We start from the raw sequence: 113,311 nt of genomic DNA, 5'->3' as shown, positions 1-113,311 counted from the left end.
CCAGGCCAGCAGTTGCAAGGCCGTGTAGGCCACCGTGCCGCCGCCGAACAGGCCGCGCGACGGGTTCAGGCTGAAGCCGTGCGCGTGCTGCGGGTGATGCGCGTCGAACAACACCAGCTCGGGGTCGCGCGCCAACCGCGCGGCAAGGGCATCGGGTTGCGCGCGCGGTTGCAGCGCACGCTGGTGCACTTCCTCGAACAACGCAATGCGGCACCGAACCGCCTTGGCGTCGAACAAGTACGAAATCCACCGGTACACCTCGGGCGTGACAAACAGCAGCAGGTCCTGCGACAAGACCTCGGCAACCAGGTCGCGCCGGCGCTTCACAAAGCCCGCGTCCAGCATCGCGTAGTAATCGAAGCGCAACGAGGGATGCGCGCGCCGCAGCGCAATCGACCCGTTCACGCCCATCACGTTGCCCAGTCGGCAACGCGCATAGTCGATGTCAGCAATGGAAGGGCCGCTAAGGATCAGGTGGGCGTCGCCGGTGATGTCTCGCGGCACGTCGGCCAGGGGCAAGGTAGCCGGGCCTTGCACGCCGAGCACGTTGCAGGACAGCAAGCGGTCGTGGTCGCGGGCATCGCGGCGTACTTTCACCAGCGGCCACAAGGTTTCGTTATGCCGATAGGCGCCGGCTCGCGTATAGCGGTAAAGATAGCGAAAGCCCTTGGTCAGCGGGCGCGACCGGAGCAAACGGGGGACGAGGGCAAATCGGGTCATGAACGGTGCCGCTGACAGCGCGGCGAAACCTTACGAGGCGCTGATTCTACGAGGGCGCCATGCCCGCCAACGCGTCCGAAACATTTGTGATGTAACAGCATGGCAGGGCATTCGATCGCGCCCTTTTTTTTGCGCGCACGCCCCGTCGTCGCCGCCGTCCCATATCGCGAAACCCGCGCCAGTGCAGCCTCCCAGGGCATCGCGCGCGCGCGTAGCCCCTGCGCACCATTAGCGTGCATGCTTACCGTGACGAACGCACTATCGGCGGCACCACGCCGCCGAGTGTGCGTTCGTACCTTCCATTACCTTTTGCGCCAAAGCGAAAGGGGAATGCAAGAAAGTGCGCGCGCGTCGTCAGCCCGCGTGGCGCACGCCGACCAGGCTCAGGATCTCGAACAGCATCTGCGCGCCCGCGTGCGCGGTGTTGGCCGTGGCGTCATAGGCGGGCGCCACTTCGACCACGTCGCCCCCGATGATGTCGATACCCGCCAGCGCCCGCAGGATGGCCTGCGCTTCGCGCACGGTCACGCCGCCCACCTCGGGCGTGCCCGTGCCCGGCGCAAACGCCGGGTCCAGGCAATCGATGTCGAACGAGACATACACCGGCGTGTCGCCCACGACCTTGCGCGCCTGCGCGACCACGGCATCCACGCCCAGGCGGGCAATGTCTTCCGCGTGAATGACCGTCATGCCGGACTCGTACGAGAATTCCCAGAGGTATTCCGCCGCGCCACGGATGCCGATCTGGATGGTGCGCGTGGGGTCCAGCACGCCGTCCAGCACGGCTTGGCGGAACGGGCCACCGTGGTGAAAGCGGCTGCCGTCGAACGGGCCGCCCGTATCGCAATGCGCATCGAAGTGGATCAGCGAGACCGGCGCGCGTCGGCCCAGCGCACGCAGGATCGGCAGGGTAATGGAATGGTCGCCCCCCACCGAAACCGGAATGACCCCCGCCGCATGGATCTGGGCGTACGCGGTTTCGATATCTTCATGTGATTGCTCCAGGTTGAAGCGGCTGCGCATCGGCACATCGCCGATATCGGCCACGCGCAGGTCGTGCGTGGGCGTGCAGCGCAAGACGTGGTGGTAGGGGCCGACGCGTTCGATGGCGCGCAGCGCGCGCGGCCCAAAACGGCAACCGCTGCGGTTGCTGGCGCCCAGGTCCATCGGCACGCCGGTCAGCGCCACTTGCAGGTCGCCGAAGTCGGGCGCTTGCCAGTCGATGGGGCGTGCCGGGGCGTCCAGCAAGGTAGGCATGCCCGCATAGGGCGCGCTGCGCGTGCCGCTGCCGTCGATGATGTTGACGGCCACTTCGCGAAAATGCGGGTCGTGGATGGTGGCTTCGTTGGCGCCGCCAAAGCGGGCGCGCAGCGCCGCAAGGCGCTCCGGGGTAAAGCGCATGATGTGCTCCTGAAATAAAAGGTTCATTTGGCGTCGGCTCGCGGCACGGGTGTATCGCCCCAAGGCGCGCCCGCCCGCCCCAGCAGGCTGATCAGCACAAAGCCGGCGGCGCTGGCCGCAAGCGCCGCGTAGACCGGTGTGTTGGCCGCCAGGCCGTCCTTGACCATGAACGCAATGGCCGCCGCGCAACCCAGCAGCATCCCCGCCATTGCGCCGGCGGTGGTGGCGCGGCGCCAGTAGATGGCACCCAGCAACGGCACCAGCATGCCGCCCACCAGCAGGTTGTACGCGCAGGTCAGGGCGCTCATGACGTCATCGACCACCAACGCCACGCCCAGCGCCGACAGCGCGGCCAGCAGCGTGATCAGCCGGTGCACGCGCACGTCGGTGAACGAGCGCCCGCCCCGCAGCGCCGGCAACAGGTCTTCGGCCAGCACGGTGGACGTGGCCAGCATGGCGGCGCTGGCCGTGGACATCATGGCCGCCAGCGCCGCGGCGATGACCAGGCCGCGTATGCCGTCCGGCAGGCCCGCCTGCACGATGGCGGCGAACGCGTGGTTGACGTCGGGCAGATCGGGCAGCAGCACCTTCGCGGTCATGCCGATCACCGCGCCCACCAGGCCGTACACGATGCAGTACAACCCGGCGGCGGTGCCCGCCACGCGCGCCACGCGTTCGTCACGGGCAGTGAAGACGCGCTGCCAGATTTCCTGGCCGATCAGGATGCCCAGGAAGTAGATGACGAAGTAGGTGATGATCGTGCCCCAGCCGATGTTCGTCAGGCTGAAACTGGCGGCGGGCAGCTGCGCCACCAGCTGGTCCCAGCCGCCCACCCGTATCAGGCAGATGGGCAGCAGCACGAACATCAGGCCCACCGTCTTGATGATGAATTGCACGATGTCGGTCAAGGTCAATGACCACATTCCGCCTAGCGTGGAATACACCGCGACCACGCCGCCGCCGACCACGACCGACACCCAGAACGGCAGGTCGAACAGCACCTGCATCACCGTGCCCATGGCGATGACGGACGTGGCTGCCAACATCAGCGCATACGCCATCATGACCAACGCGCTGACATGCTTGGCGCCCGCCGTGAAGCGCCGTTCAAGAATCTGCGTCACCGTGAAGATGCGCAGCTTCAGCAGGGGTTTGGCCAGCACCCGGTTCAGCACGATGATGCCCAGCCCCAGCGCCCCGCATAGCCAGAACCCCGAAATACCGTATTGATATCCCAGCCGCACCGTACCCACCGTGCTGGCCCCGCCCAGCACCGTTGCCGCCATGGTGCCCATGTACAAACCGGGCCCCAGGTTGCGGCCCGCCACCAGATAGTCTTCCTGGGTTTTTGCCCGCCGCATGCCGTACCAGCCCAGCAGCAGCATGCCGCCCAGGTAGAGCATGACGACTCCTATGTCCAACGCCATTTTCAAGGTCTCCTTACCGCAGGGCAGCCATATGGTTATGGGATCCGTTGCGCCTGCCCACGCACCGGATTCATCAAGCAACCCGGATCTTCGGTGAAGTGGCAAGAAAAATATCGCGGTTGCCGCGAATGTCGGACTCATCTGATATCGTTGCTCAATCCCTTTCCAGTTATTACCGCTCATGCCGCCCCTACGCCCCGATTCGCCCGCCTTGCAGGACGCCATCGCCGACGCCATCAGCACGGCCACGCGCGGCGCGGGTCGCGTCAACATCCTGATCGCGGGCAAGACCGGCGTGGGCAAGAGCACGCTGATCAACGCCGTGTTTCGCGGCGATCTGGCCAAGACGGGCGCGGGCAAGCCCGTCACGCAGACCACCCAGGAATACACCAAGCCCGGCCATCCGCTGACCATCATCGACACGCGCGGCCTGGAAGTGGGCGACTACGCGCGCTCGCGCCAGGCGCTGACGGACTTGATCCAGGAACGCTCGGCGTCCGACGATCAGGACAAGCACGTGCATGTGGCCTGGCTGTGCATCCAGGACAGCAGCCACCGCGTGGAAGACGCCGAGATCGAACTGGCCGACATGCTGGCCACCGCCGGCATCCCGGTGGTGGTGGTGCTGACCAAGGCGCGCAAGAACAGCCCCTTCGTTGCCGAGGCGCACAAGCTGCTGCCGAGCGCCAAGCAGGTAGTGGCCGTGCGCGCGCTGCCGGAATGGATCGAAGAACTGGACGCGGAACTGCCGCCGATGGGCCTGGACAAGCTGATTGAAGTCACGGCCGAACACATTCCCGAGGGGCAGCAGCGCGCCTACGCCAATGCCCTGTCCACCCGCAACAAGAAGGCCCTGGAAGTAAAAAAAAAGCGGGCTGAGATAGAAGTGAACGTGGCGGCCGGCCTGGCCGCGTCCGCCGCCGCCGCGCCCATTCCGTTTTCGGACGCGTTTGCGCTGGTGCCGATCCAGGTCGGCATGATCGCCAAGATCGGCATCACCTTCGGCATGGAGCTGGACACCACCGCCATCACCACGCTGGTCACCTCCACGCTGGGTGCGTCGGCGGCCACGCTGATCGGGCGGTCGGTGGTATCGGGCATGCTGAAATTCATTCCGGGCGCGGGCAGCGCCGTGGGCGGCACCATCGCCGCCACCACCGCGGGCGCCATCACCAAGCTGCTGGGCAATGCGTACGTGGCCGTGCTGTACGACTTCTGCTTGAAGAACCCGGGCAAGGACATCGACATCGGGATGATCGCGCAGGCGCTGCGCCAGCGGGTAAAGCTGTGACCTGCCGCGCCACCCCATGCAATGAATCGTGTTTCTACGACAACATTCGTTAGATTCACGCCTTTTCAGGCCCGCGCCTTAACTATTGCCAAGACGGCGACGTAAAGCCGTAGATCCCTCATTCCATTCGCGGGACAGCCCACGCGTACGCCGGCCAGGCCCGCCAGACGCGGGCGCTTCCCCCCGCCCCCTCATCCAATGATCATCGACAATTCCGACGTCATGTACCGGCACCTTGTGCAGGGTGTCGTCGACTACGCCATCTACATGCTGCATCCGGACGGCACAGTCGCCAACTGGAACGCCGGGGCGCAGCGCGCCAAGGGCTACACCCAAGAAGAGATCGTCGGCAAGAACTTTGCGTGCTTCTACACGGCCGCCGACCAGGCCGCCGGCTTGCCGCAACGCGGCCTGGCCACGGCGCGCGAACAGGGCCGCTTCGAAGCCGAGGGCTGGCGCGTGCGCCGCGACGGCACGCTGTTCTGGGCCAATGTGGTGATCGACGCCATCCGCGACGACCAGGGCGAGCTGATTGGCTTTGCCAAGGTCACGCGCGACGTCACCGAACGCCGTGAACGCGAACAGCAGCTGGTGAAGGCCAAAGAGCTGGCCGAACACTACAACTCGGAATTGACGTCGCTATCCAGCTTCCTGGATGCCGTGGTGTCGCACATCCCGTCGTGCGTGCTGGTGATGGACGCCGTGTCGCGCAATATCCTGCTGGCCAACCGTCAGGCGGAAGCCACGTTCGGCGTCACGCGCGCCCAGATGCTGGGCAAGACGGCGCAGCAGTGCCTGCCTGAACCCGTGTGCGAATTCCTGGACCGGCTGACGCACGACGCCTTGCGATCGGACGGCGCCCTGCGTGAAGCGGAAGAAGAGCTGACCACCGCGCGCGGCATGCGCACCTTGCGCACGCGCACGCTGGTTTTCCACAGCAACGACCCGCGCTCGCGTTACGCGCTGCTGATCTCCGATGACGTCACGGACGAGAACGCGGCGCATGCCCAGGTGCGCTACATGGCGCATCACGACACCCTGACCGGCATGCCCAACCGCCGGCTGTTCCGCGAGCAGCTTCTCAAGGCGCTGCACCACTGTGCCGACGACCGCCGCACCGCCGTGCTGTGCCTGGACCTGGACAATTTCAAAAGCGTGAACGACACGCTGGGCCATCCCTGCGGCGACGAGCTGCTGCGCCTCTTGGCCAAGCGGCTGCCGAAGGTGCTGCGCGAGCAGGACACGCTGGCCCGCCTGGGCGGTGACGAATTCGCGGTGGTGCTGCCCAACATTGGCCAGCAGGACGACGTGCGCAAGATGGCCGAACGGCTGATCGACGCGGTGCGCCAGCCCTTTGAAGTGGACGGCCATACGGTGCCGATCAGCGTCAGCATCGGTATCGCGCTGGCCGAGACGCCCGAATACACCGCCGACCACCTGCTGCGCTACGCCGACATGGCGCTGTACGAAGCCAAGCGCAACGGCCGCAACCGCATGGCGTTCTTCCAGCCCGAGATGGAGGCCGCCGCGCTCAAGCGCCATGAAATGGAAATGGACTTGCGCCAGGCCATCATGGGTCAGCAATTGCAGTTGTATTACCAGCCCATCCTGGACGTCAGCCACGTGCGCATCGTCGGGCGCGAAGCGCTGATGCGCTGGCAGCATCCGGTCAAGGGCCTGATCATGCCCGGCGACTTCATTCCCATCGCCGAAGAAACCGGCCTGATCCACGAGCTGGGCGCCTTCACCCTGCACGAGGCCTGCGCCGAAGCCATGCGCTGGGACGACCACGAAACCGTGGCCGTAAACCTGTCTGCCAGCCAGTTCACCAACAGCGCGCTGGTGTCGCTGGTGGAATCGGCGTTGACCAAGTCCGGCCTGCCGGCGCGGCGGCTGGAACTGGAGATTACCGAATCGGTGCTGCTGGCCAACTCGGCCTCCAACCTGAACACGCTCAAGCGCTTGAAGGCGCTGGGCGTGAAAGTGGCGCTGGACGACTTTGGCACGGGTTATTCGTCGCTGGGCTATCTGCGTTCGTTCGATTTCGACAAGATCAAGATCGACAAATCGTTCACCCAGGACGTCGAATCCAGTAAAGAAGCACTGGCCATCATCCGCGCCATCAACGGCATCGGGCGCAGCCTGGACATTCCGACCACTGCCGAAGGCGTGGAAACCGCCGCGCAGCTGGACCGGCTGACACAGGAAGGCTGCTCGCACTTCCAGGGTTACCTCTTGGGCCGCCCGGTGTCGCATGACGCACTGCCAGAAGAAAAGCCGTAAGCGCCCGGGTCTATACTTTTGGAATCATCGGGTGCGCTGCGACGCGCCAACTGCCCGATGCCCCGCATGCCGCGCGTCGGATGTGCCATTACGCAAGCGCCCCTGGGCGCTGCGCAAGGAGACAATCATGACCCGCAAATACATCGACTGCCGTGAGTTTCCAAGCGAGATGAATTGCTCGGTAGCCCTGGCCGCGGATTCCGACGACGAATTGCTGGAAGCCGCCGTGCAGCATGCCACCACCGTGCACAAGCACGCCGACTCGCCAGAGCTGCGCTCGCAGCTCAAGACGATGTTCCACGACGGCACGCCGCCCACTGACGCCCCGCGCGCCGCCTGATCGCGCTTTGCTGATGAATCGCCGGGGCTATGGCTGCCCCGGCGCGGCCTTCACGTCAGTGGCCGCGCGCACCACATCGAACAGATTCTTGGGATCCTGCAATCGCGGCGCCACTTCAATGCGAGCGCCGATGCCAAATCGGACGGCGCTGTCGCGCAACCAGCGCAAGGCCGAAAAGTCTTCCAGCGCAAAACCCACCGAATCGAAGATGGTCACATCTTCAGCGCTGCGGCGGCCGGCCGCCTGCCCCGTCAGCACGCGCCACAGTTCCGTCACCGGAAAATCCGCGGGCATCTGTTGCAGGTCGCCTTCAATGCGCGTCTGCGGTTCGTATTCGACAAAGACAGCGCCCCGGCGCAGCACGTCGGCATGCAGTTCGGTCTTGCCCGGGCAGTCGCCGCCCAAGGCGTTGATGTGCATGCCGGGTTCAACCATGTCGGCGGTCAGAATGGTGGCGTAGGCCTTGTCGGCGGTGACGGTGGTGACGATGTCCGCCCCCTTGACCGCCTGCGCGGTGCCGTCAAACGCGACCACGCGCAGCGTCGGGGCGACGGCGGCCAGGTTGGCTTGCAGCTTGCGCGTCGCGTCGGCGTCCACGTCGTACACATGCAACACGTCGATACCCAGCACATAGTGAAATGCCAGGGCCTGGAATTCCGCCTGCGCCCCGTTGCCAATCAACGCCATCGAGCGCGAATCGGGCCGGGCCAACGCGCGTGCCGCCAGCGCCGACGTGACGGCGGTGCGCAGGGCGGTGGTCAGGGTCAGTTCGCTGATCAGCAGCGGTTCGCCCGTACTGACTTGCGCCAGGGCGCCAAAGGCCATCACGGTGGACAGGCCGGTTTGCGGGTTGTCGGGGTGGCCGTTCACGAACTTGAAGCTGTACAGCTCGCTGTCGGCGGCGGGCATCAGTTCGATGACGCCGGCAGGGGAATGACTGGCGACACGCGCGCACTTGTCGAATTCTTGCCATCGCAGAAAATCGGCCAGCACATAGTCCAGCAGATCGGTGAAAACCTTGCGCGGGCCGTATCGGGCCACGATGGTGGCAACGTCCGACGTCGTGAGCAATGTCGTCATTTTTTTCTCCCCAAGTTATGGAAAGGAAATTCTGGCCGATGCCCAAATCAATTCATAGTGACAACTTTCCACACGAAACGCTAAGATTCTGGCAATTCGACAGCCAACATTAGCACTTTGCACAATGGACACGCTAGACCAACGCTTGCTGGGCCTGCTGCGCGCGAACGCCCGCCTGTCCATCGCCACGCTGGCCAAGAAGCTGGACGTATCGCGCGGCACCATCGACAACCGCATCCGCAAGCTTGAAGAGCGCGGCATCATCGTCGGTTATACCGTGCGCCTGCGCCCCGAGTCAGAAACGGACGACATCGTGGCGTGGATCAGCATCGCCGTGGAAGGCCACGAAACCCGCAAGATCGTGAACCTGCTGATGGGCGAACCCGCGGTGGCGGGCCTGCACGACACCAACGGCCGCTGGGACCTGCTGGCGGAACTGCGGGTTCCCACCATCGATCAGTTGTCCGAAGTGCTGGACCGGCTGCGCACCCTCAAGGGCATCTCGGCCACCGAGACCAGCATCCACCTGAAGACATTCAAAGCCATCTGAACGGACTGGGGCCGAGGCGCGCAGGGACGAATGCCCCGGCCCGCCTCGGCCCCCTGCACGCAATGCGCGTGATCCACGTCATCCGCGTCATGCGCATCCTGCACTTCGTGCGCCTCAGTCCAGCAGATCCATCAAGGCGATGTCCTCCACGTCATGCTGGCGCGCCGCCTGGGCCAGTTGCACCGAGAACGGTGCCCCCGCCAAGCGTTCCGGCGCGGCCAGCGACGCACCCGGCTTGGCATCCGGCGTCGTCTGCGGACGCAACACCGGATCGGCCGGCGCGCGCTGTTCGCGCATCGTGCCAGACAGGAAATCCAGCGTGATGACACGGCCCACCCCGGCTCCGGGCCCAGACCTGGGAGTCAGGCGCAGGCTCAGCGTTTCCATGCCGGCCGGTCGGTTGATCAGCAAGAGGCCACGTCCATCCGCTTGCACCCAGCCCGGCAATGCCGCGCCGTTGGCCAGCGTGATGCGCATGTCCGCCTTGCCGTCGCCGCCGTTGACGATGAAGAGCAGCTGATCGCCACGCCCCACCAGGTCCAGCTGCAAGCCTGCTCCCAGCGGCAGCGTCGACAAGACCGCCTGCCCGTCTCCCAGCCCGCCGCCCAGGCCGGAGCCCAGCAGCTGATGCAAGCCACTCCGGGCGCCGATGTCGTCGATGCCATTCAGCGAGTCGATATCGTTGACCGCTTGCAGCACCGCCCCCACCCCCGTGAAGCTTCCCAGGTGGTCCAGGCTGTTGACGCCATTGACGGCCAGCAGCACTGCTCCACCCGATTGCTGCAAGTCCGGCGTGCCGTCCAGCGAGCCCAGCCCGTTTACCGCCCGGATCAACACCGAGTTCACCTCGCTGGCCACCATGCCGCCATTGCCGCCGATGGCCGACTCGCTTGCTCCCGCCCCCTCTACGAAGCGCAAGTCGTCCTGCTCGGTGAACAACGATGCCGAGTTGCGCAGCGTGAACGTCGACTCCGTGAACCCGCCGTTGCCGTCGCTGACGCGGTAGCGCACCACCAGTTCGCCCGTAAAGCCGCTTGACGGCGTGAACACATAGCACCGCCTTGCTGACGTGTCCGGATGGTCACCACGCGATTATTCGCGTGTCGGGATGCACGGATTTTTTCTTTACGTATTGACGTTACTTTTTTTTCTTCGCACCCATGACAATCTCTCATCGGTTTATGCGGCCGTGCTTGCCGTACTTTCTACTGCTGATCCTGGCGGGGATTGTGCTTGGCGTGGCGGTGGGCGCATTCAGTACCGCGGCAGATGCGCGCGATCTGGACGCGACGGCGCAACCGGCAGGCGGCGTGCTGGTGCCCGCGCTGGCCGGCGCTTTCGGCGGCGTATTGCTCAGCCTGCTGCTGTATCGCTGGTACAGCGGCGCGCCGGGCGTGCGCCACCGCATTAAGCGCGCCATGCGACGCGGCCATATCCACATGGTGTACCAACCGCTGGCGAACATGTCGTCGGGCCACACGGTGGGGGTCGAGGCGCTGGCGCGTTGGCCCCATGAAACGCTGGGCGCGATTGCACCCGAGACATTTTTTGCGTGGGCGGAAGCGACGGGTCTGGGCCGCCAGCTGACTCGGTATGTGGTGCGCGCCACGTTGGCCGATCTGCGCATCGCGCTGCGCGAGCCAGGTGATTTCTATTGCAGCATCAACGTGACGCCGCGCGATATCGAAGACATTTCGTTTGCGCGGTTCATGCTTGAAACGACACGCGAATTCGGTATCTCGCCCGAGCGCATCGTGCTTGAGATCACGGAGTCGCTTGCCTTCGTGGTGGACGACCCGCGCACCTTGATTGCGCAGTATCTGCAAGCGGGGTTTCGTGTGGTCATTGACGACTTCGGCACCGGCTACGCCAACCTGAGCAATCTGCTGACGTGGGGCGTCAGCGGTTTGAAGCTGGATCGCACCCTGATCCGTTGGGTCAGCGCCAACGACTGGGCCGCGACCGTGCTGGAGTCGGTGTTCGAGATGACGCGCCGCATGAACATCTACGTGATTGTGGAAGGCATCGAAAGTCCCGAGCAAGCTCGCTATGTCCTGGCACGCGCGCCGGCGGCAACCGGACAGGGCTGGCTGTATGGCCGCCCGTGCCGCGCCGAGCTGCTGCCCGTGCTGGTCTCGCGCCCGGCATCGCCGCCCGCGTCGGCCAGTGCACCGGTTACGCCCGGCTTTTGCCCGGCGGCGCTGGCCGACGAGTCGTCGCGCGCCATCAGCCGCCGCCCAGCTCCACCGGCAGGTGTTCGCGCATGATTTCAATGAACCGACGCAAACGCGCCGGCTGAAAGCGCGACGGCGCGTACACCAGGAATACCGGCAGCGGATCGGCGCGCCAATCAGGCGCCAGATGCACCAGCCTGCCGGTGGCAAGGTCTTCCTGCATTGCCCAGGCCGAGCCCAGCGCCACCCCCAGGCCCAACAGCGCGGACTTGCGCAGCGCGTACAGGCCATCGGTGGACAGACGCGGCTGGATGCCGAAGCGTTCAGTTGCCCCCGTGGCGCAATGCGTCAGGCTGACCTCGGTGCGATAGAACGTGCGCAGCGCCAGCCAGGGCAGGCGCGCCAGGTCGTCGGGATGTTGCGGGATGGGCTCGCCTTGCAGCAGGTCAGGCGACGCGATGACGATGCGTGGCACTTCACCCAGCTTGATGGCGATCACGGATGGATCGGTCACCGCGCCGACGCGAATCGCACAGTCCACGTTCTCGGCGATCAGGTCCGGCATGCGGTCGTGCAGCAGCCATTCCACGCGCATGTTCGGATACTGCCGCAGATAGCTGGCCAGCGGATCGACGAACTGGTCCTGGCCGAACGCGTGCGGCGCCACCACGCGCAGCGTACCGATGGGCTCGTCGCCCGCGCCGCGCACCTCGCTTTCAAACGATTGCCAGGTAGCGATCAATTCCTTGGCGCGTTCATAGCAACGCTGGCCGTCTTCAGTCAGCCGGATCGCGTGGGTGGAACGTTGCAGCAGGCGCACCCCCATGGTGCGTTCAAGCAATTGCAGGCGGCGGCTGACGGTGGGCTGCGTGCCGCCCAGCTGCGCAGCGGCGGCCGACAGGCTGCCGGCCTCGACGATGCGCACAAAGGTCTCGATCAGCAGCAGGCGGTCGGTGGCGGCGGCGGTGGCGGCCGCGGAGGGCGGGGCAGAGGTGGTCATACGCCAATCGTATAACCGATGTACCCGCAAGTCGGCTACCAAAACGGGACGCGCGCGCCCAGAATCTGCCCCGTACATGATCTTTCGGACACCTCACCATGTCATCCCAAACCCCCACCTCTACCGCTGCCTTATCGCGCGGACTTGTTTTCCTTCTGGCGATCGGCGCCGGTCTGTCGGTAGCGTCCCTGTATTACAGCCAGCCGATGCTGGGCGTACTGGGCGTGGACATCCACGCCAGCGCCGAGACGCTGGGTTGGATCCCCACCCTGACGCAGCTGGGTTATGCGTTCGGCATCCTGATGCTGGCGCCCCTGGGCGACCGCCACGACAGAAAGCGCATCATCCTCATCAAGGCCGCCGTGCTTAGCGTGGCGTTGCTGGCCGCCGCCGTCGCGCCCTCCATCGGCCTGTTGCTGGCCGCCAGCTTCGTGGTCGGCCTGTCCGCCACGCTGGCGCAGGACATCGTGCCGGCCGCCGCGCATCTGGCGCCGGTCGAGCAACGCGGCAAGATCGTCGGCACCGTGATGACGGGGCTGTTGCTGGGCATCCTGTTGTCCCGCGTAGTCAGCGGATTCGTTGCCGAGCAGTTCGGCTGGCGCGCCATGTTCGTGGCGGCGGCGGTCACCATCGTGGCGCTGGGCGCGGCGCTGTGGCGTGGCCTGCCGCGCTTCGTGCCGACCGCGCAGCTGTCGTACGCCGCGCTGCTGGGCTCGCTGGCAACGCTGTGGCGCCAGCACCCCGGCCTGCGCCGCGCCGCCACCGCGCAGGGCTTGCTGTCGCTGGGCTTCAGTGCGTTCTGGTCGACCTTGGCGGTGATGCTGCATGGCGCGCCGTTTCACCTGGGCGCGGGTGCGGCAGGCGCTTTCGGGCTGGCGGGCGCGGCCGGCGCGTTGGCCGCGCCGCTGGCCGGCCGCGTGGCCGACACCCGTGGTCCGCTCGCCGTGGCCAGCCTGGGCGCCGGGCTGACGATGGTGTCGTTCGCCGCCATGATCTTTCTGCCGTTCCTGTCACCGCACGCCGCGCTGTGGCTGATCGCGGGTGCCGCCATCGGCTTTGACCTGGGCATCCAGACCTCGCTGATCGCGCATCAAAGCATCGTCTACGGCATCGACCCGGCCGCCCGCAGCCGCCTGAACGCCATCCTGATGACGGGCGTGTTCATCGGCATGGCTGCCGGTGGCGCGCTGGGCAGCCTGGCGCTGGCCCATTGGGGCTGGACGGGCGTGACGGTCGTGGCGGCGGGCGCGGCAGCGTTGGCGCTGGGCCTGCGCGTGTGGCCGGCCACCGGGAACCGCGCGATTATTGCGGCGCGTTGATCTCGTCCGCCGTGATGATTTCGGCAACGAGTACCTGCGCGGGCCCGTCCAGGAAGTATTCCTCCTGGGTGGGCTCGCGCAGTTTCATATAGGCGTTCTCGCCGATCTGCATGGTGTGCCCGGCGGCCAGCTCCGCGCCGCTTTCCAGCATGTAGCCCATGATGTTGTTGAAGATGTTCGAGTAGTACTCGCCTTCATCATGGCCACGGGCCAGCGCCGCGAAGTCGGGCAGGCTGAACAGGTCGGCGCCATAGGTGCGCATCCACACGCCGGCCACGCCATCCACCTCATACTTCACAAAGCCGCAATACAGCATGTTAAGCGGCAGCGCGCGCAGCAGGTCCAGGCTTTCTTCACCCAGCGACTCGGCATCGAATACGCCGGCCGGCAACGAGGTGTGCGCATGTTCGTTCAACACCGCCACCGCGCCAAAGCCGGTCAACGCACCGGCCACGGCGGCCAGCGCCACGTACTGCTCCAGCGGATCTTGCGAAAACCCCCCGTAGTACAGAACGATGTGGCTGGCGTGCGCGCGCACTTCGTCCTTGACCGTGCCCGGATAATGCGCCGGCGCCACGCAGGCTTCCAACGCATCCTTGGGATAGGGCGCGTCAAAGCCCACCAGCCGCACCACGTGATCGCCCCAGCCGGCCAGGCCCAGCACTTCGGGCATGTCGGGCGCGATCTCGACGCGGGCATCGCTCATCGACGGGTGATACGCGCACAGCGCCGCCCGCAAGCCGTCCTCGTCCAGCGCCAGGGGCTCGGCGAACAGCACCTGCAAGCTCAGCGGGTTTTCAATGGCGGGGTTGGCGACCAGCGCGCGGGCGTCGGCGGATTCTTCCTTGCGGCCGAAGAAGCGGGAGAAGATGCTCATGGGGTTGGGGCTATCCGGAATTAAAACGGGGGCAGTATACGTTTGCCCTTGGCGGGCCCGATGCCGATGTCTCCATTGGACACATCTCTCACCGACCGGCAGGCTCCGAGAATCCATCAGGCCCCACCGTCTCCAGCACATAGTCGATGAACGATTTGATGCGTGATGAAATCGCGGTGTTGCGGTAGTACACGGCGTTGATCGGCTGCCTGACGTCTTGCGTCTGGCGCGGCAGCACCTGCTGCAACGCGCCCGCTTCGCGGTCGGCCCGCGTCATGAAATCCGACAGGCACACGATGCCGCCATGGTTCAGCGCCAGTTGCCGCAGCGTCTCGCCGCTGTGTGCGCGCACGCCGGGCTTGATGTGCAGCGCCTGCCCATCCGCATCCAGCAACGGCCATTCGTTCAACGACTCCGGCTGGCTGAACCCCAGCAGCATGTGGCGGGCGAGGTCGGCCACGCGCTTGGGCGTGCCGTGCTGCGCCAGATATGCCGGGCTGGCCAACACGCGCACGCGGCTCTGGCCCAGCGGCACCGCGTGCAGCGACGAATCCTTCAATCGGCCGATGCGGATGGCCAGGTCGGTGCGGCGTTCCAGCAGATCGATGTTGCCTTCGTTGCTGTTCAGTTCCAGCTCCACTTGCGGATACCGCTTGCGGTAGCCGGGCACCAGCGGCGCGATGACGTGCAGCATGAAGGGCGAGGCCGCGTCCACGCGCAACAATCCGGCGGGCTGATTGCGCCGCACATTCATCAGGTCTTCGGTTTCTTCGACCGCCGCGACGATGCGGCGCACCTGCTCAAGATACGCGCGGCCTTCTTCGGTCAGCGCCAGCCTGCGCGTGGTCCGGCGCATCAGCGTGGTTTGCAGCTTTTCTTCCAGCCGGCTCATGGTGCGGCTGGTGGCCGAGATGGTCTGGCCCAGCACCTCGGCGGCAGCGGTGATGGAGCCGCTATCCACCACGGCGATAAAGACCTGCATTTCGTCCAGCGTCGTTTTCATATTTGACGTTATATCAAAAGTATTTCGCCGATATGGGGCTTTTTGGGCAAGTATCGGGCGGGCACACTGGCGGCATTCCCGGGCCATGGGCGCCTGGATCTTTCCCTCTTTCGGAGTTTTACATGAGCATTCCCCGTTTTGGCGTCGGCACGTTCCGGCTGCAAGGACAAGTCGTCATTGATTCGGTGCGCAACGCGCTGGACGTGGGTTACCGCGCCATCGACACGGCGCAAATCTACGAGAACGAAGCGGACGTGGGCCAGGCCATTGCGCAATCGGGCGTGGCGCGCGATGCGCTGTTCATCACCACCAAGATCTGGGTGCCCAACACCGGGCGCGACAAGCTGGTGCCCAGCTTGAAGGACAGCCTGGCCAAGCTGCGAAGCGACTATGTGGACCTGACCTTGATCCACTGGCCCGCGCCGGGCAACGGCGTGTCCATCGACGAATGCATGACTGCGCTGGCCGAGGCGCGCGCGCAGGGGCTGACGCGCCAGATCGGTATCTCGAACTTTCCCATCGCGCAAACCCGCGCGGCCATCGCCGCCGTGGGCCGCGAGGCCATCGCCACCAATCAGATCGAGCTCAGCCCGTACTTGCAGAACGCCACGCTGACCGCGTTCCTGAAAGAGCAGGGCATCCACGTCACGTCGTACATGACGCTGGCGTATGGCCGGGTGCTGAAGGACCCGGTGATCCAGCAGATTGCGAAGCGACACAACGCCACGCCCGCCCAGGTGACGCTGGCCTGGGCGCTACAGCTGGGCTATTCGGTGATCCCGTCATCGACCAGGCGCGACAACCTGGCCAGCAACCTGCTGGCCCTGCAACTGCGCCTGACCGACGAAGACATGGCGCAAATCGCCACGCTGGAAAGAAACGGCCGCGAAGTCAGCCCCGAAGGGCTGGCCGCGGCCTGGGACTGATACGTCGGGCAGGATTACTGCGTGTCGTAGCGCGGGGAGCGCGGCCCGTACAGGATGCCGCCGGGCTGGCCCGCGCTGAGCAGCATGTGGTTGGTCGTGCCGGCCACGCCATAGCTGCGATCCGACAGCGTGTTGACGATCTGGTCCACCATCGCCTGCACCAGCATGCCGATCAGGCCGCCGCTGCTGTTGCTGGCCTGTACCACCTGCTTGCTGCCCGACCACAGCTTGGCGCCGTTGCGCAGGTCGATCAGTTCGGCATCGATGGCCACCGTGACGTTGCTGGACACTACGGCATAGCTGGCGCCGTACTGCTTTACCGTCATGTACAAGGCCGCGTCGGCGCCGAAGATCTCGCGCAGCTTGGCGCCGGGCAGCCCGTGGATTTCGTCCGGGGAGCTCAGGCCGTTCTGCTTGAAGGTTTCGTCCATGACACCGACCGGGATCACGTAGTAGCCCGATTCCGCCAGGGGCCGCGTGGCCTGCGACAGCACGGCGGCCGTGGCGGCCACGTCCACGGACGTGTTCAGCGGCGGCAGCACCAGGATCGACGCCGGCTTGCTTTCGCGAAAAGCGGTGTAGTCCACGTGCTGCTGCGGCGCGACGCAACCGGCCAGCATGGCGACGGCGGCCAACAGGCCGATTCGGAACAAGCGGGTCATCATCACGATCCCTTCTTCAAGGCTGCCGCATCGGCGGATGCCGGGGTGGCGGACGTGGCGTCAACGGACGCCGCGGGCTTGCCGACGTTGCGCATCAGGAAGTCCATGAACGGCGTGGATTCCGGAAAAGCCACCTTCTCGCTTTGCAGTTGCTCCACGCCCTTGTCGCCGTCACCCATCTTCAGGTACAGCATGCCCAGGTGCGCGCGAAAGCCCGGCGGCAACTCAACATTGGCCGCACGCGCGGTTTCAATGTTCTTTTCCAGGGCTTGAGCCTGCACCGCGTTATCCGACCCGTCTTCCTTCAGATACGCATAGACAGACGGCTGATAGGCCTGCCAGCTGTACATCGACTTGGGCTGCTGCACGCATGCACTCAAGAGACCCACCGCGGCGGCTACCGCCAAACCGCGCCCCGCGCGCGCAAGCGCATCCGGGCGACGCATCGCCTGTAGTTTCAACATGGCAAGTCTCCTTAGTTGGCGGAAGGCTGCCAGGCGCCTTGCTCGATGCCGTCGACCAGGCGGTCCACCGCCTCACGGATGGCCAGGTCCAGGACCTTGCCGTTCAGGGTGGAGTCGTAGCTGGCGGTGCCGCCAAAGCCGATGACTTCGCGGTTCGACAGGCTGTACTCGCCCGCGCCCGATGCCGAATACACCACTTCGGACGTCGTCACGTCGACCACGTTCAGGTCCACCTTGGCGTACGCCACTTGTTCCTTGCCACGGCCCAGGATGCCGAAAAGCTGCTGGTCGCCGGTGACCTTGCGGCCGAACGCGGTGACGTCGCCGGTCACGACATAGCGCGCGCCCTTGATCTGGTTGGCCTTTTTGTTGAAGCCGGCTTCCTGCTTGATTTCGGAGAGGTTGTCGCGGTCCATGACCTGGAAGCGACCGCTGCGCTGAAGATGGCTGACCACGATCGTCTTTGCCTGGCCGCCCAGACGGTCGACGCCGTCCGAGAACACGCCACGCAGATAGTTGGTGCGGTTATCGAATTTACCGACCGAGATCGGGCTGCGCACGCCTTGATACGGCTTGGCCGCCGCCTGCGTGGCCGGCACCACCAGCGCTTGCGAGCGCTCGGTGGCGCAACCGGAAATTGCCGCCGCCAACACGGCCAGCGCGCCCATCTTTACGACCTTGTTCAACATCTTCTTCTCCTGCCGGCGCCACCGCAGTCGCGGCGGGCAAGCCTCTAATCGTTATTGAATCGAGCCGGCATTATAAGCAAATGAATAGTTTTGTCACAAATTGAAATAACGAGACTTTTGGCACGACATGCGGTATTCAGCAAAAAACGTTTAAAACGTGGCCGTTGTTTTGAAAAAAGTGAATTCATGAAGCCACGCAACCTGACCGGCATCCATCGCTACGACGCACCCGCAGGCGGCTGGGGCGCGCTCAAGGCCACGGCGCAGGCCGTCGCCGACCAGATGCGCATCGCCGAAGCGCCCGTGCTGCTGTTGCGCACCAACAAGCCCGACGGCTTTGACTGCCCCGGCTGCGCGTGGCCCGACAAGGCGCACACGTCGACCTTCCAGTTCTGCGAAAACGGCGCCAAGGCCGTCACGTGGGAAGCCACCAAGAAGCGCGTCACGCCCGAGTTCTTTGCCGCGCATACCGTCACCGAACTGCTGACCTGGAGCGACCACGACCTGGAAGACGCCGGCCGCCTGACGCACCCCCTGGCGTACGACGCGGCCAGCGACACGTACCAAGCCATCGGTTGGGACGCCGCGTTCGCCCGCATCGGCGCCACGTTGTCGGCATTGCCCGACCCCGACATGGTCGAGTTCTACACGTCGGGCCGCGCCTCGAACGAAGCCGCCTTTCTCTTCAGCGTGTTCGCGCGCGAGCTAGGCACCAACAACTTTCCCGATTGCTCGAACATGTGCCACGAGGCCACCAGCGTCGGCCTGCCGCAAGCCATCGGCATCGGCAAGGGCACGGTATCGCTGGACGACTTCGACACCTGTGACCTCATCATCTCGATGGGCCACAACCCGGGCACCAACCATCCGCGCATGATGGGCACCTTGCACGAGTGCGCGCGGCGCGGCGTGCCCATCATCGTGTTCAACCCCTTGCGTGAGCGCGCGCTGGAACGCTTTGCCGATCCGCAGAACCCGGTTGAGATGGGCACGCTGGGGTCTACCCGCATCGCCTCCACGTATTACCAGGTGAAGGTCGGCGGCGACGCGGCCGCGCTCAAGGGCATCATGAAGGCGCTGGTGGCGGCGGACCGCGACGCGCCCGGCGTGCTGGACCATGACTTCATTGCCCAGCACACGGAAGGCTTCGACGACTATGTGCAGGACCTGGACGACACCCCGTGGCACGACATCGAAGCGGCCAGCGGCCTGTCCCGCGCGGACCTGGAGGCCGTGGCCACCGCCTACGCCAGATCAAATGCCACCATCGTGACCTACGGCATGGGCATCACGCAGCACGCGCGCGGCACCCAAAACGTGCAGCAGATTGCCGCGCTGCTGCTCATGCGCGGCAACTTCGGCAAGCCGGGCGCCGGCATCTGCCCGTTGCGCGGGCATTCCAACGTGCAGGGCAATCGCACGGTGGGCATCACGGAAAAGATCGATCCGGTGATGTTCGACAATTTTGAAAAGACGTTTGGTTTCCGCCCGCCCGAGCGCCACGGCCACGACGCCGTGGACGCGATGAAGGCCATGGTCGACGGCTCGGCGCGCGCGCTGATCTGCCTGGGCGGCAACCTGGCGATGGCGCTGTCCGACACCGACCAGTGCGAAGCCGGCATGCGCCGGCTGGACCTGGCGGTGCACATGAACACGAAGCTGAACCGCTCGCACCTGCTGATCGGCCGCGAGTCGATCATCCTGCCGGTGCTGGGCCGCACCGAAAGCGACGTGCAGGCTGGCGGCGCGCAGTCGATCACGGTCGAGGATTCCATGTCGATGGTGCATGCCTCGCGCGGCAAGCTGGCGCCGGCCTCGGAACACCTGCGTTCCGAACCCGCCATCATCGCCGCCATGGCCGCTGCCACGCTGCCGCACAGCCGCGTGCCATGGCTGCACCTGGTGGAAGACTACGGCCGCATCCGCGACCTGATCGAACAGGTGTACCCGGACTTCCGCGGCTACAACGAACGCATCCTGAAGCCCGGTGGCTTTCGCTTGCCGTTGCCGCCCACGGAACGCATCTGGAAGACGCCGTCCGGCAAGGCGCGGTTCCTGCCGTTCAAGGGCCTGCGCGAAGACCCGGCCGCGCCGTCGGACACGCTGACGCTGACCACGCTGCGCAGCCACGATCAATACAACACCACCATCTACGGGCTGGACGACCGCTATCGCGGCGTGTTCGGACGGCGCGACGTGCTGTTCATGAACGCGGCCGACCTGGCGCGCCTTGGCCTGGAACATGGGGACGAGGTAGACATCAACACCGGCCTGCCGGGCGAATCGCACCGCCATCTGCGGCTGACCGCCATTGCCTACGACATTGCGCCCGGGTCCGTCGGCGCGTACTACCCGGAAGCCAACAACCTTTGCCCGCTGGACTACCAGGACAAGCAAAGCGGCACGCCCAGCTACAAGTCCATCCCCGTGCGGATCCGCAAGGCTATCTGAGTTCCAGCGTGGCCCCGATGACGCGCAGCGTCGGCATCAGCTGACGCCACGCGTCGCGGGGGATGGCGGCGGGACGCTTCAATTCGGCCGCGGCCGGATCGTTCAGCAAGTCGCCCTTGCAGGCGAACACGACACTGTTGGTCATGTCGTCATCCACCACTTCAAACATTGACGAGCCGAACGAGGCCCGCACGCGCGCCAGGTACTCGTGATGCATCGGGTGGTTCACGTGGTAGTTGATGACCAGGATGCCGTTCTCGCGCAGTGCGCGATGGCAGTCGGCGTAGAACGCTTCGGAACACAGCGCATCCGGAATGCCGCCCACGCCATAACCATCCAGGAAAATCACGTCGGCATGGTCCGACAGGCCGCGCAAGTGGTCGGCCGCGTCGGCCTGCACCACGCGAAAGCGGGCGTTGTCGGGGGGCACCATGAAGGCCTCGCGCAGGGCGATGACGGCGGGGTCGATCTCGACCACTTCAATGTCGGCACCGGCCAGGTAGCGATAGCAGAACTTGGGCAGCGAGCCGCCGCCCAGGCCCACCATCAGGATGCGCGCGGGCTCGGGGTTGAACAGCACGAAGCCCATCATCATGCGCGTGTATTCAATTTCCAGCGCGTCGGGATTCAGCAGCGACATGCTGCTTTGGATTTCTTTCTGCGTGAAATGCAACATGCGCCGCGTGCCCACGTTCTGGACGAAAGGCCGGTGGATGGCTTGGGGCTCGTCGGACGGGGTGGTCGGCGCGGAAGGTACGTGGTCGGACATGGGGCGGGTGGCGTCTGCCTATGCATCTACATAAAAAAACAGACACAAGATACCACTCGCCCCGGACGCACGGGTTTGGCGGCCGCCGAATTCCTAGAACACAGCCGGAACGCTGCGGATCGCGCGGTCCGGCTCGCGGTAGCCCTGCGGCTTTTGCCGCTTGGGCAGCGTTATCTTTGCCCGGGGCAGCGCCTTGTACGGAATGCTCTTGAGCAGGTGGCTGATGATATTGAGCCGCACCCGTCTTTTGTTATTGGAATCCGCCACGAACCAAGGCGCGTAGTCCGTGTCCGTTTGCGCGAACATATCGTCGCGGGCGCGCGAATAGTCATACCAATGGCTGTACGAATCCAGATCTAGCTTGGACAGCTTCCAGATTTTCCGCTCGTCGTGAATACGCGCCTGTAGCCGCCGCGTCTGCTCGGCTTCACTGACTTCCAGCCAGTACTTGATCAGGATCACGCCGGAATCGATGATGGCGCGCTCGACCAGCGGCACCGCTTTCAAGAACGCCTTGGCCTGGCTTTTGGTGCAGAACCCCATGACGCGTTCCACGCCCGCGCGGTTGTACCAACTGCGGTCGAAAATCACGATTTCGCCGGCCGCCGGCAAATGCGGCAGATAGCGTTGCACGTACATCTGCGTTTTTTCGCGGTCGGTGGGCGACGGCAGCGCCACCACGCGAAAGACCCGTGGGCTGACCCGCTCGGTAATGGCCTTGATGGTGCCGCCCTTGCCCGCGCCGTCGCGCCCTTCGAACAGGATGCAGACCTTTGCCCCGCTGTGCACCACCCATTGCTGAAGCTTGACCAGTTCAACATGAAGCTTGGCCAGTTCGCGCTCGTACTTCTTTGCCGACAACCCCGCGACACCGGGCGCGCCGTTTTCAAGTGCGGCGCTGACGGGTTCGTCCTTTGCGATTGCTTTTTCGGTTTTCATCATCTCGCTCCTTGATCGGCCCATCGGGCATTGTGAGCCGAGTCGCAATTGAAGGTCCATGATGATTCCGGCGAAAAATCGTCAGGTTCGAATCACCAGAATCGCGCCCCGTGCGCACGGCGGTTGCAGCGTTATTGCGGATGAAAACGATTGCGCGTTGCGGAAGGCGTTTCAAGGAACAGCGCGCGGTATTGCGCCGCGGAATGCGTGGAATAGGGATAGCCATGCTGCAAGAAGCAGTCGGCCACCGTCATCCGTTTGTCCTCGCCCGATGCCAGGTCCCAATACACGTCGTGAAGCTTGCGCAGGCAAAGATAATGCCCTGGGCCCATGCCGAAACACGTTTGGAAGAAGTCGCGCAAACCGCGCTCGCTGATTTTCAGGCCTCGGCGTATGTCTTCGACGTGGGCGTTCTCATTACGCTCGCGAAAGACCGTCAGCGTGGCGTCGCACAACCATGCCAGCGATGACGAGGGGCGGCCCTTGCACCGGTCGTGCGGGAAACGACAGGCCATCAGGTCAAACAGCCTGCGTTCGATCAAGCGGCGGCCGATCGCCGGCGGACAAGCCGGGGTCATCGCCATCAGGGCCGCTTCGCGCAGGGCGCCCCATTGCAGGGGGTCTGTTTTTTCCATGCCGCCTGTACTACGCCAACGCCTGAGCGTCTGCGCCAGCAGGCCATCGCCTGTGAACAGCTCGGCATCAACCGGCAACGCGATACTGATCCATTCGTTGGGCCCTGCCGCGCGAAAGACGTAACCCTTGCCCGGCGCCAGGATGCCCAGCGCCGCCGCATTCAAGGGCGCCCCATTCAGCCAGGCCTGGCAGGGAGAAGGCTGCGACAACAGCAACGTCAGGTGAGTAGACCGGCACACCGCTTCGCACACGTTTGAAACGGCGGCGCTACCCTGCTGGAGGTCGATGCCGTCAATGTCGAAACGGCTGATACGCCACCCCCCGCCCCCGCTTCCCAAGAGAAATACGCGTGCCTGGGCGTCGAAGATGGCGTCGGCGTAGGAATCGAACGACTTGAAATGATGAAGATCCATCTGTTTCCCCTGGCAAGGTACCGACGACGTGGATCTGACAACATATTGCCGAAATTAGCATAGACACATGCTTGGGTCACTGGCGAAAATCAATTTGCTGTTTCGCAATAAGCCACCTTGGCAACGGTTGAGTTATTGGCATCCCATAGGGAAAAGGGGCGCGAAATGTCTTTAGCCCGTTCACGACATGGATTTGCCGTGGCCTTTGCCGTTGCTGCCGCCATGGCGCCGGGCACCGGGCACGCCGCGGCGGGCCATTGGGAAGACGCCATCGCCGACGTGCTGGTCTGGGTGGTGCTGGTTCTGGTGCCCATCCTGGCCGTCTGGATATTCTGGAAGCTGCACGTCCTGCCGGAAGTCATCGCCGAAAAGCGCCACCACCCGCAAGCCGAAGCCATCAAATCGCTGTGCCTTTTATCCCTGGCGTTCGGCGGCATGCTGTGGCCCTTTGCCTGGCTGTGGGCGCACACCAAACCCATCGGTTATCAGATGGCGTATGGCCGCGACACGCACCATGAGGCGCCGGTCACCACGCCCGCCACCGATCTACCGCCCCCTCCATCCCGACCCGACGGTTGATGACCGGCGCGCCAAAGGGGTACGTGTCGCGTGGGCGTGTTTGCGCGACATGTGGATGCCGCACTTGTCCAGGAGGTTTGCATGCTTGAACTCATTGCTCTCTTCTACGGCGTGCTGGTGTGGCTGATCTTCATCAAGCTGAAGCTGCTGCCCTGGAATATTCAATCGCAGGTCGGCGTGGTGGCTGTGGGTGCGGCGGGCCTGACCGCACTTATTTTCATCATCAACGTCGTCACGCCTTCGTCCGCCGAATTGCGCGTGACCAACTACGTCGTCGAAGTCGTGCCCCGCGTGACCGGTCGCGTGGTTGAAATCGCCGTCGAAGGCAATCGACTGATCAAGAAGGGCGACGTGCTGCTGCGCCTGGACGACGAGCCCTATCGTTTGAAACTGCGGCAACTGGAAGCCAAGCTGATCGATGCGCAGGCCACGCAGCAATCGCTGGACCGGGATTTGTCCTCGGCCAAGGCGATGACGGCGGCCGCGTTGGCGCAGGTTGATCTGGCCCGCATGCGGCTGCGCCAAAGCACCGCGCTGGCCGCGCGCGGCGCCGGTAGTCAATACGACGTGCAGAGCTTTCAAAGCGAGCTGAAGGTACGCCAAGCCAACTGGGAAGCCGCGCGCGAAGCGGAACAGAAAATCCGCTTGAACATCGGCGCCATGTACGAAGGCGACCAGGCCGCCGTGGCGCAGGTGAAAGCCGAACTGGACACGGCCAAGTGGGAGCTGGCGCAAACCACGCTGTATGCCCCGGCGGACGGATACGCCATCAACCTGCAAGCGCGCGTGGGCTCGTATGCCGCCGCGATCCCCTTGCGGCCCATCATGTCGTTCGTTGAAACCTCGCAGCAGGTCATCGCGTTCTTCGATCAAAACCAACTAACCAAGGTCAAGCCGGGCGACGAGGTCGAGGTGTCCTTGCGCACCATCCCCGGCCGCGTGTTCAAAGGCAGCGTCGATTCCATTGTGTGGGCCACATCACAAGGCCAGTTCCAGGCGTCCGGCGCCTTGCCGGGCACCACGGCGGAAGGCGCCAGCGCCGCCGCGCCGATGCAATACGCGGTGCGCATAGACCTGCAAGCGCCCGAGGACATCATGTTTGCGATGGGCGCGCGAGGCAACGCCGCCATCTACACAGACAGCCTGCGCGCGCTGCATATGGTGCGCAAAGTCATCTTCCGCGTGTCGTCCAAACTGGACTACCTGGTTCTCAAGCTGCACTGACCGGCCTTGCCTATGTCCGCGCCCCCGACCCTTCTTTCCCGCGCGCTGCCCCTGGCATGCATGGCCATGCTGATGGCCGGCTGCGCCAACCTGAACCGGCCGGCGGACGATGCCATGGTCAAGGACGCCATGGCCGGTACCGATGTGCCGGCGGCGTGGACGACCAGCGCGCAAGCTGCCGCGTTCGAGCCCGCATGGGCGGGGTTTCCGCAGACCGGCACCTTGCAAGCGCTGATCGAGGAAGCGCTTGCGAACAATGTGGACCTGCGCGTGGCGGCCAGCCGGATGCAACAGGCCGCGCACCAGGCGCGGCTGGCGGGCGCATCGTTGCTGCCCACGGTAGGCATTGGCGCACGCGCGGCCACGGACCCGACGCCGGGCAGTGCGTTTTCCGCCAACGGCTACGCCGTCCTGATGAACTGGGAGCTGGACCTGTGGGGCAGGGCCAGGGCCGAGAAACTGTCCGGCGAGGCGGGCTACCGATCATCGGAAGCCGACTACGCCTACGCGCGCCAGTCCATCGGGGCATTGACCGCAAAAAGCTGGCTCGCGGCACTGGAGGCAAGCGGGCAGCTTGCGCTGGCTCGCGAACTGGAAAGTGCAACAAGCGACCAGCTCAAGCTGATCCAATACCGTCGCAGTATCGGCCGGGTCGGTGAATTTGAAGTGGCGCAGTGGTCCGAGCAGGTGGCCGCGGCGGCGGACGTGGTGGCCCAGCGCGAACTGGCGCGGGTGCAAGCGCTGCGCGCGTTGGAATTGATGTTGGGACGCTACCCCGCCGGCGTCGCGCAGGCGGACGAAGCCATTCCCGATTCGCCCGCGCCGCTGGCGCCCGGCTTGCCGCTGGCGCTGCTGGACCGCAGGCCTGACCTGGTGGCCGCGCGCGAACGCCTGGTGGCGGCCTTTTTCGGCGCCGAGGAAGCCAAGGCAGCGCGCCTGCCCACCATTGCGATATTTGCCGGCGCGGGGCGCTTTACCAAAGACTATTCCGGCTTGGCAACCAGCATGCAAAGCTGGGTGTTCCCCGTGGGCGCCTCGTTGGCCTGGCCGCTATTTGACGCCGGCCGTCGCCAGATCACGCTCGAACTACGCACAGAACAACAGCGCGAAGCGCTGGCGTTGTATGCGCGCGCCATCCTGGGCGCCATGGCCGAAGTGGAAAACGGCTTGACCGGCGAGCAGCAGCTGGCGATGCGAGAGCAATCGCTGCAACGCCAGTATTCCGAAAGCCGCCGCGCGCTGGCGTTGGCGCAGGTGCAACGCCAGATTGGCCAGTTTGACGACTTCGACGTATTGCAGCGCAAGCGCGACGCGCTGCGCGTGCAAAGCGACCTGATGCACGTGCGCGCCGAAAGGCTGGTGCAGCGCGTGAACCTGCATCTGGCGCTGGGCGGACGCTTCGAGTCGGATGCGCCGACGACCCCCGCGACGCCAGCGTCAACGCAAAGCAGCCCCGACGCCGATCAGGCCGCGTCGCACGCTACGGCTGCGAGCCCGCGCCAAACAGATCCGCTTGCCGGGGGTCCGCCGACGCCAGGTCATAGCCAATCTGCGCAGCCACCTCACGCAAAATATTCTGCGCCAGATTGAACGCCGTATTGGCCGCTGGCACGCCAGCGTAGATGGCATTCTGCAACAGCACTTCTTTCAACTCATCGGGCGTCAGGCGCGACTCATCTGGCGCGGTCAGCGCGGCGCGCACGTGCAGCTCGAATTCTTCCCAGCGGCCCAGCGACAGCGTCACGGCCAGCACCATCATGCGGCGCGCCTTGTGCGGCAAGCCCGGACGGCTCCAGATATCGTGCCACGCGTAACGCGTGATCATGTTCTGGTAGTCGGCGGTGAACGTGGTGGCGCGGTCCAGCGAACGCTGCACCCATTCGTCACCCAACACAGCGCGGCGGTTCGCCAGACCGCGCTCGAAGTCTTCTTCTCGGCTCATCGTGTGCTTCTCCCTGCAACGGGTTGACAAGGGAACGGGCCAACGCCGCGCCCGTTCCCGTCGGTGGATCAGTTCACCGTGATGTTATTGGCTTTCACGACCTCGGCCCAACGCACTTGCTCGGCGTCGACGAACTTGGCAAAGTCGGCGGCACTGCTGCCCACGGGGGTCAGGCCCAGCTTGGCCAGCTTGTCGCGCGTTTCGGGACGCGCCAGCGCCTTTTGCACCAGGTCTTGCAGCTTGGCGACCACTTCCGGGCTGGAGCCGGCGGGCAGGAACAGGCCGTTCCATTCGACCACGTCAAAATTCTTGATGCCGGCTTCGCCGACCGTGGCCACATTGGGCAATTCCGGCATGCGCTTGGCCGAGGACACGGCCAGCGCCTTGAGCTTGCCGCCGCTGACGTAGTTTAGGCTGGATGCCGCGTTGGCGAAGTACACGTCCACCTGTCCGCCCATGACGTCCACGATGGCCGGCGCGCCGCCCTTGTAGGGCACGTGCACCACGTTCACGTCCGCATCCTTCTTGAGCAGTTCAGCAGCCATCTGCGCCAGGCTGCCGGGGCCGTACGAGGCAAAGGTGTACTTGCCGGGGTTGGCACGCGCGGCCTTGATGAAGTCGGGCAGGTTGTTGAACGCCGAGCCCGGCGCCGCCACCAGGATGTTGGGCACGCTGACCGCTTGCGAGACCGGCACGAAGTCCTTCTTCGCGTCGTAGGGCAGCTTGCGCAGCACCGGGTTGATCGAGAACGCGGACGCGTCGAACAGCACCGTGTAGCCGTCCGGCTTGGCGCGTGCCACGAAGGCCGCACCGATCGAGCCGCTGGCGCCGCCCTTGTTTTCGATCACGACGCTTTGGCCGGCTACTTCGCTCATGCCCTGGGCGATGATGCGCGCGGCGTTGTCAGCGCCGCCGCCGGCGGAATACGGCACCACCATCGTGATGGGCTGCTCGGGATAGCCGGCGGCGTTGGCCGCGCCGACAGCGCCGACCAGGCCGATGGCCGCAACCAGCGGACGCAATGCGGCCAAGGCCGCGAAACGGGTCTTCTTCATGTGTGCTCCTCACAACTCCCCGACGGGGATATTCGATTGATGATGAATCGTTGCGCGATCCGCCTGACGGGGTCAGACGGTCGCGATGGGGTTGACCGGCGCGCCGACCAGACCGGGCACGTACATGGGTGCGGCGGTCAGGAAGAAAGCGTGTCGGCCATGCTGGCGCAGCCAGTGCGCCAGCGGGGTCAGATGCCAGAGCTCGCCCAGTGGCAGGCCCAGCTTGAAGAGGCATTGTTCGTGCAAGGGCAGCAGCGGCCCGGGGCCTGCGTCCAGCTGATGGTTGCGCAGTTCCACGGCGTGGTTGTCCGCCGCGATGGCGGCAATGCGGCTGTCCTTGATCCAGGCCAGCAGTTGCGCGTCCGCGCCGTCCAGCACGCAGCAGCTGGTCTTGAGCCGTTCCTGTTCGTGCTCGCCCAGCGTCAACGCCAGGTCGGCCAGGCCAGTGTGCAGGCACAGCACGTCGCCGGGCCGCACTTGCACCCCGTCGGCCTCGATCACGTCCATGAGGTCGCGGTACGACACCTTGCGTTGTTCATCGCCAAAGCGGGCGCGCAGGTCAACCATCACGCCGCGCCCCTGGATGCCATGGCGCGCCATCGGCGCGATGGACAGGTCTTGCGTGCCGGTGAAGTTGTCGGGGGAAGGCTCGCTGACGGTAAAGCCGTTGTACCCGGTGGGCTGCGGCTGGCCCGTACCGTGGGCGTCATACATCGAGCCCACATGGCCCAGTGCGTCCCATTGCGTGGAGTACTGCGGCGACAGCGTAACGCGGTCGTCGCTGACGACGTCGGTGGCGCCGGGCACGTCCAGGCCCAGGGGATATCGGTACACCGGCACGCCGTTTTTCTCGGCGGGCTGGATCGACGGCCCCTTGCGGCGCGGGTTCAGCACGGGCGCGCGCGGCACTGTCAATGGCAAGCTGAGCGAAAACGAAATCCCGGTCTTGATTTCCGCGACGGCGGCCAGACGCGCCTGGCTGTCCAGGTGGTTCAGCGTGCCCAACTGGTCGTCGTGGCCGAAATCGCCCCAGTTCGAACCCTGCGGGCGGCGCAGGTATCGTGGTGTTTGACTCATGGTCACTGTCCCCTCGTCCTTGGCGGGACGAATTTGTAAACGTTGTTACGCTTATTGCAACACGTTGCGTCGCAATTTCAGGGGGACAACAACCCGGGTGTATCTCAGAGTGGACAGTTTTTTGTCGCGCAGCCTTGACGCCTAGCCGCCGCAGCCGGAGCCGGTTCTTGATGCAGGCAGGGGCGTATCGCCACCGGTGTTGCCGGCAAACTTGCGGATCTTGTCTGCCAATTCCGGCGTCGGGTGCTCGTAGCCGTAACAATACGGCGGCGTCGGCGCGGCATCGGGTCGGTAGTCCTGCAACACCGGCTTGGCATCGCCCAGGTACAGGTTGTCTTTCAGGCGCAGGAAGGCTTTGTAGTCGCGCGTGTAGCCGTGCTGCGACTTCAGTTTCTCGTACGCGCCGCGATCCGACTCGCCGTTGTCCAGCGCGCTGCGTTTGGCGGCAATGGGAATGTAGTGGCAGTAATTGACGTTGACGCCTTCCACCGTGGGAAAGAATTCGGGCTCGACGCACTTGCGCTGCGCCGTGTTGTTGAAGATGTTGCCTTCGACCAGCGCCTTGGCTTCCAGGCTGAAGCTCATGCCGTAGAAATCCCAGTCTTCAAGCAGGTTGTTGAACAGGTGGAACGTGCCGAACTGCCCGCGCGGATTGCGCTGCACGGTGTTGAAGAAATAGTTGTGATGCAGCGTCACGCGGGCGATCGAATCACGTTCGTAGTTCTGGAACAGGTTCTTGGACGTGATGTTGTTCAGCAGCATGACCTTGTTCGAGTTATGGAACTTGGTCCATGAAATCGTCACGTCGGTGGACCCGTTCTTCACGTTCAGCAGCCGGTCCGACATGCGCGACAGATCCATATGGTCCACCCACACATCGCGGCTGCCATTGGCCACGTTCACGGCCTGCGTCAGCCGGTTCAGGCGGCCGTCGATGGTCAGGTGCGTCAGGATGACGTTCTGCACGCCGTACACGCCCAGCCCGTCGTCGATCAAGGCAACGCGCTTGCCGCGCCCGTCGATCGTCACGTTCGAGGGCACGCGCAGCTGCTTGTCCAGCACGATCGTCATATCGGATGCGAAGCGGATCCAGGTCGGCCCCTTCTTGGCTTGCGCCAGCGCGGCGCGCAAGGTGCCCGGCCCCGAATCCTGGTCGGACGTCACCTCGATGAACTTGCCGCCCAGGCCGCCCGTAGCCTTGGCGCCGTAGCCTTCGCGTTGAGACAGCAGCGATGAAACGAGCGGGCAGTGTTCGTCCGGGCTGGGGCAGGCTTCATTCGCGGCCGCCACCCCGCCTTGCAGCAGGGCCACGGCAAGCAGCCAACGCATCGTTTTCATTGCAGACTTCATCAAGGCTTGTTCCTATTGCTGCGCGGAGCGATCCGCGGACTGCACATGACGCCAGATGCCGCCGCTCAAGCGCAGATTTTCAGGGGGGCCGGCCACGTGTTCGCGCAACCGTTCGAAATACGCCTTCTGCCATCGCAGCGCGTAGGCATCGGCGTCTTCGCCGGGATTGGCCGCCGGCAGCATGGCCAGCGTGTACGTCACCTGGCCGTTTTCCCAACGCGGCGCGTAGAACACCGACGGCACGCCCATGCGATGCGCCAGGTGCGACGCAAAGCTGGAATACGTCACCTCCTGACCTTCGAAGGTGGTGCGGGGCGCGGCGGGATTCGCCGCGCCGTCGATGGCCAGGCACAGCACAAAGCCCGAGTTGATGGCGCGCATGCAGGCTTTGGCCACCTGCGCCTCGGTTTGATCGGCGGTGGAAATCAAGGCCGTGGCATAGCTGCTTTGGGCCACCGTGGGCGCGGTGGCGAGCCAGCGCGACGGAATGCCCAGAAGCTCCAGCGCCATCAGCCCGGCATACATGGGGCCGACGTGCGCGGTCGCCACCACCACGCCCTTGCCGGCCGCCAGCAACGGCGCGAAAAAGCGCTCGCCGGTATCCAGTTCGCCCAGCAACTGCATGGCCTCTTCGACATCGTCTTCGCGGCATTCCAGCCAGTCGAACAGCAGATGGTCGATCATGTGGCCCCAGCGCGCGCGGCGTTCCCAATCCGCGCGGTCCGCATTGGCGTCGCCGCGCAGCGACCACGCCCAATCCAGCCGCGCCTGTGGAATCGGCGCCATGTGCAGCCGCTGCTCCATCTGCGCCATGGCGTCCTGGAAGGTCTTGGGCAGGTGTGCGCTGCGCGTGGCGACGTACTTCGTGTACAGCGCCTCGGCCTCTTGCTTGCGGCCCGCCTGCGACAGCGCGCCGATGGCCGAGCGCTGCCAGATCAGCTTGTCGGGAGACTTCTCGACCAGCTTCAACATCTGCTCGGCGGCCTTGTCGTACTCCAAGGTGTAGCGCAGCGCACGTGCATACAAAGCACGCGTCTGCTCCAGCTCGGGCGCCAGTTCAATGGCCTGCGCCAACGGCGCCGCGGCCTCCTTGTAGCGGCCGGCACGCAGCAGGGTTTCGCCGTACAGCGTCAACAGCCGCACGTCCGTGGGCGCGGCGGCCAGGCCCGTTTCAAAATGGGTCAGCGCGTGCACCTTGCGGTCATCCTCAGTCGCACGCCGCAGATGCGCCATGCCCAACGACGCGCGCAAGGCGGGGCTGTCGTGGCCGGCGTTCAGCGCCCGGTCGCCCAGTTCAATCGCCGCCTGGGCGCGCTCGTCTTCCAGCAATGCGCGCACGGCCATCGTGGCCACGCGTTCATTCGGCAGCTGCGCGGGGTCCAGGCTTGCGGCGATGTCGGCGGCCTGGGCCGTGTCGCCATTACGCGCAAAGGCCATCATCCAGGCATACGCCTCGGCGGGCTCGTCGCGCGCCATGGACACCGTGGCGCGTGCGACCTCGGCGGCGTCCGTCACGCGGCCAGCCTGCACGCGCAACTGGATGCGCGCGGCGTGGTGCGATGCGTTGGCGGGCTCGATGCCGGCCGCGGCATCCACCTCGGCAATAGCGCGGTCCCACTGCTTGGTGCGGCCCAGCAGGCTGGCCAGCAGGCGGCGGTCATCGGCGCGGGCCGGGTACGCCGCAATCAGCGTTTCCAGGGCGGCGATGGCGGGCGCGAGCTTCGCTTCGCGCATCCAGGGCGCGACCAGCAGGCGGCGCACATCGCGCCAGCCCTCGTTCGTCTTCGCCAGCGCCGGGCCCAGTCTTGCCAACTGGCCGGCGGGTTCGTCGGCCGCCAGAATGTCGCGGATGACTTCGCGCAGCTGCGTGGTGGCGTCGGCCTGGGCGCGGCGTTCTTCAACAGCGGTATCAACCATGGCGCAGCCCCCGCAACAATGCCATTGCCACGCGCGACACAAACATCAGCACAAAGCCCAGCGCCAGCGCTTGCAGCAACAGGATGGCGGTACGCGGGCTGCTGGGGCGGTCCGTGGGCACCGGCTGCGCGATGATGGACAGATAGCGTTGCAAGCGCAGCGCGTCCGTCATCGCCTGTTGGTACGACTGCTGCGCCAGCGTCAGGTTGGAATCCGCGAACGCCTGGGTGTTACGCAGCGCCTCGTAGGACTTGAGCTGCTTGGCTTCGGCATTGCCGTCGCCGCTGAGGCGACGACGCACCGACGCAATGCGCTTTTGCAATGCCACCACCTGCATCTGGGCGGGCTTGAGCATGAAGTGGTCCTTGTTTTCCAACGCGCGGATCTTGTCCAGATTGATCTGCGCGCTGCTCAGTTCGGTTTCCAGCTGGCTGGACAGGTTCAACAGCATGGCCACCGTGGCCGTCGGGTCGATGTTGCCGTGCGTGGTGCGCCACGCCGTCAAGGCTTCGCGCGCGGCCAGCGCCTTTTGCTCGGCAAGCCTGACCGACTCTTCGCTGACCTTCAGCTTGTCGGCCACGCCTTTCTCGTTCATCGAGCTGACGAATTCTTCGGCCAGGCCGATCAGCGCCTTGGACAGCATCGCGGCGTCTTCCGGCGAGAACGCGCTGACGCGCAGCACGTCGATCTGCTCCAGGGCGTTGAACGAGACGTGTACCGCCGACTGATAGGCGCGGTACAGGTCGTCTTCGCTGGAATCTTCGGCCAGGTGGTTGAAGGGGTCGATACCCGTGTGGATCAGGTACTGGCGCAGGCCGACCTTCTTGTCCAGCTGTTGCATGGCATCGCGCGATTTCAGGAAATCGCTGACCGCCCAGCCGTCGACAAAGCCGCCCAGCATGCCGCCCATGTTGCCCGTGGTCAGCAGGCTTGCCGCGCCCCCTCCGCCGCCTTGCTGGCCGGAGCCCGACTGCACGAAAAAGCGCGATTCCGCTTCGTAGCGCGGGGTGGCGACGCACAGCACATAGACCAGCGCCAGCGCCACCGGCGCGATGACGATGAACGCGTTGATCCAGCGGTGGCGCCGGCGTTCGCGCAGCGCAGCCTGCCGTTCGCGACGGCGGCGTTCGATTTCGGAGCCGCCCTCAGATCCCGAGCTGGCTGTCTTCGAAGCCGCCTCCGAAGACGTCATCGCCGGTGCCGGAGTCGCTTCGAGATCGTCGCGGGGGGTATTTGCTGAGGCATTGGTCGAGGTCGTCTTCGATGCTGAGAGCGCTTCGTTCATAAATCAAGCCTTTGAGGCAGTAGTCCGCCATCTGGTTCTGGCGATAGCTAGAGAGAATGAGGGTCCGGCCGATCAACCGCTCTTCGAACAGGGCCAGCCAGAGCCGGGTGAACCGGCAGGGTTCGAAAGGGATGGCCCCTTCGATCACGTAAACGTCGAACGCCGGCGCCAGCGCCAGGGCGAACGAGAATTCCTGCCGTGCGTAAAGCGGCCAATGTTCCATGGGTTTGGCCAGCACCTTGGGGTCGCTGATCAGGTCCGCGACCAGTTCGTGCGTGGCTTCGATATCGATTTCGTACATCTCGCAGACGAAGTCGATGATGGAAAGCCCGTTGGCCTTGCCCCGGATAAAACCTTGCCGCCCAATCGCCCACGACACATTGCCGTCGTGCTTGACGAAGCCCTGGCGCGGCGGCCGCAGGTTGCACAACACGTCGACAATCTGGCGGTGCATCTCGGGCGTATGCGACAGCAGGGCGTAGCGCCCGACGGGTATGTCGAGCGTGGCGTTGGCCAGCAGCGGTTGCCGGCTGCCAAAGGCGTAGGGTTCGTCAGTGACGCCATTCAGATGAATCATCTGGCCCCCTTACATCGGCTGGACATTGGGGCGTGCAAGACGCTCGGCCGCCAGGGCGACCACCATCATGAACACCAATGCCGTCAAGAAATAGCCCAGGCTGGCATCGTGGGAATCGTAGGCCGCGAAGTAAGCCGAACGCAGCAGCTGCATGCCGTGCGCGAACGGCGACCACAGAATCCATGGGCGCAGATGCTCGGGCAACTGCTCCGACACGAAGAACACGCTGGAGAATATCTGCAAGCCCCGTTCGATGACGGGCGCCAGGCGCAGGAAGAAATGCCAGAAGGTCGCGATTGACCCAAACAGCACGCCCATCGCCGACCCGCAGCAGCCCATCAGCACGACGAAAAGAATGAAGCCCGCCCAACTTTCCGGCAGCGTGATGAGTCCCAGCGCGTGGCCCGCGCTGATCAGCACGGCGAACACCACCAGGTACACCGATACGTAGATCATCGCCTGCACCAGCGCGCACATCAGCGGGGTGACGCCCTGGAAGTTCAGCAGCCCGCGCGCCGAGATATAGGCGGTACTGCTTCGGAAAACGATCTGCCGGAACATGATCCATGTGGTGGCTCCCAACAGCGAAAACGTTTGCACGTCCATGCCAAGAATGAAGTGCGTGCCCATCAGGATGTACAGCGACGAGATCAACGTCAGCAGTACGACAGGGCCGACCAGCGCCCACAGCAGCGCGATGCGGCTTTCGCCGTGGATCACGCGCAGCTGATACACGAACAGCGCCATCAGCGTGCGCCCCACGGGCTGCCCACGGCCGGCACTGCCCGGATGGTGCCCTTCGTGCAGGACCTGCAAGCGCTGCCGCAGGATGGCAAGATCCGCGGCCTCGCCCTGCGGCAATTCGATTTCCAGCGCGATGTCGTTGCGCGACGCATGGCGGCGCGCATCGCGCGCCTCGTCCTGCTTGCGCCGTTCGACGCGCCGCGCATGCGCCGCCGCCAGCCGTTCGTCTTCCGCGATCAGCTTGGCGGGCATGTAGCCCGACGCGAAGACATCCACGCCCGCGCGGATATCCGTTTCCAGCAGGCGCACGATCAGGCGCAGCCGCCGCCGTGAAAAATCGGCCAGCGTCTCGTCGACCTTGCCGCGCGCGATCTCCGCGTCCAGCTCGGCCTGCACCGCTTCGTACACCGCCCGGCGGGCGGCAACGGAGTCGTGCGGCTCGCCCAGCAGCCGCGCAAGCAATGGCTTGAGCAGCACGCTGGGCGTGGCCTTGGCTTCAAACAGCGCGGCCGGGTCCAGGCGCCACGCATCGACGCCCGAACCCACCGCGTAGTTACTGTCCTTGCGGCGGTTACGCCACCCCTTGATCCGATCCTCGTTACTCATCGACACGCTATTGGGTCACGCCGGAAGAGCTGGAGCCCGAATCGCTATCGATCGCACGCGTGGCGCTGAAGCCCGCGCTCATGGTGACACGGAAGGCCGACAGCACCTTCTGCACCTGCGTGAACGGCGCGTCCGAAATGTAGATGGCCTGCCCTTCATGCACGGTGAATTCACGCGCCAACGCCACTTGCTCGGGCCGCGTCAGGTCAAACTGATACACCACCGGCAGCATGTCCGGCTTGCCGGCTACGCCGGCCTTGGCGGGCGTGAACAGGAACACGGAACGCGGGTCGGCCAGCTTGTCGTCCAGGCCACGCGAATCGGCCAGCGCGTCCAGCACCGAGTAATTGCGCTTGCTGATCGCCACGCGGCCCTGGTTGCCCGCCGCGCCCAGCACGGTCAGGTACTCGCGCGAGTCGTAGGCGGTAATGACGTCACCCGGCCGCAGCAGAATGTCGTTGTTCTGATTGCGGTAGATGTCCGACAGACGCACCGAGGCCACCTGGTTGTCGCGGCGCAGGCTGATGACCAGCTGCTCGGGGTTGGTCTGCACCGGCGCGGCCTGCGCCAGCGCGCTGCTCAGGCGCTGCGCGGTCTGCGTGATCGGGTACATGCCGGGCTTGGTCAGGTTGCCCTGCACCGTCACCATCTGGCCGCGCGCATCGGTCACGCGTGTGACGCTGACGTCCGCGCCCACCACCAGCTTGGCCAGGCGGCCCACCACGGAATCATGCAGCTGCGCAAGCGTCAGCCCTTCTGCGCGGAACTTGCCCAGGATGGGGAAATAGACGTTGCCCGACCGGTCGATCTCCTGGTTGCCCAGGTCACTGACCCCGGACGGATCCGCCGCGAATACGCCCAGCCCACCGCGTTCCCACACGCGCACGTTGATGCCGTCGCCCGGCACCAGGCGGTCGAAGCCCGCTTGGGTCAGGTCGCGATAGCGGACCGGAAAGTCCGCCACGTCAGGCACCCTGCTGGCTTGCACCAGTTCGCGCGAGGCGGGCATCACGATAACGTCCTTGTCGTCGTGTGCCCCCGTCATTTCGCTCAACATCGGACCGGAACGCGGCAGCTGGCAGCCCGAAAGTGAAAGTGCGGCCAGCACCACCATGGCGAAGGCCGCGTTGCGCCGCAGGCCGAAAGCCGGGACGTTCATGTGCATAAAACCCTTAAATCTATTGGACCTTGAAAAGACCTGCCGCCGATCACGCAAGCATGCGTTGCATCTGCGGGAAGTCGATGCGTTCGTCGTTCTCCGAGACGGCCATGACGGGCACGCACAGGCTCAGGAACTTGGACAGCATCGCGTCGAGCGAAAACAGGTCTTGTGCCCGTTTGCGGCTCTGCGCCTTCAATGACTCGTTACTGCGCACCAGGTCGACCATCGACTCCACCTTGTCGCAGGCTTCTGTCATGTCGGGATGTTCGACGTCGCTAAGCAGGTGACCCGTTTCGTTTTCGACGAAGCATTCGCCAGCACCACCGGCGGGTGTCGAAATCACCGGAACGCCCAACAGCTGCGCTTCGATCAACACGTTGGGCAAGCCTTCATAGCGCGACAGCAGCACGCTGGCGTCCATCTGCGAATACCAGTAGCCCACGTGATTGGACAAGCCCACCAGCAGCAGCCGGTCAACCACACGCAGCTCTTCCGCCAGCGCGACGATGTTGTCGTGCAGGCGTCCATCGCCCACGATGACAAAGCGTGCCTGGGGTCGTCGCTTCAGGTACATCGCGGCCATCTTGATCCATAGCTGCGGCCGCTTGTCCGGCTCCAGCCGGAACACGCCGCCGACCGTCTCGGTGGCATCGGCGGTGGCTTGTTTGAAGGCCTCCCACTTCTGCTCGTCGACGGGCGACGCGTTGGTGGCCAGGTCAGGCACGCCGTTGTACAGCACGTGAAAGCGCACGACCGGAATGCCCAGCCACTGCGCATACGCCTCGGCGGCGGTGCGGCTGTTGCTGACGAAGTAAACGCCCGGCACTTGCGCCAGCGCCTGGAACAGCTCGGGATATTCTTCGCGGAATCGGTCCTTGCGAATGTTGGGCGGCAGCCCGCGAAACACCAGGTGGATGGTCGGCACACCGGCCAGCAACGCGGCCAACGCGCCGAACAGGCACGTGCCGTCCTGCCACAGGCTGACAACATCGAACGGATTGGCGCGCAGCACCGGCGCCAGGCGCGTCACACCGTAGTGCACGGGCGGCGGCAGTTGTTCCAGCATGCGGCCCAAGCGGCCATCGGGCACCGATTGGTGCGCCACCGAAATGGCCGGCAGCTTGTTGATCTCGGTCACCGGAATCTGCGCCTGCACCAATACCGGCAGGAAGAAGTCCAAGCCCTGCTTCTTCTTGGTCGAACCCGCCGGTTCGGTGTGCTGCTTGACCATGACCTCGACCTTCTCAGGCCGCATCACGACGTCAGGCAGTTGCCGATCCGGTTGAGCCGCCATGCGCGTCAACTCGCCGGCCAGGCGGGTCAACTGGCGCTCGGCGCCGCCAGGGCCCAGGCTGCCCGTCACCAGGGCGACGGACACGGGCTTTTCTGGCGGTTGCTCGGCGATCTTGCGGTTGCGAAAGTGCAGGATGGCGTGCTTCATCGACACGATCCGCACGTCCTTGCCCGCCAGGCCGCCTTCGGGCTCCAAGCCCTTGAAGAAGGCGTAGTCGGCCGCCAGCGCGGTGGCCAGTTCGGCCGCCTTGCTGCCGGGCGCCAAGTGCGCGGCGACCGGGCGGATCGCTTCATACGCGTCCGCCAGCAAGCCGCGCTTGCGCAGCCGCTTGGCGAATTCGACGCGGATATTGCGATCCGTGTGTTCCAGGATCAGCCGCCGGAACAGCTGGTCCGACTGCTCGTGCGCGCGGATGTCGCTAAGCAGCTTGGCGCGCGAGAACAGCCGCGACGGGTTCTCGGACGAGGCCGGCAGATGCCGGTCGACCAGGGACAAGGCCTCGTCCAGATGCCGTTCCTTGACCAGTCGCGTCGCGCAATAACGCACGATCTGCAAGTCGTCGGGGCATTCTTGAAGCAAGGTTGCCCACTGCTCGGCCATCCCTTCGTTCAAGCCCGCCGATTCCTTCAGCCGAAGCAACAGGAAACGGACCTTGGAATCTTCCAGATGATCGCGCGCCAACGCTTCGGCGCGCGCCAGGTTTTCTTGTGCGACCTGGACCCGCACCGACGCCGTGACGATCTCCTCCAACTGGGCATGCACCCATTGGAGATCGGACGAAACGTCCGCCCGTTCGGTAGTCAGTGGGGTATTCATGCTGCCTTCCTTCGGTTGGCTTTTTCGATCCACACCAGGCAGCGATCGATGTAGTGATCGAACTGCGTGGGGTTATCGGACAGTTCGCGAAGGCGGCGCCAGTACGGCAGGGCCTGTTCGAAGCGATGCAGGCGCATGGCGCCGACAGCGGCCAGGCGCAGGCCGATGGCGTCGTTGGGAACCAGTTCCACGATGCGTTCGCCCAGCGCCAGGCGCTCGGTTGTGCTGGCCGGATCCAGCGCGCGTGCCTCGGCGTACAGCACGGCGATGATGCGGCGCTTTTCGTGCTCGACTTCCGTCATCTGCGGCCACGACTGGGCGACGCGTTCCAGCAGGTTCCACGCGGCGCGATGATCGCCGGCGGCCAGCAGTTCGCGGGCGCCTCGAATGGCGCGCGGGCCGAGCCTGCCCAGTTGGCGTTCGGCTTCGTCCTTGGCGCTTTGGTCGGCCGAGGCGTTGGCCAGCACCGCCTGGTAGGCGTCGATGGCTTCACCGAACCAGCCACCGTTGAAGGCCACGCGGGCAAAGTACAGCTGCGTGCTCAGGGGCGCGGCCTTGTCGGCGGCGGCTTGCTCCAGATGGCGCATGGCGGTTTGCTTGTCGCCCAGCGCATCGGCGGCGCGGCCACGCATCGTGTCCAGCTCGGGGAAATCAAGCTGCGTGTCCAACGCGACGTCGGTCAGGTCAATCACTACCTTGTGGTTGCCGGCCAGCAGCGCGGCGCGCACGCCAAGGCGCATCGCCCGTTCGAACGCACGCTGTGCGCGCACGGCGGTCAGGGCGTCGGGGTTCAGCAGGCGGTGCGCGCAGATGCGTTCGGCGGCGTCACGCAGACGGCCGTCTTCCAGTGCGCGAGTGCCTTCTTCGGCCCATGCGGTGGACTGCGATTGCAGCCAGGCGCCGATGTCTTCGTGCTCGCTATTGGCCAGGCCGCAAGACGCGGCCAGCGCGGCGGCGGCCATGATGCAACCGCGCCACGAAGCTTCTTTGACCAGCTCCAGCGCGTCCATGTCTTCCAACGCGGGCGATTCGGCTGCCAGGGCGCGCAGACCGGCGCGGTCACCGGCCAACAGGCGGTCGCGCCACAGCACGGCAAAGCCGCGGCCATGCGTCGGGATGGCTTCGCGCACTTCATTGACCCAGCGGATCACGGCTTCCATGTCGCCGCCGGTTTGCAACAGCGACAGCACCGTGTCGGCCGCTTCCAGCGCGGTGGCGTCGGTGGGCGAGGAGATGCGGAACAGCTGCTTCCAGTTGCCCAGCGACTCATCCACATAGCCCAGCTGGCCGGCGGAAACCGCCGCGATGCGCACGATTTCGGGCGTTTCGATTTCGTCGCCCAGAAGGCCGGCGGCAAGCGAGTACGCCAGGTCGTGACGGCCCAGCTTGAAGTGGTTACGCATCAGGATCTGCTCGGCCTTGCTGCCGGTGGCCAAGGCGCCGTCGGCGCTGCCCAGCAGGGCGAGCGAGCCTTCGTAGTCGCCCAGTTCTTCCTGGATGCGCGCAAAGAGCAGCGTGTGTTCGGGCAGGCCGGGGTGGCGGCGCAGCACGTCGCGCACGCGGCGCGATGCTTCGCGCAGGTCGCCGGCATCCCAGATCTTTTCGATGCGTTCCGCGCTGTCGTCGGCGCCCAGCTTGGGCACGGCCACCTGCGTGGTGGACGCGCTCATGCGCGGACGCATGTAGTTCTTGAACCATTCGTGGCACAGGCGTTCGGCGAAGACCTGCGTGTAGTGCGTCAGGTCCAGCCCGCCGTCTTCCATCGCGTCGGCCTGGCCGATCTTGCTCATCAGCGGCGTGGGGTCGTAGCACGGCACGCCGATGCGCTGCGCGCTGGCGGCCACCGTGGCGATCAGTTGCGCGCGTTGTTCGATCGGCACGTTGTCCGGCGTCAGTGCGTTGACATGGGTGACGAACACCACCTTGTCGTGGCCCAGCAGCGCGACCAGGTCACGCATTTCGGCTTCGATCTCTTCGTCGGTCTGATCGCGCTTGACGATGCGCGACAGCAGTTCCTGGTCATCGCGCGACAGGCTCTTGAACACGGCGTCCTGGTCCAGCTGCGCACGGCGCTCGGCAAGCCGATCGGTGCTGGCCAGTTGCCAGAACATGCGGGTGCGCGTGCGGTCAGCGAAGAACTCGCTGAAGTAGCGCCCCAGGTAGTTCGATTGAATGGGATGGCCGTCGATGGTCAGCAGCTTGCGCGAGGACAGCTCAACCATGTAGAGGTCGGCCGGCTTGTGCGTACCACGGCGAGCCTGCTCGCCATTCGAAGGACGGAAGATCAGGCGCTGTACGTCGGCCGGAATGTCGGCCTGGCCGAACATGAAGCGCGCCTGTTGCAGCGCCTCGGCGCTGGTGTGCACGAAACCGTAGTTGCGCCCGAGTTGCAGCTTGATCGGGTAGCGTCCCACGGCATCGCGCAGCGGCGTATGGATCCGGCAGGTGCCGATCGGAGCGATAGTAAATGCAGTCATCCAGGGTCTCTCCTGTAGTGATGGATAGCGAGCCTGAACTTAAAGAGTCCAGTACAAGAGGTCGGGGGCAAGGCGTTTGCTATCCAGCACCGACTTCAAGTCGCACACCATGCCTCCACTGTTGACCAAGCCGGGGATGTCTTCCCAGATGGTCTCCATGGTTTCGCGGTGGGGCACCGCGAGAATCAACACGTCCATGCCGCCGAATTGCGCGCGGGGGACGAGCTTGATGCCGTATTCGTGTTCCATCTGCTCGGGGTCGACCATCGGGTCGCAGGCAACCGGCGTGATGCCGTAGCTGCCCAGCGCCTTGTACAGATCGACGACCTTCGAGTTACGGATGTCGGGCACGTTTTCCTTGAACGTCATGCCCAGGATGCCGACGCGGGTGGACGCATTCAGGCGGCCATTGCGGGCCAGCGTCTGCACGATGCGCTGCGCGACGTGGTTGGCCATGCCGTCGTTGATGCGGCGGCCCGACAGAATGACTTCGGGGTGGTAACCCAGTTCCTGCGCCTTGGAGGTCAGGTAGTACGGGTCCACGCCGATGCAGTGCCCGCCGACCAGGCCGGGCGAGAACTTCAGGAAGTTCCACTTGGTGCCGGCGGCGTTCAGGACTTCCGAGGTACGGATGCCGACCAGATCGCAGATCTTGGACATCTCGTTCATCAGCGCGATGTTGATGTCGCGCTGGGTGTTTTCCAGCACCTTCGCGGCTTCGGCCACCTTGATGGACGAGGCGCGGTGCACCCCGGCATCGATGATCTTCTCGTACACGCCGGCAATGATTTCCAGCGACGCTTCATCCTGGCCGGATACGATCTTGACGATCTTTTCCAGCGGATGCTCGCGGTCACCCGGGTTGATGCGTTCGGGGCTGTAGCCCAGCTTGAAGTCGATGCCGCAGCGCAGGCCGGACACTTTTTCCAGCTCGGGGCCGCAGATTTCCTCGGTGGCGCCGGGGTGGACGGTGGATTCGAACACGACGATGCAGCCCGGACGCAGCACGGGTCCGATGGACTGGCACGCACGCACCAGCAAGGAAAAATCGGGGTTGTTCTTTTCGTCGACGGGCGTGGGAACGGCAACCACGAAAAAGTCGCACCCTTCCAGTTCAGAGATCTGGTCGGTAAAGGTCATTGCAGAGGCACGCAGGGCGTCGTCTTCAATCTCGCCGGTCCAGTCGTGTCCTTCTTTCAGTCGTGCGATTCTCCGCTTATCCACATCAAAGCCGATGACATCAAAGCGCTTGGAAAATGCAACGGCTACGGGCAGGCCGACATATCCAAGGCCACACACTGCGATTCTCTTTACCACGGGGGCCTCACTGTTTTCGTCGTGTCGTAGACACTAGAAATCGACACCCAAGGATGCGTATTCGATTCGAAATCGATATACGACTGTCCCTATTGGGCGGACTGATTACTTAAGGAAAGTTACGGCTCGAAACGTATACATACCCGTTTCTTGATGAGCCAACGAATCGTAGAGGGGCCAGACAGCAATATTCTTTCTAAAAATTTTTATTGCTGTGGAAATGAGTCAGAGCGCCCGTAATAAACCCCGGGATTTCCCTCAAATAATTACATTCATTACACAAACCGCAACACAGGAACGCCGGGTAATTGTGAGTGAATATAAAAAAGGGTATTTCTTATTTTTGTTTAACCATACTGAAAAACATAATGCCCGTTCAGCGGCAATTTATTAATAGCCTAAAGCAATAATTCTGTAATGCAAAATCGTTGTGTACAAGGCAGCCATAATCGGCCGGATAATGCCCTGCAAACAGCTGCCATCAAACGCACTTGGCCCACCGCATGCGGTGGGCCAAGTGCTTGATATGAAAGACGCTTACCGTTCATGGCCGGCGCCGCGTACTTAGGTCTCCACCGCATCAGGGCGTCATTGCGTCGTCGATATTTCTTTGGCGGCCGCCTGGGCGGGTTCGCCGACCGATGTCGTGTCCGACCAGCCCGCGCCCAGCGCTTTGTACAAGGCTATGCCTCCCTGTAGTTGCGCCACCTGACTCAGCGCCAAGGCATCGCGCGTCTGGTTCAGGCTGCGCTGCGCCACCAGCACGGGCAGATAGGCGCTCAACCCTCGCGCGTAGAGCTGGGTGGCTTGTTGCAGGGCCAGTTGGCTGGCGGTCGCGGCTTTCTGTAACGCGGCTTGCCGTTGGCGTTCGCTGGTCCATGCCGTCAAGGCGTCCTCTACGTCGCGCAGCGCCGAACGCACGTCCCGCTCGTAGACGCGCCGCACGGCGTCGGCGTTGGCCTGTGCCGCGGCCACGCCGGCTCGCGCGCTGCCGGCGTCGTAGACAGACTGGCTGCCCTGCATCGCCGCCGACCATGCCAGGCTGGCGCCTGAGAACAGGTCGTGGATGACGCTGGCGGTGGTGCCGAATCCCAAGGGAATACGGAATGTGGGAAAGCGTGCGGCCTGTGCCACGCCGATTTGCGCCGTGGCGGCGGCCAGGCGCCGTTCGTCCGCGCGCAGGTCGGGGCGTTGGCGAATGACGGCCGAAGGCAATGACAGCGGCAAGTCGGCCGGCATGGGCAACGCTGGCGCGGACGTTGCGAGGGCTGCATGCCAGTCCCCGGGAAACCCGCCCGTCAGCACACCGATGGCATGGCTGAAACGGGCGATGTCTGCTTCCCGCAGGGGCGGCTGCGCCTCGGCAATCTCGCGCTCGGCACGGGCCTGGGTAACGTCGGCCAGCGTGCCCAGACCACCGCGGTGCGCCTGCTCGGCCAAGCGTTCAGCCTCGGCCAACGAACGAATGTTGTCTTGCGCGATGGCCAGGCGCAGTTGCGCGGCGCGCAGCCCGGCGTAGTCGGACACCAGTTCGGCCACCAGGCTCACTTGCAGCGCACGATGGTCCTCGGCCAACGCCTGGATACCGGCGTCGGCGGCCTCGACCGCGCGGCGCGTGCCGCCAAACAGGTCCAGCTCCCAACTCGCATCGAACCCCAGATGCCAGGTTCGCGCCCGCCCGCCCGGCTGCGAGCTCAGTGCCTTGCTGCCGAGTGCGGACTCGCCGGCGGCGCCGACCGAGACCTCGGGCAGGGCGGCCGAGGCAATTTGCACGCGCTCGGCGCGTGCCTGACGCAGGCGTGCCAAGGCGATGTCCAGATCCTGATTGTGCGCCAGGGTCTGTTCGACCAGCCGGTCCAGCAAGGGGTCCTGGAAGGCGCGCCACCAGGTGCGCAAACCATCGTGGTCGCCATCGGACATGGCGGCGTCGGCCTCAATCCAGTGCGCGGGCACATCCAGCGTCGGCGTGCGGTAGTCCGGGCCGACGGCAGTGCAGCCGGCCAGCAATGCCAACAGAAAAGGAAGCGGTGCCTGCCGAAGGCGTGCTTGCGTGCGAGGGATGGGTACATGCATGGCCTTGTCCTTACAACCAGCCGTGCAGCAGCGAGATCAGCCGACCCTGCGGCACCGGCGTACCCGCCGAGGGCGTGACCTCGATGCTGCCGGTCATGCCGGCCGCCAGCACGACGTCATGCGGGACATGCTCGAACTCGATGCGCACCGGGATGCGCTGCGCCAGCCGGACCCAGCTGAAGCTGGGTTCCACGCTGGGCAGACCCTGCGCGTCGGCCTGCTGGTTGCTGTCGGTAATGCCTCGCCCGATGCTGGCCACCCGCCCCGGCAATACCTGGTCGAACCCCATCAGGCGGATCCGCGCCGCCGCACCGGGTTGGATGCCGCGCAGTTTGGTTTCCTCGAAGTAACCGGTGATCCAGAAGCTGTGGGCATCGATCAGCGCGATGTTGGGCTGGCCCGTCACGGCGTAGTCGCCCTTGTTCAACCTCAGGCGCGTGATGTAGCCATCGGTTGGCGCGCGCAGTTCGGTGCGTGCTTGATCCAGCTTCGCCCTGTCCACGGCGACCTGTGCACTGCGTAGGTCGGACCGCGCGATGGCGACCGCCTGGTTCGCCCGCTGGATGTCCTCGGCCGGCACCAGGCTTTCCATGCCACGGCGCCGCCGCGCCTCTTCGGTTTTCTGGCGCAAGAACACCTCGGCTGACGCCAACTGCGCTTCGGCCTGGGCCAATGCCAGCGCGAAGCCGGCATTGTCGATGCGATAGAGCAGGTCGCCCTGTTTGACGTATTGATCGTCCATGACCGAGACCTGGACGACGGTGCCTGACACCTCGGGAGCGATACGTACGATTTGCGCGCTGACACGGCCATCACGGGTCCACGGGGCGACGACGTAGGCGCGCCACAGCGCAGTGACCAGAAAGCCGGCAGCAACGACCACCGCAAGGGTGAGTCCTGCCCGCAGCAGCAGCTTGGCGGGAAATAAGCGTTCAGACATAAAGCACCAACAGGGAAACAAGGCAAAGGGAAATGGCGAACTCGAACAGACCCGGATGCCACACCCAACGCAGCAGCCCGCAACGCGCCAGCACAAAGCGAAGGCCCATATAGATCGGCAAGGCCAGGCAGGCGTAGACAAAGAACGGCGGCAGGTAGATGCCGCCCAACGAAAATTCACTGAGCATGGGTGTGGCCTTCAGAGGGGTACGGGACGTCGTTCGCATGGCGTTCCAGCAGCGCGGCGATGTCGAGCAGCACGACCCTCACGCGCCGCACGTCATCCGTCGTGGCGCCGGACCGCACCGGCAAGCGCGCCAAGGCGGCTGCGGCGCGGCGGGCATGGCGTGCGGCCCGCGCGGGATCCCCTACCCGCCGGCGCAGATGGCGCAGCGTGCGCGCCACCACGCGCGGCCACTCGGCGTGCTGCGGCGCCTGGCGCAGCCAGCGTCGCAGGCGCAGGATTTCCCGACCCAGATGCAGGCTCGCCAGCGCCTGGGCGATGGCGCGATCCATCGCCTGCGGCTGCGTCCTGAGCAAGGCGCCCAGTTGCGCGATGCGGTGTTGTTGTCGCCATTGCCAGGCCGATGCATCGGGCGGCACGCCGCGCAAGGTGCCCAGCGCCGCGTCGCGGATGCGCCGGCGCAAGCGCGTGACGTCGCGCGCCCCATTGCGCGGAAGCACGATCCTGAAGCCAAGCAGCGTGAAACATGTCGCCAGGACCCACGCCACGGCGCCATTGAGGAACAGTGCAAAGTCGTAGCGCATGGGGTTGTCCGCCGCCGCCAGTGTCGTGAACGCCACCAGATACGCCACGCCCGCCAGCGCATAACGCGGCATCGTGGTGGCATACACACCGGGCAGCCAGAACAGGCCCAGGACGACCAGCAGCAGCGGCAGGCCCGAGACGTGCGGCAGCACGATGAAGGTGCACAGAAAGGCCATCGCCACGGCGGCCACCGTGCCCTTGATGAATTCGACGGCACCCAGCGCGGGATTAGGCGCGGTGGACAGCAGGGCGCATGCCGCCGCCAAGCCCGCCAGCATCATGTTGCCTTCCGTCCAGCCGGTGGCGATCCAGAAGGCGCCGCCCATCAACACCGTCAACAGCGCGCGCACGCCATTCTGGAAAGCCGCCACCGTGTCGCGGTGAAACGGCACGGAGACGCGCGCCGGCGTCGGCCTGGGCTGGTGGAAACGCTTGATGCCGTCGATGGCTTGCAGGTAATCGTCCAACTGCTCGATCAGGCGATCGCCGGCGATCATGAGCGCGGCCTGCTCGGAGGCATCGTCCAGCGAGGCCGAGGAAAGGACGGCCACCAGCCGGGCGCGCAGGTCGATCAGCCGCCCGATGGCACGCGTCGTTGCGGTCGGGCCGCGATCGGTCGGGCCGCGTTCCTGCCCCAAAGCCTCAGCAACCTCCCGCCATGCCTGCTCCCATTCCGGCTGCAACGCACTAAGCGCAGCGAGGCCGGCGCGGTGTTCGCACCAGGGCGGCGCGCCGCCCACCAAGGCGGAAAACAACGACACCATCGTGTGCCGCACCGTGCCGGCACGGTGGGCCAGATCGGCGGACTCGGCCTTGCCCAGCGCCAGCAGATCGTCCACGCCATACAGCTCGGTGATAAGCGAACGCCGTCCGGCGTCAAGCGGCTTGGCGCCCGGCGCCGCGCTACCTTGAATGGCCTGGTGATGCGTTGCCAGCACGCCCGCCGTGGCGGCCGCAAGGCGGTCGAGCAGTATGGCCAGGCGGCTATGCACGCTGCGGCTGCTGAACAGGGCCGACACCAGCGCCAGGCAGACCACGCCGACCAGCACCGACGCGCCGCGCCCCATCACCTGATCGAAGGTGCGTTCCGGATGCTGCATGGCGCCGTAGGCCGCCAAGCCCACGGTGTAGCCCGCCAGCGTGGCGCCATAGGCCCGGAAATGACGCAGCAGCGTCATGCCCACCACGCACACCCCCAGCCATACGCCGAACCCGAGCAGGAAAAGCCAGGGCATCTGCCCGAAGGCGCTCATCAGGACGAAGGCGGCCAGCATTCCGGCCAGCGTGCCCAGCACCCGCCACACCCCCTTGCCGATCACGCCGCCCTGGACAGGGTTGATGACCAGCAGCACGCTGGAAGCCGCCGCGTAGGGCGCGTGCAGTTCCAGCAGATAAGCCACCACCAAGGCCAGCCAGGCGGCCAGGATCGAACGCATCACATAGGTCGCGCGTGGCGTCGTCAGATCGAGATATGGCAGCCCACGCGCCAACCGCTCGCGAAACCGGGAAAGGCGTGGAAAGACGCCCGAATTCGCTTCAGGCACGTTCGCCGACTGCACGATGCAACCCTTCTACAGTGATCAATACGCGTCACTGTAGGCAGGGCCGATCATTCCGAAAAGTGTATTTACTGCACTCGAACGATTGCGCGATACGCACGCATCGGGGCAAGCTTTGCGCTATGGCTTGGCGCGCTTGGCCGCCTGCGCCTGGCTCTCGTTGCAAAGCGTATGAATGGTCTGCCGCAGCCATTGATGGGCGGGATCGCCCTCCAGGCGCGGGTGCCAGGCCTGTGTCAGCAGCACCGTTTCCAGCGGTGTCGGCAGGTCGAACACGCGAATGCGCAGGCCCGCGGACAGCGCGGTGCTGGCCAGATGCCGGGGCAAGGGCAGCAGCAGATCCGAATCCTGCAACGCGAACAGCGCCGTGTACGGATTGGGCACTACCAGGGCAACGTGCCGACGCAGCCCCTGCGCCTCCAGCGCGGCATCGAGCGGCCCCGCGGCCTTGCCGCGCCGCGACACGTTGATGTGTTCCCAGCGCGTGAGGCGTTCGGACGTGATCTCGTCGTCGAAAATCGGATGGTTGGCGCGCGCGACGCCCACGAACGTCGTGGTGAACAGGGGCTGCACACGAATCTCGGGCCCCAGCTTGCGCGAGGCGCTGATGAACAGGTCGATGCGGCCACTGCGCAGCGCCTCTTCGTCCACGTCGTCTTCCTCTGGCGAAAAGCGCAGCATCGCCCGTGGCATCTCGCGCGCCATCGCATCCAGGAGATGACCCAGATGGATGCTCACAAACTCATCGGTGGCGCGGACATTGAAACGCCGATCCAGCAATTTCAGGTCGATCTGGGCATCGGTAGCGAACACCTGCGAGGCCTGTTCGACCGCCGCGCGCACTTGCTCGCGCAATGCCAACGCTTTCGGTGTCGGCATGAGCTTGCGACCGACCTGGACGAACACGGGATCGCCCAGCGCCTCCCGGATGCGGCTCAAGGTGCGGCTCATCGCCGGCGCGCTCAGGTGCATGCGGCGCGCGGCGCCGATGACGCTGCCCTCGTCGAGCAGCGCATCGAGCGCCAGCAGAAGATTGAGATCGGGACGTGGCATGGCAGCCCCTTTTTCTCGTTTTCAGAACCTGAAAGATGAACCTCGGCGTTATTCCACCGTGACGCTCTTGGCCAGGTTGCGCGGCTTGTCCACGTCGGTGCCGCGCGCGCATGCCGTGTGGTACGACAGCAGTTGCAGCGGGATCGTGTGCAGGATGGGCGACAGCTTGCCGTAGTTTTCCGGCATGCGGATCACGTGCATGCCTTCGGCGCTTTGGATCTTGCTGTCGGCATCGGCAAACACATACAGCTCGCCGCCGCGTGCGCGCACTTCCTGCATATTGGACTTCAGCTTTTCAAGCAGCTCGTCCTTGGGCGCGATGGTAACGACGGGCATGTGCTCGGTCACCAGCGCCAGGGGGCCGTGCTTGAGTTCGCCGGCCGGGTAGGCTTCGGCGTGGATGTAGCTGATTTCCTTGAGCTTCAACGCGCCTTCCAGGGCGATCGGATAGTGCATGCCACGGCCCAGGAACAAGGCGTTTTCCTTGGACGCAAAGCGGTCGGCCCACGCCATGATCTGGGGTTCCAGCGCCAGCACCGAACCGATGGCCACCGGCAGGTGACGCAGCGCCTTCAGGTGGTCGGCTTCTTGTTCTTCGCTGAGGTGGCCGCGCACTTGCGCCAGCGCCAGCGTCAGCAGGAACAGCGCGGTCAGCTGCGTGGTGAAGGCCTTGGTCGAGGCCACGCCGATTTCAACACCGGCGCGCGTGATGTACGACAGCTTGCATTCGCGCACCATGGCGCTGGTGGACACGTTGCAGATGGTCAGCGTCTTGTCCATGCCCAGCGAACGCGCGTGCTTGAGCGCGGCCAGCGTGTCGGCGGTTTCGCCCGACTGCGAAATCGTGACGACCAGCGAGCGCGGGTTCGGCACGCTGTCGCGGTAGCGGTATTCGCTGGCGATTTCCACGGCCACCGGAATCTTGGCAATGGATTCGATCCAGTACTTGGCGGTCAGGCCGGCGTAGTAGCTGGTGCCGCAAGCCAGGATCAGCAGCGAATCGATGTCCTTGAAGATCTTGTAGGCATCGTCGCCGAACAGCTCGGGCGTGATCGATTCGATGTCTTGCAGCGTATCGCCCACGGCGCGCGGCTGTTCGAAGATTTCCTTTTGCATGTAGTGGCGGTACGGGCCGAGTTCGGCCGCGCCCGTGTGCACGTGCACGGTGTGCACCTCGCGGTCCACGTTCTTGCCGTTGGCGTCCACGATCCACACACGCGACAGTTGCAGGTCGACAACGTCGCCATCTTCCAGATAGATGATCTGGTCCGTGGTGCCGGCCAGCGCCAGCGCGTCGGACGCCAGGAAGTTTTCGTTCTGGCCCACGCCCACCACCAGCGGCGAGCCTTGGCGCGCGCCCACGACGCGATGCGGTTCATCGCGGCAGAACACGGCAATCGCATAAGCGCCATGCAGGCGGCGCACGGCGTTTTGCACGGCTTCGAACAGGTCGCCCGCGTACAGGTGGTTCACCAGGTGCGCAATGACTTCGGTGTCGGTCTGGCTTTCGAACACATAGCCGACGGCTTGCAGTTCGGCACGCAGTTCGTCGTGGTTTTCGATGATGCCGTTGTGCACCAGCGCAATACGGGGCTCTTCATTGCCCAGGTGCGAAAAGTGCGGGTGCGCGTTGTGCGTGGCGGGCACGCCGTGCGTGGCCCAGCGCGTGTGCGCAATGCCGGTAAAGCCCTGGACCTTGTCCTGGGCAACCTGGTCGGCCAGCTCGGCAACGCGCTGCGTGCTGCGCGTGCGGCGCAGGTGGCCGTCTGCATACACGGCGACGCCGCAGGAGTCGTAGCCGCGATACTCCAGCCGCTTCAGGCCTTCAACCAGGATCGGGGTGATGTCGCGCTGGGCGACGGCGCCAACAATGCCGCACATAGGAAAACTCCACTTAAGTTCGGGTACCGACGCATTGTGCGCGAGGCGCCAAGAAATATGATTTCTTATTATTGCTTCGTTTGGAATTTAATTTACTTACGTATTTGTGATTAAATTATCTTTCGTAGAACCGAGATTTTTGAATTAATCATGCAAAACCCGACGCACCCTCCCGCTTTGCCGCAGCCGGAACTGGACGATCTGGACCTGCGTATCCTTGAGCAACTTCAAGTAGACAGTTCACTGACGAATCAGGACCTGGCCGCGCGCGTGCATGCGTCGCCTCCCACGTGCCTGCGTCGCGTGCGGCGCCTGGTGGACGAAGGCGTCATCGCCCGCCAAGTCGCCATCCTGGCGGCCGAAAAGCTGGGCAGCACGTTGACGGCAATCGTGGAAATCACCCTGGACGTCCAGGCCGCCGAAAGCCTGGACGCGTTCGAGCAAAGCATGCTGACCGAGCCCGCGGTCTTGCAGTGCTACCGGGTGTCGCCCGGACCGGATTTCGTGGTGATCGCCCAAGTAAAGGACATGCCCGCCTATCACGCGCTGGTCCACCGCGCGTTCACCGCCCAGGCCAACGTGCGCAACGTGCGCACGTTCTTTTCGGTGCACCGGGCAAAATTCGAAACGCGGATTGATGTCAGGGAGTGAAGCGGGATCGGCGTGGACGCAAGGTTGTCCCCTTGTGCCTCGCGGGCGCTATTCGCCAGCAACAGGCCCGCAGCGGGTTTGGACTACCCCGCGTCGAGCAAAAAACGTTTAGAGGCTAGGCGGGACCCAACAAGCGCTCGAACTGCGCCAGATAGCGGTTGCCCATCTTCTGCACGTCGTGTTCGCTTTTCACGTACTCGTACGCGCGTTGTGTGATGTCTTGCCGGAAGGCCACGTCGTCCAGGCAGCGGGCCATGCCGGCGGCCATGGCCTGGTGGTCGCCCACGGCCACCAGCACGCCGCGGCCGTCGGCCAGACTTTCCTTCAGGCCGCCCGCATCGGTGGACACCACCGGCACATGCTGCAAGAAGGCGTCCAGCACGCTGCTGCCCAGCGCTTCTTCTTCGGAGCTCATGACGAACACGTCAAGGATGCTGTAGAAGTCTTCGACGCCTTTGCGAAAGCCCGCAAAGCGGTAGACGTCTTCGATGCCCAGGCGGCGGGCTTCGTCTTTGGCCTGCTGTTCGCGGTCGCCGCCGGCGCCAAAGTGCAGGAAGACGAAGTCGCGGCGGGTCTTGGCCAACTCGCCTACGGCCCGCACGAGCGTCACGGGGTCTTTGTCGCGGATCAGCGCGGCGGACGTGGCCATGACTTTCTTGCCGCTCAGGTCGAATTCACGCACCAGGTTGGCGACGTTCTCGGCGTTGATGGCGTGCGGTTCGACCGCGCTGCGGATGATGACGGGCTCAATGCCCAGCCGGCGTGGTTCGCTGGCGGCCATCTCGCTGATGGCCACGAACAGGTTGGCGTGGCGCCACTTGAAGCCGGTTTTCCATTCGTCGCCGGGCTTGACCACGAACGACGTGCGCCGCGAGAACACCACGGGGCGGCGATGCAGCCATTTGGTCAGCACGGCCCACGTGATGGTGTTGGCGGTTTGCGCGTGGATGATGTCATAGCGGCCGGCACCCGCCAGAAACGCCAGCTGCCCGGGCACGTTGCGCCGCGTATGCGCCACAAACCCTTCCTGGCGCGCGCGTTCGGCCAACGGGGCGCCTTCCCGGCACATCACTTCGACATCGTGGCCGGCCTTGCGGAACGCGCGCATGCAATACAGCGTCTGCCGTTCGCCGCCGCGCCAGCCTTTTTCGAAGTTCAGTTGCAGGATCTTCATGCGCGTCCGATACCGGAATACTCGAAGCCCATGCCGCGCACGTCGGCCGGCGTGTAGAGGTTGCGGCCGTCGATGATCAGCGGCGTTTTCAGCAGGGCCTTCACGCGGTCGAAGTCCGGGGCGCGGAAGACTTTCCATTCCGTGGCGATCAGCAGTGCGTCGGCGCCGTCCAGCGCGTCGTACATATCGGTGGCGAAACTGATGCCGGGCTGCCCGACCATCACGCGGGCGGCCTCGTGCATGGCAACGGGGTCGTAGGCGCGCACTTCGGCGCCGCGCCGGGTCAGTTCGGCAATGACGGTCAGGCTGGGCGCCTCACGCATGTCGTCGGTGTTGGGCTTGAAGGACAGGCCCCACAACGCGATCTTGCGGCCGCGCAGGTCTTCGCCGTAGCGCGCAACCAGCTTTTCGGACAAGCGGAATTTCTGCGCGTGGTTGGCGGCTTCGGCCGCTTCGATGACGCGCATCGGCAGTGAATTCTCGGCGGCCGTATTGACCAGCGCCTGCACGTCTTTCGGAAAGCAGGAACCGCCGTAGCCGGCGCCCGGGTACAGGAAGTGGTAGCCGATGCGCGGGTCCGCGCCGATGCCACGGCGCACCTGCTCGATGTCGGCGCCCAGCGCTTCGGCCAGGTTCGCCATTTCGTTCATGAACGAGATACGCGTGGCCAGCATGGCGTTGGCGGCGTACTTGGTCAGCTCGGCCGAACGCACGTCCATCACCATCAGGCGGTCGTGCGTGCGCTGGAAGGGCTCGTAGATGCGGCGCATGACGCCGACGGTGTAGTCGTCGTCGGCGCCGACGATTACGCGGTCGGGGCTCATGAAGTCATTGATGGCCGCGCCTTCCTTCAGGAATTCGGGGTTGGACGCCACGCTGAAGGGGATGTCGACCCCGCGCGCGTCCAGTTCCTTGGCCACCACGGCGCGCACCTTGTCGGCGGTGCCCACCGGCACGGTGGACTTGTCCACGATCAGCTTGCGCGACGTCATGTGGCGCGCGATGTTCTGCGCGGCCGCCAGCACGTACTTCAGGTCGGCCGAGCCGTCTTCGCCAGGCGGGGTGCCCACGGCAATGAACTGCACGTCGCCAAAGGCCACGCTCTGCGCGACGTCGTCCGTGAATTGCAGGCGGCCCGCCTGCACGTTGCGGCGGACCAGGTCTTCCAGGCCGGGCTCGTAGATCGGGATGCCACCCTGGCGCAGGAGGGCGATTTTTGCCTCGTCCAGGTCCAGACACATGACGTCGTTGCCCATGTCGGCCAGGCACGCTCCCGACACCAACCCAACGTAACCGGTACCCACGACCGTGATTTTCATGCCTGCACGCCTTCAAATAAGGAATTTCGCGCGCCTGGCAAAGGGAAGCAGGCGCCGGCCGCCATTATAGAAGCGGCCGGGACCCAGGGGCGCAACGGCCGCTAGGCACGCAGTTTGTTGAATCGAACCGTATTCACCACCACCGCCAGCGCCGCGCAAATGGTGCCCAGCACCAGCGCCAGCCCGGGGCCATGCGCCAGGCTGACGCTGAACGCGATGGCCACCAGCGCGGTGCCGAAACTTTGGCCGAAAACGCGCGTGGTGGCCTGCAAGCCGCCGGCCGCGCCGCTGCGAGAGCGGGGCGCGGCCGACAGCATGGCGCGGTTGTTCGGGGTCTGGAAGAAGCCGAAGCCCACGCCCGCCACGAACATGCCGGCCACGATGGGCCAGTTGGACACCGTGGCCGGCAACAAGGTCAGCCACAGCATGCCGATCACCATCGTCGCCGCCCCCACGCCGCTCAAGGTGGCGGCCGAGTAGCGGTCAGACAGGCGGCCCGCCAGCGGGGCGATGATGGCCGTGCCCACGGGCCAGGCGCCCATCAGCATGCCCACTTCCAGATAGGGCCGGCCCAGCACCTGCTGGAAATAGAACGGCAGCGAGACATACGACGCCATCTGCGCGGCGAACGTGCAGGCGGACGCCCCCACGGCAAAGGCCAGTGGCCGGATGCGCAGCAGGTCCACCGGCACCAGCGGCGCCGGCTGCTTGCGCGCGCGGCGCACCAGCACCAGCCCCGCCACGGTCGCAATGGCCACCAGGCCGATACCGCGCAGCAGATCCTGCCCCATCATGTCGACGCCGGAAATGAAGACGCCCAGCGTCGCCATGCACAGCAAGGCGCTGATCCAGTCCAGCTTCACATCGTTGCGCGGCACTTCGGGCAGGTGGCGCAGGCCGAACATGGCCAGCACGCAGATCGGAAGATTGACGGCGAAGATCCACGGCCACGGGGCCACCGACAGGATGGCGGACCCGATGGTGGGCCCAAGCACCGACATCACGGCCACCGTGGTGGCGTTGATGCTGATGCCTCGGCCCAGCATGTGCAGCGGATAGATGTTGCGCACGAGGCCACCGAACATGCACATCAGCGTGGCGGCGCCCACGCCCTGGAACACGCGCGCGGCGGTCAGCTGCCACAGCGTGCCGGCCAGCGCACAGCCTAGCGATGCCAGCGTGAACAGGATCAGGCCGAAGGTGAACATGCGGCGAAAGCCGATGCGTTCGGCCAGCGCCGACAGCGGCAGCAGCGCCATCACCACCGCCAGGTTGTAGGCGTTGACGATCCACACGGCCTGCGCCGGGGATGCGTTCAGGTCGACGGAAATCGTGGGCAAGGCCACGTTGGCGATGGTGGTGTCCAGCACCGACAGGCTGATCCCTGTCATGACGGTGGCGGCCGCCCAGTACCGACGCGGCGCCGGCAAGCCGTCGGGCAGCGCGCTTTTGGCGCTGCCGTTGGGGCTGCTGTTGGCGCTGCTGTTTGGGCTGCTGTTGGGGCTGCTGTTGGCGCTGCCGCTGGGGCTGCTGTTGGGGCCGCCGTTGGCGCTGCTGTTGGAAGCGCCCCGGGGGCCGCCCGAGGCGTTGTCCGAGGCAGGGTCGTTCTGCGCCATCACGACTTCTTCGCGGGACGCTGCCAACCCTCAACGGTAAGCTGCTTGGCGCGCGAGACGGTCAGCTTGTCGGCCGGCGCATCCCGGGTAAGCGTGGTGCCGGCGCCCAGCGTGGCGCCACGGCCGACGCGCACCGGGGCCACCAACTGCGTGTCCGAGCCGATGAAGGCGTCGTCTTCGATGACGGTGCGGTGCTTGTTCACGCCATCGTAATTGCAGGTGATGGTGCCCGCGCCCACGTTGACGCGTTCGCCAATGTCGGCATCGCCGATGTAGGCCAGGTGGTTGGCCTTGCTGTCGGCGCCCAGCACGCTCTTTTTGATTTCGACGAAGTTGCCCACATGGCTGCGGTCGCCCAATTCAGCGCCCGGACGCAGGCGGGCATACGGACCCACGCGCGCATCGCGGCCCACTTCGGCCTGCTGCAAATGGCTGAACGCTTCAATCTGCGTGCCCGCGCCGACGCTGACGTCGCGCAACACGCAATGCGGGCCGACACGCACGCCGTCCGCCAGCGTGACGTTGCCTTCGAATACGCAGCCCACGTCGATGAACACATCGCGCCCGCAAGACAGCGTGCCGCGCACGTCGAAACGGGCCGGGTCGGCCAGCGTGACGCCGGCTTCAAGCTGGCGGCGGGCCTGTTCGCCCTGCCAGCGGCGTTCCAGTTCGGCCTGCTGCACGCGGCTGTTCACGCCCAGCGTTTCCCAGCCCGCGCCCGGCTGCGCCGCGCCCACGGGCACGCCATCGGCCACGGCCAGGCCCACCACGTCGGTCAGGTAGTACTCGCCTTGCGCATTCTTGTTGTCGATGCGGGTCAGCCAGTCTTTCAGCTTGGCGGTCGGCGCGGTCAGGATGCCGGTGTTCACTTCCTTGATGGCGTGTTCGGCGTCCGACGCATCCTTGTGTTCAACGATGCGGCACACGTTGCCCTTGTCATCGCGCACGATGCGGCCATAGCCGGTGGAATCGTCCAGCACTTCGGTCAAGACGGCGGCGCCCGCGCCGCGCGCATCCAGCAGGCGTTGCAGCGTGTCGGGCTGCACCAGCGGCACGTCGCCGTACAGCACCAGCGTGACATCGTCCTTGCCATTGCCTTCTTGCAGCAGCGGCACCGCCTGCTGCACGGCGTGGCCGGTGCCTTGCTGCGGCTGCTGCAACACGAAGTGCAGATCCGGCTGGCCTTCAAAGTCCTGTTTGACGCGGTCCGCGCCGTGGCCCACCACAACGATGATGCGCGCGGGTTTCAGCTGCCGCGCGCTGTCCAGCACATGGGCCAGCATGGGTTTGCCGGCCAGCGTGTGCAGCACTTTGGGAAGGTTGGACTGCATGCGTTTGCCCAGTCCGGCGGCGAGGATCACTACATTAAGCATAGGTTCAGATAGGTTAAGAGACGGCGCAAACGGCCTTGCGACCGACGCGAGTCGATTGGAAGGAGATCAGGGCTTGCCGTCGGCAGGCCCGGTTTTCTTGGAGGCCCGAGGAGCGGTCTTGGCGGCGCTCTTCGAAGCGGACTTGGCCGCGGTCTTGCGGGCGGCGGGCTTGGAAGCCTTGGGCTCGGACTTGGCGGCGGCCTTGGTGTCCTTGGGTTTGGATTGACCGGCGTCGTCACCGGCCGTTGGCGCGGCGGGGTTGGTCGGCATGGACGCGGCGGTGGCGGCGGCGATCTGGTTGAACTGCTGCTGCAGCAGATCCCACCAGGCCTTGGAGGCGGACTGGGCGGCGGCGCCCATCTGCTCGGTCATGCCCGGCCCGGCAGATTCGGACGCGGCCGCGTTGTTGGGGTTGGTGGCGTTGGTGGCGTCCGCAGTGGCATCGGCTGGCGGCGCGTCTTGAGGCTTGTCATCGCGCGCGCTGAATGCAGACGATGATGATGACGCGGACGAACCCGACGATGCCGGCCTGGCGGCGGACTTCGGCGCGGGCTTCAAACCCAGCACCACTTCCAGCGGCGAGGCCGCGCCGCTATCGCGCACGGCGTTCATGTCCATGCTGGCCGCGCTGTCCACAAAGGCGCGCAGCGTGCTGATCGTGGAGCGCTGCACTTCCATGCCTTGAATGGTGGAGGACAGCATCGACAAGTTCATGCGCAGCCAGTTCTCCACCGAGCGCAATTCGGCGATACGGCGGTCCAGGTCTTCAAGATTCATGGGAGGCGCCATCGGCAGGCTGCTGGCCAGGCCGCCCGGGCCGGTCAACCCCGCCCAGGCCTGGCGCATCATTTCCATGCTGGCCAGCAAGGGGTTGCCCGACAGATCGGAATTCTGCCCCATGCCAGGAAGGACGAACGGGTTGGTGAATTGGTCGCTCATGCCAGGTCTCCCCAAAGACTAGTGCCGCCGGCCGCGGATCATCCGGGCAGCAGCTGGTTGTTTTCCACACGCACGTGGTCGCCGGACGCAAAAGCAAACGGCTGCGCGCTGCGAAACTGGCGCGCACTGCCGTCGCTCATGCGGACCGTCAACTCATAGTGCGTCACCGTTTGTTGCTGTCTGATATTACGCTCAACTTCGCGGCCTGCCAAAGCACCGCCGACTGCGCCAAGCACCGTCAGCGCCGTCTTGCCGCTGCCTCCGCCAAATTGATTACCCACTACGCCGCCCACCACGCCGCCACCGATGGTGCCGACCAGGTGATCGCTGTTGTCCTTGACCGGCACCTGGACCTGGCGGATGGTTTCCACCACGCCACAGCTCTGGCAAGCCTGCTGCGCCGGAGCGGGCGCGGGTGCGCGAGGGGCCGACGCAGACGCCGGGCGGGCCTGCTGCGTCGGGGGTGCGGATGGCTGCGCCTGACGCGTAGCCGGTGCCGGGGCGGGCTCTGGCGCGGGCGCCAGGTTGGCGCTCTCGGGGCCGGCTTCGGCCACGGGCGTATCGGCGTGCGGGTTGGCCGAGGGCGAGGGCAACCAGCCCATCACCGCGGCCACGCCCACTGCGCACATGACGATCACGGCGATGGCGGCTGCCGCAACCAGCGGGTGCAAGCCGCTGCGCGGGCTTTGAATTCGGGTGGATGTATTCATGACGATGCTCCATCGTAACTAACCGGCATCGGTATAGCACCCGGGCGCGGTTTCGGCATGTTGCGATGGTGACGCTTCTTTGCAGGCGTTGCAGCGCGTCGCGGCGCGGTGGACAGCCTTGTGCATTCGTGGACAATAGGCGGATGGATTCCATTTCCCTGCCCCAACTCGAACAGGCGATCAATTACTGGCGCAACGTCTCGCCGTCTGTCGGCGACGAATCGCGCCTGTGCCCGGAAGCGGCGGCGCTGGCCACGCCTTATGCCTTGATGATCATTTCGCACCGCCACGACATCGCGGTTGCCGAACTGAATGAAAAAGCCCAGGCGGCGTTGGCCGGCTGGGCTGCTGCGGGCACTACGGCCCGCTGATTTTTCTGCGTATTTTTCTGCTGATCGTCGAACTGATCCCTGCATGGATCCCTGTACGGATCCTTCTCCGGCACCACTGCCTCAGTTCTTGAGCAGCGCCTGGATGTCGTGGGTCAGCGCGTCCACGCCCAGGTTGTTATTGGCCAGCACGCGCGATTCGCCCTTGCCATCGATCAGGTAGAACGCGGCGGTGTGATCCATCGTGTAGTTGCCGTCCTTGGTGGGGGCCTTGGCGTAGTACGCCTTGAACGATGCCGCCGCCTTCTTGATCTGATCCGGCGTGCCGGTCAGCCCCAAAAAGCGCGGGTCGAATGCCGTCACGTACTGCTTGAGCACTTCCTGCGTGTCCCGCTCCGGGTCCACTGTAATCAGCAGCACTTGCACGCGGTCGGCGTCCGGGCCCAGCTTTTTCATCACCTCGGTCAGCTCTGCCAACGACGTGGGACACACGTCGGGGCACTGCGTGAACCCGAAGAACACCACCACCACCTTGCCGGCAAAGTCGGATAGCTGACGGCTCTTGCCGTTGGTGTCGGTCAGTTCCATGCCACGGCCCAGTTGGGTACCGCTGATGTCGCTGCCCTTGAACTTGGGCGCGGCATCGCCGCAGGCGGCAAGTGCGCCGGCAAGAACCGTCACGGCGGTGGCGGCGGCAAGGCGCAGGCCCAGCCGGCGGCTGGCGGAAAACACGGACATCAACAACCTCCAGGGGTCAGCGCAGCAGGCCGACCCAGTGGTCCACCAGCAGGGCGCCGAACAGCAGCGCCAGGTAGAGAATGGAAAAGCGGAACATGCTGCGCGCCAGTTCGTCGCTATAGGCGCGGTACAACCGCCACGCATAGGACACGAACATGCCGCCCAGCACCAGCGCCGACAGCAGATACAGTGCGCCGCTCATGCGGATGGCGTAGGGCAACAGCGTCGTTGCGACCAGCGCCACGCTATAGAGCAAGATGTGCAGCCGCGTGAACTGGTTGCCGTGCGTGACCGGCAGCATGGGCAGGCCGGCCTTGGCGTAGTCATGGTTGCGGTACAGCGCCAGCGCCCAGAAATGCGGTGGCGTCCAGATGAAGATGATCAGCACCAGCACCCAGGCTTCGGCCGGAACCGAATCGGCCACCGCTGCCCACCCCAACGCGGGCGGCATCGCGCCCGACAGGCCACCGATCACGATGTTCTGCGGCGTACGCGGCTTGAGGATGACGGTATAGATAACGGCGTAGCCCACAAAGGTGGCAAACGTCAGCCACATGGTCAGCGGGTTCACCAGCGTGTACAGCACGAACATGCCCGCGCCGCCCAGCAAGCCGGACAAGCTCAATACCTGGAAGGCTGAAATGGTGCCACGCGCGGTGGCGCGTCGCGCGGTGCGCAGCATGCGCGCGTCGACTTCCTGTTCGATCAGGCAATTGATGGCGAAGGCGGCTGCGGCAAGCAGCCAGATGCCGATGGTGCCGAACAGCACGCGGCGCATATCGGGTACGCCCGGCACGGCGAGAAACATGCCGATGACCGCGCAAAACACCGCCAACTGCGTAACGCGCGGCTTGGTGAGGACGAGGTATTGGCGGAACAATCCGGGTTGAGGAGCGGCAAGACTGGTCATAGTGGACCCTATTTTAAACGCGCACCGAATTGGGGCCATAGCCCCCTGCCGGCACGCTTCCCGCCGTGGACAAGCGCACCATCAGCACCACGGCGGCCAAGGTCAAACCGGCCGCGCCCCCATTGTGCAACACCGCGATCAGCAAGGGCCACTGGAAAAAGATGGTCGTCAGGCCGGTGAACAGCTGGGCGGCCAACAGCGCCAACATCAGCGTGGCCGGGCCGCGCAGGCCCGGTTCGGCCCGCAACCGCCATGCCAGCGTGCCCAGGTACAGGAACACGACGAAGGCAAAATTGCGGTGCACCCAATGAATCGCGGTCAGCGCGGGTTGCGAGATCATTTCCCCCGAGGGCAGTTCACCCAGGCCACGGATCACGGAATAGCCGCCGTGAAAATCCATGTCCGGCACCCACTGCCCGTGGCACATGGGAAAGTCCATGCAGGCCAGCGCCGCGTAGTTGGTGCTGACCCAGCCGCCCAGCGTCACCTGCACCAGCAGCAGGCCGAAGCCCGCCGCCACCCACGGCTTCCAGCGCTTGGCCGCCGCCGCGATCGCCAGATGCGGGCGTTCACGCGCCGACAACCAGGTCATCAGCGCCAGCACCGATAAGCCAAACACCAGATGGGCCGTCACCACGGCGGGCATCAGCTTGTGCGTGACGGTCCACGCGCCGAACGCGCCCTGCACGCACACGGCCACCAGGGTCGTCACGGCCAGCGCGGGCGACCGGCCCAGTTCACGGCGATAGCGCCACGCCATGTAGACGATGCCGATGATGAGCATGCCCAGGATGGATCCGACGTAGCGGTGGATCATTTCGATCCAGGCCTTGGACATGGTCACCGGGCCGAACGGCATGGCTTGTGACGCCTGGTGGATGTCGCCCTGTGCGCCCAGCGGCGTCACGCTGCCGTAGCAGCCGGGCCAGTCGGGGCAACCCAGGCCGGAATCCGTCAGGCGCACGAACGCGCCGAACATGATGAGGTCCAGCGTCAGGAACCAGGTAAAGAAAACGAGCTTGCGATAACGCGCTTTGATGCGTTCCATGTCAACCAGGAAAAAAAGAAAATGCCCGCGCCCCTCGGGGGAAATCCGTCAACCGATGCGCGAGTTATAGACGAGCTTGCTGATGTCCTTGCGCACTTTGACGCCATCGGCATCGGCAGGGTACTGCATCATCAGGTTGCCCAGCGGGTCGATTACCCACATGGGGTCCTGCAACGGCGGCTGTCCGGCTGCGCTATCGCGGGCTAGCAGATAGCGCGCAAGCTGGTCCGGGTTCACGCGCAGCATAACTGTGCCTTGATAGGCTTCCAGCACCTTTTCGGGCACGGGGGCATCGTCGGTGATGAACCAGACGCGCGCCAGGCGGTCCACGTTCTTGCCCTGACTGGCATGCGTGTTGCGCGTGATGTAGAGCTTGCGCGCGCAGCTTTCGGGGCAGGCGGCGCCGTCGGCGGCCACCAGCAGCCATTTGCCCTTGAGGCTTTGCAGGTCGAAGGGCTTGCCGTCCAGGGTGGTCAGCTTCAGGTCGGCGGCGGCGGGCATGGGCCGCTGGGGCGATACCAGCGTGCCGTAGTTGCTGGAATCCGATGGCCACCACTGCGGGTTCATGTAGACGACGAAGGCGGCCACGATGGGCGCCAGCGAACACAGGAACACCAGCACCATGGGCATCAACGAGCGCTTGCGCGCGGGCGGACGGGATGAAATGTCGCGAGCCACTTTATATCCTGGAAAAGTCTTTCATTGATGCGCGCTCAAGGCTTTGGACCTTGTCCCGCGCGCTGGCGCATGCGCTTGATGGCGCCCCCCAGCACCACCAGCCATGCGATGGCGGCAATCGAAGCAAACGCAAACCACTGCACGGCGTAAGACGTGTTTTTCTGAAAGTCCACCGGCGGCTGCGGCCAGTCCCGCACCAGGCCGTCGGCACTGTTCTGGCCGGGCTGGCCGGTCTGGGTCAGCACGACAGGCAGCAGGTTCAGCCCCGTTGCGCGGGCATAGGCGTCCAGCGGCAAGTTCTGGACCTGCGGCAACCTGCCGCCCGCGACGGGCCACGTGGCCGGCAGGGCGGATTGGTCCTGCCCACCCAGCGACCACAATTCGAACATGCGCGGCACGCGTTCGGCCATTTCGCCGGTGATGGTCTGCGGGCCTTGCGGCGTGGCGGGCAGCGCGGGTTCGCCCTGGCCCGGCATGACGCGGGGCAACCAGCCGCGCAGCACCAGCACGGCCTGGCGCGACGAGGCATCCAGCAACAGCGGCGTGGCCAGCCAGTAGCCCGGCCGCCCTTCGTGGTTGCGATTGTCCAGCAGTACACTGAATTGCGGCAGCCACGCGCCCGTAGCCTGCGCCACGCGCCACGGCGTCAGGTCATCGGACGGGGTAGCGGGCGTGAGCATCACCGGCGCTTGCTTGCGGCCCGCTTCGATAGCGGCCAGAATGGCGCGTCGCTCATCGCTGCGACGCAACTGCCACTGCCCGAGCGACGCCAGAATCACCACGGCAACGCCAAGCAGAATCAAGGCGGCTATGGTGTTGCGGGTTGAATGCGGTCGGGCCATGTATCGTTGCTAACTCTGTTTTGTCCGGAGACCACCATGCGCGTTTTCGTCGTACTGGCCTTCATCGGAATTCTGGCCAGTCTGGCATCCGCCCTGGTCTATCTGATGCGGGACAAAGGGTCCACCAGCCGCACCGTCAATGCGCTGACCGTGCGCATCGGGCTATCGGTTGCCCTGTTTCTGTTTGTGCTGTTCGCCCACCACATGGGCTGGATCGAGAGCACGGGCCTGCGCTGACGCGCCGGCCCCGGCGTGCGGCAAGCCTGAAAAGGAATCGGGCGCCGCGCGTTAATCGACAGGGTTATCGCCCTGGAGTTCCCGCGCGGCGCCCAACTTGCGGCGCCGCCAGCCTAGAACCAGTACACAAACAGGTACAGGCCCAGCCACACCACGTCCACAAAGTGCCAGTACCACGCGGCGCCTTCAAAGCCGAAGTGATGATCGGCGGTGAAGTGCCCGCGCATCAAGCGCACCAGAATCACCGTCAGCATGGTGGCGCCCAGGATCACGTGGAATCCGTGGAAACCGGTCAGCATGTAGAACAGCGAACCGTACGCGCCCGAATTGAATTTCAGGTTCAGTTCGGTATAGGCGTGATGGTATTCGGCGGCCTGACAGGCCACGAAGATAAAGCCCAGGATGACCGTGGCGGCCAGCCAGAACATCGTCTTGCCACGATGGTTTTCGCGCAGCGCGTGGTGCGCGATGGTCAGCGTGACGCCCGAGGAAAGCAGCAGCGCGGTGTTGATCGTGGGCAGCCAGAACGGGCCTACCGTCTGGAACTCTTCGACTACGCCGGCCGGCCCGAAGTTGGGCCATGCGGCCTTGAAGTCGGGCCACAGCATCAGGCGGTGATCGATGTCGCCCAGCCACGGCGTGGTGATGGTGCGGGTGTACCAGAGCGCACCGAAGAACGCCGCGAAGAACATCACTTCCGAGAAAATGAACCAGCTCATGCCCCAGCGGTACGAACCGTCGATGCGCTTGCTGTTCAGGCCGGCTTCGGATTCCTGGATGGCGTCGCCGAACCAGTAATACAGCACCACGATCAAACCGATAAAGCCCGCCAGCACGGACCATTTTGCCCAGCTGACCCCGTTGATCCAGCCCGCGGCGCCCAGCCCCATGAACAGCAGCGCCACCGCCGTACGCACGGGATGCCCCGAGTCGGCGGGCACAAAGTAGTACGGTGCCTCTTTACCTTGAACCGAGTGGCTTGCACTCATGGCTTTCTCCCTGGTACAGATTTAGATTTAAGTGATTCAAGTCAGGCTGGAAACGGCCCAACGCACAATTAATACCAGCACAGTCACGAAGATTGCCGCCGCCAGCAGCCCAGCCAGAATCACGTGCACCGGGTTCAGCTTGGCGCTGTCTTCCCGGTAGCCCGCGCCCTTGCGTACGCCAAAGAACCCCCACGCCACCGCCTTCATCGTCTGAAGGAAACTGAGCTTGCGGCGTGAGGTTTCGTGCAGGTCGTCGCTCATAAAGGGGCCTAACCGACCGCGTTGCCCGTCAGCAGCGCCGCACCGCGAAACACGGTCCAGCCGAACACGGCAATGACGAAGGCCACGAGGACCCATCCTGCAATCTTGTTACGGCGGCGCTGCTCGGGAGTCATTGCTGTGCTACCTGGATCGTGGAAGACGGTTTACTTCACTTCGGGCGGAATTTCGAAGGTGTGGAACGGGGCGGGCGAAGGCACCGTCCATTCCAGCCCTTCGGCGCCTTCCCACGGCTTGGCGGCCGCGGGTTCACCCTTGCCCATGTAGCAACGAATGATCGCCCACAGGAAGATCAGCTGCGACAGGCCGAACCAGAACGCGCCGATGGTGGCCATCTGGTGGAAGGTCGTGAATTGCGCGGCGTAGTCGGCGTAGCGACGCGGCATGCCGGCCAGCCCCAGGAAGTGCATGGGGAAGAAAGTCACGTTGAAGGAAATCAGCGTGGACCAGAAGTGCAGCTTGCCCAGCTTTTCGCTGTACATGCGGCCCGTCCACTTCGGCACCCAGTAGTAAGCGCCCGCGAACAGCGCGAACAGCGAACCGGCCACCAGCACGTAGTGGAAGTGCGCCACCACGTAATAGGTGTCGTGCACCTGGATGTCGATGGGCGCCACCGACAGGATCAGGCCGGTAAAGCCGCCCATGGTGAACACGAAGATGAAGCCGATCGAGAACAGCATCGGCGTTTCGAACGTCATGGAGCCGCGCCACATGGTGGCGACCCAGTTGAACACCTTCACCCCGGTGGGGATGGAGATGAGCATGGTGGCGTACATGAAGTAAAGCTGGCCGGTGACCGGCATGCCCGTCGTGAACATGTGGTGGGCCCACACGATGAACGACAGCACGGCAATGGACGCGGTGGCGTACACCATCGAGGCGTAGCCGAACAGCTTCTTGCGGGCGAACGCGGGCACGATGGCCGACACGATACCGAACGCCGGCAAGATCATGATGTAGACCTCGGGGTGCCCGAAGAACCAGAACACGTGCTGGTACAGAACCGGGTCGCCACCGGCGGCGGCGTTAAAGAAGCCCGTGCCGAAGTGGCGGTCGGTCAGCACCATGGTGATGGCGGCGGCCAGCACCGGCATCACGGCCAGCAGCAGGAACGCGGTGATCAGCCAGGTCCAGCAGAACAGCGGCATCTTCATCAGCGTGAGGCCGGGGGCGCGCATGTTCAGGATGGTCACGATGATGTTGATCGCGCCCATGATCGAGGACGCGCCCATCAAGTGCATCGCAAAAATGCCCAGGTCCATGCCCGGACCCATCTGCAACGACAGCGGTGCGTACAGCGTCCAGCCGGCGGCGGTGGCGCCACCCGGCACGAAGAACGAGGCCGTCAGCATGATGGCTGCCACCGGCAGCAACCAGAAGCTGAAGTTGTTCATGCGCGCGAACGCCATGTCGGATGCGCCGATCTGCATCGGGATCATCCAGTTCGCAAAGCCCACGAAGGCCGGCATGATGGCGCCGAACACCATGATGATGCCGTGCATGGTGGTGAACTGGTTGAACAGTTCGGGGCGGAAGAATTGCAGGCCCGGCTCGAACAATTCGGTACGCAGCAGCAAGGCTAGCGTGCCGCCTTCCAGCAACATGGCAAACGAGAAGATGAGATACATCGTCCCGATGTCTTTATGGTTCGTGGCGAAAAGCCAGCGACGCCAACCCGAAGGCATGGCGTGGTGGTGGTCATCGTGACCGTGGCCGTGGCCCGGCGACACGTGGTCTACAGTGACGCTGCTCATGATGGACTCCTTCCTGCTGAGTGCCGGCCCCGATCCACGGGACCGGCAGGGTATCTCTAACTAAACGGAACCGGTTCTATCGGTGTAGGGCGCAGGGCTGCGCGATCAACGCGCGGCCGCAACGTCCTTCGGTAGAACCGTCGGGTCCTGCCCCTTGCCTGCATTGCTCCAGGCATGGCGTGTATAGCTGATGACCGCTGCGATCTCGACATCATTGAGCTGCCCGCCAAATGCCGCCATCGCGGTGCCGGGCTTGCCCTTGAGCACGGTGTTGATCTGGCCCGCCTTGGGGCCTAGAACAACCTTGTCTCCGTCGAGTGCCGGGAAGCTGCCCGGGATGCCCTTGCCGTTGGCCTGGTGACAGGCCACGCAATTCGCGGCGAAGACTTTTTCGCCACGGGCAACCAGTTCGGTTTCCGTCCACTCTTTATTAGGATCGTCGGCGTTTGCCGCCATTTTCTTCTTTTGGTCTTCAACCCACTTATCGTAGTCCGCTTGCGCCAGGACTTCGACAACGATGGGCATGAAGGCGTGGTCCTTGCCGCACAGTTCGGCGCACTGGCCCCGGTAGATGCCCGGGGTATCGGCACGGAACCAGGCGTCGCGCAGGAAGCCGGGGATGGCGTCCTGCTTGACGCCGAAGTCGGGGATCATCCACGAGTGGATCACATCGGCCGCGGTCAGCACGACCCGGACCTTTTTGTCCACCGGCACCACCATGTGGTTGTCCACTTCCATCAGATAGAACTCGCCCTTGGGCTCGCGGTTCTCGATCTGCGCGCGGGGCGTGGACAGCGTGGACAGGAACTTGACGCCGGCGGCAGAGCCGTCGAGGTACTCGTAGCCCCACTTCCATTGATAGCCGGTGACCTTGATGGTGAGGTCGGCGCTTGAGGTGTCCTTCATGGCCACGACCGTCTTGGTCGCCGGCAGCGCCATGGCGATGACGATGATGAAGGGGATGACCGTCCAGGCCACTTCCACGCCCAGATGCTCGTGGAAAGTCGCCGCCTTGTGCCCGCGAGATTTGCGGTGCGCCCAGATGGAATAGAACATCACCCCGAACACACCGATGAAGATCACGATACAGATCGTGAGCAGCATCCAATGCAGCCACATGATGTCGCGTGATATTGCGGTCACGCCTTCATGCAGGTTCAGCTGATTGACCTTCGGGCCGCCGGGCATGTCTTGCACCTGAGCACCGGCCACGCTGCCAATCAGCATCGCACAAGCCCCCAGTATCCCTCTCCACTTCTTCATGCTTACCTCGAAACACGGCGCGAGGGCCCTTGTCGCCTAGTGGCACGAGTGTCACTTCAACAGGACTACGCGCAATTATTAGATGGCAGGGTTAAGCAGGGAGATAGAGCGGCCCCCGCGTTCCCACTCGAAATCACAAAGAAACTGGCGGATTATAGCGGACACGCAAATAGATGTAAGACAAGGCACTTGAATAAAAGGGGCCTGCCCCCATCTGCGCTCGCCCCGCGTTCGACCCTTGACGCGCGCCGCAAACCGTGTGGCATAAAATCGTCGCCACCCTCATCACAACACGCCAAGATGCCCAAGCAGTTGTCCGATCTGTATGCCGACCTGTGCGCCCGCGCGCAGCAACCCGCCCCCGACGGCGCGCACGTTTTATATGTGGCGGGCCGGCGCTGCGGCTGGGCCACGCATGCGGCCTGCGACGCCCTGCGCGACGCCCCCGGCATCGTCTGCGACGAGGCCGCGCTGCACATCGGCGCGCACCTGAAACCGGGCGCGGAGTTGAACGCCGTGCTGGAAAACACCGCGCAACTGTTGCGCCAAGCCAACTGCTTGCGCGGCTGGCGCGATGAACTGCTGGACGTGATGGACGGCAACGAACCCGTCGGCGTGATCGAACGGGCGGCGGTGCGCCCGCTGGGCCTGCTGACGCACGCGGTGCACCTTAGTGCCTGGACGCCGGACGGCCGCATGTGGGTGGCGCGACGCGCGTTAAGCAAGTCCACCGATCCCGGTATGTGGGACACCCTGGTCGGCGGGCTGGCCGGTAGCGGCGAAGACCTGGAGCTGGCGCTGGTGCGCGAATGCGGCGAGGAAGCCGGCCTGGACCCGCACCATCTGGCCCGGCGCACGCCGCTACGCACCATCCTGCGCATTCACCGCCGGTTGCCCGAGGGCTATCAGGTGGAGGACGTGCTGACCAGCACCTGCGTGCTGGCCGCCGATGCCCGCCCCGCCAACCGGGACGGCGAAGTGATGGAGATCGCCACGCTGGATGTGGCCACCGTGCTGCGCCAGATCGAAGAAGGCGAGTTCACGCTGGAGGCGGCGCTGGTGATTGTCGAAGACATCATGCAACGCCGCGCCGCCGGCCAGATCTGACCTGACTTAGCGGGACGCCGCCCCGGGGGCATCGGCCGCGGGCTCGGGGGGCAGGCGCATGCCGGCCTGGTCGGTCTGGTCGGCCGGGCCGTCCTGGCGGGATTCGCGCGCGGCGTCGGCCGCCTCGGCCGCTTCTGCCGCCTGCGCCGGGCTGGGCGCCGAAGCGGGCGCGGGCGAAGGCGTGGCCGCCGCCTGGGACGCCTGCGAGAACTGCTTCCACACCTCGATGGCGCGCAGCCGCTGCTTGGCCACCACCTGGATTCGCTCGCGCAGATGCTCATCGCGCGCCAACAGGGCGTGGAAGTCGCGCGATGTCAGCATCAGCAGCTTGCTGTAGCCCAGCGACGTGACTTCCGGCGTGATCTGCTGTTCGCCCAGCAGCCCAAGTTCGCCAAAGAACTCGCCGCTGCCCAGTTCGATCATGGTGTTGTCGGGCAGGTGCACCGCCACGGCGCCCGACGCCACGAAGCACATTTCCTCGCCGTGCCGGCCCTTGGTCAGCACCCGCTGGTCGGGCAGCGCCAGACGCGGCTTGAGCAACTTGCTGATGGCACGCAGCGAATCCGGCGATAGGCCCTCGAACAGCGGCACGCGCTTGATCAGTTCGGCCGCGCTCATTTCAATATCCAGCGGCGGGTGCGTGTCGATGTGCGCCCAGCGGCTTTTCAACTGCGCCATCAGATCCGCGTAGACCTCGCCGCTGATCAGGAATTGCTCAAGCATGTCGCGGTAGCGGATGCGTTCAAGTTCGCGCGCGACGCGGCCCAGATAGCTTTCCTGCAACCATTGCGCGTACGACGGATATTGCAGGTTCAACGCCTGCAGGGCGCTTTCGACCAGGTCCAGGCGACGCTGGTGCAGCACCACGATGCGCTGGGTGGCGTCTTCGCCCAACAGGGGCGTGATCTGTTCGCGGGCGAACACGATCAGCCGCTGCGCCACCGAACGCTTGCTCATCAAGTTGGCAAACCGTTGGCCCAGTTCGCGCGCCAACCAGCCCTGGAAGCCGAACAGATAGTGCATCCGCAAGGCCAGTCGGAAGCCGGTGGAATAGCGCACGTCCTGCACGATGGCGCGCTCGAAGCCGGGCACACCGCCCAGCCGGATGGCGTCTTCCAGCCGCTCGGCTCGTGCCAGCAGCGTTTCCGCCATGCGCCAATCCACGATCTGCGCTTTCAGGATGTCGAAGAACATTTCCTCTTCGCGCTGCGCCACGATGGCCAGGCCCACGGCGACGCGCTGCTCGTCGCTCATCTGGCTGACCTGGCCGTCGTGCACGCTGGTCAGGCTGGCGTCGAACACGGCGCGGATGCGGTCGCGCACTTCCGTGCCGATGTGCTCGGTCTTGGCGACTTCTTCCGTCTTGCCTTGCAGGTCTTCCAGGGCCACGGCCAGCGCCTGGTTGCGGATGGTGCGTTCCACGGACGACAGCTGGTTCAGCCCCAGCATGCGTATCAGCGGCCGCAGGCTGATGCCGTTGATGAACAGCGTCAGCAGCACATAACTGGTAGTGGCCACCGCGATGAACTGGCGCGCCTCTTCCGCCACGCCGGTCTGCTCGGTCACGGCCAGGGCCAGCGCCAGCGACACGGCGCCGCGCAGCCCGCCCCACAACATCACCACTTTGTAGGGGTTGCTGACCTTGGTGCCCAGCCGCGTCAGCCCCAGCAGCGGCAACAGGCCGAACACGACAATGGCGCGCGCCACCAGGGTGGCGACGAACACCACGGCCACCAGCACCAGTTCCTGCCAATCGGCGGCCGCCATCAGCTTGGGGATGAGCATGGCCGCGAACAGGAAAATCAGGGAGTTTGCCCAGAAGCCGAACTGTTCCCAGGCGCTGGACAGGTATTCGAAGGTGGTGGGCGACATGCGCGTGCGGCCGGTGGAACCCACGACCAACCCCGCGATCACGGTCGCGACCACGCCCGAGACGTTCAGATAGTGTTCCGAAATGAAGAAGGACAGATAGGCCAGCGTCAGCGTCAACGTGATTTCGGCCGTGGGAAAGCCGCGCAACCAGGCAAACAGGAAGCAGGCCAGCCGCCCCATCGCAAAGCCGGCGATGCCGCCCCCGATGAAGTGCACGATGAAGTCGTTGAAGATGCCGCTGACGGTGAGCTCACCGTGACCGCCTAGAACGGCCAGCAGCACGGAATACAGGGCGATGGACGCGGCATCGTTGAACAGGCTTTCGCCTTCGACCAGCGTCGTCAAGCGCTTGGGCGCGCCCACCTCGCGGAAAATGCCGACCACGGCAACCGGGTCGGTCGTGGCCACGATGGCGCCAAGCAGCAGGCATACCACCAGGCCGTAGGACGAGATCGCGTCCAGGGTCACGCCCACCACCACGGTACAAACCACGACGGCCACAATGGCCATCATCAGAATGGGCCCGATGTCGTCCATCAACCGGCGCACGTTCATGGACAGCGCGGTTTCGAACAGCAGCACCGGCAGGAACACCATCAGGAAGGTTTCGGACGATATCTCGAAGCGTTCCAGCGAATCCAGGAAGTCGGCGATCCAGCTGGGCGCCCAGCCGTGCACATGGATCACAATCCCCAGCAAGCAACCGACGATAGCCAACAGCACCGAGTAGGGCAGCTTGAGGCGGCCCGCCAACGGCGGCATGAAGCAAACCAGAGTGAGCAGTCCGGCCAGGCCGAACACAAGAAAACCAACATCCATGAATAGCGCCGAGTCGCGAACGGTGAAAAGTTTCACAAGAATAGCGGCATTTTCGGCGGACGCCGGGCAGGAAACCGTAGGTATCGTAGAGAATGCACGTTTCGTTACCCGGCGTGCGAAGGCAGAAACGCGTCGCGCCATGTTTTTTGGGTAATGTTCAAACGTGCAAAACCCCGACAGGAGCGGCACTTGCCACGCGTCCATTCTTTGGCCCGGCGTCACGACGCGCCCGCCATGCTTGTCCAATTGACCGACAGCCATTTGTTCGGCGAGCCCGATACATCGATGCTGGGCGTCAATACCGACGCGAGCCTGCGCGCCGTGCTGCGGCAGATCGACGCCGACGGCAAGCGCCCCGACCTGTTGCTGGCCACGGGCGACCTGTCCCAGGACGGCGAGGCGGCAGCCTATCGGCGGTTTGCGGCAATTCTGGGCCAGGCAAGCGTGCTGGCCGGTGCGCAGATCCGTTGCCTGCCGGGCAATCACGACCAGCCCGCCGTGATGCGGCAGGAACTGGCGCATTGGTCTACGCCGGTCACCGACGTGGGCGCCTGGCGCGTGGTCACGCTGGACACCACCGTGCCCGGCTCCAATGCCGGGCATCTGCCGGACAGCCAGCTGGACATGCTGGAAGCCGCGCTTGCCGAGGCGCCCGACCGTCATACCTTGATCGCCATGCATCACAACCCGATGCAGATGGACAGCCACTGGCACGACTCGATGATGATCGACAACCCGCAGGTGCTATTCAAGCGCCTGACCCGCTGGCCGCAGGCGCGCGTGCTGTTGTGGGGCCACGTGCATCACGAATTCGATCGTCGCCGCCACAACCTTCGCATGCTGGCCACGCCGTCGACCTGCTTTCAATTCAGCATCCGCGACGGCAAGCACGTGGTGGATAACCTGGCGCCGGGTTATCGCTGGATCAAGCTTTATCAGGATGGATCGATGGCCACCGGCGTGCGTCGCGTGCAGGACGCGCTGTGGCATACGGCGCTGGCAGCGGACAACGCGCAGGCCGCATAAAAATCGGGGCACCAGATATACGAATATATGTGGTGCCCCGCAAGCATCCGTCTCATAGGGGAGGGGAAAGAGGAGAAGCCGAGACGGATGGCAAGACTGCTAACCAAAGTTCGCGGTCTACATGAAGTTAGTCGGCGCACTCTTTATTAAGTTTCTGAAGATCCCAAAATTCGCCGGCTAATTTGTATCAAGTTATTTATTAGTCCAGATGCCAGGCGGCATCGTGGCGGCATCGTGGCGGCATCGGCGGAAGCATCGGTGCCAGCGCTGCAAAAAGCAAAGGGCCGCGCAAGCGGCCCTTCGTATGCAGCACCCGGCGAATCAGGCGGCCAGGTTGCCGCGCATCTTCTTTAGCGCGGCGGCTTCGATCTGGCGAATGCGTTCGGCGGATACGCCGAACTCTTGTGCCAGTTCGTGCAGCGTGGCGCCGCCGTCGTCTTGCAGCCAGCGGGCTTCGACGATGCGGCGCGAGCGGGCGTCCAGCGCCTCAAGTGCGCTGTTCAGCCCGGTGCTTTGCAGTTCGTCGCGCGCCGCGCGTTCTAGCACCCGCGTGGGTTCCTGGCGGCCATCGTCGGACAGGTAGGCGATGGGCGCGTAGCTGTCGTCATCGTCGTCCTGGTTTTCCAGCGACATTTCGCGGCCCGACAGGCGCACTTCCATTTCGCTGACGTCTTCGCGGCGCACGTTCAATTCGCGCGCGATGTGGTCGACCTGGTCGGGGTCCAGCGTCTGGCCATCGGGGCGCATGCTGCGCAGGTTGAAGAACAGCTTGCGCTGCGCCTTGGTCGTGGCGACCTTGACCAAGCGCCAGTTGCGGATGATGTATTCGTGGATTTCGGCCTTGATCCAGTGCACGGCAAACGACACCAGCCGCACACCGCGCTCGGGGTCGAAACGCTTAACGGCCTTCATCAGGCCAACGTTGCCTTCCTGGATCAGGTCGGCATGCGGCAAACCGTAGCCCAGGTATTGACGCGCCACTGACACCACCAGGCGCAGGTGCGACAAAATCAGTTCACGCGCAGCGCCCAGGTCTTCCTGGTCGCGCAGGCGACGGCCCAGCTCGGTTTCACGCTCGGCCGACAAAACCGGCAAGCGGTTGACCGAAGAAATATACGCGTCGATCGTGCCAAGTGCGCCCGGATTGGCAATGGCCAACGCCAGAGCGTTGCCGGAAGCGGCCAACGAGGTACTGGGTTGTTTCATAGCGGGGGTCTCCGGAAAGCGAAGGGGTAACGACATGGATTCGATGTTAGCACTCTAGTAAAGGGAGTGCTAATTCGACTATTGCGACGCATCAAAGTTTCCATTTTCTGATGCGCCCCTGTTTTTCCCAAAGCAGGGCGGCAGGGCAGGTGCTACCAGCCCAGGCGTTTCAAGCCCTCGGCGGTGGCCTCGCCGTCCGGGCGGATGAACAAGGCGCCGCGTGGGTCCATGAACACCTGGTACTTCGCGCCGTCGAACAGGGGCATATATGCGCCGCTTCCGAATTGGACATCCACAAACGGGAACCAGTTCGGAAAACTTTTCTTCAGCGACCCTAAATCAGGCGCGGGCCAGTCGTCCAAGGCGTGGACAGAGCGCGTGGCCGAAGCCTCGCGGGCCGCGTCGCTGTACCTGCCCGACAAGCGTTCCAGGCGATACAGCGGCGGCACGCCCGCCATCAACGCCGGCAGGCGCCAGCGCACGACGCGGGCATCGATCTGCCACTGATCTCCATATAGAACGTACTGCTTGGGGCCCACGCCCGGCGCGTCGGTGGTGACTTGGAACTGCCCCTCGGCCTGCTGCCGGACTTCAACGCGGGCCACGGATTCGTCAGCGGTCAGCCTGAAAAACTGCACCAGCGACAGGGCCAGCAGCCCGGACACACAACCCAGCAGCACCAGCATCAAGCCGAACAGCCGGCGCACCGGCCGGAACTGGAAGATCTTGCGGCCGCGCTCGTCGCGGGGTCCGCCCCGCCCAAGCAGCATGACAAGGCCGGGCAGCAGGACGACGACGGCGCCTAGCAAAATCCAGACAAAAGGGGCGAGGCCGTTGATCAAATGACGGGTTCCTATGGGGCGCCGAGGGTTTCAGCCCGACGCGCCCAGGACGCCACGAGCCCGCCGCGGCAGGCATTTCAGTATAAAAGCGTGGCTTTATGCCGCCGGTTTTCCAAGGCGTTCGACGTGAAACCGGATGTGATCCTCGATGAACGTCGAGATGAAGTAATAGCCGTGGTCGTAGCCCGGTTGGCGACGCAGCGTCAGGGGCTGGTCGGCCGCTGCGCAGGCGGCTTCGAATACCTCGGGATACAACTGATCGGCCAGGAATTGGTCGGATTCCCCTTGATCGATCAGGATGCCGGCGGGAAAGGGCTGCTTCAAGCCGCGCATCAGGACCGATGCATCGTAGGCGGCCCAATCCGTTTCGTTGCCGCCCAGGTAGGCCCCGAATGCCTTCTTGCCCCAGGGGCAAAGGCTGGGCGCCGCAATCGGCGCAAACGCCGACACCGAGCGGAACTTGCCCGGGTTGCGCAGCGCCAGCACGAGCGCGCCATGGCCTCCCATGGAGTGGCCGAAGATGCCGGTGCGCGACGCATCGCCGGGCAGGGTGTCGCCGGTGACGAGGGCGTGCAGCTCGTCAGTCACGTAGCTGTACATGCGATAGTGGTCGCGCCAGGCGGGCGTTACCGCGTCGACATAGAAACCGGCGCCCGTGCCCAGGTCCCAGCTTTCTTCTTCGCCGGGCACGTTGGCGCCGCGCGGGCTGGTGTCGGGCGCGACCAGCATGACGCCAAGCTCGGCCGCCAGCCGCTGCGCGCCCGCCTTGATCATGAACGTTTCTTCCGTGCACGTCAGGCCCGCAAGATAGAACAGCACCGGCACGGGGCCGGCATCGGCTTGCGGCGGAACGAAGACCGAAAAGCGCATCGGCAGGCCGATCTGCGTGGACTCATGGCGGTAGTACCGCTGCGTACCGCCAAAACAGCGATGCTGGGAAATGAGCTCCAGGGCCACGGGCATGGACGTTCTCCGGTCGGGGGATGAAAAATTCGTCGACGGGTTAGGGTATATCCACGGTACGACGTTCCGTCGCCGAATGTTAACCTGCTGTGCATACAGGCCGGACGACAAAAAAACCCGAATCCGTGCCCATATTGTGATCACGGGACTTGACCAGCGCCCACCGTGGCACTATTTATATACCGTGAGCGAAGACAACCCGTTCTTCCAGATACGCAAGCCCTGACACTATGGCCCGTCTGCCCCGTCTGTACGCCCCTGGGCTGCCCCAACTGGTGCAGGCCAATTTCATTTCGCCGTTGGCGGCGCCGTCTCAACCCGCCCCCGCCGATATCCTGAACCAACTGGCCACCTGGCTGGGCGAATCTGCTCAACGCCATCGGGTATCGGTCCACGGCTGGTTGCTGGCCAATGACCGCATCCTGCTGCTGGCCACCCCTGCTGACGAAGAAGGGCTGCCCCGCTTGATGCAGACGCTGGGCCGCAACCTGGCGGCGCGCCTGCGTGGCGGCCGGGTCTTCGCGGGGCGCTACCGGTCCGCGCTGCTTGAACCGGGCGCGTGGGTGCTGCCGGCGCTGGTCTGGCTGGAAACGTATCCCGTGCGCAGCGGGGCATCGCAAGATCCGGATTCCTGGCCCTGGTCGTCCGCGTCCAGCCATACGGGCAACACCAATGCCGCGCCGGCGCAGTGGCAATCGGATCACGCTGACTACTGGGCTTGCGGCAACACGCCGTTCGACCGCCAGGCCAATTACCGCAAACGCTTGCAAGACGGTCTGTCGCGCGAAGAATCGCAGCGCATCGACCAGGCCGTCTCCGGCCAGTGGGCATTGGGCGGCCCCAGCTTCATCGCCAGCCTGGCGCATACCGCCAGCCGGCGAGTGGCCCCGGGCCAGCGCGGTCGGCCGCGCAAGAAACCCGCGGCAACGACGGAGTCGGATACGCCGCCCCCGCCCCCGCCGCCCGGTACTGGGCAAAGTTCTTCCTGATAAACGAACCCGCCGCAATCGGCGGGTTTTCTTTGGGTTTCAGTTGCGCCCGGGCTCGCCCTTTGTGCATTTTTTGCGACACGCGCGCCCGCGTTTTCCGCTTGGTTTCGTGCCGCCACTGTCCCGCTTGCCCGTCCGCTATTAAACGGGGACGCAAGGCGGAATTTTGCCCAGTTCCGGTGCATGCGCCAAACGCTTCCTCTACACCCGCCCCTGCCTAGCCAATAACGGCGCGGATGTTGTTATGTCCCCGTATTTGCGCCCTATGATGGAGCATTGATATAAATAGGGTCGCACCCCGTATGTTTCTGTTGCACCCTACTCTTGCCGGGGGTATTGTCCGACTCCTGCACTGCAACATTACGACGCAGGCCCACTGCGGAGCGCGCCATGCCCCAAATTACCCCCAACGAATCCTGTTCCACGCCCAAGGCCACCCCGATCGATGCTTCGCGCATTGGTTTTCCGGCTGCCCAGGGCCTGTACCACCCCAAGAACGAGCATGACGCCTGTGGCGTCGGATTCGTTGCGCACATCAAAGGCAAGAAAAGCCACGCGATCATCCAGCAAGGTCTGAAGATCCTTGAAAACCTGGACCACCGCGGCGCTGTCGGCGCCGACAAGCTGATGGGCGACGGCGCGGGCATTCTGATCCAGATTCCCGACACGCTCTATCGCGACGAACTGAGCCAGCAAGGCATCATCCTGCCGCCCCCGGGCGAATACGGCGTGGCCATGGTGTTCCTGCCCAAGGAAACCGCCTCGCGCCTGGCTTGCGAACAAGAGCTTGAACGCTCGGTGCGCGCTGAAGGCCAAGTCGTGCTGGGCTGGCGCAATGTGCCGGTGGATGTCGACATACCCATGTCGCCCACGGTGCGCGACTGCGAGCCGGTCATCCGCCAACTGTTCATCGGCCGTGGCGCCGACGTGATGGTGCCCGACGCGCTGGAACGCAAGCTGTACGTGATCCGCAAGACGGCCAGCCACGCCATCCAGAACATGCATCTGGCCCACGGCAAGGAATACTTCGTGCCGTCCGCGTCGGTGCGCACCGTGGTCTACAAGGGCCTGCTGCTGGCCGACCAGGTGGGCCGTTATTACCGCGACCTGGCCGACACCCGCACGGTGTCCGCCCTGGCGCTGGTGCACCAGCGCTTCTCGACCAACACGTTCCCCGCCTGGCCGCTGGCCCACCCGTACCGCATGATTGCGCACAACGGCGAAATCAACACGGTCAAGGGCAACTTCAACTGGCTGCGCGCCCGCGAAGGCATGATGCAGTCGGCCGTGCTGGGCGACGACCTGAAAAAGCTGTACCCCATCGTCTATGAAGGCCAGTCGGACACCGCCACGTTCGACAACTGCCTGGAACTGCTGGTCAACTCCGGCTATTCCCTGGCGCACGCCATGATGATGATGATTCCGGAAGCCTGGGAACAGCACACGCAGATGGACGAGTCCCGTCGCGCGTTCTACGAATACCACGCCGCCATGATGGAGCCGTGGGACGGCCCCGCCGCCGTTGCGTTCACCGACGGCCGCCAGATCGGCGCCACGCTGGATCGCAATGGTCTGCGTCCCGCCCGCTACCTGGTCACCGATGACGACATGGTCATCCTGGCGTCCGAAGCCGGCACGCTGTCGATCCCCGAGAACCGCATCGTCAAGAAGTGGCGCCTGCAACCGGGCAAGATGTTCCTGATCGACCTGGAACAAGGCCGCATCATCGACGACGCCGAGATCAAGCTGCAACTGGCCAACAGCCGCCCGTACCGCCAATGGATCGAGCGCCTGCAGATCAAGCTGGAATCGCTGCCGGCCCCGCGCCAGGCCGCTGTCGCCACGCAGTCGCCGGTGTCGTTGCTGGATCGCCAGCAGGCATTCGGCTGGACCCAGGAAGACTACAAGTTCATCCTGGAACCCATGGCGTCCACCGGCGAGGAAGTCATCGGCTCGATGGGCAACGACGCCCCGCTGGCCGTGCTGTCCGACCGCGCCAAGCCGTTCTACAACTATTTCCGCCAGTTGTTCGCGCAGGTCACGAACCCGCCCATCGACCCCATCCGCGAACAGCTGGTGATGTCGCTGGTGTCGTTCATCGGTCCCAAGCCCAACCTGCTGGACATCAACAACGTCAACCCGCCGCTGCGCCTGGAAGTGTCCCAGCCGGTGCTGGACTTTGCCGCCATGGCGCAAATCCGCGACATCGAGCAGGTCACGGGCAAGAAATTCCGCAGCTTCGAACTGGACATCACCTACCCCGCCGCCTGGGGCCCCGAGGGCATTGAAGCCCGCGTGGCCGCGCTGTGCGCGCGCGCCGTCGATGCCGTACAAAGCGGCTACAACATCCTGATCGTGTCGGACCGCCTGGTCGACAGCGAACGCGTGGCCATCCCCGCGCTGCTGGCAACGTCGGCCGTGCACCAGCACCTGATCCGTGCCGGCCTGCGTACCAACACCGGCCTGGTCGTGGAAACCGGTTCCGCGCGTGAAGTGCACCACTTCGCGCTGCTGGGCGGCTACGGCGCCGAAGCCATTCACCCCTACCTGGCGCTGGAATCGCTGGGCAAGATGAATGACCCCGAAAAGGCCGTGAAGAACTTCATCAAGGCAATCGGCAAGGGCTTGAACAAGGTCATGTCCAAGATGGGCATCTCGACCTACATGTCCTACACCGGCGCGCAGATCTTCGAAGCCGTGGGCCTGCAAAGCAACCTGGTGAACAAGTACTTCACCGGCACCTCGTCCAACATCGAAGGCATCGGCATCTTCCAAGTGGCCGAAGAAGCGCTGCGCCAGCACCGCGCGGCGTTCAGCACCGACCCGGTGCTGGCCAACGACCTGGAAGCCGGCGGCGAATACGCCTACCGCGTGCGCGGCGAAGAGCACATGTGGACGCCGGATTCCATCGCCAAGTTGCAGCACGCCTCGCGCGCCAACAACTACCGCACCTACAAGGAATACGCGCAGATCATCAACGACCAAAGCCGTCGCCACATGACCCTGCGCGGCCTGTTCGAATTCCGCTTCGATCCGTCGCGCGCCATCCCGCTGGATGACGTCGAACCCGCCAAGGACATCGTCAAGCGCTTTGCCACCGGCGCCATGTCGCTGGGCTCGATCTCGACCGAGGCGCACTCGGTGCTGGCCGTGGCCATGAACCGCATCGGCGGCAAGTCCAACACCGGCGAAGGCGGCGAAGACGAACTGCGCTACCGCGCCGAAATGCGCGAAGGCAAGAGCACCATCAAGGACGGCGACACGCTGGCCTCGCTGCTGGGCTCGGACCGCATCGAAGCCGACGTCGTCTTGAAGAAGGGCGATTCGCTGCGTTCGAAGATCAAGCAGGTGGCCTCGGGCCGTTTTGGCGTGACCGCCGAATACCTGTCGTCCGCCGACCAGATCCAGATCAAGATGGCGCAGGGCGCCAAGCCCGGCGAAGGCGGCCAGCTGCCCGGCCACAAGGTGTCGGAATACATCGCCAAGCTGCGCTATTCCGTGCCGGGCGTGGGCCTGATTTCGCCCCCGCCGCACCACGACATCTATTCCATTGAAGACCTGGCTCAGCTGATCCACGACCTGAAGAACGTCAATTCCAAGGCCTCGGTGTCGGTCAAGCTGGTGTCCGAAGTGGGCGTGGGCACGGTGGCCGCGGGCGTCGCCAAGGCCAAGGCCGATCACGTTGTGATCGCCGGCCACGACGGCGGCACGGGCGCGTCCCCGGTGTCGTCCATCAAGCACGTGGGCACGCCCTGGGAACTGGGCCTGGCCGAAACGCAGCAAACGCTGGTGCTGAACCGTCTGCGCAGCCGCATCCGCGTGCAGGCCGACGGCCAGATGAAGACCGGCCGCGACGTCGTCATCGGCGCGCTGCTGGGCGCTGACGAATTCGGTTTCGCCACGGCGCCGCTGGTTGTCGAAGGCTGCATCATGATGCGCAAGTGCCACCTGAACACCTGCCCGGTGGGCGTGGCCACGCAAGACCCGGTCCTGCGCAAGAAATTCCAGGGCAAGCCGGAACACGTCGTCAACTTCTTCTTCTTCATCGCCGAAGAAGTGCGCGAAATCATGGCGCAGCTGGGCATCCGCAAGTTCGACGACCTGATCGGCCGCGCCGATCTGCTGGACATGCGTTCGGGCGTTGAGCACTGGAAGGCGCAAGGGCTGGACTTCGCCCGCGTGTTCCATCAAACGCAATCGGACGCCGACGTGCGCCAGACCGAAGAGCAGGACCACGGCCTGGCCGGCGCGCTGGATCACCAGTTGATCGACCGCAGCCGCCCCGCGCTGGAACGCGGCGAAAAGGTGTCGTTCATCGTGCCGGTGCGCAACCGCAACCGCACGATCGGCGCCATGCTGTCGGGCGCCGTGGCCTCGCGCTACGGCCACGACGGCCTGCCGGACGACACCATCCACATCCAGTGCAACGGCACCGCCGGCCAAAGCTTCGGCGCGTTCCTGGCGCACGGCATCACGATGGACCTGGTGGGCGAAGGCAACGACTACGTCGGCAAGGGCTTGTCGGGCGGCCGCATCATCGTGCGCTCGCCCAACGACTTCCGCGGCTTCGGCCCCGACCACATCATCGCTGGCAACACCGTGCTGTACGGCGCGTTGGCGGGCGAGGCGTTCTTTAACGGCGTGGCCGGCGAACGTTTCGCGGTGCGTAACTCGGGCGCGGCGACGGTTGTCGAAGGCACGGGCGACCACGGCTGCGAATACATGACGGGCGGCACGGTCGTGGTGCTGGGCGCCACGGGCCGTAACTTCGCGGCCGGCATGTCGGGCGGCGTGGCCTATGTGTGGGACCCCGAGCGCACGCTCAAGCATCGCGTCAACCTGTCGATGGTCGAACTGGAAGGGGTGGCGCCGCATGCGGAACAGCAAGCGCTGAACAACATCGACATCTGGCACAGCGCGCAGCGCGGTGGCGAACGCGAGACGGATGAAACCATCCTGCGCCGCCTGGTGGAAGACCACTTCCGCTACACCGGCAGCTACCGCGCCCGCGAGATCCTGGGCGACTGGGAAGCCTCGCGCGGCAAATTCGTAAAGGTCATGCCGACGGACTACCGTCGCGCATTGGGTGAAATGTGGCGTGCAGCCAACCAGCAACAACTGGCTGCGTGAGGGATACCATGGGAAAGATTACTGGCTTTATGGAATTTCAGCGCTTGCAGGAGGCCGCCGAGGCCCCGCAGAAGCGGCTGAAGAACTGGCGCGAATTCGTGCTGCACCTGACCGACGACCAAGCCAAGCAGCAAGCGGCGCGCTGCATGGATTGCGGCATCCCGTTCTGCAACAACGGCTGCCCGGTCAACAACATCATCCCCGACTGGAATGACCTGGTGTACAAGCAGGACTGGCGCCGCGCGCTGGACGTCCTGCACTCCACCAACAACTTCCCGGAATTCACGGGCCGCATCTGCCCGGCCCCGTGTGAAGCCGCCTGTACCTTGAACATCAACAGCGACGCCGTGGGCATCAAGTCCATCGAGCACGCCATCATCGACAAGGGTTGGTCCGAGGGCTGGGTTGCGCCGCTGGTGCCGGCACGCAAGACCGGCAAGAAGGTTGCCGTGGTGGGCTCCGGCCCGGCCGGCATGGCGTGCGCGCAGCAGTTGGCGCGCGCCGGCCACTCGGTGACGCTGTTCGAAAAGAGCGACCGCATCGGCGGGCTGCTGCGTTACGGCATCCCCGACTTCAAGCTGGAAAAGCATCAGATCGATCGCCGCATTTCGCAGATGGAAGCGGAGGGCGTGGAGTTCGCGCCGTCCACCTACATCGGCAATCCGAAAGACCCCGTGGCCGATGGCCTGACGGTGCGCACGCCGGAATCGCTGAAGGCGGAGTTCGACGCCATCGTCATGACGGGCGGTTCGGAAACGCCGCGCGATCTGCCGGTTCCCGGCCGCGAGCTGTCGGGCGTGTACTTCGCCATGGACTTCCTGCGCCAGCAGAACAAGGCCGTGGCGGGTGACCGCCTGACGAACCAGACGCTGGCCAAGGGCAAGCACGTGGTGGTGATTGGCGGCGGCGATACGGGTTCGGATTGCGTGGGCACCAGCAACCGCCATGGCGCGGCCTCGGTCACGCAATTTGAATTGATGCCGCAACCGCCCGAGTCCGAGAACAAGACGATGACCTGGCCGTACTGGCCGCTGAAGATGCGCACGTCGTCCTCGCACGAAGAGGGCTGCGAGCGCGATTGGTCCGTGACCACCAAGCTGCTCAAGGGCAGCAACGGCAAGGTCGAAAAGCTGGTCGGCGCGCGCGTCGAGTGGTTCAAGGACGAAGCCACGGGCCAGATGAAGATGCGCGAAGTCGAAGGATCGGAATTCGAGATCAAGGCTGACTTGGTGCTGCTGGCCATGGGCTTCGTATCACCGGTGCAGACCGTGCTGGATGCGTTCGGCGTGGATCGCGATGCGCGCGGCAACGTGCGTGCCAACACCGACGACTACCGCACCAACGTCGAAAAGGTTTTTGCCGCGGGCGACATGCGCCGAGGCCAATCGCTGGTGGTCTGGGCCATCCGCGAAGGCCGCCAGTGCGCGCGCTCGGTCGATGAATTCCTGATGGGCAGCACCGAACTGCCGCGCTGATCTTCCGGCAACGCAAGACCCACGCAACACCTACGCAAGACCCCATTCGCCGCCTGCGCGCCCCAGCGCCAAGGCGGCGAATGTCATTGAAGGCGGCGAATGTCATTGAAGGCGGGGAATGTCATTGAAGGCGGCGAACGAGACCGCATTAGTCTCCCCGCTGTTGCCGCGCCACCACGTCGCATTCCGCATCTTTTAACGGTTTGACACACATCAATCTGGCCTTGCGCCGGGTCTGAGAACCTGTGGCCTCACCTTACGGAAAGATCGGAGAAGAAAAATGTTTTCGCTGAACGGGCGTATCCGCGCCACCGCCATTGCCGCACTGATCGCCGCCGGCTCACTGGCTGCCCCGGCGCAGGCGCATGAAGCGGGCGACGTGCTGTTCCGAGTGGGCGTGACGCAGGTGCGCCCCGCTTCCAACAACGGCACGGTGCTGGACGGCAGCGTCAAGCTGGACGCGAACAACAACGTACGCCCGAGCTTCACGCTGGGCTACATGGTGACGCGCAACATCGGCATCGAACTGCTGGGCGCGTGGCCGTTCCAGCATGACGTCAGCGGCAGCGGTTTGGGCAAGATCGGATCCAGCAAGCAACTGCCCCCGACCCTGAGCCTGCAATGGCACATCCTGCCCGACAGCATGATCCAGCCGTACATCGGCGTGGGCATCAACTACACGCACTTCTTCGACACCCAGGCCGAAGGCGCGCTGAAGGGTTCCGACCTGAAGATGGGCGATTCGTGGGGCGTGGCCGCGCAACTGGGCGCGGACTTCAAGATCAACGAACGCTGGTTCATGAACGCCGACATCCGCTACATCGACATCAAGTCGAAGGTGAAGCTGGACGGCCAGCACATCGGCACCGCGCGCATCGACCCGTGGGTGGCGACGCTGAGCGTGGGCTACCGCTTCTAAGCAGCGGCTGTTTGGCGGCCCGGCGTCTGCAATTGCAGGCGCAAGGCCTGCAACGCGGGCGTATCGTCGTCCGCGCGCCAGATCAACTGCGTCAGGGCGGTAGCGGATGGGCCGGTCAGTGCGCCGACATGGACGGAATGCTCGGCCCCCAGCACTGCCAACACCGAGCGCGGCACGATGGCCACACCCGAGCCCGCCGCCACACACGCCACGATGGCGTGATACGACGCAAACTCCATCACCCTGCCCGGCGCCACGCCTTCGTGGTTCAGCCACGATTCCAGGATGCGGCGGTACGAACACCCCGCCGCGAAGGCGATCACCGTGCGGTCGCCAAGATCGCGCGGGCTGCTGATCGGCCCCCATGCCAAGGGCGAGATCAATGCCAGGCTTTCCTGAAAAGCGTCCATGGCGGCCAGACCCTCTGCCGGAAACGGCTGGGCAACAAACGCCGCTTCGATTTCGTAATTGCGCACCTGCGCGGCCAATGCGCCCGACGTGCCGGTGACCAGTTCAATGCCCACTTGCGGCCATGCCGCGTGATAGGCCGCCAGGATCGGCGGCAGGCGCGCGGCCGCCGTGCTTTCCATGGTGCCGATGCGCAGCACGCCCTGCGGCGCGCCGTCGCGCACTGCCGCCTGCGCCTCGTCGGACAAACGCAGCAGCCGGTCGGCGTAGGACAGCAGCACGCGGCCCTGGTCCGATAGCACCAGCCGGCGGTTCTGGCGGCGAAACAGCGGAGCGTTCAATGACGCCTCCAGCTGCTTCAGGCGCGTGGACACATTGGACTGCACCCGGTTCAGGTGCTGGGCCGCGCGCGCGACGCCGCCCTGGTCGGCCACGGCTTTAAAAATCTGCAACGCATCGAGATCCAAGTTTCCCATTTCAAGAACCTATGTTCTTAATAATTCACTATTAAAGATATAAGTACAGCCGTAGAGTAGGCCCATGTCAACGCCTGCTTACCCTTCCGTTTCCGATTCCGCTGCCGATGCCGATGCCGCTGCCGCTGCCGATACGCGCGGCGCGGCCACTCTGGCGTGGCCGGCCGCCCTTGCCCTGGCTGCCGCCATGGGCATCGGCCGCTTTGCGTTTACCCCGGTCTGGCCGCTGATGGCCGAGGAAGGCGGTTTGTCGCTGGCGCAGGGCAGCTGGATCGCCTCGGCCAACTACGCCGGCTACCTGCTGGGCGCGCTGGCCGCCGTGGTCTGGCCCATGCGTCACGCAGGCCACGCACGCGTACAGCTTGCCATCAGCCTGCTGGCCGTGGCGCTGTTGACACTGGCCATGCCGTTGACGCATGACGTCATGGTCTGGTGTGCGCTGCGCCTGGCCGCCGGCTATGCCAGCGCCAGCGCGTTCATCTGCGTCGCGGCGGGCCGGACGGTGGCGCCGGGCGATCCGCGGGAGCCCGCCGCGTCGGCGCTGACGTATGCGGGCGTTGGCGCCGGTATCGCGCTGACCGGCTTGGCGTGCCTGGCGCTGATGGCCTGGGGCGTGCGGGCGGACGGCACCTGGCTGGCGCTGGGCGGGTTGACGCTGGCCTTGTCCGCCATCGCCTGGCCCGGTTTGAAGCGGCCATCGCATGTGCCGTCGTCGACGGCGCACGCCGGCCCACCGGCGCGTGTGCCCCGCGTCACCGCCCGGCTGGCATTGCATTACGGCGTTTTTGGCATCGGCTACATCATCCCCGCCACCTTTCTGCCCGCCATGGCCAAGCAGGTCATCGCCAACCCCGCCGTGTTCGGTTGGGCATGGCCGCTGTTCGGCCTGGCCGCTGCCGTGTCATGCCTGCTGGTGCCGCGGCTGGCACGGGCCCGCGATGAAAAGCGCGTCTGGCAGGTCGCGCAGGCGCTGATGGCGGCCGGCATGCTGGCCGCCGCGCTGTGGCACCACATCGCCGCCGTGATCGTGGCGGCGCTGCTGGTGGGCGGCACGTTCATGGTGATTACGCAGGCAGGCATGCTGACGGCCCGGCGCATGGCCGGCGCCGCCGCCCCGCGCGCCGCCGCCATCATGACCGCCGCTTTCGCCGCCGGGCAGATCCTGGGGCCGCTGTTGGCATCGTGGGCCGGCCGCTGGGGCGCCGGCCTGCCGCAGGTGCTGGGCGGCGGGGCCGCGCTGCTGGCCGTGTCCGCGTGGCGCTTGGGAAAAATCACGACAGAAGACAAAGGCGCTGGGCATAATGCGATCGGCCCGCAGGGCTGTACACATTAGAGACAAGAAAGAGGAGTCACCAGCATGAAATCACTGCGCCCCCTGATCGCCGCCCTGGCGGCCGTTGCCGCCTTCAGCAGCGCCGCGCAAGCCCAGACCGCCGACTGGCCCGCCAAGCCCATCACCATGATCGTGCCTTACGCGCCGGGCGGCTTTGCCGATACCCGCGTGCGCCTGCTGGCGCGCAAGCTGGGCGAATCGCTGGGCCAACCCATCGTGGTGGAAAACAAGGCGGGCGCGGGCGGCGTGGTCGGCACCAACCTGATTGCGAAGGCCGCCCCCGACGGCTACACCATCGGCACGGGCAACCTGGCCCCGATGGCGGTGAACCCGTCGCTGATGAAGGAAATGCCCTACAACCCGCAGAAGGATCTGGCCCCGATCGTGCTGATCGAGAACAGCCCGCTGGTGTTGAGCGTGAATAACGAATTGCCGGTCAAGACGCTGGCGGACCTTATCGCGCTGGCCAAGAAGCAGCCGGGCAAGCTGTCGTTTGGCTCGTCGGGCGTGGGCGGGGCGCACCACTTGTCCGGTGAAATGTTCCGCGAACAGGCCAAGATCGACATCGTGCACGTACCGTACAAGGGCGGCAGCCTGGCCGCCACCGATTTGATGGGCGGCCACATTTCGATGATGTTTGAAATGGGCTATTCCGCGTTGCCGGCCATTCAGGGCGCCAAGATCCACCCCATCGCCGTCACGTCCGCCAAGCGCCTGGCCGTGCTGCCCGACGTGCCGACGATGGCCGAGTCCGGCCTCACCGGCTTCGAGTCCTACAACTGGCAAGGCATCGTGGCCCCGGCCGGCACGCCCGCCCCGATCATTGCCAAGCTGAACGCCGAGTTCAACCGCATCCTGAAAGAACCGGATGTGCAAAAGGCCATTGCCGACACCGGCAGCCAGGCCGGCGGCGGCACGCCCGAGGAATTCGCGGCTTTCATCAAAAGCGAAACCGACAAGTGGGCCCACGTCATCAAGGCTGGAAACATCCAGCTTCAATAACCTGAAGGAGTCACTCCATGGCCGCCCGATTGCTAGACCTGCTGAAGCAGGACCACCCCGTCATCCAGGCGCCCATGGCGGGCGGGGCGACGACGGTGGAACTGGTGTCCGAAGCGTCCAAGGCGGGCGTTCTGGGGTCGCTTGGGGCGGCCTACATGACGCCCGCGCAGATCGAGACCGCCGTGCAGGGCATTCGCGCCCGCACGGACCGCCCGTTCGCCATCAACCTGTTCGCCAGCGTGCCGGCGCAGCCCATGCAGGGTGACGCCGGCCGCATGCTGGCGTTGATGGCCCGTTACCACGCCAAGCTGGGCCTGCCGGCCCCGGCCGCGCCGGGCGCCCAGGCGGACCCGCTACCCGAGCAGATCGACGCCATCCTGCGGCTGCGCCCGGCCGTGTTCAGCTTCACATTCGGCCGCATCGCCGGCGATGTCCTGGCGCGCTGCCGCGAGCTGGGCATCCTGACGGTCGGCACGGCGACCACGGTGCGTGAAGCGGTGGCGCTGGAGCAGGACGGCGTGGACGCGGTGGTGGCCCAGGGGGCCGAGGCGGGCGGTCATCGCGGCACGTTCCTGGACGATTTCGAGCAGTCGCTGATCGGCACGATGGCGCTGGTGCCGCAGATTGCGGATGCGGTATCCATCCCGGTGATTGCTTCCGGCGGCATCATGGACGGGCGTGGCATCGCGGCTGCGCTGGCCCTGGGCGCCGACGCGGCACAAATGGGGACGGCCTTCCTGACGACAGACGAATCGGGCATCAGCGAAGCCTACAAGGCCGTTCTGCCCGGATCGCGTTCGGAGCAATCGCGGGTGACGCGGGCGTTTTCCGGCCGCCCGGCTCGCGGCATTGCCAACGCGTTCATGCGGGACGCCGACGCCATTGCCGCCGACATCCTGCCGTACCCCCTGCAAAACGCCTTGACGCGCCTCATGCGCACTGAAGGCGGCAAGGCCGGCAATACGGAAGTGCTGTCGCTGTGGGCAGGACAGGCCGCGCCGCTGGCCCGGCGCGAAAGCACGGCCGATCTGGTGGGCCGGCTAGCGCGCGAACTGGCTGCCGTCCGAGATCGCGACTGACTTGGCCCGACTTATGCGGATGGTGCGGGCCGGCCCAGCCCAAAAGCGCCGCCCGCTCGCCTCAAACACGACCGGATTGTCCCTGCCACCGAAAACACTGTTCCACGGGCGGGCCCTTGCGTTGTCATTGCAAAGCGTCGAGCTACAATGGCGCCTCGCCGCTGGGGCCCATCGCCTGTTTTGCCCCGGCACCTGAGTAACCGGGCGCTTCCTGCCGTAGCCTGTCTTGCCCGCGCAGCCCGGCTATCCGCCCCGCGCGCCGACAAGCCAGCAGGGCCAGCTCCGCCACCGAAACACTCTTTCGTTGCCCATGCCCGCTCAATCAAGCAGCACCCCGGAATTCGCCCTGCGCCTGGACGGTGTAGCGCTTGGCTACGGTGATTTCACCGTCCTGCGCGATATCTCCATGGAAGTGCGCGCAGGCGAAGTGGTCGCCATCATGGGCGGCTCGGGCTCGGGCAAGACCACGCTATTGCGCGCGGCCACCGGCCAGTTGCTGGCCCAGCAAGGGCAGGTCGAGGCGTTTGGCCAGGACCTGGGCCAGGTCACCCCGGCGCAGTTGCAGTCCCTGCGCAAGCGCATGGGCGTGCTGTTCCAGCAAGGCGCGTTGTTCACCGATTTGAACGTGTTCGAAAACGTGGCGTTTCCGCTGCGCGAACACACCCGGCTGTCCGAAGCCGAAGTCACCGACCGGGTGCTGGACAAGCTGGACGCCGTGGGCCTGCGCGCTGCCGCGCATCTGAAGGTAGCTGAAATTTCCGGCGGCATGGCCCGCCGTGTGGCGTTGGCCCGTGCCGTCGTGCTGGAGCCCGAACTGATCCTGTACGACGAGCCCTTCGCGGGCCTGGACCCGATCTCGCTGGGCATCACCGCCCGCCTGATCCGCCATCTGGCCGACCGGCTCGGCTGCGCCTCGGTGTTGATCACGCACGACGTCCAGGAATCCTTTTCCATCGCCGACCAGGTGTATCTGGTGGGCCAGGGCAAGCTGGCCGCTGCCGGCACGCCGGAATCGTTGTCGGCGTCGCAAGACCCTTACGTGCAGCAATTCCTGAAAGGCGAACCCGACGGCCCGGTCGCGTTCCAGTATCCCGACACGCCGGCTTTCCAGAAGTGGCTGTCCGCACAGAAAGGGCGCAAAGCATGAGCGGTTCCAACAACATGGTTGGCGCGCTGGGGGGCTGGGTGCGCAAACAGATTTCCGGCATCGGCTTTTTCACCCGCTTTTTCGGCGGCATGCTGGCGCGCAGCGGCATTGTGTTTTCGCGGCCGCGCCTGGTGTCCCAGCAAGTGCACTTCATCGGCAACTATTCGCTGCTGATCATCGCCGTATCCGGCATGTTCGTGGGCTTTGTGCTGGGCCTGCAAGGCTATTACACGCTGAACCGCTACGGCTCGGAAGAGGCCCTTGGCCTGCTGGTGGCGCTATCGCTGGTGCGCGAATTGGGCCCGGTCGTCACCGCGCTGCTGTTCGCGGGCCGGGCGGGCACATCGCTGACGGCCGAGATTGGCCTGATGAAAGCGGGCGAACAGCTCTCGGCCATGGAAGTCATGGCCGTGGACCCCATTCGCCGCGTGCTGGTGCCGCGCCTGTGGGGCGGCATCATCGCCATGCCCATCCTGGCCGCCGTGTTCTCCATGGTGGGCATCTTGGGCGGCTGGGTCGTCGGCGTCGTAATGATCGGCGTGGATGCGGGCGCCTTCTGGTCGCAGATGCAAAACGGTGTCGACGTCTGGAACGACGTGGCCAACGGTGTCGTCAAGAGCGTGGTGTTCGGCATCACGGTCACGCTGGTCGCGCTTTACGAAGGCTGGCAGGCCAAGCCCACGCCGGAAGGCGTGGCGCGGGCCACCACGCGCACGGTGGTCGTGGGTTCCCTGGCGGTACTTGGGCTGGACTTCCTGCTCACCGCCTTGATGTTTGGAAATTGAAACGGATTGATCATGTCACGCGAAAAAACCGACTTCTGGGTAGGCCTGTTTGTACTGCTGGGCGCGGTCGCTCTGGCGTTCCTGGCGTTGCGAGCCGGCAACCTAAGCACCTTTTCCTTCGCCCCCACCTATACGCTTTCGGCCAATTTCGATAACGTAGGCGGCCTGAAACCGCGCGCGGCCGTCAAAAGCGCCGGCGTTGTGGTGGGCCGCGTGTCCAGCATCACCTTCGACGACAAGACTTTCCAGGCGGTCGTGTCGGTGAATCTGGAAAAGGAATACCAATTCCCGAAGGATTCCTCGGCCTCGATCCTGACGTCCGGCTTGCTGGGCGAGCAGTACCTGGGTCTGACGGCCGGCAGCGAAGAAGAGAACTTTACCGACGGCGGAAAAATCCGCTATACACAGAGCGCGGTTGTGCTGGAGCAGCTGATCAGCCAGTTCCTGTACGGCTCCGCTGAAAAGCAGGGCGCTTCGTCGTCCGAGCCCGCCGCGAAAGCGCCAAATTAAAGACGATGCGAAAGACGCTGTAACGGCGTCGCGCCTCGACATCGCAATAACATAAGAATCGTTGATAGGGTCTCCTGATCATGAACAAGAACGCATTTTCCCGAATTGCCACCATCGCGGCGGCGGGTGTCCTGATGGCCGGCTGCGCCGCGCCGCAGAACCCGGACCCGCGCGATCCGTGGGAAGGCTTCAACCGGGGCGTGTACAAGTTCAATGACACGGTGGACCGCGCGGTATTCAAGCCGGTCGCCCAGGCGTATACCTATGTCACGCCGCAGCCCGTGCGCAGCTGCGTGCACAACATCTTCAGCAACATGACGGACCTGTGGTCCGGCACGAACAGCTTCCTGCAAGGCCGTGGCCACGACTTCGTGAACACGCTGGGCCGCTTCCTGTTCAACACCACGATGGGCGTGGGCGGCTGCTTTGACGTTGCCTCGGCCAACGGCGCACGCAAGATCCCGAACGACTTCGGCACGACGCTGGGCGTGTGGGGCTTTGGCCAGGGCCCGTACCTGGTGCTGCCGATCTTCGGTTCGTCGACCGTGCGTGACGGCGTGGGCCTGGCCGGCGACTTTGCCGGTACCACCTACGGCTACATGGGCATCGATTCCATCGACAACGTGCGCCTGCGCAATTCCCTGTGGGGCCTGCGCCTGGTTGACACGCGCGCCAGCCTCTTGAACGCCACCGACACGATCGACCGCGTGGCCCTGGACCCGTACAGCTTCATCCGCGACGCCTACCTGCAACGCCGCAACGCCATGGTGATGGGCCACCGCGTTGACGACGAAGGTTCGCTGCCCAACTACGAAGACGACGAGGGCGATGCCCCTGCCGCCGGCAAGGCTGCCCCGGCACCCGTGCCCGCCACCAAGTAAGCTTTAGGCTTGCGTTCATCGGTACCGTAAGGAGTTTTGATGCGATTTGCTTTTCTTTCCCTGATGCAACGGTTGGCCTTCGCGGGCCTTCTGGGCCTTGCCGTGGCCGGCGCTGCGCAGGCCAAGCCTGATCCCAACGGCGCGCCGGACCAGTTCGTCCTGGCCACCGCCAACGAAGCGCTGGATGTCCTGAAGGCTGACGGCGCGGTCAAGGCCGGCAACACGACCCGGATCAACGAAGTGGTCAACCAGCACATCCTGCCCTACGTGAACTTCCAGAAGACCACGCGTCTGGCCGCCGGCCGCTTCTGGCGCCAGGCAACCGACCAGCAAAAGAAAGCGCTGGCCGAGGCCTTCCGTGGCACGCTGGTGCGCACCTACAGCGGCGCGCTGACCCGCGTCACGCCCAGCACGTCGGTCAAGGCGCTGCCGTTCCGTGGCGACCCCAAGGCCGACGACGTGGTCGTGCGCACGCTGATCAGCCAGTCCAACGGCCAGCCTACCGGCGTGGACTACCGTCTGGAAAAGACGCCGCAAGGCTGGAAGATCTACGACATGAACGTCGAAGGCATCTGGCTGATCGAAAACTACCGCAACCAGTTTGCGCAGCAGATCAACCAGAACGGCATCGACGGCCTGATCCAGGCCTTGAACCAGCGCAACCAGTAATTTCGGGTTCCGGCTGTCTTCGGCCCGGCGCGCCCTTGTGGCCCGCCGGGCCGATTATTTCGGGGACGGATAAGACCACCATCCCCCCAGGCCCTCCGGGGCCATAGGCGCTTGCCGTCACGGCGCGCTTATATAATGATCAATTCGCTCTTTTCGGGCACCCCCCGCCGTTATGTCAGCCGTCAGTCTAGAAAACGTCTCCAAGATCTACTCGCCGCGTGTGCGCGGCTGGCAGAAGCTGCTTGGGCGCAAGCCCGCCCCCGGCTTTCAAGCGCTGGACAATGTCAGCCTGAATATCGAGCATGGCGAGTTCTTCGGCCTGCTCGGGCCGAACGGCGCTGGCAAGACCTCGTTGATTTCCATTCTTGCCGGCCTGGCGCATGCCACGTCGGGGCGCGCCAGCGTCTGTGGATACGACGTCGTTGCCGACTACAAATCGGCGCGGCGGTCGCTGGGCGTGGTGCCGCAAGAGCTGGTCTACGACCCCTTCTTCACAGTGCGTGAAACATTGCGCATTCAGTCCGGCTACTTCGGCCTGCGCAACAACGACGACTGGATCGACGAAATCCTGTTCAACCTGGGCCTGTCCGACAAGGCCGACAACAACATGCGCGCGCTGTCGGGCGGCATGAAGCGCCGCGTGCTGGTGGCGCAGGCGCTGGTGCACAGGCCGCCCGTCATCGTGCTGGACGAGCCCACCGCCGGCGTTGATGTCGACCTGCGCCGCACGCTGTGGGAATTCATCTCGCGCCTGAACAAGGCCGGCCACACCATCATGCTGACCACGCATTACCTGGAAGAAGCGGAAGCCCTGTGCGGCCGCATCGCCATGCTCAAGCGCGGCCGCATCGTGGCGCTGGACACGACGCAAGCGCTGATGGCGCGCGTGGGCGGCGTCGACCTGGAAGACGCGTTCGTGCGCATCATGCACCAGGGCGATGAACCCGCCGCGCCCGCCCTGCAACCCGAAGAGATCTCGTCATGACGCAGCCCAACGCGACCGCCGGCCAACCGCTGGTGCAGCCCCGCCTGGACGCGGGCTCCGGCTTTCCGACCCTGCTGCGCAAGGAATTGCTGCGCTTCTGGAAGGTGGGTTTCCAGACCATTGCCGCGCCCGTCATCACGGCGCTGCTGTACCTGCTGGTCTTCGCGCACGTGCTGGAAGGGCGCCTGATGGTGTATGGCACCGTGCCGTACACCGCGTTCCTGATCCCCGGCCTGATGATGATGAGCATGCTGCAGAACGCGTTCGCCAACCCGTCCTCGTCGCTGATCCAAAGCCGCATCACGGGCAACCTGGTGTTCATGCTGCTGCCGCCGCTGTCGCACCGTGACATCTTTGGCGCGTTCGTGCTGGCGGCCGTGGTGCGCGGCCTGAGCGTGGGCGTATGCGTGTGGTTCGTCGCGCTGTGCTTTGTGTCGCTGGTGCCGGCCAACCCGCTGTGGCTGCTGGTCTTCGCGGTGCTGTCCTGCGGCATCATGGCCGTGCTGGGCGTGGTCGCGGGCCTGTGGTCTGAAAAATTCGACCAGCTGGCGGCCTTCCAGAACTTTCTGATCATGCCCGCGACGTTCCTGTCCGGCGTGTTCTATTCGATCCACACCTTGCCGCCCTTCTGGCAGGCCGTGTCCCACTGGAACCCCATCTTCTACGCCATCGACGGCTTCCGCTACGGATTCTTCTCGGTGTCGGACGTCTCGCCCTGGCGCAGCCTGGCGGTGGTGACGGGGGTATTCCTGGCGCTCTCGCTTTACGCGCTGCGGCTTCTGGCCAGCGGCTACAAACTCAGGAACTGACGTCCATGCTTCCCACTCCCGCGCAAGTCCGCCAATACATCGCGGACGGCCTGTCCTGTGAACATCTTGACGTGCAAGGCGACGGCTCGCATTTCGACGCCGTCATCGTCAGCGCCGCCTTTGAAGGCAAACGCCTGATCCAGCGCCACCAAATGGTTTATGCCGCGCTGGGCGACCGCATGAAGGCCGAGATCCACGCACTGTCGATGCGCACGCTGACACCTGACGAATACCAGCAAGCAGGCAAGTAATGGATAAATTGCGCATTACCGGCGGCTCGCCGCTACACGGCGAAGTCTCGATATCCGGCGCCAAGAATTCCGCGCTGCCGATCCTGTGCGCCGGCCTGCTGACGGCCGACGCGCTGACGCTGACCAACGTGCCGCACCTGAACGACACCGCCACGATGCTGCGCCTGCTGGCGCGCATGGGCGTGCAGGCCGAACGCGGGGCCGACGGTGTCGTCACGTTGCAGGCCAACCGCGTCGACAACCTGGAAGCGCCCTACGAACTGGTCAAGACGATGCGCGCATCGATCCTGGTGCTGGGTCCGCTGCTGGCGCGCTTTGGCGAGGCGCGCGTCAGCCTGCCCGGCGGCTGCACCATCGGCCAGCGCCCCGTCGACCAGCACATCAAGGGCCTGGCCGCGCTGGGCGCGCAGATCAGCATCGAACACGGCTTTGTCGTGGCGCGCGCCAAGCGCCTGAAGGGCGCCTCCGTGCGCACCGACATGGTCACCGTCACCGGCACCGAAAATTTGCTGATGGCCGCCGTGCTGGCCGACGGCCAGACCGTGCTTGAAAACGCCGCCTGCGAACCGGAAATCGTGGATCTGGCCGAGCTGCTCATCAAGATGGGCGCACGCATCCAGGGGCACGGCACCGGTCGCATCGTGATCGACGGCGTTGAACGCCTGCATGGCGCCGAACACCGCGTCATTTCCGATCGCATCGAAGCCGGCACCTTCCTGTGCGCCGTGGGCGCGGCCGGTGGCGACATCCTGCTGAAGAACACCGACCCCGCCATTCTGGGCGCCACGCTGGACAAGCTGACCGAAGCCGGCCTGACGATCGAAACCGGCTCCGACTGGATACGCGGCGCCATGTCCGCGCGCCCCAAGTCCGTGGGCTTTCGCACGCACGAATACCCGGGCTTCGCCACCGACATGCAGGCCCAGCTCATGGCGCTGAATGCCGTGGCGGACGGCACCTCGGTCATCGTCGAAACGATCTTCGAGAACCGCTACATGCACGTGCAGGAACTGCGCCGCATGGGCGCCGACATTGACATCGACGGCCACACGGCCGTGGTGCGCGGCGTGAAGCGCCTGTCGGGCGCCACCGTCATGGCCACCGACCTGCGCGCGTCCGCCAGCCTGGTCATCGCCGGGCTGGCGGCCGACGGCGATACGCTGGTCGACCGCATCTATCACCTGGATCGCGGCTACGACCAGATGGAAGTGAAACTGCGCGCCCTGGGCGCGAATATCCAACGCGTGACCGGCAAGGAACAGGCATGAAAGGTAATAGCCCCCAGGCTGCGCCTTCGGCTTGCTGCCCCCCGAGTGGGTCCGTTCATTTTGAGGCTGCCCGGCAATGAACAATGCCACGATGAAGCCCCTGACCCTGGCGCTGTCCAAGGGCCGGATTTTTGAAGAAACCATGCCGTTGCTGGCCGAAGCCGGCATCGAAGTCACGGAAAGCCCGGAAAGCTCGCGCAAGCTGATCCTGCCCACCAGCGACCCCGGCCTGCGCCTGATCATCGTGCGCGCCTCGGACGTGCCCACCTACGTGCAATACGGCGCGGCGGACCTGGGCATCGCGGGCAAGGACGTGCTGATCGAGCACGCCAAGGAACAGCCCGGCGGCCTGTACCAGCCCATCGACCTGAACATCGCCAAGTGCCGCCTGGCCGTGGCCGTGCGCAACGGCTTTGACTACGAAGGCGCGGTGCACCAGGGCGCGCGTCTGCGCGTCGCCACCAAATACGTGCACTCAGCCCGTGAACACTTCGCGGCCAAGGGTGTGTACGTGGACATCATCAAGCTGTATGGTTCGATGGAATTGGCGCCGCTGGTCGGCCTGGCCGACTGCATCGTGGACCTGGTGTCCACCGGTGGCACGCTGCGCGCCAACGACCTGGTCGCGGTCGAAGACGTCATGCCGATTTCATCGCGCCTGATCGTCAACCAGGCCGCGCTCAAGACTCGCGGCGCCCGCCTGCAACCCTTGCTGGACGCGTTCGAAAGAGCCGCCTCCCGCAACGCCTGACCCCCGCCCGCCGCGATAACGCGGCGGCCGCTTTCCGCTTTGCTGCATGACGCCATGGCCCTGATCAATCGTCTTGATTCCCGCGATCCCGGATTCAAATCCGCCCTGTCCAAGCTGCTGGCTTTCGAGGCCACCGAGGACGAGTCCATCGACCGTGCCGCCGCCGGCATCCTGGCTGACGTGCGCGCGCGCGGCGATGCCGCGCTGGTGGAATACACCCAGCGCTTTGACCGCATGCCCGGCGCATCCCCCGACACGCTTGAAATCCCCAAGGCCGACTGGCACGCCGCGCTGGCCACGCTGCCCACGGCGCAGCGCAACGCGCTGGAAGCCGCCGCCGACCGCGTGCGCGCCTACCACGAGCGCCAACGCGCTGAAACCTGGACCTACACCGAAGCCGACGGCACGCTGCTGGGCCAGCAGGTCACGCCGCTGGACCGCGTGGGCCTGTACGTGCCGGGCGGCAAGGCCGCCTATCCGTCGTCGGTGCTGATGAACGCCATTCCCGCCAAGGTGGCGGGCGTGCAGGAACTGATCATGGTCACGCCCACGCCCGACGGCGTGCGCAACCCCATCGTGCTGGCCGCGGCCGCCATTGGCGGCGTGGACCGCGTGTTCGCCATCGGCGGCGCGCAAGCCGTGGGCGCGCTGGCGTACGGCACGGACACCGTGCCCGCCGTGGACAAGATCGTCGGGCCCGGCAACGCCTATGTGGCCGCCGCCAAGCGCCGCGTGTTCGGCGTGGTGGGCATCGACATGATCGCCGGCCCCAGCGAAATCCTGGTCATCTGCGACGGCAAGACGCCGGCCGACTGGATCGCCATGGATTTGTTCTCGCAAGCCGAGCACGACGAACTGGCGCAGTCCATCCTGCTATGCCCGGACGCCGCGTTCATCGAAGAAGTGGAAGCCGCCATCGCGCGCCTGTTGCCCACGATGCCGCGCGCCGACATCCTGCGCGTCAGCCTGGCCAATCGCGGTGCGCTCATCCAGGTCCAAAGCCTGGAAGAAGCCTGCCAGATCGCCAACGACATCGCGCCCGAGCACCTGGAAATTTCCACCGAGCAGCCCGAAATCTGGACCGCCAAGATCCGCCATGCCGGCGCCATCTTCATGGGCCGTTTCAGCTCGGAAGCGCTGGGTGACTACTGCGCGGGCCCCAACCACGTGCTGCCCACGTCCCGCACCGCGCGCTTCTCGTCGCCGCTGGGCGTGTACGACTTCCAAAAGCGTTCCAGCTTGATCCAGGTGTCACACCAGGGCGCGCAAACGCTGGGCCGCATCGCCGCCGAGCTGGCGCTGGGCGAAGGCCTGCAAGCGCACGCCGCCAGCGCCCAGTACCGGGTCGACAAACCATGAGCGCGGCCCCGGCGGCAGGCGTCGCTGGCCGCATCGAAGGCACCGTGCGCGCGGATATCCGCGCGCTGGCCGCCTACCCGGTCGCCAACGCGGATGGCTGCATCAAGCTGGACGCGATGGAATGCCCGTATGAATTGCCCGACGTGGTCCGCGACGACATCGCCCGCGCCGTGCGCGACACACCGCTGAACCGCTATCCCGCCGCTGACCTCTCTGCCTTGCAGCAGGCGGTGAAAGCCGGCTTCGGCGTGCCCGACGCGGCCGACGTGCTGTTCGGCAACGGCTCGGACGAGCTGATCCACATCGTCGTCCAGGCCTGCTGCAACCCGGGCGACGTGGTGTTGTCGCCGTGGCCGTCGTTCGTTTATTTCGACATGGCGGCGCGCTTTGATCACGCCCGCTTTGTCGGCGTGCCGCTGACCGACGACCTGACCCTGGACCTGCCGGCGATGCTGGCCGCCATCCGCGAACACCAACCCAAGGTGGTGTTCCTGGCCGTGCCCAACAACCCCACCGGTGGCCTGTGGTCCGACGAAGACGTGCAGGCCATCATCGCCGCCGCCCCCGGGCTGGTGGTGCTGGACGAGGCGTACCAGCCCTTTGCCGACCGCACCTGGATGCCGCGCGTGCTGGACGCGCCCAACGTGGTCGTCATGCGCACGGTGTCCAAGATCGGCCTGGCGGGCCTGCGTTTCGGCTACCTGGCGGGTCATCCCGACTGGATCGCCGAGCTGAACAAGCTGCGCCCGCCCTACAACCTGGACGTGCTGACGCAAGCCACGCTGATGGCGGTGTTGCGCCACAAGCCCGTGCTGGACGAACAGGCCGCGCGCCTGCGCGCCGACCGCGAACCGCTGGCCGCCGCGCTGGCCGCCTTGCCGGGCGTCAGGGTATTCCCTTCCGCCGGCAACTTCGTACTCGCCCGCTTTTCCGGCAAGCTGGACGGCAACGCCGTGCATCTTGCGCTGAAAACGCGCAAAATATTGATTCGCAACTTTTCCAACGCCCATCCGCTCCTGGCAAACTGCCTGCGCATTTCGGTGGGCGCCCCGGCCGAGAACGCCGCCTTGCTGGCTGCCCTGCAAGAGATTTTGAGTGCTTAACATGCGTACCGCAGAGATCACCCGCAACACCAACGAAACCCGCATCCGCGTGGCCATCAACATCGACGGCACCGGCAAGCAGACGATCGACACGGGCGTGCCATTCCTGGACCACATGCTGGACCAGATCGCGCGCCACGGTCTGATCGACCTGGACATCAAGGCCGAGGGCGACCTGCACATCGACGCGCACCACACGGTGGAAGACGTCGGCATCACGCTGGGCATGGCGATTGCCAAGGCGGTCGGCACCAAGGCGGGCCTGCGCCGCTACGGCCACGCGTACGTGCCGCTGGACGAAGCGCTGTCGCGCGTCGTGGTGGACTTTTCGGGCCGCCCCGGCCTGGAATATCACATCCCCTTCACGCGCGCCCACATCGGCAATTTCGATGTAGACCTGACGCGTGAGTTCTTCCAGGGTTTGGTCAACCACGCGCTGATCACGCTGCACATCGACAACCTGCGCGGCTTCAACGCTCACCATCAGGCCGAAACCGTGTTCAAGGCCTGTGGCCGCGCACTGCGCATGGCCATGGAAGTCGACCCGCGCATGGGCGACGTGGTGCCGTCCACCAAGGGCGTGCTGTAACGTTCGCCAACCCCCACCGCAGCAGGCAAAAGAAGTGACCACTATCGCCATCGTCGATTACGGAATGGGTAATTTCCATTCCGTCGCACGCGCCCTGAAGTTCGCCGCCCCCGACGCGGACGTCCGCATCTGCAACCAGCCCAAAGACATCGACGCGGCCGACCGCGTGGTGTTTCCCGGGCAGGGCGCAATGGCGGACTGCATGCGGACCCTGAATGAATCCGGCCTGCGCGAAGCCGTTGTGCGCGCCGCCCGCAACAAGCCCCTGTTGGGCGTGTGCGTGGGCGAGCAGATGCTGTTTGATTCCAGCGAAGAAGGCGGCACCTCGTGCCTGGGCCTGTTTCCGGGTGTGGTGCGCCGCTTTTCGGGCCCCCGTTTTGCCGACCTGATCCCCGCCGATGACGAAGCCTGCCTGGCCGACACCGGCGACGCGGGCCTGGCCGACACGCGCCCCGAGCGCCTGAAAGTGCCGCACATGGGATGGAACAAAGTCCGCCAGACGCGCTCTCATCCCATCTGGGACGGCATTCCGGACGACACGCACTTCTATTTCGTCCATAGTTATTACGCCGATCCGGACGATTCCGGCCTGACAGTTGGTGAAACCGATTACGGCGTCGCCTTTACCTGCGCAGTGGCGGCGGCTAACATTTTCGCGGTGCAGTTCCACCCCGAAAAGAGCGCCGAGCACGGTTTGCGCCTGTATCGCAATTTTGTAGACTGGCAGCCGTAGGCCAAGAGCCGACAGCGCCAGCCCATTCAACCCCTCTTTCTTTTTTGCTGCCCACCATGCTGCTGATCCCCGCCATCGATCTCAAAGACGGGCGCTGCGTGCGCCTGCGCCAGGGTGACCTGGACGATGCAACGGTGTTCTCCGAAGACCCCGCCGCCATGGCCACCCGTTGGCTTGACCAAGGCGCGCGCCGCCTGCATCTGGTCGACCTGAACGGCGCCGTTGCCGGAAAGCCGAAGAACGAAGCGCCCATCAAGGCCATTCTGGAAGCCGTCGGCGACGACATCCCCGTCCAGATCGGCGGCGGCATTCGCGACCTCGACACCATCGAACGCTACCTTGATGCCGGCATCTCCTACGTGATCATCGGCACCGCCGCGGTCAAGAACCCGGGCTTCCTGCAAGACGCCTGCGGTGCTTTCCCCGGCCAGATCATCGTTGGCCTGGACGCCCGCGACGGCAAGATCGCCACCGACGGCTGGAGCAAGCTGACCCGCCACGACGTGCTGGACCTGGCCAAGAAGTTCGAAGATTACGGCTGCGAAGCCATCATCTACACCGACATCGGCCGTGACGGCATGCTGTCGGGCGTCAACGTCGAAGCCACGGTGCGCCTGGCCCAACACGTGCGCATCCCCGTTTACGCCTCGGGCGGCATCGCCGGCATCCAGGACATCGAAGCCCTGTGCGCCGTCGAGGAAGAGGGCGTCGAAGGCGCCATCCTGGGCCGCAGCATCTACGAAGGCACGCTGGATTTCCAAGCCGCGCAGGCGCGCGCCGACGAATTGGCAAAATGACCCTCTCTCGCAGCAGCACCGAGGCCGGCGCGCCCGTAGCAAGCGCGCTGACCCGCCGCATCATCCCCTGCCTTGACGTCACCGCCGGCCGCGTCGTCAAAGGCGTGAACTTCGTCAACCTGCTGGACGCGGGTGACCCCGTCGAGATCGCCCGCCGCTACAACGAGCAGGGCGCGGACGAACTGACGTTCCTGGACATCACCGCCACCAGCGACGGCCGCGACCTGATCCTGCCCATCATCGAGCAGGTGGCCTCGCAGGTTTTCATCCCGCTGACCGTGGGTGGCGGCGTGCGCCAGGTGTCCGACATCCAGCGCCTGCTGAACGCCGGCGCCGACAAGATCAGCATCAACAGCGCGGCCGTGGCCAATCCGGAACTGGTGCGCGCCGCGTCCGACTACCACGGCTCGCAATGCGTGGTGGTGGCCATTGACGCGCGGCGCGTGTCGGCCGATGGCGAACCCGCGCGCTGGGAAGTCTTCACCCATGGCGGCCGCAAGGCCACCGGGCTGGACGCCGTGGCCTGGGCACGCCGCATGGCCGCCTACGGCGCGGGCGAAATCCTCTTGACCAGCATGGACCGCGACGGCACCAAGTCCGGTTTTGACCTGGAACTGACGCGCGCCGTATCCGACGCCGTGCCGGTGCCCGTCATCGCCTCCGGCGGCGTGGGCAACCTGCAACATCTGGCCGATGGCGTCACCACCGGCCGCGCCAGCGCCGTGCTGGCCGCCAGCATCTTCCACTTTGGCCAGCACACCGTTGGCGAGTGCAAGCGCTTCATGGCCGAACAAGGCATTTCCGTACGGTTGGATTAATGATGAGCACTGAACCCGCCTGGATGGCCGACGTCGTCTTTGACGAAAACGGCCTGATCCCCGCCATCGCCCAAGATGCCGAGAACGGCCAGATCATGATGGTCGCCTGGATGAACCGCGAATCGCTGGCCGAAACGGCCGCCACCGGCCGCGCCGTGTACTGGTCGCGTTCGCGTCAGCGCCTGTGGCGCAAGGGCGAAGAGTCGGGCCACGTGCAGGAAGTGCACGAATTGCGCCTGGATTGCGACGGCGATGTGATCTTGCTGAAAGTGCACCAGGAAGGCGGCATCGCCTGCCACACCGGGCGCGCCAGCTGTTTTTTCCGCCGCCTGGAAGGGCCGACGGACCAGGCATCCTGGGTCACGGTTGACCCGGTGCTGAAAGACCCCGAACTGATCTACAAATGACCGATCAAACGCTAAGCGCCGCCGATATCCTGGCGCGCATCGCCGACACGCTGGAAACCCGCCGTCCTGAAAACGGCGGCGACCCGGCCGCGTCCTATTCCGCCAAGCTGCTGGCCAAGGGCCCGGATTCCTTCCTGAAGAAAATCGGTGAAGAAGCCACGGAACTGGTCATGGCCGCGAAAGACGGCGTGCCGGACCGCATCGTCAGTGAAACGGCCGACCTGTGGTTTCACTGCCTGGTCGCGCTGACGCACTTCAAGCTGCGGCCGGAAGACGTGCTGGCCGAATTGGCCCGCCGCGAAGGCCTGTCGGGCCTGGCGGAAAAAGCCAGCCGCCCCAAAGACTGACCCCGGAGCCCGGAAAATGAGCGACAACTGTCTTTTTTGCAAGATCGCCGCTGGCGACATCCCGTCCAAGAAGGTCTTTGAAGACGAGGACTTTGTTGCATTTCACGATATCAATCCGGCAGCACCGGTACATTTGCTGCTGATCCCTCGACGTCATGTCACATCCATGCAGGATATTACGGCCGAGGACGCAGGTTGGTTGGGTAGAATGATGTCGTTGGCGCCGCGGCTAGCAGCCGAAAACGGTTGCCGTCCGGGCCCTGATGGCGGATTTCGCATCATGATCAACTCTGGCGTCGAAGGCGGCCAGGAAGTCCCGCATTTGCATTTCCACATCATCGGCGGCTCGCGACCCTGGAAAGGACGCGTGGCCCCCACCGCGTAATTCGGAGAAACATCATGGGTAGTTTCAGCATTTGGCATTGGTTGGTCGTTCTGGTTATCGTGGCGCTGATTTTCGGCACCAAGAAACTGCGCAACATCGGCTCGGATCTGGGCGGTGCGGTGAAGGGTTTCAAGGAAGGCATGAAGGACGCCAACGGCGACAAGCCCGCCGACCCGATCGCGCAACAGCGCGTGTCCGGTGAAACCATCGACGTGCAAGCCAAGGAAAAGACCAACTCCTGAGCCCCGGCTCGTCTCCCGGGCCCGCCCCGAACGGGGCCGGCCCTTATTGCTTCAATTCCCGAGCGGCCGTCGAATGTTTGATGTCAGCCTCACTGAACTGATGGTGATCGGCGTCGTCGCCTTGATCGTCATTGGCCCCGAACGCCTGCCCAAGGTTGCCCGCACCGTCGGTCACCTGCTGGGGCGCGCGCAGCGTTACGTCAACGACGTGAAGTCCGATATCCAGCGCGAAATCGAAATCGACGAGCTGCGCAAATTCAAAAGCGAAATGGAAGATGCCGCGCAGGGCGTGCAGCAGTCGCTGAACGAAACCCACGCGTCATTGCAAGAACCGGTGCAGCAGTTCCGTGCCGAATTGGACGAAGTGGCCCGCGAGGCCAATGGCAAGGTCGCGCCGGTGATCGTGGGCGATGCGCCCGCCACGGCGGCCCCGCTCGCAGCCCCACTCGCAACCGCCACCGAGCCCGCCCGCACCATCGCGCCGCCCAGCCAGAACCACAGCCTGGACCTGGACCTGCCGCCGGCGTCCAACACCGGCACGGCGCCTGCCGCCCCCGCCCCACAACAACCCGCCCCGGCGCCCCGCGCGCCCACGGCTGACGACGCCGGGCCCGCCGCCAAGCCCGTCCCGCCCTCCGGAACACCGACGTGACCCAGGACGCCTCCCAAGAAGAAGGCCAGCAAGAGACCTTCATCTCTCACCTGGTCGAATTGCGAACCCGCCTGTTGCGCGCCGTGGGCGCCGTCGTGGCCGTGTTCATCGTGCTGTTCATCTACCCCGGCGCATCGGCCATCTATGACGTGCTGGCCGCGCCGATGCTGGCCTCGCTGCCCGAAGGCACGCGCATGATCGCCACGGGCGTCATCACGCCGTTCATGGTGCCCGTCAAGGTCACCATGATGGCCGCCTTCATCGTGGCGCTGCCCGTGGTGCTGTACCAGGCGTGGGCTTTCGTGGCACCCGGTCTGTACCGCCACGAAAAGCGCCTGGCGCTGCCGCTAATCGTCTCCAGCACGTTCCTGTTCATCGCGGGCATGGCGTTCTGCTACTTCGTCGTGTTCCGCACGGTGTTCCATTTCATCGCCACGTTCGCGCCGCAGTCCATCACCCCGGCGCCGGACATCGAGGCCTACCTGAGCTTCGTCATGACGATGTTCATGGCGTTCGGCATCACGTTCGAAGTGCCCGTGGCCGTGGTGTTGCTGGTCAAGATGGGCATCGTTGAACTGTCCAAGCTGCGGTCCGCGCGCGGTTACGTGGTGGTCGGCGCCTTCATCATCGCGGCGGTGGTCACGCCGCCGGACGTGGTCAGCCAGTTCATGCTGGCCGTGCCGCTTTGCCTGCTTTACGAAGTGGGGCTGATCTGCGCACGCATGGTGCAGCCCAAGCCGGGCGCCGCCGACGACGCCGTGTCCGATTCGCTGACCGAACGCCACTGACACGGGCCGGCATGGCATCGTCTGAAAGGGTCGCTTCGGCGGCCCTTTGCATTTTTGCTTCGTATATCGCACAAAGGGTCCGGTATAGGACTGTTTCACCCTTGTGGGCCGCCGCTCGCGACTCTACATTGCAGGCATGTCGCCTGCTCAAAGGCTACGCGCCCTGATGCGGTGGCGTGGCATCCATAGTCAAAACCAGTTGGCGCGCCTTTCCGGCGTGCCGCAGTCCTGTATCCATCGGATCCTTACGCGTGGGGAACACTACTCGCCGTCTCGCACCACGCTGCTGCGTCTGGCCAAAGCGCTGGACACCAGCGTGCCGTGGCTGACCGACGGCGTGTTGGGTCCCACGGAATCGGGCACCAGCGGCATGCCGCCGGGGTACGGCTCGCAGCCGCCCGTGATGCCGAAGTCGTGCAAGCCCGTGGTCGACGGCTACTGCGCTGAAATCGGCGCCATCCTGCAACACCAGCCCGACACCACAAAGCGGGCCGTGCTGTCGGTGGTTCGACTATTGGCCCAAAAGTCGCGCAGTGACTAGCCCTGCATCGGGCACGGTGGCCGGTGCTTGTGCTGCTGGCGGTGGCTCCCGCGGCCGCAACCGCAGGCCCCTTCGCGATTGCTATCGCGGCTTGCCCGGCCGGGTGCCCACAACCACGGCCACCTCGACGGGCTTGCCCGCGCGCAACACGCCCAGCGTGGCGCGCTGGCCGGGCGGCAGCTGCGCAATCTCCGACAACAACTGCGACGTGTCCGCCATGCGCTTGCCATTGACCGATTGCACGATATCGCCCACGCGCAAGCCACCGCGCGCGGCCGGTCCATCGCGCATCACGCCGGCAATGATGACGCCGCGCGTGTCACCCTTGAGCTCAAACGCGCGCGCCAGCTCCGGCGTCACGTCCTGCGGTTCCACGCCCAGCCAGCCCCGCTTGACCGAGCCCGTCTTGACGATGTCGTCCATGACCTTGCGCGCAATCTCCACCGGCGTGGCAAAGCCGATGCCCATCGACCCGCCCGATTCCGAATAGATCGCCGTGTTGATCCCCACCAGATTGCCCTGCGCGTCCACCAGCGCACCGCCCGAATTGCCGGGGTTGATGGCGGCATCGGTCTGGATGAAGTTTTCGTACGTGTTCAGTCCCAGCCCGTTGCGTCCCAACGCCGACACGATGCCTTGCGTGGTGGTCTGGCCCACGCCAAACGGGTTGCCTATCGCCAGCACCACATCGCCCACGCGCAAGCCCCGGTCAGCGGCCAGCGTGGCCACCGGCAAAGTGCGCAACGAACTCAGCTTCAGCACCGCCAGGTCCGTGTCCGGGTCTGCGCCCACCACTTTTGCCGCATCGCGCCGGCCGTCGGCCAGCGCCACCTCGATCGCGTCCGCCGCCTGCACGACGTGATAATTCGTCAGCACATGGCCGTCCTGGCTGACGATAACGCCCGACCCCAGGCTGGTCGTGGCCTGCCGCCGACTCATGCCGGGCACTTGCCCGAACAGCTGGCGCAGCACGGGATCATCGGGCAGCGGCACCAACGGCACATTGACGTGCTTGGTCGTGTACACGTTCACCACGGACGGTGCCGCGCGCGCCACGCCATCGGCGTACGACACCGGCCCCACGCCCGTGCCGGCCGGCGGCCGGGCGGACGCCGCGGCGGCGGGCGTGGCCGCGCCTGGGCCGGCAAGGCGCAGCAGGTCGGGCCGCAGGGTCGTGACCACGAATAGAATAGCCAGGCAGACCGTGACGGCCTGAGCAAATATCAGCCAATATCGGCGCATGATTCTGATAGGACAAGCAATGAAAAAAGTGGACTCCCACGTGCTGGCCAGCTGGCTGGACGACACCCTGCAAGCCGCGCGCTTCAAGGACTACTGTCCGAACGGTTTGCAGGTGGAGGGCCGATCCGAAGTCGGACACATTATCACCGGTGTCACCGCCAGCGAAGCGTTACTGCGCGCGGCGGTTGAACGGGGCGCTGACGCGGTGCTCGTGCATCACGGCTGGATGTGGCGCAACGAAGACCGGCGCATTATCGGCACGCGCCGCACGCGCATGGCGCTGGCGCTGAAGAACGACCTGAACCTGTACGCCTACCATTTGCCGCTGGACGCGCACCCCACGCTGGGCAACAACGCACAGCTGGCCCGCGTGCTGGGCCTGGCGCCCGCGCGCCGCGACGATGGGTCGCCGCGCACCTGCGGGCAAGACAATCTGGTCTGGTTGGGCGAGGCCGCCGGCGTGCAAACGCTGGGGCAGTTGGGCGAACGCGTGGCTGAACGTCTGGGCAGGCAACCGCTGGTCGTGGGCGACCCCGCTCAGCCCTTGTCCACCGTGGCCTGGTGCACGGGCGGCGCGCAAGGCATGCTGGCAGACGCGGTGGATGCCGGCGCCACCGCCTACATTACCGGCGAAGTGTCCGAGTCCACCGTGCACTTGGCGCGCGAGACCGGCGTGGGCTTCATTGCCGCGGGTCACCACGCCACCGAACGATACGGCGCACAGGCGCTGGGTCAGGCAGTGGCCGAGCACTTCGGCATCAAGGTCGAATTCATCGACCTTGATAACCCGGCATAAAGCCAGCCCGGCATAAAGGGGTGACGCCCGCTGCGGATCATTACCCGGCGGGCAGCAAGCCCGTGGCCCATGTGGCGCATCGGCCACACGGCCTGGTGCCGTGTCTTATTTCTTGAGCAGGTCGCGAATTTCGCGAAGCAGCGCCACGTCTTCGGGCGTTGCGGCCGGCGCGGCCGGTGCTTCCTCGGCCTTGGTGCGGGCCTTGTAGATGGCCTTGACCATCCAGAAAATCACAAACGCCAACAACACGAAGTTGATGAGGATCGTCACGAAGTTGCCCCACGCAAACACGGTGGCGCCCGCCTTGGTCAGGTCGGCATACGTCATCGGGCCGTTGTAGCCGGCAGGCATCGACAGCACAAAGAATTTGTTCGAAAAATCGACTGCGCCACCCAGTATGAAATTCACCAGGGGCATGATGATGTCTTTCACCATGGAATCGACGATCCTGCCGAACGCCGCGCCGATGATCACACCAACCGCCAGGTCAACGGCGTTGCCTTTTACAGCGAAATCTCGGAATTCTTTGATGAAACCAGTCTTTTTGCTCATAAAAGCACTCCCTTCGTGATACGCCCTTCAGTGGGCTGGCGCTATAATACGCGGTTGCTATGTTGTTACATATTCCCGCAAACCCGATGCCGCAGAAGTGATGCTACTCGTAGAGCGGGCGCATCAACAAGGATAGGAAGATGAGTCAGGATACGCTGGTACACGATGATGACGGTGCGGTTGATCCCAACCTGCCACCTGATCCTTCGCGACGTTTCTGGGTTACCACCGCCTGTGCTGTGGGTGGCGTAGCAGGTGTCGCAACGGCAGTGCCGCTTGTGAGCACGTTTTCTCCCTCTGACAAGGCCCGCGCGGCCGGGGCCCCCGTTGAAGTGGATATCGGCGATATACCCGTCGGCACCATGAAAACCGTGGAATGGCGTGGGAAGCCGGTGTGGATCATTCACCGTTCTCCCGAACAGCTCGCCGCCCTCAAGACGCTAGACCCTTTACTGGCCGATCCTGAATCCAAGCGGCCTGGCTTCACTCCCAAATACGCCGAAAACGAGGCTCGCTCGCGCAAGCCCGAGATCTTCGTTTGCGTCGGCATCTGTACCCACTTGGGCTGCTCGCCTACCTCGCACTTTGAAACGGGCGGCGGTGGCGGCATGGGCGCCAACTGGCAAGGCGGATTCCTCTGCCCCTGCCACGGCTCTACGTTCGATCTGGCTGGCCGGGTCTACAAGAACAAGCCTGCTCCCGATAATCTCGAAGTACCGCCCTACCAGTATCTGAGCGACACCCGCATCATTGTGGGCGTCGATGAAGACAACAAGGCCTGACGCTCGCGTCGCGCTTTTTTCCCGATTACGTAAGTAAAACAAATACGCCACGTATTAGAGAAGGAGCCGTTACATGGCTGGCGAGAAAACCGTCGAGACAACAGGCCTGTTGGGGTGGCTGGACCGGCGTTTTCCGGTGACATCCACCTGGAAAGCCCATCTGTCCGAATACTACGCACCAAAGAATTTCAACTTTTGGTATTTCTTTGGCTCTCTGGCCTTATTGGTCCTGGTGCTGCAGATCGTGACCGGCATTTTCCTGGTCATGCATTACAAGCCGGACGCCGAACGCGCGTTCCAATCCGTCGAATACATCATGCGCGAAGTCCCATGGGGCTGGCTCGTGCGCTATATGCATTCGACCGGCGCATCGATGTTCTTCGTTGTCGTCTACCTGCATATGTTGCGCGGGCTGCTTTACGGTTCGTACCGCAAGCCGCGCGAACTCGTGTGGATTTTCGGCGTGGCGATTTTCCTCTGTCTGATGGCGGAAGCCTTCTTCGGTTATTTGCTGCCGTGGGGCCAGATGTCGTACTGGGGTGCTCAGGTGATCGTTAACCTGTTCGCCGCCATTCCGTTCATCGGCCCCGAGCTGTCGATCTGGATTCGCGGCGACTACGTCGTGTCGGACGCCACCTTGAACCGCTTCTTTGCCTTCCACGTCATCGCGATTCCGCTGGTGCTGGTCGGCCTGGTCGCGGCTCACCTGGTTGCGCTGCACGAAGTCGGCTCGAACAACCCGGACGGCATCGAGATCAAGCAGGGCCCGAAAGACAAGTACGGCCGGCCCAAGGATGGCATTCCGTTCCACCCGTTCTATTCGGTGCATGACCTGATGGGCGTGGCGGGCTTCTTGCTCGTGTTTGCGTTCATCGTGTTCTTCGCGCCGGAAATGGGCGGCTACTTCCTCGAGTTCAACAACTTCATTCCTGCTGACTCGCTGAAGACACCTCCGCACATCGCACCGGTCTGGTACTTCACGCCGTTCTACTCGATGCTGCGTGCCACCACCGACGAATTCACGTGGGTGCTGGCAGGTGCATCGGTGCTGGGTGCGCTGGTATTGCTGTTCAAGAGCAATATGCGCGGCATCCTGCGCTTTGTGGTCCCGGGCATCCTGATCGTCGTGGCCGTGCTGTTGCGCGTGATCGATGCCAAGTTCTGGGGCGTGGTCGCCATGGGTGGCACCGTCGTCATCCTGTTCTTCCTGCCCTGGCTGGACCATTCCCCGGTCAAGTCGATCCGCTACCGCCCCACGTGGCACAAGTGGATCTACGGCATCTTCATGGTCAACTTCCTGGTGCTCGGCTACATCGGTACGCAGCCGCCCAGTCCGCCGTTGAACATCACGTCGCAGATCGGCACGCTGCTGTACCTGGCATTTTTCTTCCTGATGCCGGTCTGGAGCCGCCTTGGCACCTTCAAGCAAGTGCCCGAGCGCGTTACGTTCCACGCCCACTGAGCCCACCAGATAACGGATTAACCATGATCAAGAAGCTGATTGGTGCCGTGGCCTTGATGCTCACGTGCACCACCGCATTTGCCGCCGAAGGCGGTTTCCCGCTGGACAAGGCGCCGTACCGCGTCAACGACATGTCGTCGCTGCAAAACGGCGCCAAGTTGTTCGTCAACTACTGCTTGAACTGTCATAGCGCGTCCTCGATGCGCTACAACAAGCTCAAGGACATCGGGCTGACCGACCAGCAAATCAAGGAAAGCCTGCTGTTCACCGGCGAAAAGGTGGGCGACATGATGACGGTTGCCATGTCACCCAAGGACGCCAAGAAGTGGTTTGGCACGACGCCCCCGGACTTGTCCGTGATCGCTCGCGCCAAATCGGTCAACGCCGGCCCGTCCGGCGCCGACTACATCTACACCTACCTGCGCACCTTCTACCGCGACTCGTCGCGCGCGACCGGCTGGAACAACCTGGTTTTCCCGGCTGTTGGCATGCCCCACGCGCTCTGGGAACGCCAGGGTCCGCGCGAGCTGACCACCACGGCCATGCACGAAGTGGAAGTGAAGGATGCCAAGGAAGGCACTCCCAAAACCTGGGAACGCGTCACGACGGTGTACGATGCTCAAGGTTTTTCCACGGTCAAGGCCGAACCGGTAGCTGATTACCACGGCCATGCCACCTTTGATGCCAAATTTAAGGCCGCCAACCCGGCCCAAGTCGCAACATACGACAACGACGTCGCAGACCTGACCGCGTTCATGTCCTGGATGGCAGAGCCCGTCCAGACTTTCCGCGTCCGTCTCGGCGTTGGCGTCATGTTGTTCCTGCTGTTGTTCTTCCTGGTTACGTGGCGCTTGAACGCCTCGTACTGGAAACACGTGCGCTAACCGCAACGCCCCGCCAGGCATGCAAGCCGCTACCTATTCTTAATAAGGGACGGCAACGGAGGATAGGGCCGTACGCCTATCCCGTCTGGCAATTGGGGCCAGCGCCTGCTAGATTTAGGCGCTGGCCTTTCGTTTTTCATAAAGGACTTTCACCATGATGGTGCTCTATTCCGGAACCACGTGTCCGTTTTCGCAACGCTGCCGCTTCGTGTTGTTCGAAAAAGGTATGGACTTCGAGATCCGTGACATCGACCTGTACAACAAGCCCGAAGACATCGCGGTGATGAACCCGTACGGTCAAGTGCCCATCCTGGTCGAGCGCGACCTGGTTCTGTACGAGTCCAACATCATCAACGAGTACATCGACGAGCGCTTCCCGCATCCGCAACTGATGCCGGCCGACCCCGTCATGCGCGCCCGCACCCGCCTGTTCCTGTACAACTTCGAGAAAGAACTGTTCGTTCACGTCTCGACGCTGGAAGACCGCAGCGCCAAGCCCGACGAGAAGAAGCTGGCCAACGCGCGCCAGAACATTCGCGACCGTCTGGCCCAACTGGCCCCGATGCTGCTGAAGAACAAGTACATGCTGGGCGAGGAATTCTCGATGCTGGACGTGGCCGTGGCGCCGCTGCTGTGGCGCCTGGACCATTACGGCATTGAACTGCCCAAGAACGCTGCTCCGCTGCAAAAGTACGCCGAACGCATCTTCTCGCGCCCGGCCTACATCGAAGCGCTGACGCCTTCGGAAAAAGTGATGCGTCGTTAAGGCTGGTTGTGTGATGGGTGAAACTTCGACCAAACCGTATCTGATCCGCGCACTGCACGAATGGTGCACCGACAACGGCTACACGCCGTACATCACCGTACAGGTCGATGAGCACACCATGGTGCCCGTCGCGCATGTGCGTGACGGTCAGATCACACTGAATGTCGGCACACTGGCCACCAACCGCTTGGTGCTGGGCAACGAATTCATCGAATTCCAAGCCCGCTTCAGCGGCGTGACCGAGAACGTCTACGTTCCCGTTGGCGCCGTCAGCGCCATCTACGCGCGCGAAACCGGCGCGGGCATGGGCTTTGAAGTGCAGCCCTATGAACCGCCGGAAGCCGGCGCCCAGGGCGCGGTGGAACCCGCCGCCCCAGAAGGCTCCGACGCCCAATCCGACGCCCCGACCGGCGACGACGGCGGCAACGACGACGAACCCAAGCGTCCGCGCCTGACCATCGTCAAATAGCATCCGCTACACAAAGACGGCGTGCCTGGCACGCCGTCTTTGCAACCGCCGCTGCGACATAATCCGCCGTAAATTGAATGTCGTCGGCGCCCCGTGCCCCCTTGCACGCGGCCCCATCGATTTTTCATTACAATGCAGTCCCTGCGCGTGCCCCGGCACGCCGTGCCGGTGTAGCTCAGTTGGTAGAGCAGCTCACTTGTAATGAGAAGGTCGAGGGTTCGATTCCTTTCACCGGCACCATGAACACCCTGTAGTTTCCAAGAAAAGCCCGACGATCTCTCGTCGGGCTTTTTTTATTCCGGGCGCCAGGAAACGCCGCCCCCTATCCCAACGGCGGCAGCATGTTGAACAGCAGCACCATCAGCAAGCCCACCACCGCCACGATCGACTGCACGACCGAAATCGTTTTTGTCGCTTCGCCCATCGTCATGCCGAACGACTCCTTCACCATCCAGAAGCCGGCGTGGTTGGCGTAGTTGAAAAACAGCGAGCCGCAGCCGATCGATAGCGCCAGCAGGGGCAGGTTCAGCGTGGGGTCGGCGCCGGCCAGGGGAGCCAGCAGGCCGGCGGCGCCCACGATGCCGACGGTTGCCGAGCCGGTGGATACCGACAGCAGCATGGCGATCAGCCAGCCCAGGATCAGCGGCGGGAAGGCGAACTGGTGCGTCAGGTGCACGATGGCATCGCCCACCTTGGCGCTGGTCAGCACCTGCTGAAAGGCGCCGCCGCCCGCGATGATCAGCATGATGCCGGCGATGGGCTTCAGGCTTTTGCCCAGGCCGTCGCGCAATTTTTCGGCGTCGCCGCCGCGCATGAAGACCAGCGTGACCGCGGCGAACAGCACGCCCAACAGCATGGCCACCAGCGGGTTGCCCAGGAAGGCGGCCACGTGCATCAGGCTGGAATCCTTGGGCAACAGCATTTCAGCCAGGGCAT

General features: G+C 64.8%; 108 protein-coding genes and 1 tRNA gene (2 of these 109 only partly in view). 53 read left to right on the top strand and 56 right to left on the bottom strand.

The features are described 5' to 3' along the window. The 3 genes from DVB37_RS01325 to DVB37_RS01315 form a co-directional block, all read right to left on the bottom strand. Positions 1-720 carry the 5' portion of a hypothetical protein gene (locus tag DVB37_RS01325; protein WP_120153523.1) on the bottom strand. It extends 300 nt beyond the left edge of the window, so only the first 720 of its 1,020 coding nucleotides appear in the window; its start codon is at positions 718-720; its stop codon lies beyond the left edge, outside the window. 354 nt (positions 721-1,074) lie between these two features. After that, positions 1,075-2,121 (bottom strand): agmatinase, encoded by a 1,047-nt coding sequence (gene speB, locus DVB37_RS01320; protein ID WP_371683098.1) that lies wholly within the window; start codon positions 2,119-2,121, stop codon positions 1,075-1,077. 23 nt (positions 2,122-2,144) lie between these two features. Further along, entirely contained in the window at positions 2,145-3,548 is a 1,404-nt protein-coding gene (locus DVB37_RS01315; RefSeq protein ID WP_120153521.1) for a sodium:solute symporter, read from the bottom strand. A 181-nt stretch (positions 3,549-3,729) separates the two neighbouring features. Here DVB37_RS01315 and DVB37_RS01310 point away from each other — a divergent pair, with 181 nt between their 5' ends. From DVB37_RS01310 to DVB37_RS01300, 3 genes are all read left to right on the top strand, one after another. Continuing rightward, positions 3,730-4,839, top strand: coding sequence for a YcjF family protein (locus DVB37_RS01310; protein WP_120153519.1), 1,110 nt, complete (start codon positions 3,730-3,732; stop codon positions 4,837-4,839). Positions 4,840-5,037: 198 nt separating this feature from the next. Beyond that, on the top strand, positions 5,038-7,122 hold the full coding sequence (locus tag DVB37_RS01305) for a bifunctional diguanylate cyclase/phosphodiesterase (protein ID WP_120153516.1): 2,085 nt from the start codon (positions 5,038-5,040) through the stop codon (positions 7,120-7,122). Between the two features lie 127 nt (positions 7,123-7,249). After that, entirely contained in the window at positions 7,250-7,462 is a 213-nt protein-coding gene (locus tag DVB37_RS01300; protein WP_046805564.1) for a DUF1059 domain-containing protein, read from the top strand. Positions 7,463-7,489: 27 nt separating this feature from the next. Here DVB37_RS01300 and DVB37_RS01295 read toward each other — a convergent pair whose 3' ends face one another. Continuing rightward, on the bottom strand, positions 7,490-8,542 hold the full coding sequence (locus tag DVB37_RS01295; protein WP_120153514.1) for an ornithine cyclodeaminase: 1,053 nt from the start codon (positions 8,540-8,542) through the stop codon (positions 7,490-7,492). Between the two features lie 124 nt (positions 8,543-8,666). On the opposite strand from DVB37_RS01295, the gene DVB37_RS01290 reads away from it, so the two are divergent. Beyond that, positions 8,667-9,092 carry an Lrp/AsnC family transcriptional regulator gene (locus tag DVB37_RS01290; RefSeq protein ID WP_120153512.1) on the top strand — a complete coding sequence of 142 codons (426 nt, stop codon included), beginning with the start codon at positions 8,667-8,669 and terminating at the stop codon, positions 9,090-9,092. A 114-nt stretch (positions 9,093-9,206) separates the two neighbouring features. Here the strand turns inward: DVB37_RS01290 and DVB37_RS01285 are convergent, their stop codons facing one another. Further along, positions 9,207-10,142 carry a hypothetical protein gene (locus tag DVB37_RS01285; protein ID WP_120153510.1) on the bottom strand — a complete coding sequence of 312 codons (936 nt, stop codon included), beginning with the start codon at positions 10,140-10,142 and terminating at the stop codon, positions 9,207-9,209. Positions 10,143-10,285: 143 nt separating this feature from the next. Between DVB37_RS01285 and DVB37_RS01280 the strand changes: the two genes are divergently transcribed. Then, positions 10,286-11,359 (top strand): EAL domain-containing protein, encoded by a 1,074-nt coding sequence (locus DVB37_RS01280; protein WP_162941138.1) that lies wholly within the window; start codon positions 10,286-10,288, stop codon positions 11,357-11,359. Here DVB37_RS01280 and DVB37_RS01275 read toward each other — a convergent pair. Further along, positions 11,319-12,266, bottom strand: a complete 948-nt coding sequence (locus tag DVB37_RS01275; protein WP_046805336.1) for a LysR family transcriptional regulator — start codon at positions 12,264-12,266, stop codon at positions 11,319-11,321. The genes DVB37_RS01280 and DVB37_RS01275 overlap by 41 nt on opposite strands. Positions 12,267-12,364: 98 nt before the next feature. On the opposite strand from DVB37_RS01275, the gene DVB37_RS01270 reads away from it, so the two are divergent. Further along, positions 12,365-13,585: an MFS transporter gene (locus DVB37_RS01270; RefSeq protein ID WP_120153505.1), complete on the top strand. Its 1,221-nt coding sequence runs from the start codon at positions 12,365-12,367 to the stop codon at positions 13,583-13,585. On the opposite strand, the gene DVB37_RS01265 is transcribed toward DVB37_RS01270, so the two are convergent. Both DVB37_RS01265 and DVB37_RS01260 read right to left on the bottom strand, forming a co-directional pair. Next, positions 13,569-14,462 carry a DUF4261 domain-containing protein gene (locus DVB37_RS01265; RefSeq protein ID WP_120153503.1) on the bottom strand — a complete coding sequence of 298 codons (894 nt, stop codon included), beginning with the start codon at positions 14,460-14,462 and terminating at the stop codon, positions 13,569-13,571. The genes DVB37_RS01270 and DVB37_RS01265 overlap by 17 nt on opposite strands. Positions 14,463-14,550: 88 nt before the next feature. After that, positions 14,551-15,465, bottom strand: a complete 915-nt coding sequence (locus tag DVB37_RS01260) for a LysR substrate-binding domain-containing protein (RefSeq protein WP_120153501.1) — start codon at positions 15,463-15,465, stop codon at positions 14,551-14,553. A gap of 122 nt (positions 15,466-15,587) precedes the next feature. Here DVB37_RS01260 and dkgB point away from each other — a divergent pair, with 122 nt between their 5' ends. Further along, complete coding sequence (dkgB, locus tag DVB37_RS01255) at positions 15,588-16,391, top strand: 2,5-didehydrogluconate reductase DkgB (RefSeq protein ID WP_046805332.1); 804 nt, start codon at positions 15,588-15,590, stop codon at positions 16,389-16,391. A gap of 14 nt (positions 16,392-16,405) precedes the next feature. Here dkgB and DVB37_RS01250 read toward each other — a convergent pair whose 3' ends face one another. Genes DVB37_RS01250 through DVB37_RS01240 form a run of 3 tightly spaced genes read right to left on the bottom strand, consistent with a single transcriptional unit; the run spans position 16,406 to position 18,206 of the window. Continuing rightward, positions 16,406-17,056, bottom strand: coding sequence for a DUF799 domain-containing protein (locus DVB37_RS01250; RefSeq protein WP_046805331.1), 651 nt, complete (start codon positions 17,054-17,056; stop codon positions 16,406-16,408). Next, a complete protein-coding gene (locus tag DVB37_RS01245; protein ID WP_046805330.1) occupies positions 17,056-17,517 on the bottom strand; it encodes a DUF4810 domain-containing protein in 462 nt (153 codons plus the stop codon). Before DVB37_RS01245 ends, DVB37_RS01250 begins: the two co-directional genes overlap by 1 nt. Positions 17,518-17,528: 11 nt before the next feature. After that, a complete protein-coding gene (locus tag DVB37_RS01240) occupies positions 17,529-18,206 on the bottom strand; it encodes a CsgG/HfaB family protein (protein ID WP_046805329.1) in 678 nt (225 codons plus the stop codon). A 186-nt stretch (positions 18,207-18,392) separates the two neighbouring features. On the opposite strand from DVB37_RS01240, the gene DVB37_RS01235 reads away from it, so the two are divergent. Next, positions 18,393-20,657 (top strand): FdhF/YdeP family oxidoreductase, encoded by a 2,265-nt coding sequence (locus DVB37_RS01235; protein ID WP_120153499.1) that lies wholly within the window; start codon positions 18,393-18,395, stop codon positions 20,655-20,657. Here DVB37_RS01235 and DVB37_RS01230 read toward each other — a convergent pair. From DVB37_RS01230 to DVB37_RS01220, 3 genes are all read right to left on the bottom strand, one after another. Then, on the bottom strand, positions 20,650-21,426 hold the full coding sequence (locus DVB37_RS01230; protein WP_120153497.1) for a fused MFS/spermidine synthase: 777 nt from the start codon (positions 21,424-21,426) through the stop codon (positions 20,650-20,652). The two genes, DVB37_RS01235 and DVB37_RS01230, sit on opposite strands and share 8 nt — an antisense overlap. Before the next feature lie 93 nt (positions 21,427-21,519). After that, on the bottom strand, positions 21,520-22,368 hold the full coding sequence (gene ppk2 / locus DVB37_RS01225) for a polyphosphate kinase 2 (protein ID WP_120153495.1): 849 nt from the start codon (positions 22,366-22,368) through the stop codon (positions 21,520-21,522). 128 nt (positions 22,369-22,496) lie between these two features. Beyond that, positions 22,497-23,414 carry a helix-turn-helix domain-containing protein gene (locus DVB37_RS01220; RefSeq protein ID WP_120153493.1) on the bottom strand — a complete coding sequence of 306 codons (918 nt, stop codon included), beginning with the start codon at positions 23,412-23,414 and terminating at the stop codon, positions 22,497-22,499. Positions 23,415-23,579: 165 nt separating this feature from the next. Between DVB37_RS01220 and DVB37_RS01215 the strand changes: the two genes are divergently transcribed. The 3 genes from DVB37_RS01215 (at position 23,580) to DVB37_RS01205 (ending at position 26,807) form a co-directional block, all read left to right on the top strand. Then, on the top strand, positions 23,580-23,993 hold the full coding sequence (locus DVB37_RS01215; protein WP_223264922.1) for a DUF3302 domain-containing protein: 414 nt from the start codon (positions 23,580-23,582) through the stop codon (positions 23,991-23,993). An 81-nt stretch (positions 23,994-24,074) separates the two neighbouring features. Continuing rightward, positions 24,075-25,217, top strand: a complete 1,143-nt coding sequence (locus DVB37_RS01210; protein WP_046805324.1) for an HlyD family secretion protein — start codon at positions 24,075-24,077, stop codon at positions 25,215-25,217. A gap of 12 nt (positions 25,218-25,229) precedes the next feature. After that, positions 25,230-26,807 (top strand): TolC family protein, encoded by a 1,578-nt coding sequence (locus tag DVB37_RS01205; RefSeq protein ID WP_120153491.1) that lies wholly within the window; start codon positions 25,230-25,232, stop codon positions 26,805-26,807. On the opposite strand, the gene DVB37_RS01200 is transcribed toward DVB37_RS01205, so the two are convergent. The 18 genes from DVB37_RS01200 to glmS form a co-directional block, all read right to left on the bottom strand. Continuing rightward, complete coding sequence (locus DVB37_RS01200) at positions 26,698-27,159, bottom strand: carboxymuconolactone decarboxylase family protein (RefSeq protein WP_120153489.1); 462 nt, start codon at positions 27,157-27,159, stop codon at positions 26,698-26,700. The genes DVB37_RS01205 and DVB37_RS01200 overlap by 110 nt on opposite strands. A 68-nt stretch (positions 27,160-27,227) precedes the next feature. Continuing rightward, positions 27,228-28,214, bottom strand: a complete 987-nt coding sequence (locus tag DVB37_RS01195; RefSeq protein ID WP_046805321.1) for a tripartite tricarboxylate transporter substrate binding protein — start codon at positions 28,212-28,214, stop codon at positions 27,228-27,230. Positions 28,215-28,286: 72 nt separating this feature from the next. Continuing rightward, positions 28,287-29,291: a cyclase family protein gene (locus tag DVB37_RS01190; protein ID WP_120153487.1), complete on the bottom strand. Its 1,005-nt coding sequence runs from the start codon at positions 29,289-29,291 to the stop codon at positions 28,287-28,289. 141 nt (positions 29,292-29,432) lie between these two features. Further along, positions 29,433-30,629 (bottom strand): polysaccharide lyase family 1 protein, encoded by a 1,197-nt coding sequence (locus DVB37_RS01185; RefSeq protein ID WP_370512727.1) that lies wholly within the window; start codon positions 30,627-30,629, stop codon positions 29,433-29,435. A gap of 24 nt (positions 30,630-30,653) precedes the next feature. Further along, a complete protein-coding gene (locus tag DVB37_RS01180; RefSeq protein ID WP_120153485.1) occupies positions 30,654-32,558 on the bottom strand; it encodes a Vi polysaccharide transport protein VexE in 1,905 nt (634 codons plus the stop codon). Then, positions 32,551-33,750, bottom strand: coding sequence for a sugar ABC transporter (locus tag DVB37_RS01175; protein ID WP_240434022.1), 1,200 nt, complete (start codon positions 33,748-33,750; stop codon positions 32,551-32,553). Before DVB37_RS01175 ends, DVB37_RS01180 begins: the two co-directional genes overlap by 8 nt. Beyond that, on the bottom strand, positions 33,704-34,420 hold the full coding sequence (locus tag DVB37_RS01170) for an ATPase (protein WP_046805317.1): 717 nt from the start codon (positions 34,418-34,420) through the stop codon (positions 33,704-33,706). Before DVB37_RS01170 ends, DVB37_RS01175 begins: the two co-directional genes overlap by 47 nt. Before the next feature lie 9 nt (positions 34,421-34,429). Then, positions 34,430-35,770, bottom strand: coding sequence for an ABC transporter permease (locus DVB37_RS01165; protein WP_046805316.1), 1,341 nt, complete (start codon positions 35,768-35,770; stop codon positions 34,430-34,432). Positions 35,771-35,777: 7 nt separating this feature from the next. Beyond that, positions 35,778-36,935 (bottom strand): polysaccharide biosynthesis/export family protein, encoded by a 1,158-nt coding sequence (locus DVB37_RS01160; protein WP_120153483.1) that lies wholly within the window; start codon positions 36,933-36,935, stop codon positions 35,778-35,780. Between the two features lie 43 nt (positions 36,936-36,978). Then, on the bottom strand, positions 36,979-39,042 hold the full coding sequence (locus tag DVB37_RS01155; RefSeq protein ID WP_120153481.1) for a glycosyltransferase: 2,064 nt from the start codon (positions 39,040-39,042) through the stop codon (positions 36,979-36,981). Continuing rightward, positions 39,039-41,519 (bottom strand): hypothetical protein, encoded by a 2,481-nt coding sequence (locus DVB37_RS01150; RefSeq protein ID WP_120153479.1) that lies wholly within the window; start codon positions 41,517-41,519, stop codon positions 39,039-39,041. The genes DVB37_RS01155 and DVB37_RS01150 overlap by 4 nt, the downstream gene beginning before the upstream one ends. Positions 41,520-41,558: 39 nt before the next feature. Further along, positions 41,559-42,818: a nucleotide sugar dehydrogenase gene (locus DVB37_RS01145; RefSeq protein ID WP_104144730.1), complete on the bottom strand. Its 1,260-nt coding sequence runs from the start codon at positions 42,816-42,818 to the stop codon at positions 41,559-41,561. Positions 42,819-43,424: 606 nt separating this feature from the next. Then, positions 43,425-44,909 carry an efflux transporter outer membrane subunit gene (locus DVB37_RS01140; protein WP_120153477.1) on the bottom strand — a complete coding sequence of 495 codons (1,485 nt, stop codon included), beginning with the start codon at positions 44,907-44,909 and terminating at the stop codon, positions 43,425-43,427. A 10-nt stretch (positions 44,910-44,919) separates the two neighbouring features. Then, the gene (locus DVB37_RS01135) at positions 44,920-45,849 is read right to left on the bottom strand and encodes an HlyD family secretion protein (protein WP_120153475.1); all 930 of its coding nucleotides are present in this window, start codon (positions 45,847-45,849) and stop codon (positions 44,920-44,922) included. Beyond that, positions 45,842-46,036 carry a DUF1656 domain-containing protein gene (locus tag DVB37_RS01130; protein WP_120153473.1) on the bottom strand — a complete coding sequence of 65 codons (195 nt, stop codon included), beginning with the start codon at positions 46,034-46,036 and terminating at the stop codon, positions 45,842-45,844. The genes DVB37_RS01135 and DVB37_RS01130 overlap by 8 nt, the downstream gene beginning before the upstream one ends. Next, entirely contained in the window at positions 46,026-48,053 is a 2,028-nt protein-coding gene (locus DVB37_RS01125) for an FUSC family protein (protein ID WP_120153471.1), read from the bottom strand. The genes DVB37_RS01130 and DVB37_RS01125 overlap by 11 nt, the downstream gene beginning before the upstream one ends. A 243-nt stretch (positions 48,054-48,296) precedes the next feature. Then, positions 48,297-49,229: a LysR family transcriptional regulator gene (locus tag DVB37_RS01120; protein ID WP_120153469.1), complete on the bottom strand. Its 933-nt coding sequence runs from the start codon at positions 49,227-49,229 to the stop codon at positions 48,297-48,299. 48 nt (positions 49,230-49,277) lie between these two features. Beyond that, positions 49,278-51,110 carry a glutamine--fructose-6-phosphate transaminase (isomerizing) gene (gene glmS / locus DVB37_RS01115; protein ID WP_104144725.1) on the bottom strand — a complete coding sequence of 611 codons (1,833 nt, stop codon included), beginning with the start codon at positions 51,108-51,110 and terminating at the stop codon, positions 49,278-49,280. Between the two features lie 150 nt (positions 51,111-51,260). On the opposite strand from glmS, the gene DVB37_RS01110 reads away from it, so the two are divergent. After that, positions 51,261-51,761 carry an Lrp/AsnC family transcriptional regulator gene (locus DVB37_RS01110; protein WP_120153467.1) on the top strand — a complete coding sequence of 167 codons (501 nt, stop codon included), beginning with the start codon at positions 51,261-51,263 and terminating at the stop codon, positions 51,759-51,761. Between the two features lie 115 nt (positions 51,762-51,876). On the opposite strand, the gene DVB37_RS01105 is transcribed toward DVB37_RS01110, so the two are convergent. The 6 genes from DVB37_RS01105 to DVB37_RS01075 form a co-directional block, all read right to left on the bottom strand. Next, positions 51,877-52,935 carry a glycosyltransferase family 4 protein gene (locus DVB37_RS01105; protein WP_120153464.1) on the bottom strand — a complete coding sequence of 353 codons (1,059 nt, stop codon included), beginning with the start codon at positions 52,933-52,935 and terminating at the stop codon, positions 51,877-51,879. Further along, positions 52,932-54,254, bottom strand: coding sequence for a UDP-glucose/GDP-mannose dehydrogenase family protein (locus DVB37_RS01100; RefSeq protein ID WP_104144722.1), 1,323 nt, complete (start codon positions 54,252-54,254; stop codon positions 52,932-52,934). Before DVB37_RS01100 ends, DVB37_RS01105 begins: the two co-directional genes overlap by 4 nt. Before the next feature lie 101 nt (positions 54,255-54,355). Further along, positions 54,356-55,870, bottom strand: a complete 1,515-nt coding sequence (locus DVB37_RS01095) for an MFS transporter (protein WP_240434021.1) — start codon at positions 55,868-55,870, stop codon at positions 54,356-54,358. Beyond that, positions 55,870-57,243, bottom strand: coding sequence for a bifunctional UDP-N-acetylglucosamine diphosphorylase/glucosamine-1-phosphate N-acetyltransferase GlmU (glmU, locus tag DVB37_RS01085; protein ID WP_046805302.1), 1,374 nt, complete (start codon positions 57,241-57,243; stop codon positions 55,870-55,872). Before glmU ends, DVB37_RS01095 begins: the two co-directional genes overlap by 1 nt. A gap of 66 nt (positions 57,244-57,309) precedes the next feature. Beyond that, positions 57,310-58,182 (bottom strand): PhaM family polyhydroxyalkanoate granule multifunctional regulatory protein, encoded by an 873-nt coding sequence (locus tag DVB37_RS01080; protein WP_120153462.1) that lies wholly within the window; start codon positions 58,180-58,182, stop codon positions 57,310-57,312. 38 nt (positions 58,183-58,220) lie between these two features. Continuing rightward, positions 58,221-58,892, bottom strand: a complete 672-nt coding sequence (locus DVB37_RS01075; RefSeq protein WP_120153459.1) for a glycine zipper 2TM domain-containing protein — start codon at positions 58,890-58,892, stop codon at positions 58,221-58,223. A 143-nt stretch (positions 58,893-59,035) separates the two neighbouring features. Here DVB37_RS01075 and DVB37_RS01070 point away from each other — a divergent pair, with 143 nt between their 5' ends. Then, positions 59,036-59,263: a DUF3717 domain-containing protein gene (locus DVB37_RS01070; RefSeq protein WP_046805299.1), complete on the top strand. Its 228-nt coding sequence runs from the start codon at positions 59,036-59,038 to the stop codon at positions 59,261-59,263. Between the two features lie 81 nt (positions 59,264-59,344). On the opposite strand, the gene DVB37_RS01065 is transcribed toward DVB37_RS01070, so the two are convergent. The 5 genes from DVB37_RS01065 to DVB37_RS01045 are packed head-to-tail and all read right to left on the bottom strand — an operon-like array spanning position 59,345 to position 63,437. Next, a complete protein-coding gene (locus DVB37_RS01065) occupies positions 59,345-59,959 on the bottom strand; it encodes an SCO family protein (RefSeq protein WP_046805298.1) in 615 nt (204 codons plus the stop codon). 16 nt (positions 59,960-59,975) lie between these two features. Then, entirely contained in the window at positions 59,976-60,869 is an 894-nt protein-coding gene (gene cyoE / locus DVB37_RS01060) for a heme o synthase (protein ID WP_046805297.1), read from the bottom strand. Positions 60,870-60,882: 13 nt separating this feature from the next. After that, complete coding sequence (locus tag DVB37_RS01055; RefSeq protein WP_046805296.1) at positions 60,883-61,917, bottom strand: heme A synthase; 1,035 nt, start codon at positions 61,915-61,917, stop codon at positions 60,883-60,885. A 48-nt stretch (positions 61,918-61,965) separates the two neighbouring features. After that, entirely contained in the window at positions 61,966-62,595 is a 630-nt protein-coding gene (locus tag DVB37_RS01050; protein WP_185975343.1) for a hypothetical protein, read from the bottom strand. 35 nt (positions 62,596-62,630) lie between these two features. Continuing rightward, positions 62,631-63,437: an SURF1 family protein gene (locus DVB37_RS01045; RefSeq protein ID WP_120153457.1), complete on the bottom strand. Its 807-nt coding sequence runs from the start codon at positions 63,435-63,437 to the stop codon at positions 62,631-62,633. 36 nt (positions 63,438-63,473) lie between these two features. Here DVB37_RS01045 and DVB37_RS01040 point away from each other — a divergent pair, with 36 nt between their 5' ends. Next, complete coding sequence (locus tag DVB37_RS01040; protein ID WP_006216871.1) at positions 63,474-63,674, top strand: twin transmembrane helix small protein; 201 nt, start codon at positions 63,474-63,476, stop codon at positions 63,672-63,674. Positions 63,675-63,787: 113 nt separating this feature from the next. On the opposite strand, the gene DVB37_RS01035 is transcribed toward DVB37_RS01040, so the two are convergent. From DVB37_RS01035 to coxB, 5 genes are all read right to left on the bottom strand, one after another. After that, positions 63,788-64,663 carry a cytochrome c oxidase subunit 3 gene (locus DVB37_RS01035; protein WP_006216870.1) on the bottom strand — a complete coding sequence of 292 codons (876 nt, stop codon included), beginning with the start codon at positions 64,661-64,663 and terminating at the stop codon, positions 63,788-63,790. 36 nt (positions 64,664-64,699) lie between these two features. Continuing rightward, positions 64,700-64,924, bottom strand: a complete 225-nt coding sequence (locus tag DVB37_RS01030) for a DUF2970 domain-containing protein (RefSeq protein WP_006216869.1) — start codon at positions 64,922-64,924, stop codon at positions 64,700-64,702. Positions 64,925-64,932: 8 nt separating this feature from the next. Beyond that, positions 64,933-65,058 carry a cytochrome oxidase small assembly protein gene (locus tag DVB37_RS28585; RefSeq protein ID WP_219991544.1) on the bottom strand — a complete coding sequence of 42 codons (126 nt, stop codon included), beginning with the start codon at positions 65,056-65,058 and terminating at the stop codon, positions 64,933-64,935. A 30-nt stretch (positions 65,059-65,088) separates the two neighbouring features. Further along, entirely contained in the window at positions 65,089-66,696 is a 1,608-nt protein-coding gene (gene ctaD, locus DVB37_RS01025) for a cytochrome c oxidase subunit I (RefSeq protein WP_104144718.1), read from the bottom strand. A 105-nt stretch (positions 66,697-66,801) separates the two neighbouring features. Beyond that, complete coding sequence (coxB, locus tag DVB37_RS01020) at positions 66,802-67,959, bottom strand: cytochrome c oxidase subunit II (RefSeq protein WP_104144717.1); 1,158 nt, start codon at positions 67,957-67,959, stop codon at positions 66,802-66,804. Positions 67,960-68,259: 300 nt separating this feature from the next. Between coxB and DVB37_RS01015 the strand changes: the two genes are divergently transcribed. Next, on the top strand, positions 68,260-69,066 hold the full coding sequence (locus DVB37_RS01015) for an NUDIX hydrolase family protein (protein ID WP_046805291.1): 807 nt from the start codon (positions 68,260-68,262) through the stop codon (positions 69,064-69,066). Between the two features lie 6 nt (positions 69,067-69,072). On the opposite strand, the gene DVB37_RS01010 is transcribed toward DVB37_RS01015, so the two are convergent. After that, positions 69,073-71,757 (bottom strand): cation:proton antiporter, encoded by a 2,685-nt coding sequence (locus DVB37_RS01010; protein WP_120153455.1) that lies wholly within the window; start codon positions 71,755-71,757, stop codon positions 69,073-69,075. 234 nt (positions 71,758-71,991) lie between these two features. On the opposite strand from DVB37_RS01010, the gene DVB37_RS01005 reads away from it, so the two are divergent. Beyond that, entirely contained in the window at positions 71,992-72,783 is a 792-nt protein-coding gene (locus tag DVB37_RS01005) for a phosphodiesterase (RefSeq protein WP_240434020.1), read from the top strand. Positions 72,784-73,104: 321 nt separating this feature from the next. Here DVB37_RS01005 and rpoH read toward each other — a convergent pair whose 3' ends face one another. The 3 genes from rpoH to fghA all read right to left on the bottom strand — a co-directional run bounded on the left by rpoH (position 73,105) and on the right by fghA (position 75,794). After that, positions 73,105-74,025 carry an RNA polymerase sigma factor RpoH gene (rpoH, locus tag DVB37_RS01000; protein ID WP_370512728.1) on the bottom strand — a complete coding sequence of 307 codons (921 nt, stop codon included), beginning with the start codon at positions 74,023-74,025 and terminating at the stop codon, positions 73,105-73,107. Between the two features lie 116 nt (positions 74,026-74,141). Continuing rightward, positions 74,142-74,831, bottom strand: a complete 690-nt coding sequence (locus tag DVB37_RS00995) for a hypothetical protein (protein ID WP_046805287.1) — start codon at positions 74,829-74,831, stop codon at positions 74,142-74,144. Positions 74,832-74,927: 96 nt separating this feature from the next. Further along, positions 74,928-75,794, bottom strand: coding sequence for an S-formylglutathione hydrolase (gene fghA / locus DVB37_RS00990; RefSeq protein WP_104144713.1), 867 nt, complete (start codon positions 75,792-75,794; stop codon positions 74,928-74,930). A gap of 230 nt (positions 75,795-76,024) precedes the next feature. On the opposite strand from fghA, the gene DVB37_RS00985 reads away from it, so the two are divergent. From DVB37_RS00985 to DVB37_RS00970, 4 genes are all read left to right on the top strand, one after another. Then, complete coding sequence (locus DVB37_RS00985) at positions 76,025-76,783, top strand: hypothetical protein (protein WP_120153451.1); 759 nt, start codon at positions 76,025-76,027, stop codon at positions 76,781-76,783. A 390-nt stretch (positions 76,784-77,173) separates the two neighbouring features. Further along, positions 77,174-81,913, top strand: a complete 4,740-nt coding sequence (locus DVB37_RS00980) for a glutamate synthase-related protein (protein WP_120153449.1) — start codon at positions 77,174-77,176, stop codon at positions 81,911-81,913. An 8-nt stretch (positions 81,914-81,921) separates the two neighbouring features. Next, a complete protein-coding gene (locus DVB37_RS00975; RefSeq protein WP_046805282.1) occupies positions 81,922-83,388 on the top strand; it encodes a glutamate synthase subunit beta in 1,467 nt (488 codons plus the stop codon). Between the two features lie 280 nt (positions 83,389-83,668). Continuing rightward, complete coding sequence (locus DVB37_RS00970) at positions 83,669-84,307, top strand: OmpW family protein (protein ID WP_120153447.1); 639 nt, start codon at positions 83,669-83,671, stop codon at positions 84,305-84,307. Here DVB37_RS00970 and DVB37_RS00965 read toward each other — a convergent pair. Continuing rightward, a complete protein-coding gene (locus tag DVB37_RS00965; RefSeq protein WP_120153445.1) occupies positions 84,304-85,191 on the bottom strand; it encodes a LysR family transcriptional regulator in 888 nt (295 codons plus the stop codon). The two genes, DVB37_RS00970 and DVB37_RS00965, sit on opposite strands and share 4 nt — an antisense overlap. Before the next feature lie 64 nt (positions 85,192-85,255). On the opposite strand from DVB37_RS00965, the gene DVB37_RS00960 reads away from it, so the two are divergent. The 26 genes from DVB37_RS00960 (at position 85,256) to DVB37_RS00835 (ending at position 105,422) form a co-directional block, all read left to right on the top strand. Further along, complete coding sequence (locus tag DVB37_RS00960; protein WP_120153443.1) at positions 85,256-86,524, top strand: YbfB/YjiJ family MFS transporter; 1,269 nt, start codon at positions 85,256-85,258, stop codon at positions 86,522-86,524. Positions 86,525-86,548: 24 nt separating this feature from the next. Then, positions 86,549-87,526: a tripartite tricarboxylate transporter substrate binding protein gene (locus tag DVB37_RS00955; protein WP_104144708.1), complete on the top strand. Its 978-nt coding sequence runs from the start codon at positions 86,549-86,551 to the stop codon at positions 87,524-87,526. A 17-nt stretch (positions 87,527-87,543) separates the two neighbouring features. Next, entirely contained in the window at positions 87,544-88,605 is a 1,062-nt protein-coding gene (locus DVB37_RS00950) for a nitronate monooxygenase family protein (RefSeq protein ID WP_120153441.1), read from the top strand. A gap of 310 nt (positions 88,606-88,915) precedes the next feature. Next, positions 88,916-89,752, top strand: coding sequence for an ABC transporter ATP-binding protein (locus DVB37_RS00945; RefSeq protein WP_120153439.1), 837 nt, complete (start codon positions 88,916-88,918; stop codon positions 89,750-89,752). After that, entirely contained in the window at positions 89,749-90,537 is a 789-nt protein-coding gene (gene mlaE, locus DVB37_RS00940) for a lipid asymmetry maintenance ABC transporter permease subunit MlaE (protein WP_046805275.1), read from the top strand. Before DVB37_RS00945 ends, mlaE begins: the two co-directional genes overlap by 4 nt. Before the next feature lie 12 nt (positions 90,538-90,549). Then, positions 90,550-91,047 (top strand): outer membrane lipid asymmetry maintenance protein MlaD, encoded by a 498-nt coding sequence (gene mlaD, locus DVB37_RS00935; RefSeq protein ID WP_046805343.1) that lies wholly within the window; start codon positions 90,550-90,552, stop codon positions 91,045-91,047. Between the two features lie 80 nt (positions 91,048-91,127). After that, positions 91,128-91,928: a VacJ family lipoprotein gene (locus DVB37_RS00930; RefSeq protein ID WP_046805274.1), complete on the top strand. Its 801-nt coding sequence runs from the start codon at positions 91,128-91,130 to the stop codon at positions 91,926-91,928. Between the two features lie 39 nt (positions 91,929-91,967). Further along, positions 91,968-92,597, top strand: coding sequence for a phospholipid-binding protein MlaC (locus DVB37_RS00925; protein WP_046805273.1), 630 nt, complete (start codon positions 91,968-91,970; stop codon positions 92,595-92,597). A 172-nt stretch (positions 92,598-92,769) separates the two neighbouring features. Then, a complete protein-coding gene (locus tag DVB37_RS00920; RefSeq protein WP_104144705.1) occupies positions 92,770-93,582 on the top strand; it encodes an ABC transporter ATP-binding protein in 813 nt (270 codons plus the stop codon). Continuing rightward, positions 93,579-94,391, top strand: coding sequence for an ABC transporter permease (locus DVB37_RS00915; protein ID WP_046805271.1), 813 nt, complete (start codon positions 93,579-93,581; stop codon positions 94,389-94,391). The genes DVB37_RS00920 and DVB37_RS00915 overlap by 4 nt, the downstream gene beginning before the upstream one ends. 5 nt (positions 94,392-94,396) lie before the next feature. Beyond that, the gene (locus tag DVB37_RS00910; RefSeq protein ID WP_046805270.1) at positions 94,397-94,642 is read left to right on the top strand and encodes a BolA family protein; all 246 of its coding nucleotides are present in this window, start codon (positions 94,397-94,399) and stop codon (positions 94,640-94,642) included. Next, the gene (gene murA, locus DVB37_RS00905; protein ID WP_120153437.1) at positions 94,642-95,910 is read left to right on the top strand and encodes a UDP-N-acetylglucosamine 1-carboxyvinyltransferase; all 1,269 of its coding nucleotides are present in this window, start codon (positions 94,642-94,644) and stop codon (positions 95,908-95,910) included. Before DVB37_RS00910 ends, murA begins: the two co-directional genes overlap by 1 nt. A 76-nt stretch (positions 95,911-95,986) precedes the next feature. Beyond that, complete coding sequence (gene hisG, locus DVB37_RS00900) at positions 95,987-96,661, top strand: ATP phosphoribosyltransferase (RefSeq protein WP_046805268.1); 675 nt, start codon at positions 95,987-95,989, stop codon at positions 96,659-96,661. 54 nt (positions 96,662-96,715) lie between these two features. Then, entirely contained in the window at positions 96,716-98,020 is a 1,305-nt protein-coding gene (gene hisD, locus DVB37_RS00895) for a histidinol dehydrogenase (protein ID WP_120153435.1), read from the top strand. Further along, positions 98,017-99,123 (top strand): histidinol-phosphate transaminase, encoded by a 1,107-nt coding sequence (gene hisC / locus DVB37_RS00890; RefSeq protein ID WP_104144702.1) that lies wholly within the window; start codon positions 98,017-98,019, stop codon positions 99,121-99,123. Before hisD ends, hisC begins: the two co-directional genes overlap by 4 nt. A gap of 1 nt (position 99,124) precedes the next feature. After that, complete coding sequence (gene hisB / locus DVB37_RS00885) at positions 99,125-99,712, top strand: imidazoleglycerol-phosphate dehydratase HisB (protein WP_006216836.1); 588 nt, start codon at positions 99,125-99,127, stop codon at positions 99,710-99,712. 34 nt (positions 99,713-99,746) lie between these two features. Continuing rightward, positions 99,747-100,445 (top strand): imidazole glycerol phosphate synthase subunit HisH, encoded by a 699-nt coding sequence (locus DVB37_RS00880; protein WP_120153433.1) that lies wholly within the window; start codon positions 99,747-99,749, stop codon positions 100,443-100,445. A 56-nt stretch (positions 100,446-100,501) separates the two neighbouring features. Continuing rightward, positions 100,502-101,242, top strand: coding sequence for a 1-(5-phosphoribosyl)-5-[(5-phosphoribosylamino)methylideneamino]imidazole-4-carboxamide isomerase (gene hisA, locus DVB37_RS00875; protein ID WP_046805342.1), 741 nt, complete (start codon positions 100,502-100,504; stop codon positions 101,240-101,242). Continuing rightward, positions 101,239-102,060: an imidazole glycerol phosphate synthase subunit HisF gene (gene hisF / locus DVB37_RS00870; protein WP_104144700.1), complete on the top strand. Its 822-nt coding sequence runs from the start codon at positions 101,239-101,241 to the stop codon at positions 102,058-102,060. Before hisA ends, hisF begins: the two co-directional genes overlap by 4 nt. Positions 102,061-102,062: 2 nt before the next feature. Then, positions 102,063-102,467 carry a phosphoribosyl-AMP cyclohydrolase gene (gene hisI, locus DVB37_RS00865; protein WP_104144699.1) on the top strand — a complete coding sequence of 135 codons (405 nt, stop codon included), beginning with the start codon at positions 102,063-102,065 and terminating at the stop codon, positions 102,465-102,467. Next, positions 102,464-102,814 (top strand): phosphoribosyl-ATP diphosphatase, encoded by a 351-nt coding sequence (locus DVB37_RS00860; protein WP_046805262.1) that lies wholly within the window; start codon positions 102,464-102,466, stop codon positions 102,812-102,814. The genes hisI and DVB37_RS00860 overlap by 4 nt, the downstream gene beginning before the upstream one ends. A gap of 16 nt (positions 102,815-102,830) precedes the next feature. Further along, positions 102,831-103,199, top strand: coding sequence for a histidine triad nucleotide-binding protein (locus DVB37_RS00855; protein ID WP_046805261.1), 369 nt, complete (start codon positions 102,831-102,833; stop codon positions 103,197-103,199). A 14-nt stretch (positions 103,200-103,213) separates the two neighbouring features. Beyond that, complete coding sequence (tatA, locus tag DVB37_RS00850) at positions 103,214-103,441, top strand: Sec-independent protein translocase subunit TatA (RefSeq protein WP_046805260.1); 228 nt, start codon at positions 103,214-103,216, stop codon at positions 103,439-103,441. Between the two features lie 73 nt (positions 103,442-103,514). Next, positions 103,515-104,093: a Sec-independent protein translocase protein TatB gene (gene tatB / locus DVB37_RS00845; protein ID WP_120153431.1), complete on the top strand. Its 579-nt coding sequence runs from the start codon at positions 103,515-103,517 to the stop codon at positions 104,091-104,093. Beyond that, positions 104,090-104,881, top strand: coding sequence for a twin-arginine translocase subunit TatC (gene tatC, locus DVB37_RS00840; protein WP_104144696.1), 792 nt, complete (start codon positions 104,090-104,092; stop codon positions 104,879-104,881). Before tatB ends, tatC begins: the two co-directional genes overlap by 4 nt. Before the next feature lie 136 nt (positions 104,882-105,017). Beyond that, positions 105,018-105,422 carry a helix-turn-helix domain-containing protein gene (locus tag DVB37_RS00835; protein ID WP_120153428.1) on the top strand — a complete coding sequence of 135 codons (405 nt, stop codon included), beginning with the start codon at positions 105,018-105,020 and terminating at the stop codon, positions 105,420-105,422. Positions 105,423-105,503: 81 nt separating this feature from the next. On the opposite strand, the gene DVB37_RS00830 is transcribed toward DVB37_RS00835, so the two are convergent. Beyond that, positions 105,504-106,664 (bottom strand): trypsin-like peptidase domain-containing protein, encoded by a 1,161-nt coding sequence (locus DVB37_RS00830; RefSeq protein ID WP_104144695.1) that lies wholly within the window; start codon positions 106,662-106,664, stop codon positions 105,504-105,506. 19 nt (positions 106,665-106,683) lie between these two features. Here DVB37_RS00830 and DVB37_RS00825 point away from each other — a divergent pair, with 19 nt between their 5' ends. Then, a complete protein-coding gene (locus tag DVB37_RS00825) occupies positions 106,684-107,460 on the top strand; it encodes a Nif3-like dinuclear metal center hexameric protein (protein ID WP_104144694.1) in 777 nt (258 codons plus the stop codon). A 105-nt stretch (positions 107,461-107,565) separates the two neighbouring features. On the opposite strand, the gene mscL is transcribed toward DVB37_RS00825, so the two are convergent. After that, the gene (gene mscL / locus DVB37_RS00820; RefSeq protein ID WP_046803905.1) at positions 107,566-108,012 is read right to left on the bottom strand and encodes a large conductance mechanosensitive channel protein MscL; all 447 of its coding nucleotides are present in this window, start codon (positions 108,010-108,012) and stop codon (positions 107,566-107,568) included. 140 nt (positions 108,013-108,152) lie between these two features. On the opposite strand from mscL, the gene petA reads away from it, so the two are divergent. The 6 genes from petA to DVB37_RS00790 all read left to right on the top strand — a co-directional run bounded on the left by petA (position 108,153) and on the right by DVB37_RS00790 (position 112,615). Further along, on the top strand, positions 108,153-108,794 hold the full coding sequence (petA, locus tag DVB37_RS00815; protein ID WP_046803906.1) for a ubiquinol-cytochrome c reductase iron-sulfur subunit: 642 nt from the start codon (positions 108,153-108,155) through the stop codon (positions 108,792-108,794). Positions 108,795-108,867: 73 nt separating this feature from the next. Continuing rightward, entirely contained in the window at positions 108,868-110,256 is a 1,389-nt protein-coding gene (locus tag DVB37_RS00810; RefSeq protein ID WP_046803907.1) for a cytochrome bc complex cytochrome b subunit, read from the top strand. A 23-nt stretch (positions 110,257-110,279) separates the two neighbouring features. Next, a complete protein-coding gene (locus DVB37_RS00805) occupies positions 110,280-111,140 on the top strand; it encodes a cytochrome c1 (RefSeq protein ID WP_120153426.1) in 861 nt (286 codons plus the stop codon). Between the two features lie 154 nt (positions 111,141-111,294). Further along, positions 111,295-111,906 carry a glutathione S-transferase N-terminal domain-containing protein gene (locus DVB37_RS00800; RefSeq protein WP_006216817.1) on the top strand — a complete coding sequence of 204 codons (612 nt, stop codon included), beginning with the start codon at positions 111,295-111,297 and terminating at the stop codon, positions 111,904-111,906. Between the two features lie 13 nt (positions 111,907-111,919). Next, positions 111,920-112,375, top strand: coding sequence for a ClpXP protease specificity-enhancing factor (locus tag DVB37_RS00795; protein ID WP_046803909.1), 456 nt, complete (start codon positions 111,920-111,922; stop codon positions 112,373-112,375). 164 nt (positions 112,376-112,539) lie between these two features. Further along, positions 112,540-112,615 (top strand) — tRNA-Thr (locus DVB37_RS00790). 82 nt (positions 112,616-112,697) lie between these two features. Here the strand turns inward: DVB37_RS00790 and DVB37_RS00785 are convergent. Next, on the bottom strand, positions 112,698-113,311 hold the end of the coding sequence (locus tag DVB37_RS00785; RefSeq protein WP_046803910.1) for a GntP family permease. The gene runs 775 nt beyond the window's last position; 614 of the gene's 1,389 nt are visible here — the last part of the coding sequence; its start codon lies beyond the right edge, outside the window; its stop codon occupies positions 112,698-112,700.

The sequence above is a fragment of the Achromobacter sp. B7 genome (assembly GCF_003600685.1).
Classification (GTDB): domain Bacteria; phylum Pseudomonadota; class Gammaproteobacteria; order Burkholderiales; family Burkholderiaceae_B; genus Achromobacter; species Achromobacter spanius_B.
Note: the sequence above shows the minus strand (reverse complement) of the source record. Positions and strands in the feature narration are given on the sequence as shown.

Bases quoted from the DNA above. Each gene is read 5' to 3' on its own strand.
- DVB37_RS00810 (WP_046803907.1), top strand. From the start codon at position 108,868: ATGGCTGGCGAGAAAACCGTCGAGACAACAGGCCTGTTGGGGTGGCTG.
- tatB (WP_120153431.1), top strand. From the start codon at position 103,515: ATGTTTGATGTCAGCCTCACTGAACTGATGGTGATCGGCGTCGTCGCC.
- DVB37_RS01030 (WP_006216869.1), bottom strand. From the start codon at position 64,924: ATGAGCGACGACCTGCACGAAACCTCACGCCGCAAGCTCAGTTTCCTT.
- murA (WP_120153437.1), top strand. From the start codon at position 94,642: ATGGATAAATTGCGCATTACCGGCGGCTCGCCGCTACACGGCGAAGTC.
- DVB37_RS01300 (WP_046805564.1), top strand. From the start codon at position 7,250: ATGACCCGCAAATACATCGACTGCCGTGAGTTTCCAAGCGAGATGAAT.
- DVB37_RS00860 (WP_046805262.1), top strand. From the start codon at position 102,464: ATGACCGATCAAACGCTAAGCGCCGCCGATATCCTGGCGCGCATCGCC.
- DVB37_RS01175 (WP_240434022.1), bottom strand. From the start codon at position 33,750: ATGACGTCTTCGGAGGCGGCTTCGAAGACAGCCAGCTCGGGATCTGAG.
- DVB37_RS01010 (WP_120153455.1), bottom strand. From the start codon at position 71,757: ATGGATGTTGGTTTTCTTGTGTTCGGCCTGGCCGGACTGCTCACTCTG.
- DVB37_RS01290 (WP_120153512.1), top strand. From the start codon at position 8,667: ATGGACACGCTAGACCAACGCTTGCTGGGCCTGCTGCGCGCGAACGCC.
- DVB37_RS00795 (WP_046803909.1), top strand. From the start codon at position 111,920: ATGGGTGAAACTTCGACCAAACCGTATCTGATCCGCGCACTGCACGAA.
- DVB37_RS01150 (WP_120153479.1), bottom strand. From the start codon at position 41,519: ATGACTGCATTTACTATCGCTCCGATCGGCACCTGCCGGATCCATACG.
- DVB37_RS00965 (WP_120153445.1), bottom strand. From the start codon at position 85,191: ATGGGAAACTTGGATCTCGATGCGTTGCAGATTTTTAAAGCCGTGGCC.
- DVB37_RS01270 (WP_120153505.1), top strand. From the start codon at position 12,365: ATGTCATCCCAAACCCCCACCTCTACCGCTGCCTTATCGCGCGGACTT.
- DVB37_RS01015 (WP_046805291.1), top strand. From the start codon at position 68,260: ATGCCCAAGCAGTTGTCCGATCTGTATGCCGACCTGTGCGCCCGCGCG.
- DVB37_RS01235 (WP_120153499.1), top strand. From the start codon at position 18,393: ATGAAGCCACGCAACCTGACCGGCATCCATCGCTACGACGCACCCGCA.
- speB (WP_371683098.1), bottom strand. From the start codon at position 2,121: ATGCGCTTTACCCCGGAGCGCCTTGCGGCGCTGCGCGCCCGCTTTGGC.
- dkgB (WP_046805332.1), top strand. From the start codon at position 15,588: ATGAGCATTCCCCGTTTTGGCGTCGGCACGTTCCGGCTGCAAGGACAA.
- hisB (WP_006216836.1), top strand. From the start codon at position 99,125: ATGCGTACCGCAGAGATCACCCGCAACACCAACGAAACCCGCATCCGC.
- DVB37_RS01210 (WP_046805324.1), top strand. From the start codon at position 24,075: ATGCTTGAACTCATTGCTCTCTTCTACGGCGTGCTGGTGTGGCTGATC.
- DVB37_RS00960 (WP_120153443.1), top strand. From the start codon at position 85,256: ATGTCAACGCCTGCTTACCCTTCCGTTTCCGATTCCGCTGCCGATGCC.
- DVB37_RS01075 (WP_120153459.1), bottom strand. From the start codon at position 58,892: ATGAATACATCCACCCGAATTCAAAGCCCGCGCAGCGGCTTGCACCCG.
- DVB37_RS00980 (WP_120153449.1), top strand. From the start codon at position 77,174: ATGCCCCAAATTACCCCCAACGAATCCTGTTCCACGCCCAAGGCCACC.
- DVB37_RS00805 (WP_120153426.1), top strand. From the start codon at position 110,280: ATGATCAAGAAGCTGATTGGTGCCGTGGCCTTGATGCTCACGTGCACC.
- glmU (WP_046805302.1), bottom strand. From the start codon at position 57,243: ATGCTTAATGTAGTGATCCTCGCCGCCGGACTGGGCAAACGCATGCAG.
- coxB (WP_104144717.1), bottom strand. From the start codon at position 67,959: ATGAAGAAGTGGAGAGGGATACTGGGGGCTTGTGCGATGCTGATTGGC.
- DVB37_RS00955 (WP_104144708.1), top strand. From the start codon at position 86,549: ATGAAATCACTGCGCCCCCTGATCGCCGCCCTGGCGGCCGTTGCCGCC.
- cyoE (WP_046805297.1), bottom strand. From the start codon at position 60,869: ATGACCAGTCTTGCCGCTCCTCAACCCGGATTGTTCCGCCAATACCTC.
- DVB37_RS01240 (WP_046805329.1), bottom strand. From the start codon at position 18,206: ATGTTGAACAAGGTCGTAAAGATGGGCGCGCTGGCCGTGTTGGCGGCG.
- DVB37_RS00835 (WP_120153428.1), top strand. From the start codon at position 105,018: ATGTCGCCTGCTCAAAGGCTACGCGCCCTGATGCGGTGGCGTGGCATC.
- DVB37_RS01155 (WP_120153481.1), bottom strand. From the start codon at position 39,042: ATGAATACCCCACTGACTACCGAACGGGCGGACGTTTCGTCCGATCTC.
- DVB37_RS01135 (WP_120153475.1), bottom strand. From the start codon at position 45,849: ATGTCTGAACGCTTATTTCCCGCCAAGCTGCTGCTGCGGGCAGGACTC.
- DVB37_RS00985 (WP_120153451.1), top strand. From the start codon at position 76,025: ATGGCCCGTCTGCCCCGTCTGTACGCCCCTGGGCTGCCCCAACTGGTG.
- DVB37_RS01220 (WP_120153493.1), bottom strand. From the start codon at position 23,414: ATGGATCTTCATCATTTCAAGTCGTTCGATTCCTACGCCGACGCCATC.
- DVB37_RS00855 (WP_046805261.1), top strand. From the start codon at position 102,831: ATGAGCGACAACTGTCTTTTTTGCAAGATCGCCGCTGGCGACATCCCG.
- DVB37_RS01310 (WP_120153519.1), top strand. From the start codon at position 3,730: ATGCCGCCCCTACGCCCCGATTCGCCCGCCTTGCAGGACGCCATCGCC.
- ppk2 (WP_120153495.1), bottom strand. From the start codon at position 22,368: ATGATGAAAACCGAAAAAGCAATCGCAAAGGACGAACCCGTCAGCGCC.
- DVB37_RS00800 (WP_006216817.1), top strand. From the start codon at position 111,295: ATGATGGTGCTCTATTCCGGAACCACGTGTCCGTTTTCGCAACGCTGC.
- DVB37_RS01130 (WP_120153473.1), bottom strand. From the start codon at position 46,036: ATGCTCAGTGAATTTTCGTTGGGCGGCATCTACCTGCCGCCGTTCTTT.
- DVB37_RS01165 (WP_046805316.1), bottom strand. From the start codon at position 35,770: ATGAGTAACGAGGATCGGATCAAGGGGTGGCGTAACCGCCGCAAGGAC.
- DVB37_RS01110 (WP_120153467.1), top strand. From the start codon at position 51,261: ATGCAAAACCCGACGCACCCTCCCGCTTTGCCGCAGCCGGAACTGGAC.
- DVB37_RS01005 (WP_240434020.1), top strand. From the start codon at position 71,992: ATGCTTGTCCAATTGACCGACAGCCATTTGTTCGGCGAGCCCGATACA.
- DVB37_RS00975 (WP_046805282.1), top strand. From the start codon at position 81,922: ATGGGAAAGATTACTGGCTTTATGGAATTTCAGCGCTTGCAGGAGGCC.
- DVB37_RS01120 (WP_120153469.1), bottom strand. From the start codon at position 49,229: ATGCCACGTCCCGATCTCAATCTTCTGCTGGCGCTCGATGCGCTGCTC.
- DVB37_RS01215 (WP_223264922.1), top strand. From the start codon at position 23,580: ATGTCTTTAGCCCGTTCACGACATGGATTTGCCGTGGCCTTTGCCGTT.
- DVB37_RS01100 (WP_104144722.1), bottom strand. From the start codon at position 54,254: ATGAAAATCACGGTCGTGGGTACCGGTTACGTTGGGTTGGTGTCGGGA.
- DVB37_RS00970 (WP_120153447.1), top strand. From the start codon at position 83,669: ATGTTTTCGCTGAACGGGCGTATCCGCGCCACCGCCATTGCCGCACTG.
- DVB37_RS01040 (WP_006216871.1), top strand. From the start codon at position 63,474: ATGCGCGTTTTCGTCGTACTGGCCTTCATCGGAATTCTGGCCAGTCTG.
- DVB37_RS01295 (WP_120153514.1), bottom strand. From the start codon at position 8,542: ATGACGACATTGCTCACGACGTCGGACGTTGCCACCATCGTGGCCCGA.
- mlaD (WP_046805343.1), top strand. From the start codon at position 90,550: ATGTCACGCGAAAAAACCGACTTCTGGGTAGGCCTGTTTGTACTGCTG.
- DVB37_RS00910 (WP_046805270.1), top strand. From the start codon at position 94,397: ATGCTTCCCACTCCCGCGCAAGTCCGCCAATACATCGCGGACGGCCTG.
- hisA (WP_046805342.1), top strand. From the start codon at position 100,502: ATGCTGCTGATCCCCGCCATCGATCTCAAAGACGGGCGCTGCGTGCGC.
- DVB37_RS01275 (WP_046805336.1), bottom strand. From the start codon at position 12,266: ATGACCACCTCTGCCCCGCCCTCCGCGGCCGCCACCGCCGCCGCCACC.
- DVB37_RS01230 (WP_120153497.1), bottom strand. From the start codon at position 21,426: ATGTCCGACCACGTACCTTCCGCGCCGACCACCCCGTCCGACGAGCCC.
- DVB37_RS01305 (WP_120153516.1), top strand. From the start codon at position 5,038: ATGATCATCGACAATTCCGACGTCATGTACCGGCACCTTGTGCAGGGT.
- hisC (WP_104144702.1), top strand. From the start codon at position 98,017: ATGAGCGCGGCCCCGGCGGCAGGCGTCGCTGGCCGCATCGAAGGCACC.
- glmS (WP_104144725.1), bottom strand. From the start codon at position 51,110: ATGTGCGGCATTGTTGGCGCCGTCGCCCAGCGCGACATCACCCCGATC.
- DVB37_RS01205 (WP_120153491.1), top strand. From the start codon at position 25,230: ATGTCCGCGCCCCCGACCCTTCTTTCCCGCGCGCTGCCCCTGGCATGC.
- fghA (WP_104144713.1), bottom strand. From the start codon at position 75,794: ATGCCCGTGGCCCTGGAGCTCATTTCCCAGCATCGCTGTTTTGGCGGT.
- DVB37_RS01185 (WP_370512727.1), bottom strand. From the start codon at position 30,629: ATGAAAACGATGCGTTGGCTGCTTGCCGTGGCCCTGCTGCAAGGCGGG.
- DVB37_RS28585 (WP_219991544.1), bottom strand. From the start codon at position 65,058: ATGACTCCCGAGCAGCGCCGCCGTAACAAGATTGCAGGATGGGTCCTC.
- hisI (WP_104144699.1), top strand. From the start codon at position 102,063: ATGAGCACTGAACCCGCCTGGATGGCCGACGTCGTCTTTGACGAAAAC.
- hisF (WP_104144700.1), top strand. From the start codon at position 101,239: ATGACCCTCTCTCGCAGCAGCACCGAGGCCGGCGCGCCCGTAGCAAGC.
- DVB37_RS01200 (WP_120153489.1), bottom strand. From the start codon at position 27,159: ATGAGCCGAGAAGAAGACTTCGAGCGCGGTCTGGCGAACCGCCGCGCT.
- ctaD (WP_104144718.1), bottom strand. From the start codon at position 66,696: ATGAGCAGCGTCACTGTAGACCACGTGTCGCCGGGCCACGGCCACGGT.
- mlaE (WP_046805275.1), top strand. From the start codon at position 89,749: ATGAGCGGTTCCAACAACATGGTTGGCGCGCTGGGGGGCTGGGTGCGC.
- DVB37_RS00925 (WP_046805273.1), top strand. From the start codon at position 91,968: ATGCGATTTGCTTTTCTTTCCCTGATGCAACGGTTGGCCTTCGCGGGC.
- DVB37_RS01070 (WP_046805299.1), top strand. From the start codon at position 59,036: ATGGATTCCATTTCCCTGCCCCAACTCGAACAGGCGATCAATTACTGG.
- DVB37_RS01180 (WP_120153485.1), bottom strand. From the start codon at position 32,558: ATGGTTGATACCGCTGTTGAAGAACGCCGCGCCCAGGCCGACGCCACC.
- DVB37_RS01195 (WP_046805321.1), bottom strand. From the start codon at position 28,214: ATGAAGAAGACCCGTTTCGCGGCCTTGGCCGCATTGCGTCCGCTGGTT.
- DVB37_RS01265 (WP_120153503.1), bottom strand. From the start codon at position 14,462: ATGAGCATCTTCTCCCGCTTCTTCGGCCGCAAGGAAGAATCCGCCGAC.
- DVB37_RS01250 (WP_046805331.1), bottom strand. From the start codon at position 17,056: ATGATGACCCGCTTGTTCCGAATCGGCCTGTTGGCCGCCGTCGCCATG.
- mscL (WP_046803905.1), bottom strand. From the start codon at position 108,012: ATGAGCAAAAAGACTGGTTTCATCAAAGAATTCCGAGATTTCGCTGTA.
- DVB37_RS01245 (WP_046805330.1), bottom strand. From the start codon at position 17,517: ATGTTGAAACTACAGGCGATGCGTCGCCCGGATGCGCTTGCGCGCGCG.
- DVB37_RS00950 (WP_120153441.1), top strand. From the start codon at position 87,544: ATGGCCGCCCGATTGCTAGACCTGCTGAAGCAGGACCACCCCGTCATC.
- DVB37_RS00930 (WP_046805274.1), top strand. From the start codon at position 91,128: ATGAACAAGAACGCATTTTCCCGAATTGCCACCATCGCGGCGGCGGGT.
- DVB37_RS01190 (WP_120153487.1), bottom strand. From the start codon at position 29,291: ATGAGTCAAACACCACGATACCTGCGCCGCCCGCAGGGTTCGAACTGG.
- DVB37_RS00830 (WP_104144695.1), bottom strand. From the start codon at position 106,664: ATGCGCCGATATTGGCTGATATTTGCTCAGGCCGTCACGGTCTGCCTG.
- DVB37_RS01080 (WP_120153462.1), bottom strand. From the start codon at position 58,182: ATGAGCGACCAATTCACCAACCCGTTCGTCCTTCCTGGCATGGGGCAG.
- DVB37_RS00825 (WP_104144694.1), top strand. From the start codon at position 106,684: ATGAAAAAAGTGGACTCCCACGTGCTGGCCAGCTGGCTGGACGACACC.
- DVB37_RS01035 (WP_006216870.1), bottom strand. From the start codon at position 64,663: ATGAGTGCAAGCCACTCGGTTCAAGGTAAAGAGGCACCGTACTACTTT.
- DVB37_RS01170 (WP_046805317.1), bottom strand. From the start codon at position 34,420: ATGATTCATCTGAATGGCGTCACTGACGAACCCTACGCCTTTGGCAGC.
- DVB37_RS01125 (WP_120153471.1), bottom strand. From the start codon at position 48,053: ATGCGTTCGATCCTGGCCGCCTGGCTGGCCTTGGTGGTGGCTTATCTG.
- DVB37_RS01315 (WP_120153521.1), bottom strand. From the start codon at position 3,548: ATGGCGTTGGACATAGGAGTCGTCATGCTCTACCTGGGCGGCATGCTG.
- DVB37_RS01045 (WP_120153457.1), bottom strand. From the start codon at position 63,437: ATGGCCCGACCGCATTCAACCCGCAACACCATAGCCGCCTTGATTCTG.
- petA (WP_046803906.1), top strand. From the start codon at position 108,153: ATGAGTCAGGATACGCTGGTACACGATGATGACGGTGCGGTTGATCCC.
- tatA (WP_046805260.1), top strand. From the start codon at position 103,214: ATGGGTAGTTTCAGCATTTGGCATTGGTTGGTCGTTCTGGTTATCGTG.
- DVB37_RS01105 (WP_120153464.1), bottom strand. From the start codon at position 52,935: ATGAAGATCCTGCAACTGAACTTCGAAAAAGGCTGGCGCGGCGGCGAA.
- DVB37_RS00920 (WP_104144705.1), top strand. From the start codon at position 92,770: ATGTCAGCCGTCAGTCTAGAAAACGTCTCCAAGATCTACTCGCCGCGT.
- hisD (WP_120153435.1), top strand. From the start codon at position 96,716: ATGGCCCTGATCAATCGTCTTGATTCCCGCGATCCCGGATTCAAATCC.
- DVB37_RS01095 (WP_240434021.1), bottom strand. From the start codon at position 55,870: ATGGCGCAGAACGACCCTGCCTCGGACAACGCCTCGGGCGGCCCCCGG.
- DVB37_RS01260 (WP_120153501.1), bottom strand. From the start codon at position 15,465: ATGAAAACGACGCTGGACGAAATGCAGGTCTTTATCGCCGTGGTGGAT.
- hisG (WP_046805268.1), top strand. From the start codon at position 95,987: ATGAACAATGCCACGATGAAGCCCCTGACCCTGGCGCTGTCCAAGGGC.
- rpoH (WP_370512728.1), bottom strand. From the start codon at position 74,025: ATGTCGTTACCCCTTCGCTTTCCGGAGACCCCCGCTATGAAACAACCC.
- DVB37_RS01055 (WP_046805296.1), bottom strand. From the start codon at position 61,917: ATGGAACGCATCAAAGCGCGTTATCGCAAGCTCGTTTTCTTTACCTGG.
- DVB37_RS01065 (WP_046805298.1), bottom strand. From the start codon at position 59,959: ATGTCCGTGTTTTCCGCCAGCCGCCGGCTGGGCCTGCGCCTTGCCGCC.
- DVB37_RS01140 (WP_120153477.1), bottom strand. From the start codon at position 44,909: ATGCATGTACCCATCCCTCGCACGCAAGCACGCCTTCGGCAGGCACCG.
- DVB37_RS01160 (WP_120153483.1), bottom strand. From the start codon at position 36,935: ATGCACATGAACGTCCCGGCTTTCGGCCTGCGGCGCAACGCGGCCTTC.
- DVB37_RS00915 (WP_046805271.1), top strand. From the start codon at position 93,579: ATGACGCAGCCCAACGCGACCGCCGGCCAACCGCTGGTGCAGCCCCGC.
- DVB37_RS00945 (WP_120153439.1), top strand. From the start codon at position 88,916: ATGCCCGCTCAATCAAGCAGCACCCCGGAATTCGCCCTGCGCCTGGAC.